Here is a 102,126-nt window from a genome sequence, read left to right as displayed (position 1 = left end):
CCACCCGCCACCAACTCCGCGCTCAGCTCACCACAGCGCGGCACCCCGATCTCCCGCAAATGAACATCAAGAGCAGACAGATCCAGGCCATCAAGGGAACTCACCCGATCTGTCTACCACCGATGATTTCTGGGCAGCAGGTCCCATACGTGTTCGACGCCGTTCACACTGGCCACCGACAGCCGCCCGGTACGCGCCGAGGACAACAGCCGGGTGATGCCGGTGTAGTCGACCTGGAACGACAACAGGCGCTCGGTGGGCAAGATGTCGTGCAGCAGACCGTTGATCACCCCGCCGTGACTGAATATCGCGACGGTGTCATCGGCCTCGCCGTCGCTCGCGATATCGGCTACGGCCTCGGTGATCCGGGCCAGAAACGCGCCTTCGTCCACACTGCTCGGCAGGTGCCCGCTCAGCAGTCGGGCCAGTTCCTCGGGCTTCTCCGCGGCGATCTGTTCGATCGGGATGTACTGCTCCATATCCCGGTCGTACTCGGCAAGTCGGTCATCGATTTCGATGGGCAGCGCCAGCGCATCGGCCACCGGCTGTCCGGTTTGGATGGCGCGCTTCTGCGGGCTGCTGATCAGCCGGGTGATCGGGAACCGCTTGAGCGCGTCGGGCAGCCGCTGGGCCTGGGCGATGCCCTCTTCGGACAGGTCGGGGTCTGAGCCCTCGCCGGGTTCATTGCGCAAGGGCAGCGCATGTCGGATCAGAAGCAGTTGCACCGTGCCACCATATGACGTGTGCGTGCGTTCGCCTGCCCGGTGTGCGACAGCTTCGTCCCGTTCGAGGCACACAGCTGTGGCCAGTGCGGCACGCAGTTGGGTTTGCACGTGCCGTCGCGCCGGATGTTGGCACTCACCGCGGACAGAGTGAGCGTCGACGGGCAATGGTGGATCCGGTGCAACCAAGAGATCACCCTCGGCTGCAACTGGCTGACCACGCAAGAACAGTCGGCAGCCCAACGTGGCCGATGTCTGGCCGGCTCACTGGTGCGCCGCGAACCGGAGGCCGATGACACCCCGGCACGAGAGAAGCTGCTACCGACCGCTGCGGCCATGCGGCGGCTGGTCTACCAATTGGTAGACATCGGGCTGCCGGTGGACCCGTACTGGCGCACCGACGGCGGCTTGGCCTTCGATCTGCTGTCCAGCTACAGCACCGGCGAGAAAGTGACCATCGGACATGCCGACGGAGTCATCACCATCGATGTGGTGGAGTCCCTCGACGACTATCGGGAATCACTGCGAGTGCGCCTCGGCGAGCCGTACCGGACCCTGCTGGGCCACTTCCGCCATGAGATCGGCCACTACTACCAGAACATACTCATCGAAAATGGTTTGGGTACAACGAAATACCTGAACCGCTGCCGTGAACTGTTCGGTGATGAACGCGCCAGTTACGCCGACGCGATCAAACGGCACTACAAGTTCGGGGCGCCGGAAGGCTGGGAGTCGTCCTACATCTCCGAGTACGCCACGATGCACCCGTGGGAAGACTTCGCCGAGTGTTTTGCCCACTACTTACACATCACCGACACGATGGACAGCAGCCGCGAGGCCGGGATGGTGCTGCACGCCGACCGGGTCCGGTTTTCCGCTCCACGCGATATCGCTCCGCTGGAATCGTATGCCGATGCCTCCATCGACCGGTTGCTGTTCGACTGGCGATGGGTGTCGTTGTTCTTCAACCGGATCAACACCGCGATGGGCAAGGGCCCGCTGTATCCGTTCGACATTCCGCCCGCGGTCGTCGACAAGTTGGATTTCGTGCACCGTGTCATCCGCGAGACCGCCAGGAGTGAGTACTGAAATGGGCTATGCCGATGAGCTTTTCGACCTCACCGATCGGGCGGTGCTGATCACCGGAGGCAGCCGCGGGCTAGGCCGGGAAATGGCATTCGCCGCGGCCCGCTGCGGTGCCGACGTCATCATCGCCAGCCGCAACCTGGAGTCATGTCAAGTCACCGCAGACGAGATCGTCGAGGCCACCGGTCGGGCCGCTCTGCCCTACCAGGTGCACGTCGGGCGTTGGGATGAGCTCGACGGCTTGGTGGATGCGGCATATGCGCGGTTCGGCAAGGTCGATGTCCTGGTGAACAATGCGGGCATGTCTCCGCTGTATGAGTCACTGGGTAGCGTGTCGGAGAAACTGTTCGACTCTGTGGTGAACCTGAACTTCAAGGGACCGTTTCGCCTGGCGGCCCTGGTCGGGGAGCGGATGGTGGCTGACGGTGGCGGGTCCATCATCAATGTCAGCTCATCGGGATCGCTGCGCCCGGACGCGCACATGTTGCCCTACGCCGCGGCCAAGGCCGGATTGAACACACTCACAGAGGGTTTCGCGAAGGCATTCGGCCCGAAGGTGCGGGTGAACACCTTGATGGCCGGGCCATACCTGACCGATATCAGCAAAGCCTGGGACTTCGGCACAGAGAATCCCTTCGGCTCCCTGCCGCTGGGACGCGCCGGTGAGCCGCGCGAAATCGTCGGCGCCGCACTGTTTTTGATGTCCGACGCGTCCAGCTTCACCACCGGGTCCATCCTGCGCGCCGACGGTGGGTTCGCCTAGTCAGTAGCCGGGCAGCGCAAAGGAACGGCCGACCGCCAACGATCGACGCGCAACGAACTTGTCCACCAAGGGAATTCGCAGCAGTCGATAGCCCACACTCCGGACCAGCCGCCCCCACAACGACGACGCATCATCCATCTTGCGACTGTCGATGGCCAGTTGCTGACAACGCGCAACGTACGGCGCCATCAACTGCTGGTATCTGGCGAATGCCGCAGCGTGGTCCCCGTCCGCTGCCTGCAATTCGTGTGCGAGCACGTAGGCGCCGACCACGGCGAGGCTGGTACCCATGCCCGAACGTGGCGAGGCGCACCATGCCGCATCTCCGGTGAGGCAGACTCGTCCACGGGCATACGACTCGAGGTGTACCTGGGCAATCGAGTCGAAATAAACCTGGGGAGCCTTCGCGAACGCAGCGAGCAGCTCCGGGACTTCCCAGCCCATCCCGGCGAACCGGTCAGCGAACAGGCACTTGTTGCCTTCGGTGTCTCGGTAGTCGAAATCAAGCCCAGGGTCGGTCAGGTAGAAACTCGCGCGTGCGGGCTTATCTGGGTCCGTGGCTTGGAGTAGGGCGGCAAGGCCGCCGACCTCGCAGGCCACCCCGCGATGATCGAGCCCCAGATGGTTGTCCATATCGAAGAATCCGAAGTACTGCCCCAACTGGGTGACCACCTGGTCTTCTGAACCGAACACCAGCCCCCGCACTCCGGAATGCAATCCGTCCGCGCCGATGACGAGGTCGTATGCGCCGGTCGATCCATCGCTGAAAGTCACGTCGACCTGGTCGTCGCCGTCGGTCAGGCCGGATACCCGAACGCCGAAGCGGTACTCGACGTCATCGCGCACGGCTTCGTACAAGATGCCGGCGAGGTCGCCCCAGTGGATCTCCAGTTCGCCGCTGATCACTTCGGCAGGTAATTGGCCGACTTCCTTGCCGCGTTGATCGACGATCACCACCGGACCCATCCGGGTGGCACCGGCGCGGACCTGGTCCAGCAAGCCCATCTTGTCCAGGACATCGAGAGCTGGACCGCGGAAGTCAACGGCTTGGCCACCGGCCCGGAGTTCAGCGGCCTGCTCGGCGATGGTGACGGTGTGACCAAGCCGAACCAGCCAGAACGCCACAGTCGGACCGGCAATACCGCCGCCATTGACGAGAACATTGAATGTCATTGAGGCTCAATCTCTTCGAACTCACGTGTGGTCACTGACGGCAGCGGTCAGTGACCCGTTGGCCAATTCACGGTCGTCGCCCATGCCGACCAGCACGTCGATGATAAGCGGACCAACAATCTCCGCGGGGCCGTGTCCTTCGTGGCCGAAGAACCCAGCCAATTCCAGCATCACCGCGCCGTGGCTGATACTCCACATCCGGCCCGCGACGAACGCCTCGCCGTCATCACGGATCCGGCCGGCGTCGATCATCCGGCCCACCACCTCGCGCAACGCGCCGAAGGACGTTCCCCAGATACCACGCGAGGTGGCACTGCCGGTGACGGTCAGATCGCTCCGGTAACTCGACAGTGACGCCGGGGCCGTGGCGCCGAACATCAACTGGTAGCGCTGCGGATTCGCCAGTGCGAACGCCCGATAGGCGATGCCCATCGAGAAGAAGTCGGCCACCGGGTCATCGGTCCGTGGCACCTCCGCCAACGCCTGGGCGAAGCGCGCGAACGTCTCACTGGCCAGCGCCTCGACCACGCCGGTCATCGAGCCGAAGTGGGTGTAGACGGCCATGGTCGAGGTGCCGATTTCGGCCGCCAGCTTGCGCACACTCAGCGCCTGCAGACCGTCCCGTTCCAAGATCACGATCCCGGCCTCGACCAGTTGCCGACGAATATCGTCGCTCACCCTTGCACACCCGTCATAACAGTGTTATACCAATAGGCGCGGCCAATAACACTGTTATGGAGGTTCCGAAATGACCAACCGCTATCTCGAAGGCGCATTCGCGCCGATGCATGAAGAACTCACCCTCACCGACCTTGACGTGACCGGAACCATCCCGGACTACCTCGACGGCCGGTACCTACGAAACGGACCGAATCCGATCGGCGAGGTCGACCCGGAGCTGTACCACTGGTTCATCGGCGACGGCATGGTGCACGGCATCCGCATCCGCGACGGAAAGGCCGAGTGGTACCGCAACCGCTGGGTGCGTGGCCCTTTCGCCGCGCAGGCCCTGGGTGAACCTGCTCCCGCAGGGCATTTCGGACCGGTCGGCATTGGCGCCAACACCAGCGTGCTCGGCCACGCCGGCAAGACCCTCGCCCTGGTCGAGGGCGGCCTGGCCAACTACGAGCTCTCCGAAGAGCTGGACACCGTCGGCGTCTGCGACTTCGACGGTACCCTTACCGGCGGCTACACCGCACACCCCAAGCGCGACCCGGAAACTGGTGAGCTGCATGCCGTTTCGTACAGCTTCGCCCGCGGTAACACCGTGCAGTACTCGGTGATCGGCACCGACGGCAGGGCCAAGCGCACCGTCGACATCGAGGTGCACGGCAGTCCGATGATGCACGACTTCTCCCTGACCGAGCGGCACGTGATCTTCTATGACCTACCCGTCACGTTCGATGCCGGTATCTCCGCGGAGATGGCGGTCCCGCGCGCATTGCGGTTGCCCGCGCGACTTCTGTTGTCGGCGTTGATCGGTCGCGTCAAGATCCCCGATCCGGTGACCGCCCGGCAGCCGACTGGAAACCCGAAAGACCGGCGCATGCCGTACTCGTGGAACCCGAAGTACCCGGCGCGTGTCGGGGTGATGCCACGCGATGGCGGCAACGCCGACGTGCGCTGGTTCGACATCGAGCCGTGCTACGTCTTCCACCCGATGAACGCCTACGACTCCCCCGACGACGACACCATCATTCTGGATGTGGTGCGCCACCCCAAGATGTTCGACACCGACCAGCTGGGCCCGAACGAAGGCGCGACTGCACTGGAGCGCTGGACCGTCGATCTCGGCGACGGCAAGGTCCGCGAAGAGCGTTTCGATGACCATGACCAGGAATTCCCTCGGGTCGACGAGCGCCTGACCGGCAAGCGCCACCGCTACGGCTACGCAAACACTGTCGGAGCAGGCCTCGGCGGGAGCAGCACCCTGCTCAAGCACGACCTGGTCAGCCGCAACACTGCGACACGAAACTTCGGTACCGGAAAGTCCTTGGGCGAGTTCATCTTCCACCCGTCGTCACCGACCGCCGCCGAAGACGACGGAGTGCTGATGGGGTACGTCTATGACGAGGCCACCGATCGCAGTGAACTTGCCATCCTCGACGCACAGACCCTGCAGGACGTTGCGAGCATCAAGCTTCCGCACCGGGTGCCCGCCGGATTCCACGGCAACTGGTTACCCACGACGCCCTGAGTGGGCTAGGGCGTGACGATGTCGAAGGCCGGGTCGGGCCGATCGATCACGCCCATCAAGGTCGGGAGCGCCGTCGCGTCACCACTCACCTCGACACCGGGTGAGGCGGTGTCGCCGGCGGCAAAAGCCAAGAGTCGCAACTTGTTCGTCAGGGTGACAGTCGCCTGGGCGGTGTTCGGATCGGCCGGCACCTTGCGGTGCACCAGCACACCGTTGCGCAAACTCAACCGATAGTTGGTGACGCTGTCCAGGAACAGCACATCGATGGCCAGCTCCAGATCCCAGGCCCGCGGACCGTTGACGTTGATGGCGAAGGTGTCGAACATCTGCTCCGGTGTCAGCTGCGCCAGCAGCGACGGCGAGGCGACCTGCGTCGGGGTGCCGAAGTTGCCGTCCCGCAACTCGGTGGCGCCGGACAGGAAGAAGTTGCGCCACACCGCGTTCTCGGCGCCGTACGCCAGCTGTTCCAAGGTGTCGGCATAGAGATCGCGGGCCGCCGCGTGGTTCTGGTCGGCAAAGATGGCGTGATCCAACAGGGTTGCCGCCCAACGGAAGTCACTGTCCTCGAACGCCGCTCGCGCCAGCTCGACGACCTTGTCGATCCCTCCCATCGCCGCCACATAGCGAGGTGCTGACGCCTCCGGCGGGTGCTGCCAGAGCCGAGCCGGATTGCCGTCGAACCAGCCCATGTAGCGCTGATAGACCGCCTTGACATTGTGGCTGACCGACCCGTAGTAACCATGGGTGTGCCAGGCCTTATCCAGCGCCGGCGGCATCTGGAAGGTCTCGGCGATCTCGATTCCGGTATAGCCCTGGTTGAGCTGCCGCAACGTCTGGTCGTGCAGGTAGGCGTACAAATCCCGTTGCACCGAAAGGTATTCGACAATGTTGTCGCGTCCCCAGGTGGGCCAGTGGTGCGACGCGAACACCACATCGGCGCGGTCGGCGAAGCTGTCGATGGCCTCGGTCAGATAACCCGCCCAGCCGTGCGGGTCACGCACCAGCGCGCCGCGCAGGGTCAGCAGGTTGTGCAGATTATGGGTGGCGTTCTCAGCCATGCACAGGGCGCGGAATTGCGGGAAATAGAAATGCATTTCGGCCGGGGCCTCGGTGCCGGGCGCCATCTGGAATTCGATCTCGACACCGTCGACGGTGTGCTTCTCGCCGGTGGCGGTGATGTCGACGGTCGGCACGATCAGCGCCACCTCACCCAGCGACGGGGTCTGGCCCAGACCGCAACCGACCTGTCCCTGCGGGCCCCGCGCCAGCACCGCCCCATACATGTATGCCGCCCGCCGCGCCATTGCCGTTCCGGCATAGACGTTTTCCTGCACCGCGTGTTCGGTGAAGCCCTCGGGCGCGAAGATCGCGACCTTGCCGGCGTCGACGTCGGGCTGCGACGTCACGCCCAGCACGCCGCCGAAATGGTCTACGTGGCTGTGGGTATAGATGACGGCCTTCACGGCCCGGTCGCCGCGGTGCGCACGGTAAAGCGCCAGGGCGGCCGCGGCAGTCTCGGTGGACACCAGTGGGTCGATGACGATGATGCCGGTGTCGCCCTCGATGAAGCTGATGTTGGACAGATCCAAACCGCGGACCTGGTAGATGCCCGGCACCACCTCATACAGGCCCTGCTTGGCGCACAGCTGCGACTGCCGCCACAGACTCGGGTGCACGCTGTCCGGTGCCGCGCCGCGCAGGAAGTTGTAGGAGTCGTTGTCCCACACCACTCTTCCGTCAGCGGCGGTGACAACGCAGGGATCCATCGCGCCGACGAATCCCCGGTCGGCATCGTCGAAATCCCGGGTGTCCTCGAACGGCAGAGATGCGACGTGTGCACGATTGGCGGTGGAGATGGCTGCGGTGGGTGGCTTCTGCTCCATGCAGTCCAACCTAGCGCCATCTCGTCCGCGGATTAGGCAGACGGGCGCGTCGGTTCCGGACCGATGTATCGCGCCCGTGGGCGGATGATCTTTCGAGCGCGGGCCTGCTCGAGGATGTGTGCGGACCAGCCGACGACCCGGCTCACCGCGAACGTCGGGGTGAACATGGTGCGCGGCACGCCGCACAGTTCCATCACCACGCCGGCATAGAACTCGACGTTGGCACGCAGTTCGCGATCGTGCCGCCACTCGGCCAGCACCGCGGTCACGTCGTCCTCGACCCGGACCGCGCGATCGACCAGCTCACCACCAAGCCCGAGCGCGATCGACTTCAACAACTCGGCCCGCGGATCGGCGGTCCGGTACACCGCGTGGCCGAATCCCATGATTCGATCACCACGGTCGAGCGCAGCCCGCGCCCACGCCGTTGCATTCGCCGGATCGCCGATGGCATCCAACGCATCCAGGGCTCGATCGGGCGCACCGCCGTGCAACGGCCCCGAGAAGGAGCCCAGCGCGGCGCAAATCGCCGACGCCACATCGGCTCCGGTCGACGCGACCACCCGCGCGGTGAACGTCGACGCATTGAATCCGTGGTCGATGGTGCTGATCAGGTACTGCTCGATGGCCCTGGCGTGCTGGGCATCAGGTCGCCGGCCGGTCAACAGATACAGCCAGTTGGCCGCGGCCGGCAGCGCGGGATCCGGCTCGACCGGATCCAGACCCTGCCGGATACGGTGCAGCGCAGCCAAGATCGTCGGCGTCATGGCCGCCAGCCGCAGCGCGTCACGGCGCCGGGTGTCTTCGTCGATATCCCACGTCGGCTGCAGGTCGGTGGTCGCGGCCACCGCTGACAGCACCGTGCGCAATCCGGCCAGCGGGTGCTCATGGGTGCCGGCCAGCGCGACCATCCGCAGCATCGCGGTGACCTCCGTGGGCAGGCTGCGCAACGTCGCGGTGTACGCAGTGAACTCGGCCGACTCCCCCTCTGATGGCAGCCGGCCGTACAGGAAAAGGAACCACACTTCTTCGAAACTGCGGCTGGTGGCCAGCTCGACGGCCGAGTAGGGACCGTAGTGGTAGAAGCCTTCCTCTCCCCTGACATCACCGATCGCGGTGTCGGCAGCCACTATGTTGGCCAGTCCTGGGGCAGCTTCGATGAGCACGTCGGGCATGTAGCGGACCTCCTGTTTTCAAGCAGTACAACCACATTCGACTTAACATTGATCAGAGTCAATGTTGATTCCATCAATATGAGGGAGGTCCGGCCATGACTCGAGGGCGGCACACCCGACGGTGGCCGGCAGCGATCGAACACGACGGCCACGACTACCTGACCACGGCACAGGTCGCCAAGGTGCTCGGGGTCAAGCCCGAGTCGGTGTACGCGTATGTCAGTCGCGGTCGGTTGAGCAGCGTACGGATCACCGGCGTGCGTGGCAGCTTGTTCGCGGTCGATGAAGTGGAGTCGCTCATCCGCGACGGGGTGCGCCCCCGCCCGCCTGCTGGTGTGGTGGAACGCATCCGGACCCACATCACCTCACTGTCCGGCGACGAACTGCTCTACCGCGGACACCGAGCCGAAGAACTTGTCACCACCGACTTTCTGGATGTGGCGCGATTGTTGTGGGATCACGACGTCCCGCGACAACCCTCGCCGTTCGGGGCCGAAGCCGCCGCGCAACTGGGTCTTGTATTGCCTGCCAATGCCACCCGGCTGGACTCGGTGCGAATCGCAGTGGATCTGGCGGGTGCGGCCGACCGGTTGCGCTACCAACGAGAGGGACCGGTGGTCGCGGTGAAAGCGATGCAGATCCTGCAAGCGGTAGTCACCGCCCTGCCACCCGCCGCGAAATCCTTTTCACCGGAGCCGAATCCTGCGGACTCTTATGCAAAGCAGCTGTGGACCAAACTCTCTCCGATGGCACCCACACCTCGCCGGGTGGCTGCACTCAACGCCGCGCTGGTCCTGCTCGCCGATCACGACCTGGCAGCCAGCACCGTCGCGGCCCGGGTTGCCGCCAGCGCACGCGCCGGCATCTACTCGGTGATCGCAGCAGGACTGGCCGCCCTCGATGGTCCATTGCATGGCGGTGCCGCCACCGCCGCCTACCGTTATCTTCAAGGCGCCCTGGATGATCCAGAACGCGCAGTGGCCGAGAGCCTGCGTGCCGGCGAACGCATTCCGGGCGCTGGGCACCGGGTCTACCGCGATCACGACCCGCGCGCCGTGGCACTACTGGGGCTGCTGAACGCCGCCGGTGGAGGCGACCGCGTTCGGGCTGCCGTCGACATCATCTCGGAGACGATCGTCGGCACCAAGGCCAGATTCATCAACTCCGATATGGCGCTGGCCACGATGGCGTTGCAGTTCCGAATGCCTTCCGATGCACCGGAAGCGATCTTCGGCATCGCCCGCATCGCCGGTTGGGTCGCGCACGCACTCGAGGAGTACGACGAGCCCATGCTGCGCTTCCGCCCCGAAGGCGTCTACGTCGGCAAACGTTTCAGTTGAGCCCTCACAATTGGTGCAGCACAACGTCAGTGAGTTTCCCGCCGTTGACCGTCGCAGTCAGGTAGGTGCAGTAGGGCTGACGCCGGCGGTCGGTCGGAGAACCCGGATTGAGCAGCCGCAGGCCGCTTTCGGCGGTGCTGTCCCACGGAATGTGACTGTGCCCGAACACCAGAACGTCGGTGTCCGGGTACTGGCGTGCCATCCGGGCATCGCGCCCCGTGGCCGCACCGGTCTCATGGGTGACGGTGAACCGCACGCCTTCCAACGTCACATCCGCTCGTTCGGGCAGCCGGGCACGTAGTTCCGGGCCGTCGTTGTTGCCCCAACAGGCCACCAATCTCACAGCCCGCCGTCCCAGTTCATCGAGCAGCCCCATCTCGACCCAGTCCCCCGCATGCACCACCACGTCGGCGCGCGCCACCTCGTCCCACACCCGTGCAGGTAGATCACGCGCCCGCTTCGGCACATGGGTATCGGAGATCAACAGCAGCCGCACCCCGCCATTCAACCCCACCACCCTGTATCAACTGGATTGACACAGATAACCCAAACGCAGTTAGCTGAAGTACCGTCTTAAGACGGCTCGGAGGCGCACGACTGCACGAAGGAACGTCACATGGGGTGGAATTTTCTCGGCACCGACTGGCACCTGTTCGGCAAGCTGGCCGATCTCGCGCTGGTGTCACTCCTGGTAGCCGCGACAATCATGTTCTTCTATATCCAGCGACTCCGGAAGCAACCGCAGCTGCCCATGGCAGAAGATGTCCGGGCCAAGCAGACCGTGCTCACCAAGGTCCGCAAGCGCCAGCCGATGACCCGCGAGGAACTCGAGTACGCCACCCAGGTGGTCGACAACCAACGGACATTGGTGACCTTTGCAATTCCGCTGGGAATCTTCTCGCTGGGTTGTTTCTACGTGCTCGGCAGCCTGGAGCAGCTGCACGGCGCAACCCCGTCGGAGCGCACCTTCCTCGGCATCATCGCCATGTTCTCGTCCATCAATGTGACCGCCCAGATCTTCCGGGTGATCAAACTCAAGAAGCGTCTGTCCCAAGTCACCTTGGTGAATTCTGCGAGTTAGCTGAACGCTCTCACCATGTCGTTCGGTACGCAGGAATATCTGCGAGCACAGCAGCGTCGATTGGCTGATAGTGTTTACGCCGACTCATATCAACCTAGTTGATATACCCGACCCTCATGTCGAAAGGTGGTCGAGTGAGCCAGCGCTCTACCGGCAGACGATTCCTCGCGCGGGCATGGATGCCCTTGGTCGCTTTGATGGCGATCGGCGTCGGTGTGCTGTGCATGGTGAAGGTCCATGAGTTCTCCGAACCGGGACCGGTACTGACCGTCAATCAGCCACAAGCGCCACCGGAATTCACCCCCAAGACCCTCACCTACGAAGTCTTCGGCAGCGTCGGTACGGGCGGCATGCTGTCCTACGTGGATATCAGCGGCCACCCGCACAAGGTCGATCTGACCGAGCTGCCCTGGTCGCACACCGAGACCACCACGCTCACAGTGGTTTCCGGCAGCATCTCGGTACAGGTGCACGGGGGTAGCGTCGGGTGCCGGATGAAGGTGAATGATGTTGTCCGCGACGAACAGTCGGACGACCACGGCGATGCCGACGTCACCTGCCGGGTGAAGTCCGCATGAGCGAACACAGCACAGCCCCCATCAGCACGCACCACGCGACGGTGAAACGCCCATTCTTCGCCAGAACCGTTCGCCTCCTGGCCATCCCGATCATCGTCTTCTGGGCACTGCTCGCGGTGACCACAAATACCTTTGTGCCGAAGATCGAGGACGTCTCCGAGGAACTCGCCGGTCCGATGGTCCCGACCTATGCGCCGTCCCAGGTGGCGATGCTGACGATCGGTCACGTGTTCCACGAGTCCACCTCGACCAGCCTGACCATGCTGGTGCTGGAGGCCGACCGCGGCCTATCCGAGCAAGATCGCGAGTACTACAACGGCCTGGTACGCACCCTCAAGGCCGACACCAGCCACGTTCAGTACGTGATGGACACCTGGGGCAAGCCGATCACCGCGGCCGGCGCGCAGAGCTTGGACGGCAAAGCCTCCTACGTGCTGCTGCGACTGGCCGGCGACATCGGCCAGATGCAGGCCAACGATTCGGTCAATGCCGTCAGACATATCGTCGATACCTCCAATCCGCCTGCCGGACTGAAGGTTTACGTCAGCGGTGCGGCCCCGCTCGCCGCCGACACCCTCTTGGTCGCGAACTCGAGCCTGAACAACATCACCATCGCGACGATGTTCCTGATCATCTTCATGTTGTTGATGGTGTACCGCTCGGTCGTCACCATGCTGGTGCCGTTCTTCGGCGTGATCCTGCTGATGCTGTCCGCCAAGGGCGTCATCGCCGCCCTCGGGCACTACGGGGTGATCCCGCTGTCGTCCTTCGCGGCCAACATGGTCATCTCACTGACCCTGGGTGCGGGTACCGACTACGGGATATTCCTGATCGGCCGATATCACGAAGCCCGACTGGCCGGCGAGAGTCGCGAAGACGCGTATTACACGGCATACAAAGGTGTTTCGCACGTCATCATCGGCTCCGGTCTGACCATCGCCGGCGCGTGCGCCTGCCTGACCTTCGCCCGGTTGAACTACTTCCACACCATGGGCCCCGCGGTGGCGACCAGCATGCTGCTGACCATCGCGGGTGCGCTGACGATCGGCCCAGCGCTACTGAGCGTCGGCAGCTTGTTCGGCCTGTTCGACCCGAAGCAAAAAGTCAAGGCCAAGGTGTACCGCCGCATCGGCACCGCCGTGGTGCGCTGGCCGGTGCCGATCCTGGTGGCCAGCGTGGCGATCGTCTCGGCCGGGGCAGTGTTCGTACCGACCTACCAGGTCAGCTACGACGACCGCACCTACCAGCCGCCGGATGCCCCTGCCAACCTGGGATTTCAGGCCGCCGACCGGCACTTCCCGAAGAGCAAGCTGTTCAGTGAGATGCTGATGGTCCAGTCCGACCACGACATGCGTAACTCGGCGGACTTCATCTCACTGGACCGGGTGGCCAAGGCACTGATCCGCCTGCCCGGGGTGGCGATGGTGCAGAGCATCACCCGCCCTATGGGCCGGGCGCTCGAACATGCCTCTATCCCTTACCTTTTCACCACCCAAGGCAGCGGTAACGGGCAGCAGCTGCCGTTCAGCCAGCACAACAACGAGAACACCGCGAAACAGGCCAAGATCACCGCGCACAGCATCGAGGTGCTGAAGAAGACGGCCGATCTGACGCAGAAGCTGGCCGACGAACTGCACTCCACAGTGCTGACTTTGGAAGACATGCAGGCCGTCACCGAGCAGATGGACGACGAGGTCTCCGCCCTCGACGACTTCATGCGGCCGATCCGGGCGTACTTCTACTGGGAACCGCACTGCTACGACATCCCGGTGTGCTGGTCGTTCCGGTCCCTGTTCGACCTGCTCGACAAGGTCGACGACTTGGCCGCAGATATCAAGAACGCGGTCGGCTCATTCCAGGTGATCGACAGCCTCATGCCGCAGATGGTGTCGCTGCTGCGCCAGACCGTGGCCGACAATCAGGCCCTGCTGGCCCTGATCGTCAACAACTACGGCCCCACCGACATTCAGAACCAGAACACCGACCAGACCTTCGACGACATGATCAACGTCGGCAACGACTTCGACGCGTCCCGCAGTGACGACTTCTTCTACATCCCGCGCGAGGCCTTCGACAACGAAGACATCAAAACCGGTATGGCACTGATGATGTCGCCCGACGGTCATGCCGCCCGGTTCATCGTCACCCACGAGGGCAACGCGATGGGGCCTGAGGGTATCGAGCACGTCAAGGCGTTCCCCGATGCGATCAAGATCTCCCTCAAAGAGACCTCGCTGGCCGGCTCCAAGATCTACATCGGTGGGTCCGGGTCCAACAACCTGGACATCCAGACCTACGCCAAGAACGATCTGCTGATCGCGGCCATCGCGGCATTCGTGCTGATCTTCCTGATCATGATGATCATCACCCGATCTCTGGTGGCCGCCTTGGTCATTCCGGGCACGGTGGCGTTCTCCTACGCCGGCGCCTTCGGGCTATCGGTGCTCATCTGGCAGCACCTGATCGGCCTGCACCTGCACTGGCTGATCCTGCCGCTGACCTTCATCGTGCTGGTGGCCGTCGGTTCGGACTACAACCTGCTGCTGGTCGCTCGGCTGAAAGAGGAAGTGGGCGCCGGCCTGAACACCGGCCTGATCCGGGCGCTCGGCAGCACCGGTGGCGTGGTGACCTCGGCCGGCTTGGTATTCGCGTTCACCATGCTGGCCATGCTCTCCAGCGATCTGCGCACCATCGGTCAGATGGGTTCGACGGTCTGCATCGGTCTGTTGCTCGACACCTTGGTGGTGCGGTCGTTCATCGTGCCGTGCCTGGTGCGACTGCTCGGCCCGTGGTTCTGGTGGCCGACGTTCGTCCGGCAGCGGCCGCTGCAGCCGTACAAGCCGGGTGTGATGACGTAGAAGCTGTTGTCCTACTTGACGTTGTAGAACGATTCGATGTTCTCGTGCAGCATCTTGTACATCGGAGGCGCCTCGGAAGCACCGGTGACGACTTCCACGTAGGCCGCGCCATCGGCCTGCTCGGCAGCCTTGAGCGCATCGTCGAGCTCGTCGCAGGTGCTCACCCGGGCGGTAAACCACCCCTGACAACCCATGGCGTGGGGCAGCTCGGCGTAGTTCCACGATGCAATGTCGTTGTACGACAATGACATGTCCTTGCACAACATGCGCTCGCTGAGGTAGCCGGAGTTGTTGAGCACGAACACAATCGGGCGTAGCCCCCGTCTACCGAACTGACCGAGCTCTTGTGCGGTCATCTGGTGAGAACCCTCGCCGGTGATCAGGATCAGTCGACGATCCGGGGCACCGACCGCAGCGCCGAATGCGGCCGGCGTGGCCCAACCGATCGACGCCCACAGGGTTTGGTTGTGAAACTGCGCGCCTTTGGGCAACCGTGCAAAAGCCAAACCCAACGATGAAGTTCCGGTGTCGGTGATGATCACATCGTCGGGCCGGAAGAAGTTGGCCCAGCGCGGGTAGAGCGCGTCGGCAGTGATCGGCTCGTCGGCAGCGCCGACGATCGGCCCGAGCCGATCGAGCGTAATTGCCGGCAGCTCAGCACCTTTGGCGACGCGCCCAGCCAGTTGGGTGAGCAGGTCGGACATCTCGACATTGCGGTACACCGTGGCGCCGACCATCGTTCGGTGGTGATCGATGGTGATCGTCTTGCTGGGATCCAGCCGTACGGTGTGTCCGGCGGTGTTGCCGTCGGTCAGCATGGCCCCGAGCATCAGCACCGGGTCAGCGGATTCGACGTACTCGCGTACCGATTCGCCCATCAGGCGCCCGGTGTACATGCCGATGTAGTTGGGGTGGTCCTCCCCGAGCACCGATTTGTCCGCGAACATCGTCGCGAACGGTAGGCCAGAGTTCTCGATGAACGCGGTCGCAACCCCCTGCAGGCCCAGCCTTCTCAGCAGCACCCCGGGTAAGACGCACGCCCGACCGGATCCGGCCAGCGCCGCCAGGACCGCGTCGGTGGCCGCCGTCAGCGACGCGGGATCACTCGTCGGCGCGGTCGCGGCCGACGCCGCCGCCAGTACCGGCATGCCTGCAACGTCGCTCGGGATCGCCATGTACACCGGGCGGCGGTGGTAAAGCGCCGCAGCAATGAGCCGCTCGGTCTCCGCGGCCACGTTCTGCGGGGTCATGGTCGCGCTCGCGCACACGACCGGTTCAGCCATCCGGTGGAACAGATCGAATTCACCGTTGCCGAGCGTGTGGTGCACCAGCGCCCGGCCCTCCTGCGTCGGCAGATTGGGCGCGCCCACCAGATGGACGACCGCAAGATGTTCGGCGTAGGAACCGGCGATCCCGCTCAGCGCAGCCAATTCGCCGACCCCGTAGGTGGTGCACAGCGCAGCCAGTCCGCGGACGCGGGCGTACCCGTCAGCGGCGTAGGCGGCGTTGAGCTCATTGCAACATCCGACCCAGTTGATCGTCGGGAACTCGACGATGGCGTCGTTCACCGGAAATGCGTAGTCCCCGGCCACACCGAAAATGTCGTCGACACCAATTTTGTTGAGCCGCTTCAAGATGTACTGAATGACAGTGTCAACCATGACGTCACCTACATCCGGAGAACGACAGCTCAGTAGACGAGGACCCAGTCGTAGTATCACCCCGCAATAGGGCGCCAGCCATACCGCGTCGGCGATTCACAGGCGGTTTGCAGCGATCATCTGAGTCCAGCTCTGAAGCGTCGCGACTCGCTGATCAGTCCCGTCCTGGAGCCTTTCCGAAATTCGTTGCCAGCGGCAGAAATACGTCATCGACGAACTCGACGATCGTTTCCGGCGCTACCGCCGTCATCGTCATGAAAAGATCATGACGCAGTAGGTCGATCGGCAGCGTGACGACGCGGCGCGGGGGCACCGCCACGAGCTCGCCCCGTGCGACGGCGCGTTCGACGGCGGTCTGCAGCAGGCTCGGCCCTTCTGGAACAAACCAGCTGCGGAGCTCAGCGGGTGACACTCCGGTCTCATCGAAGTACATGCCCAGGCCCGCGACGATCAAGCCGACGACACGGGATCGTCGGTCGTTGAACTCGGTGAGGATCGCCAGCACGTCGCCACGCAAGGTCCCGGTGTCGGGCGTTGAGATCTGGTCCCCCTCGCCGCGGCGGCGGATCACCGCCTCCAGCAACTCCAGTCTCGACGGCCAACGGCGGTACAGCACCGACCGCGCCGAGCACGACCGCTCGGCCACCGACTCGATGGTGAAGCGCTCATAGCCCGCCTCGATGAGCTGATCCCAACCCGCATCCAAGATGGCGAACTCCAACGCGGCACCGCGGCGCCGCGTTGCGGTCGAACCATTAGAAGACACTTGCGTAGCTTATCGACCACTGTTACGGTCGGCAATATAAGCAACAAGTGTGTAGCTAATTGAAGGAATGGCTGTCATGACCAGACGCAGCGCCCTGATTTCCGGTGCCAGCATCGCCGGACCGACACTCGCCTTCTGGCTATCCGAGGCCGGCTGGGACGTCACGGTGGTAGAGCGCGCCGAACGCTTACGCACCAGCGGATATCCGATCGACATCCGCGGCACCGCGGTCGACATCGTCCGCCGGATGGGTCTGCACGAGCAGATCGCGGCGCAGCACTATCGGCATGTGCCAGTTGCCCTGCTATCGCCCTCCGGACGTCGGCTGACGACGTTGGACTTCGGCGCCCTGCTCAACAACGAGTCGTTCGGCGACATCGAAATCACCCGCGGCGCGCTCAGCGAAATCCTGTACCGGGCCAGCAGCGATCGAGCCACCTACATCTTCGGCGACTCGATCACCGCGTTGACTCAAACCGACTCCGGCGTAGAGGTCACCTTCAATCGCAGCGCGCCTCAACTGTTCGACGTCGTCATCGGCGCGGACGGCATTCACTCCAACGTCCGCGGCTTGGCCTTCGGCGCCGAATCACCGTTCATCCGCCACCTCGGACCCTACGCGGCGATCTGGGACGTGCCGCTCGACATGTTTCCTGCGGGAAGCGGTGCATTGTACTCACATCCCGGGCGCACCGTCATGGTCGAGCGCCCCAACGACGGCTCTGCCGCACGGGTGTTCCTGTCCTTCATACATCCCGACCCAGGCACGATCGACCGCTACGACACCGAAACGATCCTGCACACCTTGCGCGAAAACTTCGCCGAAGACCGCTGGCGGACAAAGGAACTCATCGATACCCTGCCTTCTTCCGACGACCTCTACTTCGACACCGTCAGCCAGGTCCACATGGACCGCTGGTGCACCGGCCGAGTCGCACTGGTCGGTGACGCCGCCTACGCACCGGCGTTCCTGTCCGGTCAGGGCACCAGTATCGCGATCGCCGGCGCCTACGTGCTTGCCAGTGAACTGGCCCGACAGGACCGTCCAGAACCCGCGTTCGAGGCTTACGAAGCCCGGCTACGGGCGTATGTGGAAACAAACCAGAACCTGGCGCTGCGCTCCGACTCAACTGTCATCTCCCGCACCAGCGGACAGCTACTGCGCCGCAACGTCACGTTGTGCGTGGTGCCGTGGCTGCAGCGACTCGGCCTGAGTCACCTATTTCGTCGACAGCTGCGAACGGCCGCCACCGACCTGTCGCTGTCGAGCCACGACCTTGAGCGTGGTGCATGCACGCACGCCGGCGAAAGCTGACCGGCCTCGCCTAGAACCAGTCGGGGTGCGCGTCGACAGTGGTGCGATCCAGGCTGGCCAGCAGGTCCATCTGGGTTGTCGCCTTGGGTAGTTCGTAGCGGTAGAAGTACTGGGCGGCAGCACGTTTGCCGTCGTAGAAGCTTCCGGTGTTACCGCCGACGGCGATCAGCTGCTCCAGCCAGATCCAGGCGACGACGATATGGCCGGCAGCCTCCAGGTAGGCGGTCGAGTTCGCCAACGTGGTGGCGACATCGTCGGCTGCCCACAGCGTCGAGGTGATCTCGACCAGCCGCTCGATCTGGCTCTGCAGGTCGCGCGCGTAGCCCGCAGTGTCCTCGGATCGCATTGCCGTCTCGACGGTTTCGCTGATCCGCTGTTGCAGCAGCTTCAAACCGGCGCCGCCCTGCATGACCACCTTGCGCCCGAGCAGGTCGAGCCCGTGGATGCCATGCGTGCCTTCGTGGATGGCATTGAGTCGATTGTCGCGGTAGTGCTGCTCGACGTCGAATTCCTTGGTATACCCGTAGCCACCGTGGATCTGGATCGCGAGATTGTTGGCTTCCAGGCACCACTGCGACGGCCAGCTCTTGGCGATCGGGGTGAGGACCTCCAGCATCAGCTGCGCCTCGTCACGGTCGGGTCCGGTGTTGATCCGGGCCTCATCGACCAATCGCGCGCAGTACAGGCCGAGCGCCAATGCGCCTTCGACATAAGACTTTTGAGCCAACAGCATGCGCTTGACGTCGGCGTGTTCGATGATCGCGACCTGCGAGCGCGACGGGTCCTTCTCGCCGGCAGGGCGACCTTGGGTACGGACTTTGGCGTATTCCACCGACGCCAGGTAACCGGCGTAGCCGATCCCCATCGCCAGGAACCCGACGGCGACGCGGGCTTCGTTCATCATGTGGAACATGTAGGCCAGCCCGTGGTGTTCCTCCCCCACCAGGTAACCGACCGCACCCGGCTCGTCGGTGGGCTCGTGGGTGCCGTCGCCGAAGTTCAGCAGGGCGTTGGTGGTGCCGTGGTTGCCCATCTTGTGATTGAGGCTGACCAACGCGACATCGTTGCGGGTGCCGTCAACCAGGAACTTCGGCACGATGAACAGCGAGATGCCCTTGACGCCGGGTCCGCCACCGGGGACCTTGGCCAGGACCAAGTGGACGATGTTCTCCGACAGTTCGTGGTCGCCGCCGGTGATCCACATCTTGGTGCCGGTGATCCGGTAGGTGCCGTCGGCCGCCTTCGACGCCTTGGTGCTGATGTCGGTCAGCGACGAGCCGGCGGCCGGCTCCGACAAGCACATGGTGCCGAAGTACCGGCCTTCGAGCATGGGACGAACCCAGGTGTCGATCTGTTCCTCGGTGCCGTATTCGGCCAGCAGATTGGCGTTGCCGACGGTGAGGAACGCGTAGGAGAAGGTGGCGGGATTGGCCGCCCGGAAGAACGCATTCGAGGCCTGCGACACCACGGTGGGCAGCTGCATGCCTCCGACGCGCTCATCGAACGAGCCGGCCATCAGCCCGGCCTCGTTGAAGTCGTCCAGCGCTTGCTTGATCTCGTCGATGAGCACCACCCGGCCGCTCTCGTCGACGTACGGCTCGTTCTGGTCGGACTTCTTGTTGTGCGGGGCGAAGCGCTTGGTCGCGATGTCGGAACTGAGGTCCAGCACCGCGTCGAAGGTGTCGCGCGAATGCTCCGCGAAGTGCTCGTGCTTGGTGAGCTCGACGACATCGAGCCACTCGTACAGCAAGAAGTCCACATCACGACGAGACATGAAATCAGCCACTTCGGGGCCCGTCCTTCCGGTCGACGAACATTAGCAATCGCTAATATTATTAGCGATTGCTAATATCGCTTATAGACCTGCGCCGTGTCAACCCGCGTGTACGATCCCGTTGACATGGGAGCTGACCGGACTACCGATTCGGCCGCGGCCGAACGAATCCGGCGGGCGGCGATCGAGGCCTTCGCCGAGTCCGGCTACGGCGGCTCATCGACGCGGCAGATCGCCAATCGCCTGAACATGAGCGCGACGGCGATGTATCCGCACTACCGCTCCAAAGAAGAGCTGCTCTACGCCATCGCCCTGGAAGGACACGGCAGCCTGCTGGCCACGCTGCGCGCGACCGACGACCCGTCTGCGTCGTGCCCGGATCGGTTCCATACCGTCGTGGCGGCCTTCGCCACCTGGCACGCCGAGAACTCCAAACAAGCCCGAGTCGTCCAATACGAGCTACACGGCCTGACCCCGGCCCACTACCGGACCATTGCCCCACTGCGGCACCAAGTGACCGACGTCATCGCCGACATCGTCGAAAGCGGCATGGCGACAGGTGAATTCCACGTCGACAACCTCGACGACGTCGTCATGGCGATCTCCTCGCTGTGCGTCGACGTGTGTCGGTGGTTCCCTTCACGCACCCATCGCGACCCGCACAAACTCGGCGAGATCTACGCGCAGGTGGCCGCGAGGCTCGTGCGCTACCCCACCGACAACGACGGGGCGAGCCCGGGGTGAACGCCAAGACAACGAAAGCGGGGCCGGCATTACGCTGGCCCCGCTTCATCTTGTGCGCCCGAAGGGACTCGAACCCCTAACCTCCTGATCCGTAGTCAGGTGCTCTATCCATTGAGCTACGGGCGCATGATTATTAAGTTGTGTAGCGGAGGCGAGAGGATTTGAACCTCCGGTCCCCTTTAAGGGGGACAACTCATTAGCAGTGAGTCCCATTCGGCCGCTCTGGCACGCCTCCTGAACGATCCGAGGGTACCGGACCATCCAACCCCGGAACCGCCGAGGGCATACGGTACACAGTGAAGGCCGCCGAAGGCAAAGCGCGACGCCAGAGGGCCATCTGCCGGCCACCTAGACTGTCCCGGGTGACCGTCCGTCTGCGCCCCGAAATGGCCGATCTGCCCGCCTACACCCCCGGCCGCACCGTCGTGGGTGCCATCAAGATCGCCAGCAACGAGACCGTGGACGGTCCGTTGCCCAGCGTGCGCGAAGCCATAGCCAGGGCCACCGACACCATCAACCGCTACCCGGACAACGGCTACCGCGCCCTACGCGAGCGACTGGCGGAATACGTCGGCTTCACCCCAGAGCAGATCGCGGTGGGCTGCGGATCGGTGAGTCTGTGCCAGCAGCTCATCCAGATCACCTCCTCGGTCGGCGACGAGGTGCTCTTCGGCTGGCGCAGCTTCGAGATCTACCCGCTGCAGGTCCGCACTGCCGGCGCGACACCGGTGCCGGTCCCGCTCAAGGACCACACCCACGATCTGGCTGCCATGGTGGCCGCGATCACCGATCGCACCCGGCTGATCTTCGTGTGCAACCCGAACAATCCGACCTCGACGGTGGTCGACCCCGTCGAGCTGGCCGAGTTCGTGGCCAGGGTGCCGCCGCACATCATGGTGGTGCTGGACGAGGCATACGTGGAGTACATCCGCGACGGGCTACTGCCCGACAGCCTGGCACTGGTCCGTCAACACCCCAATGTGGTTGTCCTCCGCACATTTTCGAAGGCGTACGGGCTGGCTGGTCTGCGCATCGGCTACGCGGTCGCACACGAGGACATTGTCACCGCACTCGGCAAGGTGTACGTCCCGTTCACCGCGACCAGCGTCAGCCAGGCCGCGGCGATCGCCTGTCTGGATGCCGCCGACGAACTGCTGGCGCGCACCGACGCCGTCACCGCCGAACGCACCCGGGTGTCGAACGCCCTGCGCGACGCCGGCTTTGAACTCCCCGACTCGCAGGCCAACTTCGTCTGGCTGCCGCTGGGCCCGGACGGTACCGATGATTTCGTCGACGCGGCCGCCGACCACAAGCTGCTGGTGCGCCCCTACGGTCAGGACGGGGTGCGCGTCACGGTCACGGTGCCGGCCGAAAACGACCCGTTCCTGGACTTCGCACGCGGGTGGATCAAGAGTCGCTAGGCCCGCCCCAGCCGGACCCGCTAGCCTTCCGGTTCATGGGTGCTACCTACGAATCTCTCACCGTTGAGGTCGACGGCCACGTCGCCCAGGTGACACTGACCGGCCCCGGCAAGGGCAACGCCATGGGACCGGCCTTCTGGGCCGAGCTACCGGTGGCCTTCGAGGCATTGGACGCCGACCCGAACGTCCGCGCGATCGTATTGACCGGCTCGGGCAAGAACTTCAGCTACGGCCTGGACCTGGCCGCAATGGGCGGCACGCTGACGCCGATGCTGGCCGAGGGCGCGCTGGCCAAGGAACGGTCCGACTTCCACACCAAGCTGCGCGCCATGCAGCAGTCGATCACCACGGTCGCCGACTGCCGGACCCCGACGATCGCCGCGGTCGCCGGCTGGTGCATCGGCGGCGGCGTCGACCTGATCTCCGCGGTCGACATCCGGTATGCCAGCGCCGACGCCAAGTTCTCGGTACGCGAAGTCAAGCTGGCCATCGTGGCCGACGTGGGTTCACTGGCCCGGCTGCCATTGATCCTGAACGACGGGCATCTGCGTGAACTGGCGTTGACCGGCAAGGACATCGACGCCGCACGGGCCGAGAAGATCGGTCTGGTGAACGACGTGTTCGACGACGCCGAGGCCGCGTTGGCCGCCGCGCACGAAACTGCGCGCGAGATCGCCGCCAACCCGCCGCTGACGGTCCGCGGGGTCAAGGACGTACTGGATGAACAACGCACAGACCAGGTTTCGGCAAGCCTGCGCTACGTGGCGGCGTGGAACTCGGCGTTCATCGCGTCGAAGGACCTGAGCGAGGGCATCACCGCGATGTTCGCCAAGCGGCCACCGGAATTCAAGGGCGAGTAACCTCCGTTTCCGACCGCCACGAAAGGGCGAATTGTCTTGAGCCTCAACTATGTTGAAGCAATTATTGTCGGCGCATTCCAGGGCGTCACCGAGCTGTTCCCGGTGTCCAGCCTGGGCCACTCCATCCTGGTGCCGGCACTCGTCGGCGGCCAGTGGGCCAAGGATCTGGACATGACCGGCAAGGAATCGCCATACCTGGCGTTCCTGGTCGCCGTGCACGTGGCGACGGCCCTGGCGCTGCTGGTGTTCTTCTGGCGGGACTGGGTCGCAGTCATCGGCGGGTTGTTCACCTCGATCAAGAACCGCAAGATCACCACCTCAGCCGAGCGCCTGGCGTGGCTGCTGATCCTGTCCACCATCCCGGTCGGTATCGCCGGTCTGGCCCTCGACAAAGCCCTGCGCACCACGCTGGGCAAACCCATTCCAGCGGCGGTATTCCTCACCATCAACGGCGTGGTTCTCTTTGCGGGCGAACGGCTTCGGCGCCGCTCAGCCTCCGCGGTACCGGCCGCTGAGCACTCCGAAGGCCTGACCGATTCCGACGAGCGACTGGCCCGCCTGCCCATCGCGGAAGCGATAGGCATCGGCGCGGCACAGATCCTGGCGCTGCTGCCCGGTATCAGCCGCTCCGGCGCCACCATGGTCGCCGGTGTGCTGCGCGGGCTGTCGCATGAGGACGCAGCCCGGTTCTCATTTCTGTTGGCGACCCCGGTGATCCTGGCCGCCGGCGTCTACAAGATCCCCGAGCTGTTCGGCCCGGCGGGCGAGGGCATCGGTGGGCAGGTGCTGGCCGGCAGTCTTGCGGCATTCATCGCGGCATATCTGGCGGTGCGATTCCTGGTGAAGTACTTCGAGACCCGCACCCTGACGCCGTTCGCGATCTACTGCGCGCTGGCCGGTCTGGGCAGCCTGGCCTGGTTGACGCTGAACTGACTAACTTCGGGTTGCGGCGCGGTCGGTCAGAAGGTCATAGATCGGCCGCGCGCGGAGAGCAGCCGCCACCAGGAGCGCTGTGGCGCAGGCCCCGAGCATGGGGGGAAGTTGGTTGGTGGTACCGGTGAGCTCGGTGGCGAGGATCAGCCCGGTGACGGGAGCTTGAACGCTGGCCGTGAAAAATGCGGCCATTCCGATGAGAGCCAGCGCCGCCGGGTCGGGTGCACTACCCGGAGTTAGGTAGGACGCCGCCAGTCCGACGATGAGGCCGATATCAGCGCCGAGAACGAGCATCGGGGCGAACAGACCACCTGGGGTCGACGTGGCATAAGAGACCACACCGAGGAAAAACCTGAGTACCAACACACCGGTGACCATCCAGATGGAACCGTGCCCGAAGAGGGCGTTCTGCGTGAGGTTGTCGCCGCCGCCGGCCAGATCCGGGGCGGACCAAACGAGGATGCCGACAAGTGAGCCGATGCCGGCAGCGCGTACCTCGACCGGCCAGCGGCTGGTGTCCGCCAAGCGCAGACCGAACATCAGCGCTTTGTTGTAGAGAACACCCAGGACACCCGTGAGGATGCCGACGACGAACACCCAACCGGCGCCGGCCATGTGGGGGTCGTGCAGGTGCGGCATTTGGAACTCACTGTCCGAACCGGTGAACGGGTACGCGGCCGCGAAACCGGACGCGGAGGCGGTGAGTGTCGCGATGGTCGTGCGCGGGTCGAACCGCTTCACGAGTTCTTCGAGAACGAAGACGCCACCGGCGATCGGAGCGTTGAACGCGGTCGCCAGCCCTGCGGCGGCACCCCCGGCGGCGAGGATGCGCAGATCAGCCTGAGAGCGGCGCGTCACTGAAGCCACGATGACCGCGATCGAGCCGCCCATCTGCACTGAGGGACCTTCTCGCCCGAGCGCCAGTCCACTACCGATCGACAGTAAGCCTCCGACGTACTTGACCGGCAGAATGCGGAACCGCCCCGGCGGTAGACGTCCCTCGACGACGGCTTCCACGCGAGGGATACCGCTGCCCTCCGCATGCGGCTCGACGCGCTTGACCAGGGCGGCTGCGGCTGTCGTACCGGCCGCGCAGACAACCATGACGACAGCCAGCCCCCACCAGCTACCGTGCGCCCAGCTCGCGAGTGCGCCACGCCACGCGCCCATGTGGATCAACAGGATTCGGAAGCTGGCCGCGGCCAGCCCGGTAAGCGCTCCGACCACTGCCGCGACGAAGACGAATCCGACCAGGCTCGCACCGTCGGTGCCTTCGTCAACCGAACGTGATGCGGGTATGTGCCACCCAGGCAGCACCCCGTGCAGCCAGCGTGCTGCCTGGTCGCCGAGATAGCTCACGCTTGTATCTGTATCGCGTCGGCATCCGGCCGTGTGCACCGGGTCCAGAGTCGGCGTTCCCGCAGGAGAGCCCTGCCGTCACCGTCGCCGGGCTCAGTCCTCCGTCGAGAGCACCTCGTTGACGAATCCGTGCACCTTGCGCCGCAGCTTGCCGACCTGCTGTTCGCGTATGCCGTCAAGGTCAGTGCCCTTGTGATACGCCGGCGGCAGCTGCCGGACATTGCGGGAGCAGCCGAAGTTCGCGCAGATCAGGGTGCCGATGGTGTCCCCCTTACGGCCTGCGGCGCCGCCCCGGCGGACGGTGTAGAGCACCGCCTCATCGGAGAGGTTGACATCGTTGCACCACGTGCACATGGCACGTGCGCGGGGTTTGACCGCGGCCCGGCTGAGCAGCAGCGCAACCGGTCCGTCGGGCCGGTCGACCAGCACGTAGGCGCGGCGCGGGATCTTGGGGTCGGTCCAGCCGTAATAATCCAACTTGCCGAAGTCGATGGCATCGAAATTCGCAGCGAAGGTGACCTTCTTGACCTCGCTGCGGGTGGCGCCGCGGAAGGCGCCGATGATCTGGTCACGGGTGTAGGCGTCCATTGGTGAAACCATCCTGAAAAGGGGAGCGCACGCGGTGCGCGCCGGTGAGTGAGGATATGACTGCGTCGCCGGCCCGAACGGGTCGGCGACGGGGCGCGGTCATCTGATGTCGGCGCGAGCGCCGACGACCTCCTCGACTCGGATGTTCACACCGGTCACGATAGCTGCCCGACGGTGGGTCCGGCCACCAAATTTCGGCCACGGATGATCGACTCAACCACCAACAAGCTCGCCGGATTGATTCCACGCCGGTGGGGTCAAAAGTGTCACTTCTCTGAGGTGACCGGCGCCTGGCTCGACGCCAAAATCCCTCTGAGCTGGCGGTGGCGGAGGGATTTGAACCCCCGGTCGGGTTTAGCCGACTCTCGCTTTCAAGGCGAGTGCATTAGGCCGCTCTGCCACGCCACCGCGAACCAGCCTAAGGGTTCGATGCGGGCCCGAGCCTGCCGGGTTCGTGTGTAGCGTTACGACCATGCGCGCCATAGTCGTTGAATCGCCAGGTCAGCTGACATGGAAGGACGTCCCCGACGTCACCGCCAAACCGGGCGAGGTGATCATCGACGTCGTCGCGGCTGGGCTCAACCGGGCCGACCTGCTGCAGGCCGCCGGGCTCTATCCCCCGCCGCCGGGCGCCAGCGAGACCCTCGGCATGGAGGTCTCCGGCCAGATCACCGAGCTCGGCGCGGGCGTCGACGGTTGGCAGGTGGGCGACGAGGTCTGCGCGCTGGTGGCAGGCGGCGGCTACGCCGAACGAGTCGCCGTCCCGGCCCCGCAGGTGATGCCGATCCCCGCCGGGGTCAGCGTGCACCATGCCGCGGGCCTGCCCGAGGTCGCTGCGACCGTCTGGTCGAACCTGATGATGACCGCGCACCTTCAGCCCGGCCAGTGGTTGCTGCAGCACGGCGGTGCCAGCGGCATCGGCACCCACGCCATCCAGGTTGCGAAGGCCCTCGAAGTCAAAGTCGCAGTCACAGCCGGGGCGGACGACAAACTCGAAGTGTGCCGGGAGCTCGGCGCCGACCTGCTGATCAACTACCGCGACGAGGACTTCGTCGAGCGAATGACCAAAGAAGGTGGCGCAGACGTCATTTTCGACATCATGGGGGCGTCGTACCTGGACCGCAACATCGATGCCTTGGCCGCCGACGGCCGACTGGTGATCATCGGAATGCAGGGCGGCATCAAGGGCGAGCTCAACATCGCCAAGCTGATGGCCAAGCGCGCCGGGGTCATCGGCACCACCCTGCGCGCGCGCCCCGTACATGGACCGTCCGGCAAGGGTGCGGTGATAACCGAAGTCGTGCAACATGTTTGGCCGCTGATCGCGGCCGGCCGGGTGCAGCCGATCATCGGCGCCGAGTTGCCCGTCGAACAGGCCACCGAAGCCCACCAGCTGTTGCAGTCGGGTGCGGTATCCGGAAAAGTGCTTCTGCGCGTTCGGGATTAGTCACGTCGGCTGAGCCGACAATCAGCCCACGTCGGCTGAGCCGACAATCAACCTAGCGACGCCAGGGCACGGACCAACTGGTCCACTTCGGCCGTCGTCGTGTAGTGCGCCAGGCCCACCGTCACAGCACCGCCGATGTCGTTGACCCCGATCGCCTCGAATACCCGAGACGAGGTGTCCAACACCGCGAGCACCCCGTTGTCGGCCAGGCGGCTGACCACCCGGTCGGCCGGCACGTCGTGCACCGCAAAGCTCAACACCGGGATCCGCGTCTCCGGCGCGCCGAGGACCATGACCAAGGGCAGCGACCGCAGCGACCCCACCAGGTAATCGAACACCCGATTCAGGTACTGCCCCGCCGAATTCATTGACTGCGAAAGTCTTTCGCGGCGCGTTCCACTGGCCGCCTCATCCAGATTGGCCAGGTACTCGACACTGGCCACCAGTCCACCGAGCATGCCGAACTGATGCGTGCCCAGTTCCAGTCGTGCCGCGCCGCGCGCATTCGGGTCCAGCGACACCGCGCCGAGCGTATCGATAGCATCCGGATCGCGGAACACCAGCGCACCCACCGGTGGCCCACCCCAAGCCGACGCATTCAGCGCGATCACGTCGGCGTCGATGTCGTCGATGTTGATCAGCCGGTACGGCGCGGCTGCCGAATGGTCCACCACGACCATGCCGCCGTTGTCGCGGACCAGCTTGGTCACCGGACGCAGGTCCGTGACGGTGCCCAGCCTCGAAGACGCCGAGGTGATCGCCACCAGCCGGGTCGGCCGGGTTACCAACGATTCCCACTGCCAGCTGGGCAGGTCCCCGGTCTCGATATCGAACTCAGCCCACTTCACCTTGGCGCCATAAAGATTCGCAGCGCGCAGCCACGGTGCGATGTTCGCCTCGTCGTCCAGCCGGGTGACCACGACCTCATTGCCGAGGCCGGTACGCGACGCCGACGCTTCGGCCAGCGAGTTCAACAAGATCGCGCGGTCGGCGCCGAGCACCACGCCGCGGGCGTCGCCACCGACCAGATCGGCGACGGCCTGACGCGCGGCGGTGAGGATTGCGGCGCTGCGTTGCGCCGACGGATGCGGACCCTCGGACGACGGCAACGAGCCGCGGAAGGCGGTCGACACCGTGGTGGATACCGAATCGGGCAGCAGCATGCCGCGCTGTGCGTCGAAATGCACCCATCCGCCGCCCAGCGACGGGTGCAGGCCCCGCACCCGGGCGACGTCGTATGCCATGCCAAGCCAACCTTCGAGCGTGTGTGAACCTCGATCCGAACAGAGTTCGGAGGGCGCCCCCTCGCATCGACACCGCGCCAAGGCGGGTCGCCCGTACAGCCATACTAGTGCAGTGAGCTTGGCGTCCGGAGTCGTTGCTGCCCTGTTGATCATGCTGATCCCGGGAGCAACCATCGCCCGTGCTGCGCAGCTAACCTGGCCCACCGCGATTGCCGTGGCACCGGCCTTGACCTACGGCGTAGTTGCCCTGGTCATCATCCCGTTCGGGGCAATCGGCGTGCCGTGGAATATATTCACGGCACTGGCCACGCTGGCCGTGGTGGCGCTCTTGATTTCACTGTGCCGAGTCGGCCTGAAACGGTTCATCGACCACGACGCCGAAGCCCGATCCATTACCCGGCAGCCCGCGCTCATCGTGGCCGCAGGCGTGCTGTTCGGGGCCGGGGCGATCTTGATTTCAGCAATGGTGGGCATGCCCCATTGGCAATCCATTCCGAGCACCTGGGACTCGGTCTGGCACGCCAACACCATCCGTTGGATCCTGGAGACCGGGCAGGCCTCGCCGACCCACATGGGCGAGTTGCGCAACGTCGAGACCCACGCCCTGCTCTATTACCCGTCCACCTTCCACGCGCTGGCCGCCGTCTTCAGTCAGCTCACCGGCGCGGCCGCGACCACCTCCTACACACTGAATTCATTGGCCGCCGCGGTGTGGCTGTTCCCGGCGAGTGCCGCAGTGCTGACGTGGACCCTGACCCGCCCGGTCACGTCGCCGCGCTGGTCGGCCGGAGCCGCCGCGACCGCCGCCGCGCTGTCGGCCTCCTTCACCTCGGTGCCCTATGTCGAGTTCGACGTTGCCGCCATCCCGAACCTGGTCGCCTACGGGTTGGCCGTACCGACCACGGTGCTGATCATGTCCTGCCTGCGCCACCGCGACCGGATTCCGCTGGCGATCCTGGCGCTGCTGGGAGTGTTCTCGACGCACATCACCGGCGGCATCGTGGTGGTGACCTTCGTCGGCATGTGGTGGCTGTGCGATGCGTTGTGGCATCCGGTGCACGGCCGGTTCCCCGACTTCCTCGCCTTGCTGGCCGTCGGACTGCCCACCCTGGTGTTGCTGCTGCCGCAATTCATCGGCGTGCTGGCGCAGGCCGACATCATCGTCGGCCACGAGTTCGTCACCCACCAGAGCAAGTTGCGGGTGCTGTTCAACGCCGTCGTCCAACACACCCGGCACCTCAACGACTACCCGATCCAGAACATCCTGATCGCGCTCGGGGGCGCCGGCGGGCTGATCCTGTTGGTCCGACGAGTCTGGTGGCCGCTGGCCACCTGGACGCTGCTGATCGTGGCGATCGTGCATTCGGGTGCACCATTCAGCGGGCCGTTCGGCTTCGTCATCGGCAAGTACGCCGACCTGTTCTACAGCGACCCGCGGCGACTGACCGGGGTGGTCACCATGCTGATCACCCCGTTCGCCGGGATCGCGTTGTTCGGCCTGGTCGCCTGGATCGTGAAGTGGGCCCGGCAGCAGCAACCGCGCACCGACCGATTCTGGGCCGCGGTCACCGTCGCCCTGCTGATGCTGAGTAGCGCAGGTCTGGCCTGGCACTACTTCCCCAGGCACCGCTACCTGATCGGCGAAAAGTACGACCAGGTGATGGTCAATCAGAAGAACCTCGAGGCGCTCGCCTACCTGGCCACCCTGCCCGGCGCGAAGGACACGCTGATCGGCGACGCCAACACCGACGGCACCGCATGGATGTACGCGGTCGCCGGGCTGCACCCACTGTGGACCCACTACGACTACCCGCAGCAGCAAGGCCCTGGCTACAACCGCTTCACCTTCTGGGCCTACGCCGACAAGGCGGACACCGATCCCCGCGTCGCCAAGGCCGTCGAGGCCCTGCACATCAAGTACGTGATCACCAGCTCGACCATCGTGCGCGGGTTCGTCATGCCCGACGGACTAGTCTCGCTAAACAAGTCTCGGTCGTGGGCGAAGATCTACGACAACGGCCGGGCCCGCATCTACGAATGGCGCGGTGACCAGTCCGCGCAAAGTCCGAGCAGATAGGAACAGTGCAGCCATGACGCTCAGTCCGGACGACGACGACAACATCGAGATCATCGGTGGCGACCTGCCCCAGAGCGAGGACGACGGCCAGTCGCTGACCGACCTGGTGGAACAGCCCGCCAAGGTGATGCGGATCGGCACCATGATCAAGCAGCTGCTTGAAGAGGTGCGCGCCGCACCGCTCGATGATGCCTCTCGCAGCCGCCTGCGGGAGATCCACCGCTCGTCCATTCGCGAGCTCGAGGACGGGCTGGCTCCGGAGCTGCGCGACGAACTCGAGCGTCTGTCCCTACCGTTCACCGATGACTCGGTGCCTTCGGACTCCGAACTCCGGATCGCCCAGGCACAGCTGGTGGGTTGGCTGGAGGGCTTGTTCCACGGCATCCAGACGACGTTGTTCGCCCAGCAGATGGCGGTCCGCGCCCAGCTCGAACAGATGCGTCAAGGTGCGCTGCCGTCCGCCGGCCCCGGCGGGCACCGGGGCCCGACTCAGCCCGGCACCGGCCAGTACCTGTAAGACCGTGGCAGAACCGCACATCTCCACGCAGAACGCGTGGGTGGAGTTCCCGATATTCGACGCCAAGTCGCGGTCGTTGAAGAAGGCCTTCCTGGGCAAGGCCGGCGGCGGCATCAGCCGCAACGACTCGAATGTCGTTGTGATCGAAGCACTTCGGGATATCACCATGTCGCTGTCGATGGGCGACCGTGTCGGCCTGGTCGGCCATAACGGTGCCGGTAAATCGACGCTGCTGCGGTTGTTGTCGGGCATCTACGAGCCGACCCGCGGCAGCGCAACCGTGCGCGGCCGGGTGGCCCCGGTGTTCGATCTGGGTGTCGGCATGGATCCGGAGATCTCCGGCTTCGAGAACATCGTCATTCGCGGGCTGTTCCTGGGGCAGACCCGCAAGCAGATGATGGCCAAGGTCGACGAGATCGCCGAGTTCACCGAGCTCGGCGACTACCTGTCCATGCCGCTACGTACCTATTCGACCGGCATGCGGGTGCGGTTGGCGATGGGCGTGGTCACCAGCATCGACCCGGAGATCCTGCTCCTGGACGAGGGCATCGGCGCGGTCGACGCGGACTTCCTGAAGAAGGCCCGCACTCGCTTACAGGCACTCGTCGAACGTTCCGGAATCCTGGTGTTCGCCAGCCATTCCAACGAATTCCTGGCCCGGCTGTGTAAGACCGCGATGTGGGTCGACCACGGCACCATCAAAATGACCGGCGGCATCGAGGACGTGGTCCGCGCCTACGAGGGTGACGACGCCGCGCATCACGTCCGCGAGGTGTTGGAAGAGAACGAGCGCGAGCGGCAAGCGTGACCGGCATGCTGTGCGCGGTGATCGTCACCCATCGACGCCCGGTGGAGTTGGCGAAATCCCTCGCCGTGGTCTGCACCCAAACCCGGCTGCCCGACCACGTGATCGTCGTGGACAACGACAATGATCCCGCGGTGCGGTCGCTCGTGGAGTCGCAGCCAGTTGTCACTACCTACCTCGGATCGGCCCGAAACCTCGGCGGCGCAGGCGGTTTCGCTCTGGGCATCCTGCACGCATTGAGCCTGGGTGCCCAATGGGTGTGGTTGGCCGACGACGACGGGCGTCCGGCGGACTCCGCGGTCTTGGACACCTTGCTGGACTGCGCCGACCGTCATCGGCTGGCCGCGGTCTCCCCGATGGTGTGCGACCTGAATGAACCGCAGCGACTGGCCTTTCCGTTGCGACGCGGACTGGTGTGGCGTCGGTACGTTTCGGAGCTGCAGGTCGATCGCGATGCGGGTGCAGACCTGTTGCCCGGTATCGCGTCACTGTTCAACGGCGCCCTGTTCCGGGCCGCCACCCTGGAAGCCGTTGGTGTGCCGGATATCCGACTGTTCGTGCGCGGCGACGAGGTCGAGATCCACCGTCGGCTGGTGCGCTCCGGACTGCCGTTCGGCACGTGTCTTGAGGCCGTCTATCTGCACCCCCAAGGCTCAGACGAGTTCAAGCCGATCCTGGGCGGCCGCATGCACACCCAGTACCCCGATGACGACACCAAGCGATACTTCACCTACCGCAACCGTGGCTATCTGCAGTCCCAGCCCGGGATGCGTCGGCTGATCCCGCAGGAGTGGGTGCGCTTCGGCTGGTTCTTCCTGGTTTCCCGCCGCGACCCCGCCGGGTTCCGGGAATGGTTGCGGCTAAGACAATTAGGACGCTCCGAGAAATTCGACAGACCAAACGGAGGTCACCGATGACGTTCACCGACGCCGCCGCGCAGTCCAAGACCTTCACGCGGGCCTGGGCCGACCTGGTTTCCGGGTTCGGCAAGCGCGAACTGTGGCTGCACCTGGGGTGGCAGGACATCAAGCAGCGCTACCGGCGCAGCGTGCTCGGCCCGATCTGGATCACCATCGCCACCGGCACCATGGCCGTGGCGTTGGGTGGCTTGTACTCGACGCTGTTTCATCTGCCACTGGCCGACCACTTGCCGTATGTGACCCTGGGGCTGATCATCTGGAATCTGATCAATGCCTCGATCCTGGAAGGCGCCGACGTGTTCGTCGCCAATGAGGGTCTGATCAAACAACTTCCGACCCCACTGTCGGTGCACGTCTACCGACTGGTGTGGCGACAAGTGCTGCTGTTCGCGCACAACATCATCATCTACGTGATCATCGCGATCATCTTCCCCAAACCGTGGTCGTGGGCCGACCTGTCGGTCATCCCCGCCTTGGCGCTGATCGTGGCCAATTGTGTCTGGGTCGCACTGTGTTTCGGCATTCTGTCCACCCGATACCGCGACATCAGCCCGCTGTTGGCAAGCCTGGTGCAACTGCTGTTCTACGTGACGCCGATCATCTGGAACGACCAGACGCTGCGCGGTCAAGGCGCCGGGACCTGGTCGAAAATCATTGAGCTGAACCCGCTTCTGCACTACGTGGACATCGTCCGGGCGCCACTGTTGGGCGAACCTCAGCACCTGCGGCACTGGGCGGTGGTGATTGTGCTGACCGTCGTCGGCTGGGTCGTTGCCGCGCTCGCCATGCGCCAATACCGGGCCCGGGTTCCGTACTGGGTGTAGTCCAGTCGTCGCGAGATCGACTAATGTCCGCGAAATGACACTTCGATTCGCTGGCGCAGCCGTAGTGGCAGCAGCTGTACTGACCGCTGTACCGGCCTGTTCTCCGCCCAACGAGAAGCCGTCGTCTACCAGCCGCAGTAGTACCCCCACCAAGTCGTCAACCACGCCGGAGACGACGACCACCGTGCCCCACCAGTTCGTCCCCTCCACCGAGCCGAAGTTCAACGGGGCCGACGAGAACGCCCCGCACCTCGGCTGACGGGGCTGCCCACTGGGTGCACGCCGGCAGCGGTCACCAGACGTGACATTGTCAACCGACGCTGGCAGCTCCCGATCGCACGTGCCGCGGGCCGGTCGACACGTCGTTCATCTTCTTGGGCGCACCTGCATGAGCAGGCTTGCCGGAATCTGTTGCACCGGAATCTGTTGCAGTGGGTGACGGGCTGACCCCGGACGCCTGGCCGCGGCCGTTGCCGGTCTTTCCGGCCTTACCTACTGAAGGCTTCCGCCCGGAATCCTTCGCCTTGGTGTCACTGGGACCATCCGCAGCGCCTTTGCCCTCGGCACTGTCCGCGGCCGGCTTTGCTCCGGAGGCATCAACACCGGACTTCTTGACCTTGGTTGATTTCTGAACTGCCACAGCACTTTTGACCGCGGCGGCCGGCTTTGCCGCCGATACGGCGGCCACCTTGGTCTTGGCGGCCGCCGCAGTTGCGGTCGCAGCCGCACCGACTCCGAGACAGTGCTCGACGCCGCTGACCACCGCGTTCACGACGTTCTTGACGAGGTTCCCGATGCCGTTGACCACATTGACCACAACTTTGGCGACCGTCTTGACCGCCCAGACCACCGCCGCCGCAATGGCATCCACCACGCCGACAACGAGATTCACCACGCCGGTGATCACCGCGCCGACCAGCTTCACCCCGTCCACGATGATGGTCTTGATCGCATTGATGATCGGGTTGGTCGGCGCCGCCGTGTGGGCGGCGATGAAGTCCTGGATCACCTGGACCGCAGGCTTGGCCGTCCAGTCCGTCTGCCAGATACCGAAGTTATCGGCGTCCTGGCCGTCACCGGTGTTCAGGTCCCGGGTCGAGTAGACGAAGATCGGCCCGGTACCGGCCTGCTGGCCCCAGCTGTTCAGGAAGTCCTTTAGGTAATCGGCCTGCTGTTGCTGGCTGACGCCGTCGCTACTGGTCGCCGTGGGCAGTCCGTACTCGCTGGCCCAGATCTTCTTGGCGCCATCGCCGTAGGCCTCCATCAGCAATCGCATGTTCTCCAATTGCCTTAGTGGAGAAGCAACTTGGTCCTGCTGCTGGGAGAACATCAAGGTGTAGTCGTAGGGATGGAAGGACAACGCATCGAAATAGCCCTGAGCGCCTGCCTCATACATCCCCTGCAGAAATGTCACCGGATTCATCGTGGCGTTGCCCAGGGTCCGGCCCGATCCCAGGACCCCACCGATGACGGTGATCGACGAGTCCACCGACTTGATGGCGGCGTAGGCGGCCTTCAACAACGCGGTGTAGTTGCTCGGACTGACCGGGTTGAGGAAGAAGTTCGCGTTGGGCTCGTTCCACACCTCCATGGCCGAGATCTTGCCCTTGTAGCGTTCGGCCACCGTTTGCGCGTAGGCGGCGTAATCGGTGGTGGAAGGTGTGCCCGATCCAACCGGACCGGCCCACGCGGGAGTCTCGTTGAGGGTAGCCAGCACTCCCATACCGCGCTTGTTGGCCTGATCGATGATGTAGTCGGCATTCGACCAGTTGTAAACGCCTTGGGCCGGCTCAATCTCCGCCCAGTACAGGCCAACTCGGATGTCCTGAATTCCGATCGACTGCATCATGTCGAGTTCTTTGTCGATGTCGGCATGTGTCTGCAGCCGCAAGAGATTCGAATCAGCCAGCCCCACCGTGTCCGGGGAGTCGACGATGGACGCCGTCGGCAGCACCTTGAAGTCGTGCGCACCCGCCAGTAGCCGTGGATCGGTACTCGCACACATGACGGCCAGCGCCATTGCCCCGATGACGACAACGACCATTCTCTGCAGCACCAGCCGGCGGACGTATCGCCTCATCGCGTTCCCCCAAACGACTCGAACCGCAGATATTGACTGAGGTGCAACCAAATAGAACCCTAGAGCGAAGCTGGGAACTATATGTGAGATTTGACGGAGCGGTGGGCAGGCGGTCCGCAACCGCCGTGGGCCCTCTCGTCCCGCCGGACGACAGGACCCACGGGGTCGAGCGAACTGGTTACTCAGCGCCACCATTGCCGGAACCGCCCGAGTGACGGCCGGTCTTTCCGGAGTTCGAGGCAGCGTTGTCCCCCTTGTTTGTCGTGGTGCGATCCTTCTTGGAACTCGGCGCGGTCTTGTGAGTCGGCACTGCGGACCCGTCGTCAGCCCCCTTGGTGCCCTGCCCGGTCGCTGCCGTCGACGTGCCGTCGTCGCTACTCGCCGATTTCTTGTTCGCGCCCCGCGCCCGGCGGTCCGTCTTGGCCAGTGGCGTACTCGCGGCGCCGGAGCCATCGGTGGCCGCAGTGGCGCCGGCGGCCGCAGTGGCATCGGTGGCATCCGCCGTGGCCGCCGGCTTCGCCGTGGCTTTGGCAGCTGCCGGTTTCGCGACGGCCGCCGACTTCGGGCCGGCCGGCAAAGCGATCATGGTCCGCGCCGACGGAATATCGGTTGCGGCGGCGGGCGGCTTGGCCGGCGCCGGAGTGATTGCGGTCGCGATGATGTGGAGTGCGTTCCGCAGCCCCTGCACAACACCATTCACCCCCAAGAGTCCGCCTCCATCGTCGGCGTACCCGTTGAGCACTGCGCCGGTGATGGTCGCCGGGATCGCCAGGATGGCACCAAGGGCCGCACCCAGATTGCCCGACTTCACCGCGGTCAGTACCCGCTGGAGGCTGTCGCCGCTAGCGGTCACGACATCGCTCATCAGCTGAATCGCCGGGAATCCCGCCGCAAGAACCCAGCCCGCTCCGCTCGGCGAGTTGATGGCCACGTCGATGACGTTCAACATGTTCTGCACCGGCTTACGGAAGGCGGCCTGGATATCCGGGAGGATATTGGTGCTGAGGATCGGCGTCACGATCGGGAAGATCGCGGCCTGAAACAGGGTGATGAAGCCATCGGTGATCTGGCCCGCGGCGAGCTGGCCGAGCGCCTGCCGCACCATATCCGGCGTCTGTCCGAGCTGCGCGACGGCGGCAGTCAAGAAGTCTCTGACGGATCCACCCACAGTGAGCGCACTGGCGACCTCGTTCTTCACGATCTGCCCGAGTACGGGGGCCGGGTCCGCAAGGACACCGGTGGCGAGGACTTTGGTGTTCTGCAACGCCGCGGCGATGACCTGGCCCCACTCCGTGATCGGGTTCACCTGTGGTAGCGCAGCAAGCCGGACCGCGCTCACGTGGACTGCCGGTAGGTGAATGTCGGGCATCGGGGGTGCAACTGGAGAGGCGACGATGACGCCGGCTCCCATCAACGCAACCCCGGCCGACAGCGTGGAACGAACAGCGATCTGCATGGTCTTCCCCTGATAGATAGTTGTGATATTAACCACAGCAACGTATCGGGTAACTCCGACAAAACTCCCAGGTTTCGCTCATGTAACGCGTGTCATTTTTTCGCAAGATGTAATGCTCCGCGGCTACCCACCAGTAGTTATGTAGCTGGTCAGGGACTTGCCACCAGTGCCCAACGCAGGTTAGATGAGTTAGTGATCATCACATCACTGGCCTGTGAATCGGAGCCACCTCGACGTATCCGTTAGCCATCAGATTTGAAAACAGCGCAATGGACTGTTAAGGGACGCGTAAACCGGCAGTGATCATTCGCCGGATGAATCCCGATAAATCTCCCGCTACGCAATTTCGGCAAACCAGATCCAGATCGCTGGGCCGTGGCCGACCGCGATGGCCTGAAGGACCATGGTTGCTGCGGCCGGCCGGCCATCAGTCGATGCGTGGCGGGTCAACGACGGCGCGGAACCGCCTTCCGGGTCGCCGCATTGAGCCGGTTCCAGGAGTTGATGACCGTGGCCATGCCGACGACGTGGGCGAGCTCCCGTTCGGTGAACACCGCCGCGGCCTGTGCGTAGATGTCGTCGGGCACCGGTCCATGACTCAGATCGGTGATCGCCTCGGTGAGAGCCAATGCGGCACGCTCTCGTTCGGTGAACAGCTCGCCGGCCTCTTCCCAGGCCGCTACCAAGGCCAGCCGTTGGTCGGTCTCACCGTGCCGACGGGCGTCGTGCACATGCATGTCAAGGCAGAAGGCGCAGTGGTTGATCTGTGAGGCCCGGATCTTGATCAGCTCGCCGATCGTGGGGTCGAGTTCCTTGGCGGCGGCATTGCTGAAGGCCATCATCCCGTCGTAGAGCTCAGGCGACGCCTGATAGATGTCGATCCGCTTGGGATGGGTGGTCGGTGCATTCAGTGTTTCGGTCATGGCATCCACGCTAGCCATCAAAAGCCCGCGAAAATGGTTCAATTCCCAGGTGTCTTCATGGGCCAATTTAGTACACGGCGAAGCAGGCAGGGATCTGCACCTCGACCTGCGTCAGGCCATCGAGCCCGGCCGGCGCGGCACCCGTGACCAGCTGATCAATGCCCTGCGCGACGCAGTGCGGTCCGGCCGACTCACATCGGGCACCGTGCTGCCTCCGTCTCGCTCGCTGGCCGTCGACCTCGGACTGGCACGCAATACCGTCGCCGAGGCCTACGCCGAGCTGGTCGCCGAAGGCTGGCTGGGATCGCGCCAGGGCGCGGGCACCTGGGTGATCTCAGATCGTCCTGAACCCCTGCCCACCCAGCCACGCGGCCGCCCGAGTGCCCCCACCTACAACCTGATGCCGGGCTCGGGGAACGTCGCGGCCTTTCCACGGCAGGCCTGGCTGGCCTCCACCCGACGGGCACTGACCAATGCACCCACCGAAGCGCTACGCACCGGCGATGCCCGCGGCCGGACCGAACTACGCAGCGCACTCGCCGAATACCTCGCCCGCGCCCGCGGCGTGCGCACCTCCCCCGAATCGATCGTCATCTGCGCCGGCACCCGGCACGCGATCGAACTGCTGACGAAACTCGTTGCGCCCGAGGCTATTGCGCTCGAGGAATACGGGCTGCATCTGTTCCGGAACGCGATAGCAGCGGGCGGCGCACAGACGATCGCGATCGGAATCGACGATGGCGGCGCCGTCATCGACGATCTGGAAAATTCAAGCGCCGCAGCAGTTCTGCTCACGCCTGCACACCATTTCCCGCACGGAGTACCACTGCACCCGGCCCGGCGCAGCCAAGTACTGAAGTGGGCCAATCGCACGAACGGCTATGTGCTGGAAGATGATTACGACGGCGAGTTCCGCTACGACCGCCAACCGGTCGGCTCGATACAGGGCCTCGACCCGCAGCGGGTGGTCTATCTGGGCTCGGCGAGCAAGAGCCTGTCACCGGTGCTGAGGCTGGGCTGGATGGCGCTGCCCGACGACCTGATCGACCCAGTGCTGGATGCTGCCGGTGGGCAGCAGTTCTATGTCAACGGCATCGACCAGTTGGCCATGGCCGACTTCATCCAATCCGGCCAGTACGACAAGCACATTCGCCGCATGCGGATCAGCTACCGGCGGCGCCGCGATGCGCTCACGACCAAGCTCGCCGGTCTGGACGTTCAGATCAGCGGGCTGTCCGCCGGACTGCACGCACTGATCCGGCTGCCCACCGGCACCGAACACGAAGTCATGCGCCGTGCGGCTGACAGCGGCATCGCGCTGTCCGGTTTGGCCCTACTCCGACACCCCGACGCCCCACCCGACCGGCCACCCCGGGACGGAGTGGTGGTGAGCTTCGGCACTCCAGCCGACCACGAATTCAATGCGGCGATCGAGGCACTGCACGATGTGCTGAAGTCCGTCAGCCGCTGAGCGCATCGAGTTCGGCCGCGAGATTGGCGCGCGCGTCGCCTTCCCACAGTCTGCGGGCCGGCTCACATCGGTACAGCGCGGGCGACGCCAGCATCGATTCGATCATCCGGGCCCGCCACGCACCGAAGTCCGCATCGCTGACATGGCCGTACTCGGCACGCACGCGGGCGGTGTTGCGTCGGTAGTCCGCCGGCGGCACCGCCAGCACGGCCAGATCGGCATCGGAGAGCACCTGGCCGTTGTGGTCGCCGGCCGACGGATCATGGGTGATGGTCACCCGCACCAAGCGCCCCACCTCGGCCACCAACACCGGGTCCAGGCCCAGCCCAGCCAGCTCCGATTCGGCCAATAGTGCGCTGTTCTCCTCGTCATCGGACTGCCCGGCATACACGGCGTCGTGGTACCAGGCCGCCAGGCGCACCGCGTCCGCATCGTCGGCGAACGACTCGAGCACATCGACGGCGGCCAGGATTCCCCGCAGGTGGCTCAGGTCGTGGTAGTTGCGGTGTGGCTCGGACCACCGGGCTACCAGTCCCGCCCCGACGGCACCGATATCCGGGGACGCGCAGTACCTCGCCAGCAGGCTCTGCCACGCCTGAAGCAAATCGGTCACATGCCTATGGTGCACGTAAGCTGCCCGAGTGGCCGAGACAACCGAGAACGCCCAGATGAGCCTGATGACCCAGGCGTGGCGCTTCGTCGTCACCGGCGGGCTGTCGGCAATCGTCGATTTCGGGCTGTACGTGCTGCTTTACAAGGTCGTCGGGCTGCAACCCGACCTGTCCAAGGCGATCAGCTTCGTGGCGGGCACCACCACCGCCTATCTGATCAACCGGCGGTGGACCTTCCAGGCCCCGCCCAGCACCGCCCGCCTGATCTCCGTCTGGGCGCTGTACATCGTGACGTTCTTCGTCCAGGTGGGCTTGAACCACCTGTTCCTGCACCTGCTGCACTACACCCCGACGGCAGTGGTGGTCGCCTTCGTCATCGCTCAGGGCACCGCCACAGTGATCAACTTCGTGGTGCAGCGAGCAGTGATTTTCCGGCTGAAGTGACGCCGAACGGTACCCTTTCACCGTTATGTCTACCCAGCCTGACGCCACGCTGCCCCTGACGCGACGCCCCCTCACTGGGTTCGGTCGCACAGCGCCGACCGTGGCACACGTGCTTTCCACACCCGACGTGGAAGTGATCGCCGAAGCGGTCAAACGCGTCGCGGACGCAAACTCCTCCAGCCCCGCCCACCTACGCCGAGGCATCCTCGGTCGAGGACTCGGCCGGTCCTACGGCGATCAGGCCTGCAACGGCGGCGGCATCGTCGTCGACATGACGGCGCTGAACCGGATCCACTCGATCAGCTCCGAGACCGCGATCGCCGACGTGGACGCCGGGGTCAGCCTGGATCAGCTGATGAAGGCTGCACTGCCGTTCGGGCTCTGGGTACCGGTACTGCCGGGCACTCGGCAGGTCACCGTCGGCGGCGCCATCGCCTCGGATATCCACGGCAAGAACCACCACAGCGCCGGCAGCTTCGGCAACCACGTGCTGTCCCTGGACCTGCTGATGGCCGACGGCGAGGTGCGCACCCTCACGCCCGATGGACCGGACAGCGAGTTGTTCTGGGCCACGGTCGCCGGAAACGGATTGACCGGCATCGTGATTCGCGCGCGGATCGCCATGACCCGCACGGAGACGGCGTATTTCATCGCCGACGGTATCGCCACCCAGGATCTGGACGAGACCGTCGCCGTGCACCAGGACGGCAGCGAGGACAACTACACCTACTCCAGCGCCTGGTTCGACCTGATCAGCCCGCCGCCCAAGCTGGGCCGCGCGGCAGTGAGCCGGGGCAGCCTGGCCCGGGTGGATCAGCTGCCCGCCAAGCTGGCCAAGGATCCGCTGAAATTCACTGCACCCCAACTGCCGGCGGTGCCGAACCTGTTCCCGGTCAGCTTCATGAACAAGCTGTCGCTGTCCATGATCGGCGAGGCTTTCTACCGGATGAGCGGCGACTATCAGGGCAAGATCGTCAACCTGACGCAGTTCTACCACATGCTGGACATCACCACCGGCTGGCAATATGCCTATGGCCCAGCAGGTTTCGCGCAGCATCAATTCCTGGTGCCACCGGATGCACTGGAAGAATTCAAGGGCATCATCCGATGGATGCACACCCAGCGGCAGTACTCGGCGCTGAACGTCTTCAAGCTGTTCGGTCCGGGCAACAAGGCGCCGTTGAGCTTCCCGATGAAGGGGTGGAACGTCGCCCTGGACTTCCCGAACCGACCCGGCGTCAACGAATTCCTCAATGAGCTCGACAAGCGGGCCATGGAATTCGGCGGCCGGGTGTACACCGCCAAGGATTCCCGGGTCAGCGCCGAGAGCTTCCACCGGATGTACCCGCGCATCGACGAGTGGATCGCCATCCGCCGCCAGGCCGACCCCAACGGCGTCTTCGCCTCTGACATGGCCCGCCGGCTGGAACTTCTTTAGGAGAAACATGATTGACGCAACCGGCAACCCACAGACCATCCTGCTGTTCGGCGGCACCTCGGAGATCGGCCTGGCCATCGTCGAGCGCTATCTGAAGAACGCCAAGGCGCGGGTGATCCTGGCCGACCTGCCGAACGCCCCGAAGCGCGACGCCGCCATCGAGCAGATCGAGGCCGCCGGCGCCAAGTCGGTCGAATATCTGGACTTCGATGCGCTGGACACCAAGAGCCACCCGGCGGTCATCGAATCCGCTTGGGCCGATGGTGATGTCGATGTGGCAATCGTGGCCTTCGGCGTCCTGGGCGATGCCGAGGAGCTGTGGCAGAACCAGGCCAAGGCCGTCATGACCGCACAGATCAACTACACCGCAGCGGTTTCGGTAGGTGTGCTGATCGGCGAGAAGATGAAGGCCCAGGGCTTCGGCCAGGTCATCGCGATGTCCTCGGTCGCCGGCGAGCGGGTGCGTCGCTCCAACTTCGTCTACGGCTCCACCAAGGCCGGCCTGGACGGCTTCTACCTGGGACTGGGAGAAGCGTTGCGCGAGTTCGGTGTTCGCGTGCTGGTGATCCGCCCCGGCCAGGTGCGGACCACCACGACGCTGGAGCACTGGAAGGCCACCGGCGCCAAGGAAGCGCCGTTCACCGTCGACAAGGAAGACGTTGCCAACCAAGCCGTCGCCGCGGCGGCCAAGGGTAAGGAATTGATCTGGGCACCGGCACCGGTGCAGGTCCTGATGTCCGTCATCCGCCACATCCCGCGGCCGATCTTCCGCAAACTACCGCTCTGATGCTGCGCACGTCGGCCAGGGCGTCCGGCCAGATGCTGGTCGCCATCGCACTGGCCGTGGTCACCGCGGTCGTTGCGCTACAAGCAATTCAGCGCGTGCAGTGGCCGGCGTTCAACTCTTCGAACCAACTGCATGCACTGACCACCGCGGGTCAGTGCGCCTGCCTGGCCGGGCTGCTGGCGTCCGGGTGGCTGTGGCGCCGCGGCTGGCAACGCGTGGCCAAACTGGCTGCCACGGTGCTGCTTTCCACTTTCTCCGTGGTGACGCTCGGCATGCCGCTGGGCGCCACCAAGCTGTACCTCTTCGGCGTCTCGGTCGACCAGCAATTCCGTACCGAGTACCTGACGCGGCTCACCGATACCGTCAAACCGCACGACATGACCTACCTGGGCCTGCCGCCCTACTATCCGTCGGGCTGGTTCTGGCTCGGCGGACGGCTGGCAGCGCTCACCGGCACCCCCGCCTGGGAGATGTTCAAGCCGTGGGCCATCGTGTCGATCACTGCGGCGATCGCCGTCGCATTCGTGTTGTGGGCGAACATGATTCGCTTCGAGCATGCCCTGGTGGTCAGCACCGCGACGGCGGCCCTCACGCTGGCGTACTCCTCGACCGAGCCGTACTCGGCGGTCATCGTGGTGCTGCTGCCTCCGGTGTTCGTACTGGCCTGGTCCGGACTGAAGGCAACTGGTCGGGAGGCGGGCGGAAGCGGACACAGCGGCTGGGCCGCGATCGTGGGCACCGGGATATTCCTGGGCCTGGCCGGATTATTCTACACCCTGCTGCTCGGCTACGCCGCATTCACGTTGACCCTGATGGCATTGCTGCTGGCCGCCGCCCGCCGCCAGTGGCAACCGCTGGCCAGACTGGTCGTCGTCGCGGTCATATCTGCCGTCATCGTGCTGATCCATTGGGGCCCCTATTACCTGAAGGTGTTGAGCGGTCACCCCACGGACAAAGACACGGCGCTGCACTATCTGCCGATGGCCGGCGCCGAGCTGACCTTCCCGATGATCGACTTCACCCTGCTTGGCGCGCTGTGCTTGGTCGGGACGTTGTGGCTGGTGATCCGGGCCCGTACTTCGACCCGGGCCGGAGCGCTGGCCATCGCGGTGCTGTCGGTGTACGTGTGGTCGCTGCTGTCCATGCTGGCCACGCTCGCCCGCACCACGCTGCTGTCCTTCCGGCTGCAACCGACGCTGTTGGTGCTGCTGGCTGCCGCCGGTGCCTTCGGTTTCCTGGAGGCCACCCAGGCGATCGCCTACCGGTACCAGCGGCCGAACTCCAACCGGGTCATCGCGGTTGCGGCCACCGTCGGGGCGATCGGCGCGGTCACCTTCAGCCAGGGCATCCCCGACGTACTTCGGCCCGACATCGCGGTGGCCTACACCGACACCGATGGCTACGGCCAGCGCGCGGACCGTCGTCCCCCCGGAGCCGAGCGGTTCTACCGCGCGATCGACGAGCACATCACCGCCACCACCGGCACGCCGCGCAACCAGACCGTGGTGATGACCGCCGACTACAGCTTCCTGGCCTACTACCCCTATTACGGGTTCCAGGGGCTGACATCGCACTACGCCAACCCACTCGCGCAATTCAAGGAACGCTCCGCGGCCATCGAAAGCTGGGCGACCCTGACCAGCGCGGATGCCTTCGCCGACGCCCTCGACAAGCTGCCTTGGCAGGCCCCGACGGTGTTCCTGATGCGCCACGGCGGCACCGGCACCTACACCCTGCGGCTGGCCGAGGACGTCTACCCAAACCAGCCCAATGTGCGCCGGTATCAGGTGGCGTTGCAGGCCGGACTGTTCGATGACAAGCACTGGCAGGTGACCGATATCGGCCCGTTTGTGCTGGCCATCCGCAAGGCCCACTAACATCTAGCCCCGTGGTCGGAGAGCCTGAGCCTGCGCTAGACAGCACCCACCGGACAGCGCGGTTGATCGCGATCGTCGCCGGTCTGCTCGGCGCCTTCCTCGCGATCGCCACCCCGTTCCTGCCGGTGACCCAGACCACCGCGCAGTTGAACTGGCCGCAAGGCGGGCAGCTCACCAGCGTCGACGCGCCACTGATCGGCTACGTCGCCACCGACCTGGACATCTCGGTGCCGTGCCAGGCCGCGGCCGGGTTGACCGGTCCCGAGAACAGCACCAGGACCATCCTGCTGTCGACCGTGCCCAAGCAGGCCCCCAAGGCCGTCGACCGCGGCCTGCTGATCGAGCGGGTGAACGACGACCTGCTGGTCATCGTGCGCAATACCCCGGTCGTCAGCGCCCCCTTGAGCCAGGTGCTCAGCGGCGCGTGCAAGGAACTCAAGTTCACCGCGCACGCCGACCGGGTCGCCGGCGAGTTCGTCGGCCTGGTCCAGGGACCGAACGACAAGAACCCCGGTAAGCCTTTGCGCGGCGAACTCAGCGGCTACGACTTCCGTCCGCAGATCGTCGGGGTGTTCACCGATCTGTCGGGAGCGGCCCCACCCGGACTGAGCTTCTCGGCCACCATCGACTCGCGCTACAGCACCTCTCCGACACTGCTGAAGATGCTCTCGATGATCTTCGGAGTCGTGCTGACCGTCGTCGCACTGGGTGCCCTGCACGTGCTCGACAGCGCAGACGGCATGCGGCACAAGAGATTCCTGCCGCCGCGCTGGTGGTCGGTGACGCCGCTGGACGGTCTGGTGACCGCGGCTCTGGTGTGGTGGCACTTCGTCGGCGCCAACACCTCCGACGACGGCTACATCCTGACCATGGCCCGGGTGTCCGAGCACGCCGGCTACATGGCCAACTACTACCGCTGGTTCGGCACCCCGGAATCGCCGTTCGGGTGGTACTACGACCTGCTGGCGCTCTGGGCCCACGTGACCACGGCCAGCGTCTGGATGCGGCTGCCCACGTTGCTGATGGCCCTGGCCTGCTGGTGGGTTATCAGCCGCGAGGTGCTGCCCCGTCTCGGCCGGGCCGTCAAGAACAGCCAAGCGGCGGCCTGGACCGCCGCGGGCATGTTCCTGGCGTTCTGGCTGCCGCTGAACAACGGCTTGCGACCTGAGCCGATCATTGCCCTGGGCATGTTGCTGACCTGGTGCTCGGTGGAACGCGGGGTCGCCACCAGCCGACTGTTGCCGGTGGCCATCGCGATCATCATCGGCGCGCTGACCCTGTTCTCCGGCCCCACCGGCATCGCCGCGATCGGCGCCCTGATCGTCGCCGTCGGACCGCTGAAAACCATTGTGGGACGGCATACTTCACGGTTCGGCCATCTGGCGTTGCTGGCCCCGATCCTCGCCGCCTGCACGGTCACGCTGATCCTGATCTTCCGCGACCAGACGTTGGCCGCGGAGATCGACGCCAGCACCTTCAAGACCACCGTCGGCCCCGCGCTGAGTTGGTTCGACGAGCACATCCGCTACGAGCGACTGTTCACCACCAGCCCGGACGGTTCGGTAGCCCGCAGATTCGCGGTGCTGACCCTGGTACTGGCACTGGTGGTGTCGATGGCAATGTCGTTGCGCAAGGGGCGAATTCCGGGCACCGCGGCCGGGCCGGCCCAGCGCATCGTGGGCATCACCATCATCTCGTTCCTGGCCATGATGTTCACCCCCACCAAGTGGACCCACCACTTCGGCGTGTTCGCCGGGCTGGCCGGCTCGCTGGGCGCGCTGGCCGCAGTCGCCGTGGGCACCGTCGCCATGCGATCCCGCCGCAACCGGACGATGTTCACCGCGGCGGTGGTGTTCGTGGTGGCATTGTCGCTCGCCACCGTCAACGGCTGGTGGTACGTCTCCAACTTCGGGGTGCCCTGGTCAAACGAATTCCCAGCGTGGCACTTCGGCTTCACCACCTTCGGCTTGGGTCTGACGGTGCTGACTCTGCTGTGGGCAGCCTGGCTGCACTTCTATGACAAGGACCCCGAGCGCGCCCCTCGTTGGATTCCACAGGCGCCGTTGGCAATTGCCTCGTGGGCCGTGGTGCTTTTCGAGGTGCTGTCGCTGACGCTGGGCATGACGCAGCAGTGGCCCGCATGGTCGGTGGGCCGCTCCGACTTGGAAGCGCTGACCGGCAAGACCTGCGGGCTGGCCACCGATGTCATGGTCGAGCAGGATCCCAATGCCGGCATGCTGGTCCCGGTCAGCGCCCCGGTGGGGGCGGCCTTGGGCGCCGGCGGTGCGGAAGGGTTCACCCCCAACGGAATTCCGGCCGATGTGTCGGCCGATCCGGTAATGGAGCCGCCGGGCGGCAGCAACTTCGCCGACAACGACGGCGGCCTGATCACCGGCGCCGAACCCGGTACCGAGGGCGGGACCACCTTCGTCGCCGGGGTCAACGGGTCGAAGGCCCGGCTGCCCTACAACCTCGACCCGGCCCGCACCCCGGTACTGGGCAGCTGGCGAGCCGGCATCCAGATTCCGTCCCACATGAGCTCGGGCTGGTACCGGTTGCCGCCGCGCGACGAAGCTGGACCACTGCTGGTGGTCGCCGCCTCCGGCCGGTTCAACCAGGGCGAGGTCCGGGTGGAGTACGCCGATGACAGACAAGCTGCGCAAGGCCTCATCGGCGGCGCGGTCGGGTTCGCCGACGTCGGCGCCGCGCCGGCCTGGCGCAACCTGCGTGCCCCGATGGCGGCGATCCCGCCGGACGCCACCCAGATCCGGGTGGTCGCCACCGACGACGACCTGGCCCCACAACACTGGATCGCCCTGACCCCGCCGCGGATCCCCAAGCTGCGCACCCTGCAGGACGTCGTGGGCTCCAAGGATCCGGTGCTGCTGGACTGGCTGGTGGGCCTGGCCTTCCCGTGCCAGCGCCCGTTCGGCCACAACGACGGGGTCACCGAAGTGCCCAAGTGGCGCATCCTGCCGGACCGGTTCGGCGCCGAAGCCAACTCTCCGGTCATGGACTATCTCGGTGGCGGCCCGCTGGGCATCACCGAGCTGCTGCTCAAGGCGACCCCGGTGCCCACCTATCTGAAAGATGACTGGTTCCGGGACTGGGGTTCGCTGCAGCAGTTCACCCGGTACTACCCCGACGCGCAGCCGGCTCGGGTCGACCTGGGCACGACGACGCGCAGCGGGCTGTGGAGCCCGGCGCCGCTGCGGCATTCCTGACCGAATCAGCCGTGGTTCTCGACGTGTCGGCTTCTCCTGCGGCACGTGCCGGTGGCCCGGCGCCGGATACCCGCACGTCGGCGTCGGTGGACAACGGGATCAACCCGCTTATCCACCGCCCATCGCGTTCACCCTCACACCTGGGCGCGCACTACTCGCCCCTTTGCGCCCTGACTGCAGGGTCAACGGCAGATATCGGCTGGAACACGCCGTACAACCACCATCCGGCAGGCCACTTTCGGGCTACTGCCTCGACATTCCCGGTCAGTGCGCCAGGACACACATGCCCGTCGCCTAGTCTTTAGCCTCGTGCCTGCCAGGACTGCCCGCCTCGTTGCGATCATCGCGGGCCTCGCCGGTCTGCTGCTATGTGCGCTGACCCCGCTACTGCCCGTAAAACAGACAACCGCGACCGTGCTCTGGCCCCAAGTGCCCGGTGCCAGCGGCAACGTCTCCGATGTCACCGCCCCGTTGGTGTCGGGTGCACCGCTGGCGCTGGATGTCTCCATCCCGTGCTCGGCGATCGCCACCCTGCCGGCCGCCGGAGGGTTGGTGTTCTCCACCATTCCGCCCGACGGCATCGACGCCAGCCGTAACGGGCTGTTCGTCCGGGCCAACGCCGACAGCGTCGTGGTGGCCTTCCGTGACTCGGTGGCCGCGGTGGCGCCGCGGGCCGCGATCGCTGCTGGAAAGTGCAGCGGACTTCACGTCTGGGCCACCAACGCCGGCGTCGGAGCGGACTTCATCGGCCTGCCGGGCGCGTCGGGCACCGGCACGGTGGAAAAGAAGCCGCAGGTGGCCGGTGTCTTCACCGACCTGAAGGTGCCCGCCCAGCCCGGCCTGTCCGCCCGCATCGACATCGATACCCGGTTCATCGTGTCGCCGACCCTGATCAAGTCCGCCGCGATGAGCCTGGGTGTGCTGCTGACCCTGGTCTCGCTGGTGGCGCTGGCAGTGCTGGACCGGACCGAAGGCCGCCGGGTGCGCGACGGCGCCAAGCGCTTCTGGCTGGTGAACCCGACACGCTGGCTGGCCGACGTCGTGGTCATCGGCGGTCTGGTGCTGTGGCACCTGATCGGCGCCATCTCATCCGATGACGGCTATAACCTGACCATCGCCCGGGTGTCCGGCCAGGCCGGCTACGCCGCCAACTACTACCGCTACTTCGGCACTTCCGAGGCGCCGTTCGACTGGTACCAGTCGGTGCTCGCACGGATGGCCGCCATCAGCACCGACGGCGTGTGGATGCGGCTGCCCGCCCTGCTGGCCGGTATCGGCACCTGGCTGCTGCTGTCCCGATGGGTGATCCCGCGGCTCGGCCCCGGCGCCCGTGGACTGGCCGCCAACCGCATGGCGGTCTGGACCGCGGCAGCGGTCTTCCTGGCCGCCTGGTACCCGTTCAACAACGGTCTGCGCCCCGAGCCGCTGATCGCCTTCGGCGTCATCGCCACCTGGGTGCTGGTCGAGTACGCGATCGCCACCCGACGGCTGCTGCCCGCGGCACTCGCGCTGATCGTGGCCGGGTTGGCTGCCACCACCGCCCCGCAGGGCGTGATCGCCGTGGCTCCCCTACTGATCGGCGCCCGTGCCCTGGTCCGGGTGGTCCAGCGCCGACGAGCCGGCTCTGGCCTGCTGGCCCCGATCGCTGCACTGGCCGCGTCGGCATCACTGATCCTGGTCGTGATCTTCCGGAACCAGACACTGGCCACTGTCGCAGAGTCGGCCCGGATCAAGTACAAGGTCGGACCGACCATCTCCTGGTACCAGGAATTCCTGCGCTACTACTTCCTGACCGTGGAAGATTCGGTCGACAGTTCCTTGACCCGCCGCTTCTCGGTGCTGATCCTGCTGCTGTGCCTGTTCGGCATGATCACCGTACTGCTGCGCAAGGGCCGGGTGCCGGGGCTGACCAGCGGGCCGCTGTGGCGGTTGATCGGCACCTGCGCGCTGGGTCTGCTGCTACTGCACTTCACGCCCACCAAGTGGGCGGTGCAGTTCGGTGCCTTCGCCGGGCTGTCCGGCGCGTTGGGTGCGGTGACCGCTTTCGTCTTCGCCGTGATCGGCCTGCACAGCCGACGCAACCTGGCGCTGTACGTCACAGCTCTGCTGTTCATGCTGGCCTGGGCCACATCCGGGATCAACGGCTGGTTCTACGTCGGCAACTACGGGGTGCCGTGGTTCGACCGGCAGCCGGTGCTCGCACATCAGCCGATCACCTCGATGTTCCTGGCGCTGGCCATCATCAGCGCGGTTCTGGCCGGCTGGCTGCACTTCCGCATCGACTACGCCGGGCACACCGAGGTCGCCGACACCCGGCGCAACCGGATTCTGGCGGAGACCCCGCTGCTGATTGTCGCGACCATCATGGTGGTGCTCGAGGTCGGCTCGATGACCAAGGGCTTCGTCCAGCGCTACCCGCAGTACACCACCGCGCGGGCAAACCTGTCCGCACTCGCATCGGGATTGTCGGACCGCAGCTGCGCGATGGCCGACGACGTCCTGGTGGAGGCCGACACCAATGCCGGCATGCTGGCGCCCGTGGCCGGGCAGACCTGGGGCAAGTACGGGCCGCTCGGCGGGGAGAACCCCGTCGGCTTCACCCCCAACGGCGTCAGCGACTCGCTGGCGCCGCCGCACCCGGTGGTGGCCAACCCGGGCACGGTGAACTCCGACGGCTCACCCAACAAACCCAACGTCGGTGTCGCCTTCGCCGCCGGCACCGGCGGCGGCTACGGCCCGACCGGCGTCAACGGCTCCAACGTGTACCTGCCCTTCGGGCTGGACCCGGCCCGCACCCCGGTGATGGGTAGCTACAAGGAGAACACGGTCGCCGCCAAGGCCACGTCGGCTTGGTACCAGCTGCCGCCCCGAACCGCGGACCGGCCGCTGGTCACCGTCGCGGCCGTCGGCGCCATCTGGTTCTACGACGAAGAGCACGAATTCCACTACGGCCAGTCACTCAAGCTGCAGTGGGGGGTGCATCGGCCGGACGGCAGCTTCCAGGCACTGGATTCGGTACAACCGATCGACACCTTCGCCCAATACGCTTGGCGCAACTTGCGATTCCCGCTGAAGTCGGCACCTCCCGAGGCCAACGTGGCGCGCATCGTGGCCGACGATCCCAACCTTTCCGAGGACCAGTGGTTCGGGTTCACCCCGCCGCGAGTTCCGGAATTGCAGACCGCACAACAGTTCCTGGGGTCACAGACGCCGATCATGATGGACATCGCCACCGCGGCCAACTTCCCTTGCCAACGCCCCTTCGCCGAACATCTCGGCGTCGCGGAGTTGCCCAAGTACCGCATCCTGCCCAACGTCAAACAAGTGGTGGTGTCTTCGAATATGTGGCAGTCCGCTCAAAAGGGTGGCCCGTTCCTGTTCATCCAGGCGCTGTTGAAGACCTCGACCATCCCGACGTATCTACGCAACGACTGGTACCGGGACTGGGGCTCCATCGAGAGCTACGAGCCGGTCGTGCCACCCAACTTGGCCCCTCCGGCCGTGATTGAGCAGGGCAACATGACTGTCAACGGCTGGAGCCGTCCCGGACCGATCCGGGCACTGCCATGAGCACGCGCACTGCCCGCTGGGTTGCCACGATTGCCGGACTGATCGGCTTCCTGCTGTCTGCGCTGACCCCGGCGATGCCGGTGGTCCAGAAGACCGCCACGCTCAATTGGCCCCAGCAGGGTCAGCTGAACAACGTTACGGCGCCGTTGATCTCACAGACGCCGGTGTCGATGACCGCGACCGTGCCGTGCTCTCTGCTGCGCTCACTGCCACCCAGTGGCGGGTTGATCCTGGGCACTGCACCCAAGGACGGTAAGCAGGCGGCACTGAACGCGCTGTTCGTCAACGTCACGAGCACCCGGGTCGACATCACCGATCGCAACGTTGTGATCGCAAGTGTCGATCGATTGAAAGCCGTTGGCACACACGGATGTTCACGGATCGATATCACCTCGGACAAGACCGGTACCTACGCCACGTTCGTCGGCCTGACCGGAACCGACGGCAAGGTGCAACGCACCGGGTTCGGCGACCCGAACCTGCGGCCGACCATCGTCGGCGTCTTCACCGACCTTAAAGGCGCCGCACCGCAAGACCTTTCATTGTCCGCGACGATCGATACCCGATTCATCAACCGGCCGACCACGCTGAAGTACATCACGATGTTCGGCGGCATCCTGGCCACCGTCGTCGCACTGGTCTCGTTGTGGCAGCTGGACCGGCTGGACGGCCGGCGGATGCAGCGGCTGATCCCGTCCCGCTGGCGGACCTTCACGGCCGTCGACGGAACAGTCATCGGCGGGTTCCTGCTCTGGTATGTGATCGGCGCCGGGTCTTCCGACGACGGCTACATCCTGCAGATGGCGCGGGTCGCCCCCCACGCGAACTACATGATCAACTACTTCCGTTGGTTCGGTAGCCCGGAAGACCCCTTCGGCTGGTACTACAACGTGCTGGCCCTGATGACCCACATCAGCGACGCCAGCATCTGGATCCGGCTGCCAGATCTGTTGTGTTCGTTGATCTGTTGGCTGCTGCTGTCCCGCGAGGTGCTGCCCCGGCTCGGGCCCGCCGTGGCGGGCAGCCGGGCTGCACTGTGGGCAGCGGGCCTGGTGCTGATGGCCGCGTGGATGCCGTTCGACAACGGCCTGCGCCCCGAGGGCCAGATCGCCACCGGCGCCCTGATCACCTACGTGCTCATCGAACGGGCCATCGGATCGGGCCGGTTGACCCCGGCCGCACTCGGAATCATCACCGCCGCATTCACGCTTGGCATCCAGCCCACGGGCCTGATCGCCGTCGCCGCACTACTGGCCGGCGGTCGTCCCATCCTGCGAATCCTGGTGCGCCGCAGGCGCGATGTCGGCACCTGGCCACTGGTCCTGCCACTGCTCGCCGCCGGTTTCGTCATCCTGACCGTGGTGTTCGTCAACCAGACACTGGCAACGGTGTTGGAAGCCACCAGGATTCGTACCGAGATCGGCCCGAGCCAGGCCTGGTACACCGAGAATCTGCGGTACTACTATCTGATCCTGCCGACAGTCGACGGCTCGCTGTCGAGGCGGTTCGGCTTCTTCATCACCGCGCTCAGCCTGTTCTCGTCGGTGTTCATGATCCTGCGGCGCAAGCGAATTCCGGGTGTTGCCCGGGGTCCGGTGTGGCGGCTGATGGGCATCATCTTCGCCACCATGTTCTGCTTGATGTTCACCCCCACCAAGTGGGTGCACCACTTCGGGCTGTTCGCGGCCGTGGGTGCCGCAATGGCGGCGGTGGCCACCGTGCTGATGTCGCGTTCGGTGCTGCGGTCGCCACGCAACCGGATGACTTTTGCCGCCGCGGTGCTGTTCCTGTTGGCACTGTGTTTCGCCACCACCAATGGCTGGTGGTACGTGTCGAGCTACGGCGTGCCGTTCAACAACGACATGCCGGCGATCGGCGGAATCAAGGTCAGCACAATCTTCTTCACGCTGTTCGTGATCACCGCACTGTGGGCATTCTGGTTACACCTGAACGCGAGCAAGACCGAGAGCCGGGCGGTGCGGTTGATCACCGCGGCCCCGATTCCGGTGGCCGCCGGCTTCATGGTGGCGGTGTTCGTCGCATCGATGGCAATCGGTGCGGTACGCGAGTACCCGACCTACTCCAATGCCGCCGCGAACCTGCGGGCGTTCAAGGGCGGTTGCGGGCTGGCCGACAACGTACTGGTCGAGCCCGACACGAACGATGGCTTCCTGACCCCGCTGCCCGGCAATTACGGGCCGCTTGGCCCCCTGGGCGGCACGGGCGCGGTGGGCTTCACACCCAATGGTGTGCCGGATCGCATTGTCGCCGAGGCGATCCGGTTGGAGTACCCGGTATCGGGTACCGACTCGGACTGGGACGCCGCGGTCAAACTCAAGACGGCCGGTATCAACGGTTCGACCGTGCCACTGCCGTACGGGCTCGACCCGGCGCGGACCCCGCTGGCCGGTACCTACACCGAGGGACCGCACCAGCAGGCCAAGCTGACCTCGGCGTGGTACTCGCTGCCTGCCCCCGACAGCGCGCATCCGCTCGTGGTGATCACCGCGGCGGGCACCATCACCGGCACCAGCGTGCTGAACGGCCGGACCGAAGGCCAAACGGTCGCACTGGAATACGGTCACGCGGGACCCGGCGGAGCCCCGGTCGCCACCGGCCGCGTCATGCCCTACGACCTCGGTCCGGCACCGTCGTGGCGCAACTTGCGCTATGACCGCCGTCAGATCCCTGCCGACGCGACCTTCGTGCGGGTGGTCGGCGAGAACCTGTCGCTGAACCTCGGCGACTGGATCGCCGTCACCCCGCCGCGGGTACCGGAGCTGAAGACCCTTCAGCGGTATGTGGGTACCACCCAGCCGGTGCTGATGGACTGGGCCGTCGGCCTGGCCTTCCCGTGTCAACAACCGATGTTGGTGGCCAACGGTGTGACCGACGTGCCGAAGTTCCGGATCACACCCGATTACACCGCCAAGAAGCAGGACACCGACACCTGGCAGGACGGCATCAACGGCGGCCTGCTCGGCATCACCGACGTGCTGCTGCGGGCGCACGTCATGGCCACCTACCTGTCCGATGACTGGGGCCGGGACTGGGGTTCGCTGCGGCGGTTCACCACCGTGGTCAACGCGGTGCCCGCAGAGCTGGAGTTGGGCACGGCCGTGCACAGCGGGCTGTACTCACCGGGACGGATGCGGATCGAGCCGTAACTCGACGGAGGTCGGTCAGGCGGCGGGGACGGGTTGGTCGTCGTCGCGGGGACCGAGAAAGCCGAAGCAGTCGACCATTTGGGCCGTGGGTGTCGCGGTCCAATCCCACGCCGCGATCTGGCCGCGGGAGCGACGACTGAACATGCCACGAAGCAATTCGTAGCCGTCGGCGCGCAACTCGGACGTGGGTGCCCCCGATCCGCACAGCCATTGCCGGCCTTGGTCGTCATGAACGGTCACCGTTGCGATGTTCTGCAGACGTTCGTCGAGTACCAGCATCATCACCTCCAGAAACGGTTGCTCCCAGTGCTGTCGGTCCACCCTGCCGAGCCCCAGCGCTTCGCACAGGTCCGCTTCATGACAGATCAGGTCCGCGGCGGCATTCGGTCCGCAAAACCGTTGTCCGACAAGACCCGCCTCGATCACCGGTGCGACTTGATGCCATTCGGTGAGTAAGTCGTGCACCGGGCGGTGACGACGTTCGGCGACGTGCCGTTCGGTCCAGGCCGGGCTCGCAACCCCGTCCATTCGTCCGACGGCAGCGTCGGCCGCCACGCCCACCAGATGGGCCAGTACTTCGTGCACCACCCAGCCCGGCGTCGCCGGCACGCGAACCCGCAGCTGCTGGTCGCCGAGCGCGGCGGCTACTTCGGCAACTCGACTGCGGGCAGTTCGATAGACCACCTCAAGCATGGCCGGCACCCAAGATGACCGCCCGTCGACCTCTGGTAACCATCGCAACGTCCTCCGTCCGTGCGGTTTTCGACCCGCACAAAGACTGACGGTACCCCAATTTTAAGAAATATAAGACTAACTTAAGATAACTCTAAGGTTTACTCGGTGGGATGAACGTGGGACCAGCTACCGTACGCAGCCATTCAACCGATGGATCGGCGACACCACCCGGCCGAGGTCGCTCCCGCCGCCGCGGCAAAACGGCAGTACCGCACAACACCTTTGGCATCCGCGCCCTCGCGGGTGAGTGTCGTTCAGCTCCCGGGCCGGTTGCGGGGTTCCGGCGACCCGATGAATTCGACCCCGGCATTGATCGCCGGACGGTGCCGCAGAATCCGGTAATGCGCCAGGCGACCCAGCCCACGGGTGGTCTGCAGCCGTGACCCCGGCCAGGCATCTGCGATCCGTTGGCTTTCGCTGTACAGACTGTCCGGATCATCGGGGTCATGCACGAGTAGCAGCGGCGGATGGCCGGTGCGCGCCGCTATCTGGTCAATGTCAGTGTCCAACAACGGCATTCCGATCCGTCTATCGAGACGGCGGTGCATACGGTCACGGATCCGCCTGCCGAATCCGTGCCGCTGCGCGAAAACATCCAGATACCAGGAGAATTCACCCATCGGCGCCAAGAAGACCAGACGCTCTACCGCTGCTCCCCTGGCCACCGCGAGAGCCGACGCCTTGGCACCGAGCGAGTGTCCGATGATGGCCCGCGCCGGGCCGTGCGCCTGAACCATGGCACGCACCGCTTCGGCGCATTCGACAATCGTGCTGCGCCCCGGCGCGAGGGCTCCGGCGTCCGAATCGTTGTGACTGGGTAGGTCGAAGGCGATGACCCGATGGCCGGCCTCGACGAGCGGTTTGACGAACACCGCCATGTGCGCCCGGCAGCCGCCCCACCCGTGCACCAAGTAGACCGGCGGACCATCGCCCCAGGACTCACCCGCGATCCGATGCCCGTTCCAGAACGCTTCGACCGGGGTACTGGGCGGGACGCCCGGCGGCATCTTCAGACTGAGATCCACCGACGGTGGCGTGCACCATAACTCCGTCGCCCACCGGGCACCGATTCCCGGTGCGAGTCGCTCCAGCCACCAGAACGCCCTACGCACCCTGGGAGCTATCGGCGGGTGGACCCCGGATTCATTACCCGGATCCGTCACAGCGCATCCCCCTCCTTTGCGAGCGAAAGGTTACAGCGGGGTCAGGCCGTGCTTGCGCTGCACGCGGTCGTGCTTCTGCTTGTCGCGCAACAACTTCAGCGACTTGCGCAGCAGCAACCGAGTTTCGTGAGGTTGGATCACCGCGTCGATATAGCCCCGCTCCGCGGCGGTCCACGGAATCGCCAAGTTGGCGTTGTAGCCCTCGATGAAGTCGGCCTTGATCTTCTGCACCTCCGGTGCAGTCGGATCGGGGAAGCGCTTCACCAGCAGCTGCGCCGCGCCCTGGGCACCGATCACCGCGATACGCGCGGTGGGCCAGGCGAAGTTCAGGTCAGCCGTCAGCTGCTTGGAACCCATCACCGCGTAGCCACCGCCGTAGGCCTTACGAATGACGAACGTCACCTTCGGCACATCGGCCTCGACGACCGCGTTGAAGAACCGGCCACCACGCTTGATGATGCCGCCCGTCTCCTCCGCCACACCGGGCAAGGCGCCAGGCGTATCGACCACGAAAATCAAAGGCAGATTGAAGGAGTCGCAGAATCGGATGAACCCGGCAGCCTTGTCGGAGGCCTCGTTGCCGATAGCCCCGGCCATGAACAGCGGCTGGTTCGCGATGACGCCGACCGGCCGGCCGTCCACTCGGGCGAAGGCAGTGATCATCTCCGGGGAGCGCTGCTCGGCGATCTCGAAGACATCACCGTCATCGAACATGCGCAGCAAGATATCCATCATGTCGTAGCCCGCGTTGTCGGCGTCCGGCACGATCTTGTCCAGCTCGAAGTCGCTCGCGGTGAGCTCGGGTTCCAGGCCCGGATTGACCACCGGCGCGTCGTCAAACATGTTGGCGGGCAAGAAACTCAGGTAGTCGCGCACGTACTGGAAGGCGGCTGCCTCGTCTTCGACGACCTTGTGGATGTTGCCGCGCTGAGCCTGGACGTCCGCGCCACCGAGCTCATCGAAGGTCACGTCCTCGCCGGTGACGTCCTTGATCACGTCCGGTCCGGTGATGAACATGTAACCCTGGTCGCGCACGGCGACCAGCAGGTCGGTCTGGATCGGCGAATACACCGCACCGCCGGCGCACTTGCCGAGGATGATCGATATCTCGGGCACCATGCCGCGCAGCATCTCGTGCCGACGCCCCAACTCGGCGTACCAGGCCAGCGAGGTCACCGCGTCCTGGATGCGCGCGCCGGCCGAGTCGTTGATACCGATGATCGGGCAGCCGACCATGGCGACCCACTCCATCAGCTTGGCCACCTTGCGGCCGAACATCTCACCGACCGAACCCTGGAACACCGTCTGGTCGTGGCTGAACACCGCGACAGGCCGGCCGTTGATGGTGGCGTGGCCGGTCACCACGCCGTCGCCGTACAGCGCGTTCGGATCGCCCGGCGTCTTGGCCAGCGCACCGATCTCCAGGAAGCTACCCGGATCGACCAGCGCGTGGATGCGCGCGCGAGCACTCGGGATGCCCCTCTTCTCGCGCTTGGCGACGGCCTTCTCGCCACCGGGTTCCTTGGCCAGCTCCAGCCTTTCGCGAAGCTCGGCCAGCTTTTCGGCAGTGGTGGCGGGGGACTTGACGACGGTTGCCCCAGTGTCTTCCAAAGTCATTGGTTCTCCTACCTACTCGCCGGCCTGGATCTGATTGATGGCTTCGCTCATGTGTGCACCCACCTTGGCGATGTACGGCTCGTCGATGGCCTGGATGTGCTCACCGCCAATATGCACGATCTCGAGATTCGGGACGAACTCGCCCCAACCGCCGTCCGGCTGCCGGGTCGCGTACGCCGGTTCGAAGGTGATGGCGTCATCTTGGTAGCGGTCTGCCATGTAGAGCACCACCCGCCCGTCGTAGGGCTTGATGTCCACGACGTCGAGCGCGCGATTGTCCAAGTAGGACGTGCGCTGGTGTTCGACGATGCCACCCGGAATCTGCACTCCGGCATCCCTGACCGCGTTCAGCACGAACTGCACCTGGCCGGAGTCGTCGAGAACTTCGAGTTCCTCGTACGGGATCGCCGGGATCTGCACGTTGAACGTCTTCTCGGCGAACTTGGCGTAGCGGTCCCAGCGCTGGCGGGTGCCTTCCTTGGACGTGTCGATCGGCGTGCCCGGACGCACGCAGTCGATGTTGCCCACCAAAGCCACCTCGGCGCCGGCCTGCTTCAGACCGATGGCGCAGGCGTAAGCCAGCGCCCCACCCAGCGACCAACCGGCCAGGATGAACGGCTTGCCCTTCTTGCCATCCACCCAACCATTGAGCTCCAACAGCTTCGGCACGTACTGGGTTGCGCGCTCCTCGATGGTTCCTTCGACCCGCTCCAGACCGATCATCGGCGTCCCTGCCGGAAGGCGGTTCAGCAGCGGTTCGTAGACGACAGTCGAGCCGCCGGCCGCGTGGAACACGAACACCGGCACCTGATTGTCGTTCTCGGCGGCGCGGATCACCCGGACGAAGCCGTCCAGCTCACCGGCCTCCAAGAACTCGCGGACGGTCGTCGACAGTTCCTCGATGTTCTGCGCCTTCTTCACGTCATCGAGCGTGATGGTGCCCTCGACGCGCTCGGAAAGGCGCCGTGCCATCTTCTCGGCCTGCTCATCGGTGATCGCCGGGAGCACGTTGAAGATGCCCCCCGGCGACTTGCCGGTGACGATGGCCCAGGTCGCGAAGGTGACCCGCTCGGCGGCATCGCGCGGCGGCACATCGGAATTCAGTGCCTCGGCGACGGCCTTCTGGTTCAGCACATCGGCGGCCGCCGCGACGGCACTCTGCGAAGGCTGGGCCGCAGCAGGTCCCGACGGATTCGTCGGCGGCGGCGGAACAGCCGGGCCCGACGGGTCTGTCGGGGGCGCCGGGAGGTCCGCTTGCGGAGCGGCTACGGCCGCGGCATCGGGCTCGGTCTCAGCGACGGCGTCGTCCTTGGTGGCTCCCAAAGAATGCCCGGCCTCGGCCAATTTGGCTTCCAGCTCGGCGACCGTCGTTGCGCCACCAAGCATTTCGGCCTGCGCGGCGGCAATTTCCTCGGAGCTCTGGCCCTTCTGCGCCTCGGCGAGCTGACCGACCTCGTCGCGGTGCTCGATCGCGTACTGAATCAGCTTTTCCACCGCGTACAGATTGGCGTCGCGCACGGCGGTCAGCTGGATCGGCGGCAGGTCGAAGTCGTACTCGACGCGGTTCTTGATCCGCACCGCCATCAGCGAGTCCAGACCCAGCTCGATCAGCGGGACCTCCCAGGGCAAGTCCTCGGGCTCATAGCCCATGGCACCGCCGACGATCGCACCCAACCGGTCCGCGATGGTCTCACCGGAATCCGGCGACCACTTCTTGAAACCGGCGGCCAAGCCGGCGCCCGCGGTCAGGCTGTCCTGCAGGATGGCGGCGTCATCTTCGGGTTCCGGTGCGGCAACGGCAGTTTCAGCTGACGCGGTCCCGGCACCGACGGCAGTCGCGAGTGCGGCTCCGCCCATCGCAACTGGAAGACCAGCGCCGGTGCCGCCGCGGCTGACCACCGCGTCGTACACCAGGGTGAACGACTCACCGATCCGGGCGTGCACCTGCACTGCGGCGCCACCGGGGTGGCGGGTCAGGGTGGTGACCAGGCGCGAACCCTCGGCCGGGATGGCCCGCTGCTCGAACGCGGTCAGCGCGGCATCCGGAAGCACCTGCACCGCAGCGGCTTTCACCAGTGCAGCCAGGGCCGCGGCGTCGGCGACCCCGCGGGGCGCGTACTCCCAGACATGCTTGCCGTCCGGGGTGGCCACGTGGCTTCCCGGCACCATGGCCGAGTTGTCCGCAGAGATATGCGTATCCAGCCAATGGGGCTTGCGCTTGAAGCGGGTCGGCGGGATCGGCGCGTAATCGGTGGTCGGGTCCTCAGCCGGCGAGAAGAGCGTCCGGAAGTCCAGATCGTGGCCATGCACGAACAGCTGCGCCATGGCCGCAGTCATCGAGTCGACCTCATCCTGCTTGCGGGCCAGAGTCGCGATCAGCTGACCGTCATGTAGACCGGCCGAAGCGGTGGTGAGCCCAACCTGCATGAGCGCCACCGGGTTCGGGGCAAGCTCCAGGAAGGTGGTATGTCCGCTGTCGACGGCGTTACGAATGCCGTGGGTGAAGTAGACGCTGTGTCGCAGTCCCTTTTTCCAGTACTCGACGTCATGGATCGGGTCGCTGCCCGGGCGAATATAGCTGCCCTCGTGGACGGTCGAGTAGTAGCCGGTGGCCAGCGGGTGCGGCTCGATGCCCTGGATCTCGGCGGACAGCTCGCCCAGCAGCGGGTCCATCTGCTGAGTGTGGCTGGCACCCTTGGTCTGCATCTTGCGGGCGAACTTGCCCTCGGCCTCGGCCCGGGCGATGATCGCGTCGACCTGCTCCGGCGGCCCACCGATGACGGTCTGGGTCGGAGCGGCGTAGACGCACACTTCCAGGCCCGGGAAGTCGGCGAAGACCGTCTTGATCTCCTCGGCCGAGTACTCGACCAGTGCCATCAGGCGGATGTACTCGCCGAACAGCATGGCCTCGCCTTCACCCATCAGGTGGGCACGCGAGCAAATGGTCCGGGTGGCGTCAGCCAGCGAGAGGCCACCGGAGAAGTAGGCCGCGGCCGCTTCACCGAGCGACTGACCAACCACCGCACCAGGCTTCGCGCCGTGTGCCTTCAGCAGCTCGCCGAGCGCGATCTGCAGGGCGAAGATCACCGTCTGGACAACCTCGATGGGGTATTCACAGGTCTCGTTGGTGTAGTCGATGGCGTCGTCGAGAATCAGCTCGACGACTGAGTAGCCTCGCTCATCCTGGATGTGCGCATCGACCTTGTTGATCCACTCGGCGAAGATCGGATCGTTGAGGTACAGGCTCTTGCCCATCTTGCGATGCTGCGCACCGAAACCGGCGAGCACCCAGACCGGGCCGTTGGTGACCGGGCCGTCGGCGGCCAGCACCAGCGGGTTCTGCTTGCCCTCGGCCAGCGCCCGCAGGCCCTTGACCGCCTCGTCGTGGTCGTGCGCGAGAATCACTGCGCGCGAACGGCCGTGGCTACGGCGAGACAATGAGCGGCCGATGGACTCCAGCGAATGGGTCCGGCCCTCTTCGCTGGCGATCCAGTCCGCCAACTCGGCCGCGGCGGCCTTCTTGCGTGAGGTGAGGAAGCCCGAAACTGCAAGAGGGACAATGCGCTTGACCGGCTCAGCATCTTCCAGCTCAGAACGGGCAGCCTCGATCAACTGCAGCGCCCGGTCGGTCAGGCCGGGCAGCTCGGGCTCGGCAGCAGTCTCATAACCGTAGAACTCGGCGTCACCGCGCTGGTCATCCTCATCATGAACGAACTCGCCGTACTCATCCATCCGGACCCCGCCGACGTACACGGCGTTGGCGTCATCAGAGGACTTTTCCTCGGCCACAACCTCTTTCGGCTCCGGTTCGACCAGGTCACTGGGCAGCACCTGGCGGATGACGAGGTGCGCGTTCGCGCCACCGAAGCCGAAACCGGACACGCCGGCGATGGCGTGGCCGCTGTAGCGGGGCCAGTCCGACAGCTCGGCGTTGACCTTCAGGTGTTCCTTGTCGAAGTCGATGTACGGGTTAGGGCCCGCGTAATTGATCGACGCCGGCAGCTTGTCGTGGTACAGCGACAGTGCCACCTTGGCCACACTGGCCGCGCCTGCGGCCGACTCCAGGTGTCCCACATTGGATTTCACTGCACCGAGCAGTGCGGGCTTCTCGGCGGCGCGACCGCGACCGATGACTCGGCCCAACGCGTCGGCCTCGATCGGGTCACCCAAGATGGTGCCGGTGCCATGCGCCTCGATGTAGTCGACGGTCTTGGGGTCGATACCGGCGTCCTTGTACGCCGTACGCAGAACCGCTTCCTGCGCATCGGGATTCGGCGCCAGCAGACCATTGGACCGGCCGTCGTGGTTGACTGCGGACCCCGCGATGACGGCGAGGATCTCGTCGCCGTCACGGCGAGCGTCGGCGACCCGCTTGAGCACGATCATGCCGCCGCCCTCTGAGCGGGCGTACCCGTCGGCATCGGCGCTGAACGACTTGATCCGGCCGTCCGGCGCCAGCACGCCGCCGACCTCATCGAAGCCGATCGTCACGATCGGGGTGACCATGGCGTTGACCCCGCCGGCGAGCACCACGTCAGCCTCACCGGAGCGCAGTGCCTTGACGCCCTCGTGCATCGCGACCAGCGAACTCGAGCACGCGGTGTCGATGGACATCGACGGCCCGCGGAAGTCGAAGAAGTACGAAACCCGGTTGGCGATAATGGAACTCGCGTTGCCGGTGATGGCATACGGGTGCGCGGTCGTCGGGTCTGCGACCGCGAGAAACATGTAGTCGTTGTTGGTACTTCCGACGAACACCCCGACCGACTCGCCGCGCAGTGCCGACGCCGGGATGCGAGCGTGTTCCAGTGCCTCCCAAGTCAATTCGAGCGCCATCCGCTGCTGCGGATCGATGTTGTCGGCCTCCATCTTCGCCAATGCGAAGAACTCGGCGTCGAAACCCTTGATGTCGGACAAGTAGCCACCACGGGTCCGGGCCTTGGCCACCCGCTCGGCGATCCGGGGCTCGGAAAGGAATTCTTCCCAGCGACCTTCCGGCAGATCGGTGATGGCGTCGCGGCCTTCCAGCAGCGCGGCCCACATCTGGTCCGGAGTGTCCATGTCACCCGGGAACCGGGTGGCCAAGCCGACGATGGCGATGTCCACCAGACCGTCGTCGTCGACGTCGCGGGACCAGTCTTCGGCCTCGGCGGCGGCAATGTCTTCCTCGGGCTCGCCGTCGATGATGACTTGGGCCAGCGACTCGATGGTCGGGTGCCGGAACGCCACAGTGGCGGTCAGCGTGACACCGGTGAGGTCCTCGACGTCGGAAGCCATGGCCACCGCGTCGCGCGAGGACAGGCCGAGTTCCACCATGGGGGTGGACTCGTCGATCTTGTCCGGCGACTGGCCGGTGGCATTGGCCACCCAGTTGCGCAGCCACTCGCGCATCTCTGGCACCGACATGCCATTTGCCCGCTCGGCAACCTCGCCCGAGGCCTGCGGCGTGACGTCGATTTCGTTCGAATTGTCTTCGGTGTCAGTCATTTTCACTGTTCACTTTCGCCGCCGGGCGGCCTTGGTTCTGGCCGGGGATGCTGCCGAATCAGGTCAGATCGTCGGGGAATGCGTTGGCCACCCTGCCGCTGCGCAGCGTGCCGTCCAGGTATGCCGAACGGGTGGCGCGGCGACCGATCTTGCCGCTGGAGGTACGCGGGATGGCGCCGGCCGGGGTCAGCAGCACATCGCGGACGGTGACGCCATGCCGCACCGCGATGGCGGCACGGATGTCGTCGATGATCGGCTGGGTCTCCATCTTGTGCGCGCCGGGGGCCCGTTCACCGATGATGACCAACTGCTCGGAGCTGTCGTCGGGGTCGCGCTTCAGGCCGGCATGGGCGTCCGCGAAGACCTCGTCGGGCAGCTGGTTGGCCGGTACCGAGAACGCCGCCACGTACCCGACGCGCAGTGCCTTGCTGGCCTCCTGCGCCGAGTACTCGAGGTCCTGCGGGTAGTGGTTGCGGCCGTCGACGATCACCAGGTCCTTGACCCGGCCGGTGATGTACAGCTCGCCGTCGTGGTAGGCGCCGTAGTCGCCGGTCCGCACCCAGGTGGCACTGTCTTCGGAGCCCTCGGCGTGTGACGGGGTGGTCCGCGACTTGAGGGTGTTCTGGAACGTCTCGACGGACTCTTCCGGCTTGCCCCAGTAGCCGGTGCCCATGTTGGCACCGCTGATCCAGATTTCACCGATCTGGCCGTCGGGCAGTTCGGTGGCGGTTTCGGCGTCGACGATGACGGCCCACTCGTCCACGCCGATCTTGCCGGCACCGGCCTGTGCGACCGCCTTCGGCGAGTCGTCCGGGACCACGACGAAGGTGCCGGTGTTGAGCGCGTCGCGGTCCACCGACACAATGGTCGGCTCGTCGGCCGACGGCGTGGTGGACACGAACAGTGTGGCCTCGGCCAGGCCATAGGACGGCTTGATGGCCTTGGCCGGGAAACCGAACGGACTGAACGCCTCGTTGAACCGACGCACGGTGGCCGCCGAGATCGGCTCACTGCCGTTCAGCACGGCCTTGACGTTGGACAGATCGATCGACCCGGGGCCCTCCTTGGGCACACCGCGGGCCGCAGCGTGGTCGAAGGCGAAGTTCGGGGCCACCGAGATGGTGCCGCCGGTGTCGCCCTCCTTGCGGGCGAGCTCGCGGATCCAGCGCTCGGGCCGGCGTACGAAGGCCGCCGGGGTCATGAAGGTGAAGCTGTGGCCGATCAACGGGGCGATCAGCGCGGTGATCAGGCCCATGTCATGGAAGAACGGCAACCAGGACAGCCCACGGTCACCCTCTTCGCCCTCGAGCGCCTCGACCACCTGCACCACGTTGGTGGCCAGGTTCAAGTGCGTGATCTGCACGCCGGTGGGGATACGGGTGGAACCCGAGGTGTATTGCAGGTAGGCGACAGTGTTCTCGTCGACATCGTCGAACGGAATCCAGGTGACTGCCACCTCGTCCGGGATGGCGTCGACGGCGATTACGCGCGGACGCTCGTTGGCCGGTCGGCTGCGAAAGAATTTCCGTACACCCTCGGCAGCCGCGGTCGTGGTCAGGATGGCGGCGGGCCGACAATCGTCCAGCACCGCGTGCAGGCGGCCCACGTGGCCCGGCTCGGACGGATCGAACAACGGCACCGCGATGCGGCCGGCGTACATGGCGCCGAACATCGCGACCAGGTAATCCAGGTTCTGCGGGCACAGGATGGCGACCCGATCACCCTGCTGGGTCACCTGCTGCAGTCGGGCGGCCACCGCCTTGTTGCGGGCGCTGAACTGCGACCAGGTCATATCGCAGGCAACACCGTCGCGCTCGGTGGAGAAGTCCAGGAATCGGTAGGCAAGTTTGTCGCCGCGCACCTTCGCCCAGCGTTCGACGTGTCCGACGATGCTCGCGTTATCGGGGAAGGTGATCTTCCCGTTCTTGATGAACGGGTTGTGGAACGCCATCAAACTCTCCTGTCACAGCCCTGTTGTGGCACAGCCCATCTGCGTCACCGGACCGGAAAATCCGTTGACCAAATCGGAGCCAAATCCTGAGAATCGTACCGGTCAGTAGCGATGTGCCATGCCGAGATCCGCAGGTCGGACGCCAAACTTGCTCTTAGTTATCTCTTAATGTTAGGTGACCGCCGCACGCAGGCAAAATCGCCGCGCCAACATCGAATCAGCTGTGCGAGGGGTGCGGCGCATTGTCCATCAACTGTTTGGCCCAATCCAGCGTCCATTGGGTCGCAGTCTTGCCGTCGAGCATCCAGAACTGGGGTGTGTTGTACAACGCATGCACCGGCCCCGCGGTGCTGCCGCTGAGGGTCTGCAGGGTGGCCGGCAAGTTGGCCACGTTGAACGCCTCCGACGGTGCGGCGCAGATCAAGTCACCGGTGCCGCAGATCTCGTTGGTGCGGTCATTGAGCGCACCGAACCCGCCGTCGCGTGGGCCCGTCATGGTCAGACCCAGCGGCCCCAGCACCGGCAACTCGTGCAACGTGATCTCGGCGCCCTGCCCCGGCGGGTTCGGGCCGATGTCCTGGCCCACGCCCTCCTGACGACGGCCGTCGGCGATCAACGTCACACCGAGCACCAGATCCTGGTCGATCGGTCCGCGGCCGTTGCCGATGTCGCTGGCGATGTCGCCCGCAATCACCGCGCCCTGCGAAAAGCCCATCAGCACGAAGCTGGTCAACGGGCAGCGGTTGTTGATGTCGGTGATCGCCTTGAGCGTCGCCTTGGTGCCCTCGGCCCGGCTGTCGTTGTAGGACATCTGATTGTCCGCGGCGAACGGGTTATGGAACTGCGCCGTGTACGGGATGGTGTACTGCGCCAGCCGGTCAGGACCGAATTGCTGAGCCAGCGGCCCGGACACGTTGAGCAGCAGCTCGCGCGGGAAGGTTGCAGCCGGGTTGTTCGGGTCCAACTGGCGCGACGATTCCCAGGTACCCGGCACGATGATCGCCTGCACGTCCGGGCAATCAGCCGACTGTGAGGACGGACGCGGTTTGGACGTCGACGACGGATGCCCCGGCGTCGACGGCACCATCGACGGCACCGAAGGGCCGGCCAGCTGATCGGGTTTGCGGATCCACGTCACGATCGCCAGCACCACCACGATCACCAGGACAGCAACTGCCGCCGCCGCTGCTACGGCGAGAATCCGGTGACGGTTGCGGCGGGGCTTCTTGGGCATGCAGTCGACCGTACCGGCTGCCACGCAGGCACCCGGACACGCCGGGCCGCCACCGCTAGCGGATGACGCTCACCAGTTCTCCGGACATCGCGCCCAGCTGTGGGCCCCAGGTGCCCCAGTCGTGCTGGCCGCCGCCGGAGAAATCGAAGTGGCCGTTGTGCCCGCCGGCGCTGCGGTACATCGAGTAAAACGTGCGGTTACTGCCCTGAGCCTGGTCGCAGTAACCGATCATCGCGGCCGGGTCGCTGCACGTCAGCGTGCCCGGGGTGAAGACCCACAGCCGGGTGTTGTTCTGCGCCAGCAGTGACGAGTGCACGGTCGGGTCGTGCCACTTCCACCGGCCGAGCTGTGGTGCTCCCCACATGCCATAGCTGTCGACACCACCGAATTGCGCCAGCCCTGCGGTGATCGCACCGTTGAGGTCGGTATACGACGGGTTCAGGAAGCCGGACAGCGAACCGGCGAACCGGAACCGATCCGGGTGGAACGCGGCCAGCGCCAATGCTGCGGTACCACCCTGCGAGGCGCCGACCACCCCATGGCCGTTCGGCGCGAGGCCCTTGTTGGCGGCCAGCCAGTCCGGCAGCTCCTGGCTCAGGAACGTCTCCCACTGCTTGCTGCCGTCGTTCTCCCAGTTGGTGTAAAGGCTCCAGGCGCCGCCCGCCGGGGCGACCACAGAAATGCCCTTGCCGGCCAGCGTGCCCATGGCGTTGCCGGCCGTAACCCAATTGCTCACATCGGGAGCGGCGTTGAACGCGTCGAGCAGGTAGACGGCGTGCGGTCCACCCCCTTGGAAGGCCACCGGAATGTCGCGGCCCATCGCCGCAGACGGCACCATCAGCGTCTCGACGCCGGCAGCCCGTGCCAGCGGAGCCCCGGCGGTCCACACGCCCACCGCCACCAGCACGGCGCTCAGTACCGCCAGCAACGACCGAATATCGGTCCGCAATCCGCTCGGCGTCATCCCAAACCTCACTCGTGTCGCACGTCTTCGGAGCATTTGGAAGCCCCCGCCGGAAAGTAGTGAACCACATCACGTCGGCCGCCGTCGCCACAAATCTGACCGGCCGGTAGCTAAGGCCGCACAAAACGCCGACGGCGGCGATCCGTGAGGATCGCCGCCGTCGGTTGGAATTGTTGCTTGGAACTACGACGACTGCGCCGAAGCACCCAGCACGCGCTGCAGGTCAGGCTTCATCTGCTGCAGCTGGTTGCCCCAGTAACCCCAGTCGTGGGTACCACTGTTGGGGAAGTTGAACACCGCGTTGTTGCCACCGGCAGCCAGGTAGTTCTGCTGGAAGGTGCGGTTGGTACGGATGGTCAGGCCCTCCAGGAACTTGGCCGGCACGTTGTCGCCGCCCAGTTCACTCGGGTCGCCGTTACCGCAGTACACCCACAGTCGGGTGTTGTTGGCCACCAGTTGGGCGATATTGACCATCGGGTCGTTGCGCTTCCAGGCGCTGCTCGCATCTTGCGTGGCGCCCCACATGTCGTTGGCCTTGTAGCCGCCGGCGTCACCCATCGAGACGTTGATCAGGAACGGCCACGATCCCTCGGAGGGGTTCAGGAATCCCGACAGCGACGACGCGTAGATGAACTGCTGCGGGTGGTAGATCGCCAGGGTCATCGAGGCCGAGCCGGCCATCGACAGACCGACAGCGGCGCCACCTGTGGGCTTGACCTGACGGTTGGCCTGCAGCCATTGCGGCAGTTCAGAGGTCAGGAAGGTCTCCCACTTGTAGGTGGAGCAACCGGCCTTACCGCACGCCGGCTTGTACCAGTCGCTGTAGAAGCTGGACTGACCGCCGACCGGCATCACCATCGAAATGCCCGACTGGTAGTACCACTCGAACGCGGCGGTGTTGATGTCCCAGCCGTTGTAGTCGTCCTGTGCCCGCAGACCGTCAAGCATGTAGACGGCCGGCGAGTTCGGGCCACCACTCTGGAACTGGATCTTGATATCGCGCCCCATGGCTGCGGACGGCACCTGCAGGTACTCGACCGGCAGACCCGGACGTGAGAACGCCCCAGCAGTCGCCGAGCCCCCGACGACGCCAACGAGACCCGGCAGCATCGCGGCCGCGGCGGCCACGATGACTGCACGGCGTGCAGCGCCGCGCATCTTCCCAACGAAACTCATGCTGCTCCCTATCCATCTTTCCTGTGACGGCGTGACAACAACCACACCTGGGCTTGCTTGCCCTATTACTGCAATGTCGCCCCTGACCACCACTCAGCCATTGAGCAGCGACCAGGTGGGCCCAATCAGGTCAGCCAACAGCTGGCCTGCGCAAAGCCCCTCGAGTGGTTACCGCAGCGCGCACGGTGTGAAATCCACCAGTTGCTCACGGTGTCGTGACACCCGACTGGTTATCGCCGCCGCGTGTGGCGGCGTTACCCAACGCCTCGAACCAGGTCGACATCTTCACGCCAACGCTATGGTCCAGTAGCCGGTAAGCCAGTGTAAGGGGTCGACCGGCTTACAGGCACATCGAGCTTGCAGCGGTCGAGCTCATACAGCGGCACCCGGTCGATCCGGTACTGCGAAAAATCGAACGCATTGACCAGGTTCGAGAAGAACATGTGTGCATCCATCGGGCCACGCACCGAATTCAACATCGCCTCGGTGTCAGGGCAGGTCAGTGCCACTGCGGCCTGGTTCACCCAGTCCTCATCGATGTACGGCGGAATCCACGGATGTTCGCGCAGGAACGGCCCCTCGGCCACCGCCCAGTCCGGGAACAGATCCTTGTCGTGGCCGATCCGGGCGTCATTCAGCCGCTCGGTGTGCGCGGCCAACGGGTTGGCAAGGCCGATCTGGTCGATCACCCGCACGTCCAGCGGCAGATTCATGCCCATCATGCCCAGGTTGGTGAAAAAGACTGTGTGTGGGCCTTTTTCGAACCAGTTCGGCGGCGGCGGTGGTGCCTTCGGACCCGGAACCGGCACGGGCGGGGGCATCGCCGGCACCACGTCCCACTGGTCGTAGTTGCCCGACGGCAGCAGCAAAGCCCCGACCGGGGTGTTGTCGATTGCCTCGAGCACCGCGCGCATACGCGGGTAGTCGAGATAGTCGGCAGCCGTCAGCGGATGCGCGTGGCCGGTGGCCTGCGAGTAGAAGCGCCGTTCGTCGACGATGCCGGAGTACGTCACCCGGGTGGCGTCGAAACCCAGCCCAGGCGAATTGGCCGCCCAGATGGACCAGCCCACGATCGCCAGCCACAGCGCCGTCGTCGTACCGGCTAACGCATAGCCGACCTCGCGAGCGATGTTCTTACCGTCCGGCAGCACGATCGGAATCACCGCGACCGGCGTCATCAGGCACATCAGCGGCACCAGCATCACCCGGCCGTGCATGAAATCGCCGCCCTGCCGCAACCAGTACAGGCCCTGCAGCAATCCACTGCCGACCATGAAAATGACCACGGCCGTGGGGCTTTGGATGCGCCGGGCCAACGAGCGGTAGCCCCGCGGAGCGCTCTGCCCCCACCACGGGCGGCTATGTGTGACAAACAGCACAATGGCCAGCGCCGCGGCCAGCACCAGCGGCACCCACAGCAGATACGGACGATTGAAATTGGTCAGGTACTCCAGACCCTGCGACCACTTGGAACCGGTCGCGTCTTTGGCCAGCGCGGTGATCGGGACGATCAACCCGTAATAGCCCATCCGGAAGATCTGGTAGGCCACCGGCAACAACCCACCGGCAACCACGATCACCAGACGCCGACGCCGACCGCTCGCCGCCAGCAGCATCATCACCAGGGCTGCACCACCGATCAGCGCCAGCTCGGGCCGCACCAGAACCGAAAGGCCCGCCAGCGCCGCCAATGCCGCGTCGAAGCGAACCGAGGTGGCATTGGCGTCGGTGTCGGCCTGCTCGGACCTGTCGGCGCGATCGACGCGTGGGGCCTGTGACCAGCACACCATGGTCCACCACAGCGCGCCCAGATACGCCATGACCAGACCGTTCTCCAGGCCCGAGGTGGCGAAATCGCGGGCTGGTGGCACCGCCAGGTAGATCACCGCGCCGGCCGGCAGCAGCAGGGCCCGACGACCCCGCAATCCGGGCGCATACAGGCGCCCGGTTCCGAGCATCATGAACACCAGCCCGGCCACGCTGAGAGTGAGCGCCATCGTCAGCACCACGTACTCCAGCTGGACCGACCCGCCGATCCAGGCGCCGACGGTCACCAGGTAGGTCCACAGCGTGGAGGTGTTGGACTCGACGCGCTCGCCGACGTTGAACACCGGGCCGTTGCCCGCCAACAGATTCCGGACCGTGCGCAGCACGATCAACCCGTCGTCGGCGATCCAGCGCCGTTCCCAGGCGCCCCAGCCGAACAGCGCGGCGCACACCAGAACGCTGACCCACAGGCTGATCCGGGCCGCCCGGCCGTAGGGGAACACCGGTCCGCTCAACAACCGAGGGACCGGAGCGGCGTTCGCCGGATCAGCTGAAGTAGATTGCGGCACCGAGCGATCCGATCAGCGCCAGGCCAAGAAGTTGCAGCACCCGGTCGTTGAGTGCGATCTCTTCCGGCTCGCCGGCCTGCCCGCCGTCGACATCGACGGCGTAGCGCAGGATCGCAATGGTGAACGGCACCATGGACACCGCGAACCACGGGCCCTTGTTGCCTTCGAAGGCCCACAGTCCGTAACAGAGCACCACTGCGGTGGCCGACAGCGTCCAGACGAAGCGCAGATAACTACTGGTGTAGGACTCCAACGCTTTACGGATCTTGGCGCCGGTGCGCTCGGCGAGTTGCAGTTCGGCATAACGCTTTCCGGCCGACTGGAACAGCGAGCCGAAAGCGAACACCAACAGGAACCACTTGGACAGCGGAATCCCGGCGGCCACACCACCGGCGATGGCGCGGATCACGAAACCTGACGAGTTGATGCAGATGTCCAGCACCGCTTGGTGTTTCAGGCCGAAGCAGTAGGCCAGCTGGGTCACTATGTAGATCGCCATGACCAACGCCAAGTTGGGCGTGAGCAACCACGAGATGACGAGCGAGGTGACCCCCAGCACCACCGCCAATCCGTAGGCCAGCTGAACCGGCACCACCCCGGCGGCAATAGGCCGGTACTGCTTGGTGGGGTGCACCCGGTCGGCCTCGACGTCACGTGCGTCGTTGACCAGGTAGATGCACGATGCCGCCATGCAGAACACCACGAACGCGACCCCGGCGTGCTTGAGCACCTCGGCATAGCTGTAATGAGCTTGTGCGCCAAGCGATGCCAGCGGGGCGGCCAACACCAGGACGTTCTTCACCCACTGCCGCGGACGAAGCGCCTTGATGACGCCACTCACCAGGTTCTTCGGCGGACCCAGCTCTCGCGTCTGTTCGGTCATGCGTCGGCCTTTGCTCCTCGCTGGGAAATCGCGCCGACTGATTCGGCGACAACGGCGCCCACCACGACTCCGGTGAGCACGTCGCTTGGGTAGTGCACCCCGAGCACCAGCCTGGACAACGCCATGGGCGGCACCAGGATTGCGGGCAGGGGCAACCCGGTGGCCCGGCCCAACAGGATGGCTGCGGCGGTGGTCGACGTGGCGTGTGCCGACGGGAAGCTCAGCCGGCTGGGGGTGCCGACATTGACCGAGATCGCCGGATGGTCCGGCCGCGTCCGCTTGACCACCCGCTTGATCACCACGGCTGCAGCATGCGCCAGGAAGGCACCGACGCCCGCGGTGAGCCAGGCCCGGCGGCGCGATGGTTGCAGCAGCGCTCCGAGCAACGAGACGCCGACCCATCCGGCGCTGTGCTCGCCGAAATGCGACAGGGTGCGGGCCCCCGTCAGCACCCCCGGGCGTCCGACCAAAACCGACTGGACGGCAACCAGGACGGCGTCCTCGCCGCGTGGGCTATCGGCGTTCACTTGGCGCCGGAAACTTCTGCTGCAGCCGAACTCTCGCGGGCGATCAGCACGGTTTCCCACTTCTCCTTGCTGGACAGCGTCGGCAGCGCATTCCGGTATACCCGTCGCATCCGATTGAACTTGCGGGCCAGCAACGCCTGGCGCTTCAGCGATTCGCGCAACAGCTCGAACATCTTGGCGCGGTCGCGCTGGCGGTACACCACGCCGCGGCCGTCCGCAGTGGTGACGGTGACACCGTCGACGCGGCACAACGAGAACCACCGCGCATCCTGCGTGGCGACGTTGATCTGCGGACGGAGGTGATGTTCGGGGTCCTGCGGAGTGAGCTGGTGCAGGACACCGCGGGTCAGCCGGTACCCAATCGACGGCAGGCTGGTGGGAATCTTGACCTTCCGACGCCAACGCTTGTCCGACGGCGCGGGCAGCGTGGTCGCACTCTCCAACACCACCGCGTCCGGGTACTCGGCTCGCATGGCGCGCACCTCGGGCAGCGCGGACTCCAGGATGGAGAAGATGTGCTCGGGCCCGGCGAGGAAGTCGTCCATCGCCCTGTTCTGAATGGCCACCGTTGAATACTCAAGGCACAGAAGGTGTTTGAACGTCGCCTTCAGGTGGCTGGCGATCAACCCACGGACGTTGCCGTCCCAGTGCAGCGCCGCCACGACGAGCCGGTTGCGCAGGTGGAAGTACGCCTGCCAGTCGATGGCGTCGTCCTTGTCGCTCCATGCCATGTGCCAGATCGCCGCGCCCGGCAGGGTGACGGTCGGGTAGCCGTGCTCGGCGGCCCGCAGACCGTAGTCCGCGTCGTCCCACTTGATGAACAGCGGAAGCGGCTGGCCCAGTTCTTCTGCCACCGACCGCGGGATCATGCACATCCACCAGCCGTTGTAGTCGACGTCGATACGCCGATGCAGGATCTTGCTGCGGTGTTCCTCCTCGTCATTGAGGGGGTACTTGGCGAAGTTGTGGTCGTACTCGGCGTTGACGGCGTGCGTCCACATGAAGTTCGCCGCATCCACCATCTCGCCCATGACGTGCAGGTGCGATGGCTCCTGCAGGTTGAGCATCTGACCGCCGACCAGGGTCGGTGTCTTGGCGAACCGGTTCAGCGCGAGCGCCCGCAGCACCGAATCGGGCTCGACCCGGATGTCGTCGTCCATGAACAGAATCTGTTCGCAGTCAGTGTGTTTCAGCGCCTCGTACATCACCCGGCTGTAGCCGCCGGAGCCGCCGAGGTTCGGCTGATTGTGGATGGTCAGCCGGTCCGCCAACGGGGCTGCGGCGGCGGCGAAGTCCGGATGGTCGCTAACCTTGTTGGCGCCCTGATCGGACACGATGACCGCACCGATGACGTCGTCCACCAACGGGTCGGAGGTGAGCGCCGCCAGTGCGTTGACGCAGTCGGCCGGCCGGTTGAAGGTCGGGATACCGATCGTGACGTTCGCCCGCCCAGGCGCTTCCACGGGGGCGTACCACCCGGCGTTGTGCACGGTCACCGCGGTGTCGGTGGTGATGTCGAACCAGATCCAGCCGCCGTCCTCGAAGGGCTCGAGCCCGATCTCGAACTCGACTTCCGCCGGCAGACCGTCCGATCCGCTGTCGATCTCGCTGCCGCCCACGGTGATTCGCGCGCCGGTGGCCTTCGACCGGTAGACGTCCACCCGCGCGCTGCCGGTCAGCTCGACCCGCAGCACCACCGAGGTCAGTGTCGACCAGCGCCGCCAGTAACTGGCCGGGAAGGCATTGAAGTAGGTGGCGAACGAAACCTCGGACTCCGCACCGATTTCCAGGGTGGTGCGGTTGGGCGCGTGGGCCCGCCGGGCGTTGGTCGCCGATTCCACGATGTAGAGCTTGCGGACGTCCAGCGGCTCGCCGGGACGCGGCAGGATCACTCTGGACAGCAGGCTTACCGCTCGAGACTGGCCTGCGGCCAATGCACCCGACGGAATGTCGCTCATGGTCAGCTACTTTCTGCGACGGCATCGCCCAGGGCAGCACCGTCACGGAGGTGCGGCGCCAGGACGTTGTCGTACATGTTCAGCGCACTGGCGATGGCCATGTGCATGTCGAGGTACTGGTAGGTGCCCAGCCGGCCCCCGAACAGCACTCGGTTTTCTTCGGTCTCCGACTTCGCCCGGGCCCGGTATTTGGCCAGGAGGGCGCGGTCGGCATCGGTGTTGATCGGGTAGTACGGCTCGTCGTCGTCGTTGGCGAAGCGCGAGTACTCCCGCATGATGACGGTCTTGTCGGTCGGGTAATCCCGTTCGGGGTGGAAATGCCGGAACTCGTGAATCCGGGTGAACGGCACTTCGGGGTCGTTGTAGTTCATCACCGGAGTGCCCTGGAAGTCGCCGATGGGCAGTACTTCCATTTCGAAATCCAAGGTGCGCCAACCCAACCGACCGTCGATGTAGTCGAAGTAACGGTCCAGCGGACCGGTGTAGAGCACCGGGGCGTCCGCGGACTGGGCGCGCACCTGGTCGCGCACGTCGAACCAGTCGGTGTCCAGCACCACGTCGATGCGGTCATCGGCGGCCATGTTCTGCAGCCACGCGGTGTAACCCTCGACCGGCAGACCCTCGTAGGTGTCGTTGAAGTAGCGGTTGTCGAAGTTGTAGCGCACCGGCAACCGGCTGATGATCGACGCCGGCAGATCCTTCGGATCGGTCTGCCACTGCTTGGCGGTGTAGCCCTTGACGAAGGCCTCGTAGAGCGGCCGGCCGATCAGCGAGATGGCCTTCTCTTCGAGGTTCTGGGCATTGTCGGTGTCGATCTCGGCGGCCTGCTGCGCGATCAGCGCCCTGGCTTCATCCGGGCTGAAGTAGCGCCCGAAGAACTGCGACACCAGGCCGAGCCCCATCGGGAACTGGTAGGCCTGGCCGCCGTACATCGCGAAGACTCGGTGCTGGTAACCGGTGAAGTCGGTGAACTGCCGCACGTAGTCCCACACCCGCTGATTGGAGTTGTGGAACAGGTGGGCGCCGTATTTGTGTACCTCGATGCCGGTCTGCGGCTCGGGTTCGGAGTAGGCATTGCCGCCGAGGTGTGGCCTGCGTTCGATCACCAGGACGCGCTTGTCCAGCTGGGTGGCCGCGCGCTCGGCAATCGTCAGGCCAAAGAATCCGGAGCCGACGACAATGAGGTCATACGGGCCGGCCGGCAGGCGCTCAGCAACCCGGGAATCAACGGAGGTCATCGACTCTCAGGGTATCCGACCGACACCGTTCAGCCCGAAAACACCCGGTCGGCTCACCCGACCCGCGTCGGCCCGCCCGGTGGCGCCCGCCTTATCTACTCCGCGTATGCGAGGTGGTCGCGATTCGCTCACGATTCAGCATCGTCACTCTAGTCACACCATTCACAGCCGTACCATCGAACACGTCGGTAATTTCCGATTCGGCGGCCAGCCGAATCCCCTGAACACCGGCGCCAACAACCGCACCGGGTAGGCCTGATCAACAGGCCGAGCCGGAAACACGTAGTCCAGATATTGAGGAGACTTCCGTGCCGAATCGACGTCGACGCAAGCTCTCGACAGCCATGAGCGCAGTCGCCGCACTGGCCGTCGCAAGTCCGATTGCACTCGTGGCGGCCGCGCAGCTCACTCCCGCGGCTCCCACGCCGCAACATCGGGAGTTCGTGCAGGCCGCATTGGTCACCGACCTGCCCAGCGAGGTCGTGTCCGCACTGTCCCAGGGTCTGTCCCAGTTCGGTGTGAACATGCCCTCCATGTCGGGCATCCTGACCGGCGCCAACTCGCCGGCCCCCACGGCGCTGACCAGCCCGGGTCTCGCCAGTCCCGGCCTGACCTCGCCCACCGGCCTGACCTCGCCCGGCCTGACACCGCCGTCGGGTCTGACCTCGCCCGGTCTGACCTCACCGGCCGCCGCGACCACACCTGGCCTGACCGCACCCGGCCTGACCCCGCCGGCAGGAGCCACCGCTCCGGGGCTGACCCCAGCAGCCGGCCTGACCTCGCCGGCCGGGCTGACGACCCCAGGCTTGACCAGCCCCGGGCTGACCTCGCCGGGACTGACCAGCCCTGGTCTGACCGCACCTGGTCTGAGCACTCCCGGACTGAGCACTCCCGGGTTGACGACGCCTCCCGTCAGCGCAGGCCTGGGCGCAGCTCCGGGTCTGGGTGGCGCCGGCACGCCGATGACCGACCCGAACGCCGGGCTGGGCCTCGGCCCGGGCCAGGGTCTGGGGGGATCCCCCGGCACCTACCCGATCCTGGGTGACCCCTCGGCCGGCCTCGGCGCAGGCGAAGGCCTCGGTGGGGGCAGTGGTAGCGGCGGTGGTGGCGGTCTGATCAGCGATCTGACCAGCGCGGCCAACCAGCTCGGTGCAACCCAGGCGATCGACCTGCTCAAGGGCATGGTCATGCCGGCCATCATGTCGGCCGTCAAGAACGCCGCACCGGCAGCAGCGGCACCCGCCGCAGCAGCTGCACCCCTTGCCGCCCCGGCAGCCGCCGCGGCCGCACTGGTCCACTGATCCCAGTACCTACAACCAAACGGCACCGCAGAAGCCCACCAACAGGCTCTGCGGTGCCGTTGCCTGTCACAGCATATTGACAGAGCAGTAAGCCGTGTCGAAACACCGGTAACAGTTGGCACATACGTAACATCGGGCCGTGCCGCGTCGTCGCCCAGCGCCGTCGATTCTGTTGTCCGCCGTTGCGGCGACAATCGTCGCCTTGCCGTGCGTGCTGAACCTCTCGCATGACCAGACCACGGGATCACCATCCAGCACGCAGCTCAACGAACAGCCGTTGGTGGGCGTCGGCGGCGGTCAGACGGTCCGCGAGATCCATCAGGACACCCCCTTCTCGATGGTCGCCCTGACCGCATCGGATTTCACCGGGACCTCCGCCCAGGTTCGGGCCAAACGGGCCGACGGATCCTGGGGTCGGTGGTACGTGGTCGAGGCACCGGACGGCGTCGGCGAAGCACGCGGCATCACCAACGGCACCGAACCGGTGTTCGTCGGGCGCACCACCACGGTGCAGATCGCGGTGACTCGACCTCTCGGCGCGGCACCAACCCAGTCGACGGCATCCGCACCGCCGGGCCCCGGCTTGGGTTATCGGCCGGTCGACGCCGAGAAACCGCTCGGACAGACCCTCAAGGCGGTACTGATCAGCCCGCCGAAGGCGCCAGTTGATTCCCAGCTGCAACCGCCGACTGCGGTGTCCGCGCCCAACCAACCACCCAACATCATCAGCCGCGCGCAGTGGGGTGCCGACGAGCGCCTCCGATGCGGAAACCCGATGTTCACCAAAGGCATTCGCGCCGCCATCGTGCACCACACCGCGGGCAGCAACGACTACGCCCCGGAGGATTCGGCGGGCATCGTCCGTTCGATCTACGAGTACCACGCGCGCGAGCTCGGCTGGTGCGACATCGCTTACAACGCCCTGGTCGACAAGTACGGGCAGGTGTTCGAGGGTCGCTACGGCGGCATGACCAGGGCCGTCCTGGGCTCGCACACCGGCGGGTTCAACTCCGATACCTGGGGCGTCGCCATGCTCGGCAACTTCGACGTCGAGCCCCCCAGCCCAATCCTGCTGCGTACCATCGGCCGACTGATCGGCTGGCGGCTCAGCCTGGACCACGTCAACCCGCTGGGCAACGTGGTCCTGACTTCCGCCGGCGGCGATTTCACCCACTTCCCTGCCGGCTCGACACCCACGCTGCCGACCATCTTCACCCACCGCGACGTCGGCAACACCGACTGCCCAGGTAACGCCGCCTACGCCGCCATGGGCGAATTACGCGACATCGCAGCGGCTTTCACTGCAGCTCCGGGCACCCTCAGCGTGACCGACATGCTGCGCGGCGGCCTGATCTATGACAAGTGGGAATCCCTCGGCGGCGGCGCCAGCCCACTGGGCGTGCCCACCTCACCGGAGGCCTCGGCCGCCGGCGACGCGCGGTACGCGACCTTCGACCACGGGGCCGTCTACTGGTCACCCGCTACCGGCGCCCAGCCACTCACCGGTGCGATCTACGACGCTTGGGGCACACTGGGATTCGAGCGCGGCGCGCTGGGCCTACCGACCAGCGGCGAGATCCAGGAACCGCAGTGGATCGTCCAGAACTTCCAGCACGGCACGTTGAACTTCGACCGCGAGACGGGCACCATCACCCGAGTCATCGACGGTGTGCCGCAAGAACTTCCGCCGCCGGCCACAGGTGAACCGGTACAGCTCGAACGGTTCAGCCCGATCGACGTCCGCGACTAGATCCACCAGCGTTCGAGTACTCGGGCCACCCCGTCGTCACTGTTGACCGTGGTCACCTCGTCCGCCGCGGCGACCACCTCCGGATCCGCATTGCCCATCGCCACCCCCAGCCTGGCCCAGCGCAGCATCGGGATGTCGTTGGGCATATCACCGAACGCCACCACGTCATCGGCGGTGATCTCCAGCGGGACAGCAACTTCCGAGACACCGGTCGCCTTACTGATCCCTAGCGGAACCACCTCGATCAGACCATTGTTGGTGGAGTAGGTCAGATCACCTTCCAGGCCGATATGCGGAGCCAGGGCAGCGGCCATGTCGCCACTGGCGGCCCCCGCCTTGCGGATCAACAGCTTGACCGCCGGCACACTGAGCATCTCGTCCAGCGACACCTCGGTGTTGTCCGGGTTGTGCCAGGCATGTTCGTAGCCGGGCGAACTCGCGAACTGTGGTATCGACTCGTCGAACGCACTGCGGCCCACCCTCTCAACCGCCAGTCCGACTCCGGGAATGACGCGAGCAGCCACCTCGGCCAGTTCGGCCAGCAGATCGGGCGCCAGCGTATGGGCCGACACGATCCGGTCCGCGGCGGAGTCGTAGACGACAGCGCCATTGGCGCACACCGCAATTGGCGCCAGTCCGAGCTCCTCGACCACCGGCGGGATCCAGCGGGGCGGACGTCCGGTGGCCAACACGAACTGCGCACCGGCGGCCACCGCAGCGTGGACCGCGGCGCGGGTCCGGGCAGTGATCCTCTCGTGCTCGTTGAGCAGAGTGCCGTCGACGTCGGTAGCGATCAACGCGGGGAGCATCACCGGCCCCCAGCAGACTTTCGGGCCCGCTCAGCCCATTCGGCCTTGTCCAGGACCTCGGCCTCGGCGGGCGTCGGCGCGCCACCGCCCAACCGGTTCGGTACCCAATAGGCGTCCGCCGGGTGCGGGTACTCCTGCTGGACGGCGTGCAACTGATCGGTCATGGTGTCCCGTAGTACGTCTAGTAGGTCATCGACCGATCCGACGGGCGGAATCGGCGTGCCCACCCGCACCGTGACCGGAATCTTTCTGCGGCCCAACCTCTTCGGATGATCCTTGGTCCAGACTCGGTGCACACCCCAGACGATCACCGGGATGATCGGCACACCGGCATCCAGCGCCATCCGAGCCGCCCCGCTCTTGAAGGCCTTGAGTTCGAAACTGCGGCTGATGGTCGCCTCAGGATAGACACCCACCAGCTCCCCGGCCCGAAGACGCTTCACTGCAACGGGATACGCGTCCCCGCCGGCACTGCGATCGACCGGGATCACCCGGGCACGCCTGACCACAAACCCGACGACCGGGATCTTCTGCACTTCCATTTTGAGCATGAATCGGATCCGGCGGCGGCAGTGTGTGGCTGCCAGCGCTGCCGGCATGAAATCCACATAGCTGGTGTGGTTGATCGCGATCACAGCCCCGCCCCTAGCCGGAATGTGTTTCAGCCCTTGATAAGTGATGCGCGTGCCGGTAGCCGCAACTGCAGACTTGACAGCGATCTCCAAGCTTCGGAAAACCGGTTCCATTCGCTACTCCGGCGTACCTTCCGTCAACCGGGCGCGACGGGAAGCCTTCTCCCTGGCCTCTTCGAGGTCCATCTGATCTGCTTCTGCCAGCGTCGGGGCGCCGCCGCCCAACCGATGCGGCACCCAGAACTCGCCGGGCGGATACGGCCCGTAGGCATCCTGCACCTCGGCCAGCAGGTGCTGCATCCGGGCATGCAACAGGGCGGTCAATTCCGCGGCCGGCAACGTCGGGTAGATCGGCTCGCCGACGTGAATGTAGATCGGCACCTTGGGACGGCGCATGTTGCGCGGATGGCCCTTGGTCCAGATCCGCTGGGCGCCCCAAACGATATGCGGAACGATCGGCACGTCGGCTTCGATCGCCATCCGTGCGGCGCCGGATTTGAACGCCTTGATCTCGAAGCTGCGGCTGATCGTCGCCTCGGGATACACCCCGACGAGCTCACCCGATTTGAGCTGCTGGACCGCCTCCGAGTAGGAGTCGGCACCGCTGCCGCGGTCGACCGGGATGTGCCGCATCTTCCGCATCAGCCATCCGGTGTACTTGTCGTCGAAGACTTCCTTCTTCGCCATGAATCGCACCTTGCGGCCACGCTTCTGCAACACCGGAGGAAGCCCGGCGAACGTGAAGTCGAAGTAGCTGGTGTGGTTGATGGCGATCACCGCACCACCGCTGACCGGTAGGTTCTCCACACCGGTGATGGTGAACTTCAAGCCCTGTAGCCGCCACAGCGTGCGGGCCACCTTGATAGCGGTGCCATATACCGGTTCCACGTACGTCAGCCTAGTGCGGACCGCCGGTACCACGCGTGGAAAGGTCGTCCAGGTGAGCTTCCCCAGCGGCCCGCTGCCGGTTCCCGAAGTGGTGATCGTGCTTGCCGCAGGTAGGTCCGTCGCCGCGGTGTGGGTGAACGAACTGGGCGGCGTGACGTTCACGATCGACGCGGGCGCCGAGTACGTGAAGACGTATCCGGCTGAGCATGCTGCGTTGCTGACCGCCGAAGCGGCCCGGCTGCGCTGGGCCGGGCAGTACGTCATCGCTCCCACCGTGCTCGGCAGCGGCCCGGGCTGGCTGCACACCGCGGGGCTGCCGGGCCGTTCTGCCGTCGATCCGCGGTGGTCTGACCATCCCGAGACCGCGGCGCGGGCGATCGGTTCCGGACTGCGGACCCTGCACGATGCACTGCCGGTCGACGAGTGCCCGTTCGGACCGCCGTCCTGGGTCCTCGACGCCCTGCCGACGGATCGGCTGGTGGTCTGCCACGGCGACCCCTGCGCCCCGAATACGCTGATGAGCGACGTCGGCGAGTTCGTCGGACACGTCGACCTGGGCGACCTCGGGGTGGCCGATCGATGGGCCGACCTGGCCATCGCAACCATGTCGCTGGACTGGAACTACCCCGGCAACTACGAGGTCGCCTTGCTGGACGCGTACGGTGTGGCGCCGGATCCCGACCGCATCGCCTTCTACCGCCGACTCTGGGACATGCCGGAATCCGGCTAGACTCGCTGCGCGAGGTTTCACCGCCAGAAGGGGTATTTGTGCAGGTCACGAGCGTCGGACACGCGGGATTCCGGATCGACACCAACGCGGGGAGCATTCTGTGCGATCCATGGGTGAACCCGGCCTATTTCGCGTCCTGGTTTCCCTTCCCGGACAACAGCCAGCTGGACTGGGCTGCCCTCGGCGACTGCGACTATCTGTATGTCAGCCACCTGCACAAGGATCACTTCGATCCCGAGCATCTGCGCGCACACGTGAACAAAAATGCGACGGTGCTGCTACCGGACTACCCGGTGCCGGATCTTCGCCGCGAGCTGGAAGCGCTGGGCTTTCACAAGTTCTTCGAAACCACCGATTCGCATCGGCACACCGTCAGCGGCCCCAAGGGCGATCTGGACGTGATGATCATCGCGCTGCGGGCCCCGGCCGACGGGCCGATCGGCGACTCCGGCCTCGTGGTGTCCGACGGCGAGACCGTCGCGTTCAACATGAACGACGCCCGGCCCATCGACCTGGACATGCTGGCCACCGAGTTCGGGCACGTCGATGTGCACATGCTGCAGTACTCCGGGGCCATCTGGTACCCGATGGTCTACGACATGCCGGCCCGGGCCAAGGAGGCCTTCGGCACCCAGAAGCGGCAGCGGCAGATGGATCGCTCTCGCCAGTACATCGCTCAGGTCGGGGCCACTTGGGTGGTGCCGTCAGCCGGCCCGCCATGCTTCCTTGACGACGAATTGCGTTGGCTCAACGACGATCACGGGGATCCGGCGAACATCTTCCCGGACCAGATGGTGTTCCTGGACCAGCTGCGCCAACACGGGCACGACCGGGGATTGCTGATGATCCCGGGCACGGTGGCCACCTTCACCGGATCCGAATTGGACTCGCTCGCGCACCCGGTATCCGAAGCCGAGGCCGAAGCCATCTTCACCACCGCCAAAGCCGAGTACATCGAGGCCTACGCGGAGCGGATGGCGCCGGTACTGGCCGCCGAAAAAGCTTCGTGGGCACCGGCTTCCGGCGACTCACTACTGGAGCCACTGCGGGCCAAGTTCGAACCGATCATGGTGCAGAGTGACCAGATCTGCGACGGCATCGGATATCCGATCGAGTTGAAGATCGGCGCCGAGACCGTCGTCTTGGACTTCCCCAAACGCATTGTGCGATCAGCGATTCCGGATGAGAAGTTCCGATATGGATTCGGTATCGCGCCAGAGTTGGTACGCACTGTGCTGCGCGACTACGAACCGGACTGGGTGAACACCATCTTCCTGTCCACCCGTTTCGAGGCGTGGCGGGTCGGCGGCTACAACGAGTACCTGTACACCTTCTTCAAGTGCCTGACCGATGAGCGGATCGCCTACGCCGACGGCTGGTTTGCCGAAGCACACGACACCTCGGCGTCAATTGAGCTGGGCGGCTACGAGATTCAGCGCCGCTGCCCGCACCTGAAAGCCGACCTGTCCAAATTCGGTGTGGTCGAGGGCAAGACCTTGACCTGCAATCTGCACGGTTGGCAGTGGAACCTGGAGAACGGCCGCTGCCTGACCTCCAAAGGACACGAATTGCGGAGTCGGGCATTATGAGCGCCGGACCGCAGTACGACGACGGCATGATTCAGCTGGACCGCCAGGCAATCACCTTGCGCCGCTACCACTTTCCCTCGGGTACCTCGAAGATCATCCCGATGCGGTCGGTGCGCGGCTACCGGTCCGAATCGCTGGGATTCTTCTTGGAGCGATTCCGGATCTGGGGTAGCACCGATCCGAGACACTGGATGCCGCTCGATATCTGGCGCCCGATCAAGTCGACGCGGGTAGTCCTCGATGTCGACGACACCCCCGCTCCGGCGTTCACACCCTTGCGCCCCAGGGAGTTCATTGCGGTACTCGATGAATTGTTGAGCGCGCGCGACGAATAGGGTCCTGACAAATTAGCGGTGTTCTCCCGCTTTCAACGGCATTACCCTCGAGATATGTCCGGGGGAAAGATCGAAGTCAACACCGAGCACATGCTCGGCGGCAGCGATTCCTGCACATACGCAGCCAATGCGGCACGTACAGGGGCTGAGCGACTCGGCCGCGAAACGATCGAGCGGAACATCTTCGGTGACTTCGAGGGCGGTCACCAGTTTCATTCAGCCATCAGTGCCGCACATCAAGCTCACGTGGAGCGACTCAACGGCCACGACACTGCACTGACCAACCTGGCCGGTCATGCGAAGGCTGCCGCACACACATTCACCGCGGCAGACGATGCGGGCGGCGCGCGCATTGATGCCGCGGCCCACGACCTGTGAGCACAAGCCGTCCGGCACTGACAAATCTGAATGTCAGCGACCTCTGCGCGATCGCCGGCGGCGACCCGTGGAAGCTCAACGACGAGCTCCAAGCAGGCGATGCGGGCGCGATCAACAACCTGGCCGATGCCTTCCATCAGGCCGGATTCCATGCCAAAGAATCTGACGACGAGTTCACCACGGCGAAGAAACAGTTCACCGACGCCTGGAATCGCAACGGTTCCGAGCATCCGATCAACGAATCAGAGCAGGTCCAGAAAGCTACGGCAGCACTGGTCGGTCATCCGGATCAGTTGTCGAAGATCGCCGTTGACCTGGAGCAGATCGCCTCGTCACTGGCCATTGCTCAGCGCACTGCCGACACCACGGTGGCAGGAGCCAACAATGATCTGGAAGCGATCGACCAACAAATTTCCAAAGCCAAAGCGGCGAACCTGAACTGGTTGGATCTCGAGCTGGAAGCTGCGGGCGTCGTCAAAGGTGCCCTCGGGCACATCGAGGAGGCCCGAGGCGGGTACCTGGCCCAACTGCACGGCGCCGAGACTGCCATGGCTGCTGCGGGGTTCGTACCCGACGCCCTCGACAACGTCGATGCCGCTCCCGACAAAGCACCTGCAGCGGCGGCATCTGCCTATGACAAGTCCGGACAGCGATCCAAAGACCAGGCCATGGTCGACAAAGCCAAGGCCGAAGGGCGAAGTGACTCGTTGAGCGGCATTGGCAGCCCCGGTCACTTCACCCAGGACGAGATGGACGCCGAACAACGGCTGATCGACTACAACGCGGTCCAAGACCCCACACGCAACGTCAACAACTATCGGACGCCTGCCGAACAAGCCGAAGGCAGACGACTGGCCGGCGAGCGTCTCGCCGACTACAACATGGTGCATTCAACGGGCCCGGTTCCCAAGGACCCGGTGCTCGGCGGTGATGCACGCAGCCGCGCACAGGCGCGCCTGAATCTGCAGCGAGAGTACGAGACGAATCCGCCCGCTGGAATGCACGTCATGATGACCGATGATGCGACTCGCCTGATCGATCAACAGGAACTGAACGACCGGGCCAACGTGCTCACCAGAGTCCAAGCGGGGCTTCAACAGGCAGGTATGACGCCGCAAGGGGCCGCGCAGGCGGCGGAAGGTATGGCGCACGGAATCATTCCTGCACAGCTCCTCGCGACTGGCTCAGATGCCGCCAAGGCTCTCGACGCATCCAAAGATGCATTTCGAGATTTCGCAAAAGCACTGCCAACAGGAATGCCCACAGATTTGGCACCGAGCCCTGCGTATTATTCCGCCGCCGATATCGACGCACTGAAGAAGATCGGCGGGCGTCTGGGCGTCGTGGGGTCTGCACTAGACGTCGGAATAGGTTTATACGAGATATATGGCGAGGGCAAGCCCGCCGGAGAGGTGATTGCAAAGGGCCTCGGCGGTTTTGCCGGTGCCTACGAACTCGCTCCGTTCGGCGCCGAAGCGGGTGCTACCTTCGGCCCTGTTGGGGCTTTCACGGGCGCACTACTCGCAGGTGCTGTTGGCGCATACGGCGGCGAATACGCTACCGACTTCGTAATGAAGTGGATGAAAGGTTAGGGCACTTTTGACAACCACGACCACCTCTAGTTTCGTCTTACATGTCGCCGAGGCCCACACGACCATCTACAACTCAGCGTCAAAGTTGATATTTTTCTCGATTGCAATCATCGCGCTCATCATCTGCGCGCTGACCTTGTGGTCAAAAAGGGGTATATCTCGGCAACGGCGCATCTACTGGTCTAGCACCACCGTTGTTGCATGCAGCGTTTTCTTGGCGTCGCTCCCCAACTGGAAGCAGGGGCTAGCCGTAGCAGCATTCGCGTGCGCAATACTATTCGGTTCCGCGTATTTCAATACTGACTATATTCATTTCAAAGGACAGACCTACACATATTATTCGTCCGCTAGTCAGAAAGATGAAACCCGATCAGGCACCTCCGACAACAAATCACCTTCAGGCCTCACCACTGCGACAAGGTTCTGGACTCTGATGATCGGTGCGGCGCTTCTACTGGCTCTGATGGTCGGTATCAACCTTCAACCTGGCGGTAAACCACGTGAAGCGCTCGTGGCAGCAGTCATTCTCGGCGCCTTTGCCGCGTTTTTCGGCCACAACGATGCGATCAATGACCATCCGATAGCAGGCGGTCAACGCGTTCAATTCATATTGATCAGTCTTGTCACAGTCGGAATTTTCCCCACGATCTACCTTATTGCCTATTCTATCGGGAAGAAGCGGCCACGTGGAGGTAAGCGCTCGATGGGCCGGCAGGAAAACCCATTCCGCTAGCCGACAGTCGCAACACCTTCGGCCGCGACTAGAATCAAGCCGTCAATAGGGTACTTGTCTCTATCGCAGCGGCCCCGAGTCGGCGAGGTTGCACGCAATGGCCGTTCTTACGCTCGCTGGACTGCTAGTTCCGGCCCCGGCACGTTCAAGACTCTGAAACCAGCCCGTCAACTGTTCTGGGCAAGCCTTGTTTTCTCGTCGACTTGCGCATTCTTTACGGTATATCCACCCGGCTGGAAAGTTGGAATTTGTTCGTCAATGTTCGTGTTCGGCGTCAGATGCGAGCTCAGGGTTTCCGTCCGCTCGGGGAAAATATCTTCAATTCCTCGTAGCTGGCTTGATCAGTTTCGGGTCATTTACCGTTGTCTATTTTCTCGGATATCTCGTCGGAAGGCAGCTCCGCCGCCGAGATGGACGAAATGGCCGTTCTATCGAAGGCTTTCACGACCATTTCGTCTATCTCGGCACGCTCGAAAAGGGCGGTTAACCCGCAGCCCGCACCGTCTGCCGCAACTCCGACACCGCCGAAGACGCTGTGTCGTACACCCGCACGATGGCCTGGTCACCGGGCTTGAGGTAGGTCGACTCCCCCAACTCGGTGTACCGCGTCGCGCCGATGCCTATCAGCAGGTGCTTCGGATGCCCACTGGCCACCATCAGCGCGCCGACATCTTCCAAAGGTGTATCAGCAGAACCCTTTTGGTTGGCCAGGCGGTCGACGATCCAGTCCAGCAATTGCGTCCCGTAATACGAATAACCCAGCAGAGGGCTGTCTTGGCCATAGGCCTGCTCGGTACCGCTGCCGTCATCGAGGAAGCACGCCAACCTCAAGGACGACGTAGGGCCATCCGCAGAGAGATCGCTGATCTCGAAGAACTCGGCGGCCACGCCCTTGGAGGCCGTGCCCCAGTTCTTCTTATGACTGATCTTCGGGGCGTTCGGCCGCCGGATCGAGCAGTCGTTGAACGCGCCGAGCGCGAAAGGCGTGAGGCCCACCACGCGGTCGCCGGACCACGAAACCTCGCAGGCCAAGCCAACTTCGGGCTCGATCTGCAGATTGAGCGGAGTGTCGCTGGCCGGCAGCAGGACAGTGTCCGACGACAGCGGGAACTCACCGAGGAAGGTGTCGCTACCCGGGGCGTACCAGGGGAAAATTCCCTTGGGCGCAACACCTTCGGAGGCCACGTTGACGAAATCGACTGCCTCTCCAGCCTGTTCGAGGTGGCCGGCGAAATTGCCCGCCACACCGAAACCGAACCAGGATCGCAACTCGGCGAAATCCAGTGAGATCACGACAGCACCGACTTTCCGACATACGGCACCAGCGCCTCGGGCACCCGAACACTGCCGTCGGGCTGCTGGTGGTTCTCCAGGATCGCGACCAGCCAACGAGTGGTGGCCAGGGTTCCGTTCAGCGTCGCAGCGGTCTGCGGCTTGCCGTTGTCGTCGCGGTACCGGGTGGACAGACGCCGGGCCTGGAACGTCGTGCAGTTCGAGGTCGAGGTCAGCTCGCGGTAGGCCTGTTGGGTGGGAACCCAGGCCTCGCAGTCATACTTGCGAGCGGCTGAGGAACCGAGATCGCCTGCAGCAACATCGATTACGCGGTAGGGCACCTCGATGGCAGCCAACATCTCCCGCTGCCAGCCGAGCAGCCGCTGGTGTTCGGCCTCGGCGTCTTCTGGCTTGCAGTAGACGAAGGCCTCGACCTTGTCGAACTGATGGACCCGGATGATGCCACGGGTGTCTTTGCCATAGCTGCCGGCTTCCCGGCGGAAGCACGACGACCATCCGGCGTAGCGCCGTGGTCCGTCGGACAGATCGAGGATCTCATCGGCGTGGTAGCCGGCCAATGGCACCTCCGAGGTGCCGACCAGGTACATGTCGTCGGCCTCGAGCCGGTAGATCTCATCGGCATGGGCACCCAGAAATCCGGTGCCGCGCATCACTTCTGGGCGCACCAGCACTGGCGGGATCATCAAGGTGAACCCGTTCTGGGTAGCCAACCGGACTGCGAGCTGCAGCAGCCCGAGTTGCAGAAGGGCGCCGAACCCGGTCAGGAAGTAGAACCGCGACCCGGAGACTTTGACGCCGCGCTCCATGTCCAGCAGACCGAGGGCCTCGCCGAGCTCCAGGTGATCCTTCGGATTCTCCAGCGCCGGAACCGAACCCACCACGTCGAGCACTTCGAAGTCGCTCTCGCCGCCGGCCGGCACCCCGTCGATGATGACGTTGCCGATCGCCATGTGCGCCGCGGTGAAGGCCGCCTCCGTTTCGGCCTGCCTGGCCTCGACGTCCTTGATCGCAGCGGAGAGTTCCTTGGCTTTCTCCAGCAGCGCGGGCCGGTCCTCGGGAGAGGCCGAACCGACCTGCTTGCTCGCCGTCTTCTGGGCTGCCCGGGCGGTGTCGGCCTCCGCGATGGCCGCACGACGAGCAGCGTCGGCGGCCAGTAGGGCATCGACCAGCGCCGGGTCTTCGCCACGAGACCGTTGCGACGCTCGCACCCGGTCCGGATCATCGCGCAACAACTTGAGGTCGATCACGGCCGTCACCCTACTTTTTTGAACGGTCGAGCAGCACCTCGAGGTAGATATCGTCGGTAGCAGCGCCCGAGCACAACCACATAACAGTACAACTGCATCACTTGTCACAGCCTCGTCCGTGGCTGTCACAATAGAAACGATGCTGGACGCACCCACGGCGGACGAACTGGGCCTCACCACCCATCCGGACGCGCCGAATACGACGCCCCACTGGTGGCAACGCATGCATGCCACCAGGACCCAGCGTGGGCTGATCCTCGCTGCACTCGGTGGCCTGCTGGTCGCCGGCGTGCTCCAGGTACTGCCCGGGGAGACCGACTACGTCTCCCCGCTCGGCTTCGGCAGCAACAAGGCCGTCACCTCGCGGGTCAGCGACACCTTCAACCACGCCAAAGCCGGCGACTGCTTGACCTGGCCAGATCGCGCCCCTGACGCGGTCAAGATCGTCGATTGCAAGGACGACCACCGCTTCGAAGTTGCCGAATCGCTCGATCTCAGCACGTTCCCGGGCAGCGAGTACGGCCCGGATGCGGCTCCGCCGTCGGCCGCCCGGATCAAGCAGATCAGCCAGGAACAGTGCCAGAACGCGGCCCATCAGTACCTCGGTCCACGGTTCGATCCCAACGGCAAGTTCACCGTCAGCCTGGTGTGGTCGGGCGACAAGGCCTGGAAGCAGACCGGCCAGCGCCGGATGCTGTGCGGTCTGCAGTTGCCCGGTCCCAACCAGCAGCAGTTGTCCTATAAGGGCCGGGTAGCCGACATCGACCAGTCCAAGGTCTGGCCTACGGGCACCTGCATCGGCATCGATCCGGCGACCAACCAACCGACCGACGCCCCGGTCGACTGCTCGACGCCGCACGCCATGGAGGTCACCGGTGCGGTGAACCTCGCCGACAAGTTCCATGACGCACTCCCGCCGGACGCACAGCAGGACGCATTCATCAAGGACGCATGCACCAAGCTGACCGACGCCTATCTCGCACCGAACCAGTTGCGCAACACCACCCTGACGCTCATCTACAGCACACCCGCACCGCCGAGCTGGGCCGCGGGCAGCCATCAGGTCTCGTGCAACATCGGATCCTCGCTCGGCAACGGTGGCTGGTCGACATTGGTGAACAGCGCCAAGGGCCCGCTCGTCATCAACGGGCAGTCCCCGATCGCGCCCCCGGCGATCGCCGACGAGCGACTCAACCTGCCGGCACTGCCGCCGGTCTCGTCTCCGATCGACGCTTCGGCCTCCCAAGGCTCGTCGTCGCAGGGCTCGGCGTCGCAGGGCTCGTCGTCGCAAGGCTCGTCCAGCTCTTCTAGCTCGTCGGGGACGCAGCACGGCCAGCAGACGGCGCAGGCTCCCCAGGGCGACCAGCACATGCCGGGTCAGCAGGCTGGGCCGGGCAACGGCGCCGTTCCGCCGGCCACCGGTAACACGTACCTCAACGGCCCACCGCCGGCCACGCCGGACGGTCCGCCGATGGAGAGCGACAATCCCGCCGGGCCTGCCCCGGCGGGACCCGCACCAGGTGCCCCCGCTCCGGCCGCTCCCGGTCCGGCAGGCCCGCCCGGTGATGCGGGCGCGCCGCCGCCCGGGCAATAGGGCCACCATGGCGGTGCACATGCAGCCGCAACGGTTCGATGAATTGGTCTCCGACGCGCTCGATCTGCTCCCGCCCGAGCTGACCGCAGCGATCGACAACGTGGTGGTACTCGTCGAGAGTCGCCATCCCGACGAACCCGATATCCTCGGACTCTACGAAGGAGTCGCGCTGACCGAGCGCGATTCCTTCTACGCCGGATCCTTGCCGGACACCATCACCATCTACCGCGACGCGCTGCTCGACATGTGCACGAGCGAGGCGGAGGTCGTCGACGAAGTGGCCATCACCGTCATCCACGAGATCGCACACCACTTCGGCATCGACGACGATCGACTGCACGAATTGGGCTGGGCGTAAACGCCTGCGCGGCATACTCCTTTTGTCGCACCGCAGTGCTACAACTAGGTCATGGCGCTGCTATCGACCACCTGCCGCCAGTGCGGTGACGATCTGCAGCACTGTCACGGAACCGTCATCATCCACGCCGGCCAAGCGGCCGAATGCACCGACGAGGATTGTGTGACACCCGAGGCCGAGCACTTGTTTCGCATCGATTGCGACACGGTCGGCTGCGCGTGCGGTCAGCCCATGGGGTCTTCATCGGCGACGTGGGTTGCGACCTCAGGTTCTGGGTAGAACGGCGGCGTCAACGCGCCCCACTGCACGCAACTCCAACGGCCATCGGTGATCGGGCTCAACACCACGCATTCTGTGTTGGCGAGGTGGTGCTCCATCGCGAAATCGATGTCCACTCCGGCCAATTGGGCTGCCACCAGCCGAATGGCCGCACCGTGACTCACCACCAGGATATCGCCGGCCCGGTCGTGGTTGTCGAGATGACGCAGCCGCAGCTGGGTCACCACCGGTAGGTAGCGGTCCAGGACCTGCTGACCGGTCTCACCGCCGGGCATGGCCACGTCGAGGGCACCGTGCTGCCATTGCCGGTAGATGCCATCGAACTGCTCGATGTCCGCTTCGCGGTCACTGCCTTCCAGATCGCCCGCCTGTACTTCATGAATGCCAGCTACCTCGTAGGCACCGATGCCCAGTTGGGCGTCGATCTCTTCGGCGGTCTCGACGGCACGCCGGGCGACGGAATGCACCAGCAGTCCGACCGGATACGGCCAGTTCGCGGCAAACGCCGCCGCCTGCTGACGGCCGAGTGCGGTCAAAGCGGTGCCGGGCGGCGCGGTGTCGAGCTGCCGGCGCACATTTCCTTCAGATTGGCCGTGCCGGACGAATACCAAGCGTTTGTTCATCCCCGATCCGCCCTCGCTTCTCGTAGTCCGGCCAACCACTCAGCGGCCACATCGGTGGCCGGCGGCGTCGCTCCCGTCGCGGTACCGGTCGGCCAGGACCCCAGGTAGCGCACATCGGTCGCCCGCCGGTACAGCGCCTTGAGCGCCTCGGCGACCGGCGCATCATCGATATGCCCGACGCAGTCCAGGAAAAAGATGTACGTGCCCAATTCTGTTCTGGTAGGCCGTGATTCGATACGGGTCAGGTCGATGTCGCGGATCGCGAACTCAGTCATCGCGGCCACCAGCGCACCCGGCACGTTGTCCAGCCGCAGCACCACGGACGTGCGGTCGGCACCAGTGCGCGGTGGCGGCGGTCCCGGCGGACCGGCGAGCACGAACCGTGTCCGGGCATTGGATTCGTCGACGACACCGTCGGCCAGCGAGGCCAGTTGCCATCGCTGCGCGGCCAGCGCGGTACTCACCCCGGCGTCGGCCCGGCATTCCGAAACATCCTCGGCTGCACCGGCATTGGAGATCGCCGGCACCAGCCTGGCATTCGGCAGATGCTCGGCCAGCCAGCGCCGGACCTGCGCGGCCGCTACCGGGAAGGCTGCGACGGTCGAAACCGCGGCGGCCTCGACACCGGGACGCACCACGATGCTGAACGACACGTCCAAGGTCTGTTCGGCGTAGATCTGCAACGCTGCACCCGCGGACAGGCTGTCCAGAGTCGGCAGCACCGAACCCTCGATCGAGTTCTCGATCGGCACACAGGCGTAATCGGCGTTGCCCGCCCGCACTGCCTCCAGTGCTGCACCCGCGCTGTCACAGGGCATCGGGTCGAATTGCGGCCCGTCGGGAACGGCGCCCGACTCGGCCAACCGCAGCAACGCCGCTTCGGTGAATGTTCCTCGCGGACCGAGGTAGGCGATGCGGGCCACGCGTCAACACTATTAGGCCGGTTTGGCCGTGACCATCCGGCACGCGGTAGGCCTTGCACACCATTCGCTCGTTAGTTAACTTAGGCTTACCTCACTACCGAAGGCGGGTCATGGCGAAGACGTCGGCAATAGCCACCACACCAAGCACGGCCGAGCGGGTACGCAGCGCGTGTGCCCGCGCCACCGGCGCCCTGCTCGCGGCGGAGAATGCCGAACCGGTGACCACGCCCGTGCACCACTTCCTCGCCGACGGGTCGTTCGCCATCACCGTCCCAGCCGATGGTTCGTTGGCGGCCATGATCGCCGCTTCGGGCCACGCCGGCGTCCCCGCGATGTTGGAACTGACCGACTACGCGCCACTGCCGCTGCGTGAACCAGTGCGTTCACTGGTCTGGGTTCAGGGTCGATTGCTGCACATCCCTGCCGCGCGAACCGCCGCGCTGCTCGACCTCATCGCCACCGATGATCCGAATCCCGCACTGCTGCAGGTGAATACCGATGACGGCGCAGAGGAAGCAGCACACACACTGGTACGTCTGGAAATCGAATCGGTGGTGGTGGCCGACTCCACCGGCGCCGAGTCGGTACCGGTGGGCACCCTGCTGAGCGCGCGACCCGATCCGTTCTGCGCGATGGAATCGCACTGGCTGCAACACCTCGAATCTGCCCACCGCGACGTAGTGGACCGCCTGGCGGCCCGACTCCCGACCACCCTGCAACACGGCCGGGTGCGGCCGCTCGGGCTGGACCGCTATGGCATGCAGCTGCGGATCGAGCGTGAGGACGGCGACCACGACGTCCGACTGCCGTTCACCAAGCCTGTCGACGACGTCACTGCGCTCAGCCAGGCCATCCGGATGCTGATGGGCTGCCCCTTCCGCAACGGACTGCGCGCCCGACGCATCTGACCCGACCCTGACGCGCGACAGCTAGGGTTTGTCCCCGATGACCCGCCGCGCCCTCCGCATCGAAATTGCCGTCGTATTGGCGGTGACATTCGGCCTGTCCGCCTATTCGGCGCTGGTACGGCTGGCCGAAGCGGTGATCTTGGGCGTGTCCGGGCAGAAGGTCACACTGCACGAGCGTCGCTCACCCATCGATCTGATCGACCTCGGGCTCAACCTCAGCCCGGTGTTCGAGTTGACCGCCTGGGGCGCATTGGGCCTCTACCTGCTCTGGCGCAGTGGTTTCCGTCCCGCCGATATCGGACTCGGCCGGATCGACTGGCGCATCGATGCGCCGCGGGGCCTCGGCCTCGCCGCGCTGATCGGCATCCCTGGACTCGGTCTGTACCTGGCCGGCCGGGCGCTCGGTATCGGCGTCGCGGTCGTGCCCAGCACCCTCAGTGACACCTGGTGGCGCATTCCGGTGTTGGTGTTGATGGCCTTCGCGAACGCCTGGGCCGAGGAGGTCATCGTGGTCGGCTACCTGCTGACACGACTGCGCCAGCTCCAGATCCCAGCCGCCAAGGCACTCGTACTCTCCGCCGCACTTCGTGGCTGCTATCACCTGTATCAGGGTTTCGGAGCCGGCCTGGGCAACATCGTCATGGGCCTGGTGTTCGGATACGCCTGGCAGCGGAGCGGACGGCTATGGCCATTGATCATCGCGCACGGACTGATCGACACCGTGGCATTTGTGGGCTACACGCTGGCCGCGCGTCATTTGAACTGGCTCCCCTGATCACCATCAGCAAAAGGAATTTTCGATATAGCCAAGCCTTACCTGATTTAATTCACAAGGATCGAATTCGCCATTGTTGCGGCGGTCACAATGGCTAAGGATATGCTTTCCTGAATTAGGTTGTCCTTCCATGACAAGCGCTTCTGAGCTGCACTATCGTTGCCAAAATGATCGACGCGACGCACCAGGACACGAAATTCCACCAGCTCCTGCAGGATCAGATTCGGAGCGAATTCGGTGCGTCCCAGCAATACATCGCCATCGCCGTCTACTTCGATGGGGAAGACCTTCCGCAATTGGCCAAGCACTTCTACGCGCAATCGGTCGAGGAGCGCAACCACGCCATGATGCTGGTGCGCTATCTGCTGGATCGCGACATCGCGGTCGAGATCCCCGGCGTCGACACCGTGCGCAATCAGTTCGCTGCGCCCGAGGACGCGCTGAAGCTGGCACTTGCCCAGGAACGCACCGTCACCGAGCAGATCAGTCGGCTGGCCAGCGTGGCCCGCGAAGAGGGCGACTACCTCGGCGAGCAGTTCATGCAGTGGTTCCTCAAGGAACAGGTCGAAGAGGTCGCCACCGTCACCACGCTGGTCCGGATCGCGCAGCGGGCAGGCGAGAACCTGTTCAACCTGGAGGATTTCGTGGCCCGCGAGTTGGCCGCCGGCGGCGGTGCCGACCCGAGCGCGCCCGCAGCGGCCGGCGGCAACCTCTAACTCTCGAGCGCTCCGGTCAGCCCGCCGCGCAACCAATCCTTGGTGCGGCCCGGGTGATTTGTGGCAACCCAGGCCACCCCGACATCTCGGCAATACTGCACGTCCTCATAATGATCGACGGTCCAGCAGTAGAGCGCGCGGCCGTGGGCCGCGGCCCGGTCGACCAGTTCCGGATGCTCCCGCAGTGTGGCGATGGATGGCCCCACCGCCGTCGCCCCGACGGTGGTGGCGGCGCTTCCGCCGAGATACCGCGATGTCTCGCCCAGCAGCACTGTGGGCAGCATCGGCGCGGCCCGACGGATCCGCCATACCGCCGCTGCGGAGAACGACATCACCACGGCCCGCGACAGATCGGCCGAGGCCGGTGCCGCGATGCCGTATCGGTGCAGCAGCGCCAACACCTTGCTCTCGACCAGCGCGCCGAAGCGCACCGGGTGCTTGGTTTCGATGAACAACTTCACGGGCCGCTGCCAGTCCAACGCCAGCCGGATCAACTCGTCCAAGGTCAGCAGGCCGGTGTCACCTTGACCGGCGTTCGCCTGCCAACTGGGATGCCAACTGCCGTAATCGAATTCACGCAGCTGCGCCAGACTCATCTCACTGACCAGTCCGGTCCCGTTCGACGTGCGGTCCACCCGCCGGTCGTGCACACACACCAGGTGGCCGTCGCGGGTCAGCCGGACATCGCATTCGAGTCCGTCAGCCCCCTGGCTGAGCGCCAATTCGTAGGCCGCCAGCGTGTGCTCGGGACGATCCGCCGATGCGCCGCGGTGTGCGACCACGAACGGGTGGCCACCCGGGCCGCCCTCCACGCTGTGCGGATCCTCCGACGTCATTGCCCTATGCTGCCGGTTCCTCGTCGTCCTGCTCAACCGGAACAACCGAATCGGGAGCTGACTCGGATGGAGTTCCCGGGTCGGTGATGACCCAGCGCTGACCGGGTAGACCGACCTCTGCACCCTCGAATCCCGAGTACACCTTGTGGACCAGCACCAGGGCCGCCAGCCCGGCCAGATAGGCGACGGTGGTGCTCACGGTGTTGTCCGCGATGCCCTGCGGATCACTGGTGAAGCTGGTCGCGACGGACCACACCGCGAGCAGCGTGGCCACCACCCACACCGCCCACCAGGTGACGATCGACCGTCGCAACCTGCGCAGCCGGTTCTCGACGGTGGCGAGTTCGATGACGAATACCGGCGCCCAGAACAGGTTCAGGACCGGGACCAACGAGGCCAGCCTGAGCCACCAGCGCTGCCGCGGTTCGGTCGCGCCGACCCGCTCGTAGGCCTCGGCACGACGCGCGACGAGCCAATTGGTCAACACCACTGCGACCGTCACGACGGCGAACGCGGCGATGACGCTGGCCGCCACGCCAAGCCAGGTACCCGCACCGGCCACCCACGGATTGAGCAGGATCGTCCGGTTGATCAACAGCAGGACGTATCGCACGACATGAATCAGCGCCGCGGCAGCGAGGGCGCCGATGGCGACCACTGTGGCCGTCTGCACCATCGTCTGCGACGGACCGGTCCGGACTTCCTCCGGTTCGGCGACGATCTGCTCGAACTCTTGGTCCAGACCCCAGCGCGGGGTCTGGTTGTAATGCGGCGTCGGGCCCAACGGCTGTTGCGGACGACGGGTCGCCGGTGCCGCTCCCGGGCGCACCGCGATCCATCGGTAGCCCGCGGGTGTACGTGGACCCGAGGGCCGGCCCGAGCGGCCTGCCTGTGGCCCCACCGCAGCCACGGGCGCCAACAACGCACCTCCGCACCGCGGGCAGATGTCCCGGCGGCGATCACGAACGTTCCACCGCGTACCGCAGCGGGAACAGGCCTGGATCACGGCACCAGCCTACGGCCCGTCGACGACGATCGGCCGTCCGGCGCCGCTCCACGCCAGCATGCCGCCGGTGACGTTGATGGGCTCATACCCGTTGCGCGCCAGGTATTGCGAAACCTTCAGCGACCGACCACCGGCATGACAAATGACGTAGAGGGTTGCGTCGGCATCGATCTCGGCCAGGCGCGAGGGCACCTCGCCCATCGGGATGTGTTGGGCCCCGTCGGCGTGTCCGCGCTGCCATTCATCGTCTTCGCGCACGTCGAGCAAAACCACTCCGTCACCGAACACCTCCGGCACATCGGCCAGTTCGGCATGCGTCACCTGAATGTCATCCATGCGCTACATGCTGGCACGTCCAAGCCGATCCGCGACGGCTGTCCGCGTGAGCAGCAATGCGAGGACTATCCACAGTTTCCACAGGTTCATCCACAGGGCTGGTACTGGCCGAACAGGGCCTGAACCGCTGAATTTGTGATCCAGGTTACGTTTGTGTGGATGATCTGGGCTCGACGGCCGCAGTGATCAACAGGGCGTGATCGCCCAGAGCGAAAAAGATTGCCGAGCTAAGTAGTTGGCGGGTCCGCACAGCATCCCCGAACACGACGCGGGACCCACTTTTTCGGTCGCCCGGCAAACCGTTATGATCGGCGTCACAACACAGGGTTGTGACGATCCTCACGGGAACCGAGATCGTCTAGGCAGGTCAGGAGCGCGTGATGGCATCGCATCCGCTGCGGCCGGGTTCGGCCGCATCGTCGTCCGATTGGCGCGCCTCGATTCCTGCTCAGACCCGCAGCCAATTGATCGCGGCACTGCGAGCCGGGATCATCGCGTTGATTCTGCTCGGCGTCTTGGCGCTGATCGTCCTGATGTGAGGCCGCGGCCGCAATAACGCCTTCGCCGTCCTTGCGGTGTGCACGCCGATGGAGCAAGGTTGTGCTCGGATCTGATCATCAAAGGAAGGAAACCTGTGGCTGAGTACACCCTGCCCGACTTGGACTATGACTACGGCGCCCTGGAGCCGCATATTTCGGGTCAGATCAACGAGATCCACCACAGCAAGCACCACGCGGCCTACGTCAAGGGCGTCAACGACGCCGTGGCCAAGCTGGAGGAAGCCCGGGCCGGCGATGACCACGCGGCGATCTTCCTCAACGAGAAGAACCTGGCGTTCCACCTCGGCGGCCACGTGAACCACTCGATCTGGTGGAAGAACCTCTCCCCCAACGGTGGCGACAAGCCCACCGGCGAACTGGCCACGGCCATCGACGACCAGTTCGGTTCGTTCGACAAGTTCCGCGCACAGTTCACCGCGGCGGCCAACGGCCTGCAGGGTTCGGGCTGGGCGGTGTTGGGCTATGACAGCCTGGGTGGTCGGTTGCTGACTTTCCAGCTGTATGACCAGCAGGCCAACGTGCCGCTGGGCATCATCCCGCTGCTGCAGGTCGACATGTGGGAGCACGCCTTCTACCTGCAGTACAAGAACGTCAAGGCCGACTACGTCAAGGCGTTCTGGAACGTCGTCAACTGGGAGGACGTGCAGAACCGCTTCGCCGCGGCCACGGCCAAGACCAGCGGCCTGATCTTCGGCTGATCCGCTTCTTCGAATAAGACGGGGCGTCGCGCACCAGCGCGGCGCCCCGTTTTCGTATCCACCGAGGCACACAAAGACCAAGGCTGACACCCGTGTCGTCTTGCGTGCCAGCCGTTGCTGTCGCATTCTGGGCGGATCGACCCACAGCCGTGTCGGGGGCACGAGCCCGAGTAGCGGGAGGTCAACGATGGACAGTGGATCCGGCCGAGCCGTCGAGGTGGCTCCGTTTCATTCCGGTGGCGCGCTCAAAGGTTTTGTGGTGTCCGGCCGTTGGCCCGATTCGACCAAGGAATGGGCCCAGTTGCTGATGGTGGCGGTGCGAGTCGCCTCATTGCCCGGGTTGCTCTCCACCACAACAATTTTCGGAGTCCGCGAAGAACTCCCCGAACAGCCCCAGCCGGGCACCGTCGGCCTGGTCCTGGCAGAAGGGCCGGTGGTCGGTGCAGCCGCGGTGCCGCCCGGCTACTTCGCCGGCCACCAACCGCCGGCGTTGATGATGCTGCATCCTCCGTCGGAGACCACGCCGTCACTGCCCGAGTGCGCCGGCGCCGCATCCGGTTGCGTGCTATTGCCCGGGCTACCCCATCTAGGTCTGGATCATCGCGCGGCCTGGGTCGAAGCAGAGGCTGACGGCACCATCACGTCCATCGTCAGTCGGGTTGGCATCGATCCCATCACCCACCCGGACACGGCCATCCTGGCCATGCTGCTGGCGGCGTGACCGCATCGGCTTGCTACGCACACCACAGGTCGCATACAGCGTCCAACTGTAAAATTGCAGCAAATATATAGTTAATGACTGCGCGCAGGGGCCCACGGCCCAGCCACCGGCAAGTTCACGGATGACAAGCGCGCCTGCGAGACACACCCCGGGCAAAATAGCGCATGCGTCAAAAAATGCTTCGCCGAGCGTTTCGCAATCCCCTCCACCCAGTGCCAAATCCACAGGTCACGGCCTTGCATCTCAGCCGGCGGTCATCGGAACAGAGATTTCTGCGGTTTGCACTTGGCTCACGGCGCAACTCTCGCTACGATGAACAGCAAATAGTGCTAACACGCCAGTAAGTACCATTAAGTGGAGGATTCACCGATGAGCATGACGTTCGCCGCACGGCTGAACCGGCTGTTTGACACCGTCTACCCGCCGGGTCGCGGACCGCACACGTCTGCCGAGGTCATCGGCGCCCTCAAGTCTGAGGGCGTGACCATGTCGGCTCCGTACCTGTCGCAGCTGCGTTCGGGCAACCGCACCAACCCCTCTGTCACGACGATGGCAGCGCTGGCCAACTTCTTCCGGATCAAGCCGGCCTACTTCACCGATGACGAGTACTACGAGAAGCTCGACAAGGAGCTGACCTGGCTGGCCAACATGCGCGACGAGGGCATCCGCCGCATCGCCGCTCGTACCGTGGGCCTGTCCCAGGAGGCCAAGCAGGATCTGGTCGAGAAGGCCGACGAACTGCGTCGCAAGGAAAACCTGGACAGCTGAGCCTGTTCGCTACAGGGCCAGTACCTGCAGCTCATGACCGTCGGGATCGATTGATCCCGACGGTCATACTTTTATGACCGTCTTTTTACGCTCCAGCGCGCGGTACTGCTCGGCAATGGCCAGGATCCACTCGCGGTCTGAGTAGACCTTCGGCTGACGCAGCCAGCTCGGCCCGGGAAAATTGGTGGCGGCCTCGTCCTGTGGAAGTTCACGCCCCAGGTAGATCCAGGTCGCGATCCGCTCGGCCTGAGCATCGGGGCCCACGCCGGTCTGCACAGAGGCCGATTCGTCGATATCGGCCCCGCTCTCCAGCGCAGCGGTCGCTTCCAGATACAGCGCATCCGAGATCAACGACATCTGCTCAGCGACCTGAAACAGCAGTGGACCCCGCGGGCGGACGCCGATCCCGATGTTCGGATGACGCTTGCTCAACTCGTTCAACAGCGGGTTGACGGCCTTCATCTCACGACGAGCACCGAACCAATCCTCCACGCTGGGCAGCAGCGACCCACCGGCTACCACCAGCATCGCGCATCCCAGCAACGTGGCTGCGGCGCCAACGCCAACCACCTGAGTGTTGCCCGCTGCGCGTAACAGGAAGAAGGCGCTCGCCAGGACGATCAACACGATGCCGAGGCTGAACACGAACAGTGCCCGACCGCGCCGCGTGCGGTTGGAATTACGGACACCTGCCCAGGCGACGAGGGTCAGCGCCAGCAACACGTAAAGCAACGGCACCAACCACGACAGCGAGTTGCCACCCGAACCCAGATTCCGGCGCAGGTATTCCTCCGGCGCCATCTCCGGCTGCTGCGGTTCGGCAAAGAACAAGACGATGGTGACCAGAGCGATCACCCCGGCCAACGAATACTGGCCGAGCGCGATCCGACGCACGATCACCAGCCGCCGCCCCGACGAAGCCGAGGTGATCATCACGCAACTGCCTGCGGCGCAGGCGATCAACGCAACCTGGCTCAGCATGCTGGAGATGTTCGGCCAGTGCAGAAGGGTGTCCAGCAGCAGGGTCAGCGGCTGCCAGTTCAGGGCGGCGACCAAGCCGAGGCTGCCCAGCGCGATAATCATGGCGGCACTGACCAGCGATTGTTTGTTGACCAGCGCCCAACCGATGCGCAGGCCGGTCGCCAGTCCGAGCAGACCGGCGATAACCCAGATGATCAACCAAACGCCTCGCCGAGACGGACCTGAACAATCGACGAGCGGTCCGAGGGCAGTCGGCCCAGACGGTAGATCAACAGCGCGGCGAAGTCTTCGGCTTCCTGCTCGGCCTGCTCGCCGGCCGGACCCATGCAACCGGTCCGC

At 65.1% G+C, this 102,126-nt stretch carries 85 protein-coding genes and 3 tRNA genes (1 of these 88 only partly in view); 44 read left to right on the top strand and 44 right to left on the bottom strand.

Going from position 1 to position 102,126, the window contains the following annotated elements; all coding sequences use genetic code 11:
- Window positions 1–113: 113 nt before the first annotated feature.
- The gene (locus tag ABIA30_RS19020) at window positions 114–725 is read right to left on the bottom strand and encodes a histidine phosphatase family protein (RefSeq protein ID WP_370068150.1); all 612 of its coding nucleotides are present in this window, start codon (window positions 723–725) and stop codon (window positions 114–116) included.
- 18 nt (window positions 726–743) lie between these two features.
- Between ABIA30_RS19020 and ABIA30_RS19015 the strand changes: the two genes are divergently transcribed.
- Both ABIA30_RS19015 and ABIA30_RS19010 read left to right on the top strand, forming a co-directional pair.
- Window positions 744–1,811 (top strand): putative zinc-binding metallopeptidase, encoded by a 1,068-nt coding sequence (locus ABIA30_RS19015; RefSeq protein WP_370068148.1) that lies wholly within the window; start codon window positions 744–746, stop codon window positions 1,809–1,811.
- 1 nt (window position 1,812) lies between these two features.
- Window positions 1,813–2,571, top strand: a complete 759-nt coding sequence (locus ABIA30_RS19010; RefSeq protein WP_370068194.1) for an SDR family NAD(P)-dependent oxidoreductase — start codon at window positions 1,813–1,815, stop codon at window positions 2,569–2,571.
- Here the strand turns inward: ABIA30_RS19010 and ABIA30_RS19005 are convergent, their stop codons facing one another.
- Window positions 2,572–3,744, bottom strand: coding sequence for an FAD-dependent monooxygenase (locus tag ABIA30_RS19005; protein ID WP_370068146.1), 1,173 nt, complete (start codon window positions 3,742–3,744; stop codon window positions 2,572–2,574).
- A gap of 21 nt (window positions 3,745–3,765) precedes the next feature.
- Entirely contained in the window at window positions 3,766–4,422 is a 657-nt protein-coding gene (locus tag ABIA30_RS19000; RefSeq protein ID WP_370068144.1) for a TetR/AcrR family transcriptional regulator, read from the bottom strand.
- Between the two features lie 70 nt (window positions 4,423–4,492).
- On the opposite strand from ABIA30_RS19000, the gene ABIA30_RS18995 reads away from it, so the two are divergent.
- Complete coding sequence (locus tag ABIA30_RS18995) at window positions 4,493–5,941, top strand: carotenoid oxygenase family protein (RefSeq protein ID WP_370068142.1); 1,449 nt, start codon at window positions 4,493–4,495, stop codon at window positions 5,939–5,941.
- A 5-nt stretch (window positions 5,942–5,946) separates the two neighbouring features.
- On the opposite strand, the gene ABIA30_RS18990 is transcribed toward ABIA30_RS18995, so the two are convergent.
- A complete protein-coding gene (locus ABIA30_RS18990; protein ID WP_370068140.1) occupies window positions 5,947–7,824 on the bottom strand; it encodes an alkyl/aryl-sulfatase in 1,878 nt (625 codons plus the stop codon).
- Between the two features lie 32 nt (window positions 7,825–7,856).
- On the bottom strand, window positions 7,857–8,999 hold the full coding sequence (locus ABIA30_RS18985; protein ID WP_370068138.1) for a citrate synthase: 1,143 nt from the start codon (window positions 8,997–8,999) through the stop codon (window positions 7,857–7,859).
- 95 nt (window positions 9,000–9,094) lie between these two features.
- On the opposite strand from ABIA30_RS18985, the gene ABIA30_RS18980 reads away from it, so the two are divergent.
- The gene (locus ABIA30_RS18980; protein WP_370068136.1) at window positions 9,095–10,339 is read left to right on the top strand and encodes a citrate/2-methylcitrate synthase; all 1,245 of its coding nucleotides are present in this window, start codon (window positions 9,095–9,097) and stop codon (window positions 10,337–10,339) included.
- A 4-nt stretch (window positions 10,340–10,343) separates the two neighbouring features.
- On the opposite strand, the gene ABIA30_RS18975 is transcribed toward ABIA30_RS18980, so the two are convergent.
- A complete protein-coding gene (locus ABIA30_RS18975) occupies window positions 10,344–10,835 on the bottom strand; it encodes a metallophosphoesterase (RefSeq protein ID WP_370068192.1) in 492 nt (163 codons plus the stop codon).
- 120 nt (window positions 10,836–10,955) lie between these two features.
- Here ABIA30_RS18975 and ABIA30_RS18970 point away from each other — a divergent pair, with 120 nt between their 5' ends.
- The 3 genes from ABIA30_RS18970 (at window position 10,956) to ABIA30_RS18960 (ending at window position 14,856) form a co-directional block, all read left to right on the top strand.
- Window positions 10,956–11,420 (top strand): hypothetical protein, encoded by a 465-nt coding sequence (locus ABIA30_RS18970; protein WP_370068134.1) that lies wholly within the window; start codon window positions 10,956–10,958, stop codon window positions 11,418–11,420.
- Window positions 11,421–11,599: 179 nt separating this feature from the next.
- Window positions 11,600–11,998 carry an MmpS family transport accessory protein gene (locus ABIA30_RS18965; RefSeq protein ID WP_370068190.1) on the top strand — a complete coding sequence of 133 codons (399 nt, stop codon included), beginning with the start codon at window positions 11,600–11,602 and terminating at the stop codon, window positions 11,996–11,998.
- Window positions 11,995–14,856, top strand: coding sequence for an RND family transporter (locus ABIA30_RS18960; RefSeq protein WP_370068132.1), 2,862 nt, complete (start codon window positions 11,995–11,997; stop codon window positions 14,854–14,856). Before ABIA30_RS18965 ends, ABIA30_RS18960 begins: the two co-directional genes overlap by 4 nt.
- Before the next feature lie 11 nt (window positions 14,857–14,867).
- Here the strand turns inward: ABIA30_RS18960 and ABIA30_RS18955 are convergent, their stop codons facing one another.
- Window positions 14,868–16,517 (bottom strand): alpha-keto acid decarboxylase family protein, encoded by a 1,650-nt coding sequence (locus ABIA30_RS18955; protein ID WP_370068130.1) that lies wholly within the window; start codon window positions 16,515–16,517, stop codon window positions 14,868–14,870.
- 154 nt (window positions 16,518–16,671) lie between these two features.
- Window positions 16,672–17,283: a TetR/AcrR family transcriptional regulator gene (locus tag ABIA30_RS18950; protein ID WP_370068128.1), complete on the bottom strand. Its 612-nt coding sequence runs from the start codon at window positions 17,281–17,283 to the stop codon at window positions 16,672–16,674.
- A 76-nt stretch (window positions 17,284–17,359) separates the two neighbouring features.
- On the opposite strand from ABIA30_RS18950, the gene ABIA30_RS18945 reads away from it, so the two are divergent.
- Entirely contained in the window at window positions 17,360–18,598 is a 1,239-nt protein-coding gene (locus ABIA30_RS18945; RefSeq protein WP_370068126.1) for an FAD-dependent monooxygenase, read from the top strand.
- Between the two features lie 10 nt (window positions 18,599–18,608).
- On the opposite strand, the gene ABIA30_RS18940 is transcribed toward ABIA30_RS18945, so the two are convergent.
- Window positions 18,609–20,384: an acyl-CoA dehydrogenase gene (locus tag ABIA30_RS18940; RefSeq protein WP_370068124.1), complete on the bottom strand. Its 1,776-nt coding sequence runs from the start codon at window positions 20,382–20,384 to the stop codon at window positions 18,609–18,611.
- Window positions 20,385–20,498: 114 nt separating this feature from the next.
- Here ABIA30_RS18940 and ABIA30_RS18935 point away from each other — a divergent pair, with 114 nt between their 5' ends.
- Window positions 20,499–21,116 carry a TetR/AcrR family transcriptional regulator gene (locus ABIA30_RS18935; RefSeq protein WP_370068122.1) on the top strand — a complete coding sequence of 206 codons (618 nt, stop codon included), beginning with the start codon at window positions 20,499–20,501 and terminating at the stop codon, window positions 21,114–21,116.
- Window positions 21,117–21,169: 53 nt separating this feature from the next.
- On the opposite strand, the gene ABIA30_RS18930 is transcribed toward ABIA30_RS18935, so the two are convergent.
- Window positions 21,170–21,242, bottom strand: a tRNA-Arg gene (locus ABIA30_RS18930).
- A 20-nt stretch (window positions 21,243–21,262) separates the two neighbouring features.
- Window positions 21,263–21,351: transfer RNA gene (locus ABIA30_RS18925), tRNA-Ser, on the bottom strand.
- A 127-nt stretch (window positions 21,352–21,478) separates the two neighbouring features.
- Here ABIA30_RS18925 and ABIA30_RS18920 point away from each other — a divergent pair.
- From ABIA30_RS18920 to ABIA30_RS18910, 3 genes are read left to right on the top strand one after another with little or no spacing between them, the layout of a single operon-like run.
- Window positions 21,479–22,537 (top strand): pyridoxal phosphate-dependent aminotransferase, encoded by a 1,059-nt coding sequence (locus tag ABIA30_RS18920; protein ID WP_370068120.1) that lies wholly within the window; start codon window positions 21,479–21,481, stop codon window positions 22,535–22,537.
- Window positions 22,538–22,572: 35 nt separating this feature from the next.
- Window positions 22,573–23,397, top strand: a complete 825-nt coding sequence (locus tag ABIA30_RS18915; protein WP_370068118.1) for a crotonase/enoyl-CoA hydratase family protein — start codon at window positions 22,573–22,575, stop codon at window positions 23,395–23,397.
- Window positions 23,398–23,427: 30 nt separating this feature from the next.
- Window positions 23,428–24,330, top strand: coding sequence for an undecaprenyl-diphosphate phosphatase (locus ABIA30_RS18910; RefSeq protein ID WP_370068188.1), 903 nt, complete (start codon window positions 23,428–23,430; stop codon window positions 24,328–24,330).
- Here the strand turns inward: ABIA30_RS18910 and ABIA30_RS18905 are convergent, their stop codons facing one another.
- The 3 genes from ABIA30_RS18905 to ABIA30_RS18895 all read right to left on the bottom strand — a co-directional run bounded on the left by ABIA30_RS18905 (window position 24,331) and on the right by ABIA30_RS18895 (window position 26,685).
- Complete coding sequence (locus tag ABIA30_RS18905) at window positions 24,331–25,689, bottom strand: ClC family H(+)/Cl(-) exchange transporter (protein ID WP_370068116.1); 1,359 nt, start codon at window positions 25,687–25,689, stop codon at window positions 24,331–24,333. It abuts the gene before it with no gap.
- Between the two features lie 93 nt (window positions 25,690–25,782).
- Window positions 25,783–26,289: an FBP domain-containing protein gene (locus ABIA30_RS18900; protein ID WP_370068114.1), complete on the bottom strand. Its 507-nt coding sequence runs from the start codon at window positions 26,287–26,289 to the stop codon at window positions 25,783–25,785.
- Between the two features lie 306 nt (window positions 26,290–26,595).
- Window positions 26,596–26,685, bottom strand: a tRNA-Ser gene (locus ABIA30_RS18895).
- A 64-nt stretch (window positions 26,686–26,749) separates the two neighbouring features.
- Between ABIA30_RS18895 and ABIA30_RS18890 the strand changes: the two genes are divergently transcribed.
- Complete coding sequence (locus tag ABIA30_RS18890; RefSeq protein ID WP_370068112.1) at window positions 26,750–27,724, top strand: NAD(P)H-quinone oxidoreductase; 975 nt, start codon at window positions 26,750–26,752, stop codon at window positions 27,722–27,724.
- A 47-nt stretch (window positions 27,725–27,771) separates the two neighbouring features.
- On the opposite strand, the gene ABIA30_RS18885 is transcribed toward ABIA30_RS18890, so the two are convergent.
- A complete protein-coding gene (locus ABIA30_RS18885; RefSeq protein ID WP_370068110.1) occupies window positions 27,772–28,968 on the bottom strand; it encodes a cysteine desulfurase-like protein in 1,197 nt (398 codons plus the stop codon).
- A 112-nt stretch (window positions 28,969–29,080) separates the two neighbouring features.
- On the opposite strand from ABIA30_RS18885, the gene ABIA30_RS18880 reads away from it, so the two are divergent.
- The 6 genes from ABIA30_RS18880 to ABIA30_RS18855 are packed head-to-tail and all read left to right on the top strand — an operon-like array spanning window position 29,081 to window position 34,370.
- Window positions 29,081–31,045, top strand: coding sequence for a DUF6541 family protein (locus ABIA30_RS18880; RefSeq protein ID WP_370068108.1), 1,965 nt, complete (start codon window positions 29,081–29,083; stop codon window positions 31,043–31,045).
- A gap of 13 nt (window positions 31,046–31,058) precedes the next feature.
- A complete protein-coding gene (locus ABIA30_RS18875; RefSeq protein ID WP_370068106.1) occupies window positions 31,059–31,562 on the top strand; it encodes a bacterial proteasome activator family protein in 504 nt (167 codons plus the stop codon).
- A gap of 4 nt (window positions 31,563–31,566) precedes the next feature.
- On the top strand, window positions 31,567–32,370 hold the full coding sequence (locus ABIA30_RS18870) for an ABC transporter ATP-binding protein (RefSeq protein WP_370068104.1): 804 nt from the start codon (window positions 31,567–31,569) through the stop codon (window positions 32,368–32,370).
- 5 nt (window positions 32,371–32,375) lie between these two features.
- Window positions 32,376–33,284, top strand: a complete 909-nt coding sequence (locus tag ABIA30_RS18865) for a glycosyltransferase (protein WP_370068186.1) — start codon at window positions 32,376–32,378, stop codon at window positions 33,282–33,284.
- Window positions 33,281–34,111 carry an ABC transporter permease gene (locus ABIA30_RS18860; protein ID WP_370068102.1) on the top strand — a complete coding sequence of 277 codons (831 nt, stop codon included), beginning with the start codon at window positions 33,281–33,283 and terminating at the stop codon, window positions 34,109–34,111. The genes ABIA30_RS18865 and ABIA30_RS18860 overlap by 4 nt, the downstream gene beginning before the upstream one ends.
- 34 nt (window positions 34,112–34,145) lie before the next feature.
- Window positions 34,146–34,370 (top strand): hypothetical protein, encoded by a 225-nt coding sequence (locus ABIA30_RS18855; protein WP_370068100.1) that lies wholly within the window; start codon window positions 34,146–34,148, stop codon window positions 34,368–34,370.
- A gap of 51 nt (window positions 34,371–34,421) precedes the next feature.
- Here the strand turns inward: ABIA30_RS18855 and ABIA30_RS18850 are convergent, their stop codons facing one another.
- The 3 genes from ABIA30_RS18850 to ABIA30_RS18840 form a co-directional block, all read right to left on the bottom strand.
- Window positions 34,422–36,191, bottom strand: coding sequence for a cellulase family glycosylhydrolase (locus ABIA30_RS18850; RefSeq protein WP_370068098.1), 1,770 nt, complete (start codon window positions 36,189–36,191; stop codon window positions 34,422–34,424).
- 178 nt (window positions 36,192–36,369) lie between these two features.
- The gene (locus tag ABIA30_RS18845; protein WP_370068096.1) at window positions 36,370–37,647 is read right to left on the bottom strand and encodes a hypothetical protein; all 1,278 of its coding nucleotides are present in this window, start codon (window positions 37,645–37,647) and stop codon (window positions 36,370–36,372) included.
- Window positions 37,648–38,093: 446 nt separating this feature from the next.
- Window positions 38,094–38,570, bottom strand: coding sequence for a carboxymuconolactone decarboxylase family protein (locus tag ABIA30_RS18840; protein WP_370068094.1), 477 nt, complete (start codon window positions 38,568–38,570; stop codon window positions 38,094–38,096).
- Between the two features lie 49 nt (window positions 38,571–38,619).
- On the opposite strand from ABIA30_RS18840, the gene ABIA30_RS18835 reads away from it, so the two are divergent.
- Window positions 38,620–40,041 (top strand): PLP-dependent aminotransferase family protein, encoded by a 1,422-nt coding sequence (locus ABIA30_RS18835; protein ID WP_370068092.1) that lies wholly within the window; start codon window positions 38,620–38,622, stop codon window positions 40,039–40,041.
- Here the strand turns inward: ABIA30_RS18835 and ABIA30_RS18830 are convergent.
- On the bottom strand, window positions 40,031–40,654 hold the full coding sequence (locus ABIA30_RS18830) for a metal-dependent phosphohydrolase (RefSeq protein WP_370068090.1): 624 nt from the start codon (window positions 40,652–40,654) through the stop codon (window positions 40,031–40,033). The genes ABIA30_RS18835 and ABIA30_RS18830 overlap by 11 nt on opposite strands.
- A gap of 64 nt (window positions 40,655–40,718) precedes the next feature.
- On the opposite strand from ABIA30_RS18830, the gene ABIA30_RS18825 reads away from it, so the two are divergent.
- The 7 genes from ABIA30_RS18825 (at window position 40,719) to ABIA30_RS18795 (ending at window position 55,159) form a co-directional block, all read left to right on the top strand.
- The gene (locus ABIA30_RS18825; protein WP_370068184.1) at window positions 40,719–41,096 is read left to right on the top strand and encodes a GtrA family protein; all 378 of its coding nucleotides are present in this window, start codon (window positions 40,719–40,721) and stop codon (window positions 41,094–41,096) included.
- Window positions 41,097–41,121: 25 nt separating this feature from the next.
- On the top strand, window positions 41,122–42,534 hold the full coding sequence (locus ABIA30_RS18820) for an FAD-binding protein (protein ID WP_370068088.1): 1,413 nt from the start codon (window positions 41,122–41,124) through the stop codon (window positions 42,532–42,534).
- A gap of 7 nt (window positions 42,535–42,541) precedes the next feature.
- Complete coding sequence (locus tag ABIA30_RS18815; RefSeq protein ID WP_370068086.1) at window positions 42,542–43,321, top strand: decaprenylphospho-beta-D-erythro-pentofuranosid-2-ulose 2-reductase; 780 nt, start codon at window positions 42,542–42,544, stop codon at window positions 43,319–43,321.
- Window positions 43,321–45,198, top strand: a complete 1,878-nt coding sequence (locus ABIA30_RS18810; protein WP_370068084.1) for a galactan 5-O-arabinofuranosyltransferase — start codon at window positions 43,321–43,323, stop codon at window positions 45,196–45,198. Before ABIA30_RS18815 ends, ABIA30_RS18810 begins: the two co-directional genes overlap by 1 nt.
- A gap of 11 nt (window positions 45,199–45,209) precedes the next feature.
- Window positions 45,210–48,422: an arabinosyltransferase domain-containing protein gene (locus ABIA30_RS18805; protein ID WP_370068082.1), complete on the top strand. Its 3,213-nt coding sequence runs from the start codon at window positions 45,210–45,212 to the stop codon at window positions 48,420–48,422.
- A 309-nt stretch (window positions 48,423–48,731) separates the two neighbouring features.
- Window positions 48,732–51,992, top strand: coding sequence for an arabinosyltransferase domain-containing protein (locus tag ABIA30_RS18800; RefSeq protein ID WP_370068080.1), 3,261 nt, complete (start codon window positions 48,732–48,734; stop codon window positions 51,990–51,992).
- Entirely contained in the window at window positions 51,989–55,159 is a 3,171-nt protein-coding gene (locus tag ABIA30_RS18795; RefSeq protein WP_370068078.1) for an arabinosyltransferase domain-containing protein, read from the top strand. Before ABIA30_RS18800 ends, ABIA30_RS18795 begins: the two co-directional genes overlap by 4 nt.
- A 15-nt stretch (window positions 55,160–55,174) precedes the next feature.
- On the opposite strand, the gene ABIA30_RS18790 is transcribed toward ABIA30_RS18795, so the two are convergent.
- The 13 genes from ABIA30_RS18790 to glf all read right to left on the bottom strand — a co-directional run bounded on the left by ABIA30_RS18790 (window position 55,175) and on the right by glf (window position 76,428).
- Window positions 55,175–55,852, bottom strand: a complete 678-nt coding sequence (locus ABIA30_RS18790) for a maleylpyruvate isomerase N-terminal domain-containing protein (protein ID WP_370068076.1) — start codon at window positions 55,850–55,852, stop codon at window positions 55,175–55,177.
- Window positions 55,853–56,148: 296 nt separating this feature from the next.
- Window positions 56,149–57,057 (bottom strand): alpha/beta fold hydrolase, encoded by a 909-nt coding sequence (locus ABIA30_RS18785; protein WP_370068074.1) that lies wholly within the window; start codon window positions 57,055–57,057, stop codon window positions 56,149–56,151.
- A gap of 30 nt (window positions 57,058–57,087) precedes the next feature.
- Entirely contained in the window at window positions 57,088–58,674 is a 1,587-nt protein-coding gene (locus tag ABIA30_RS18780; protein WP_370068072.1) for an acyl-CoA carboxylase subunit beta, read from the bottom strand.
- Window positions 58,675–58,686: 12 nt separating this feature from the next.
- Entirely contained in the window at window positions 58,687–64,161 is a 5,475-nt protein-coding gene (pks13, locus tag ABIA30_RS18775) for a polyketide synthase Pks13 (RefSeq protein ID WP_370068070.1), read from the bottom strand.
- 58 nt (window positions 64,162–64,219) lie between these two features.
- A complete protein-coding gene (gene fadD32, locus ABIA30_RS18770; protein ID WP_370068068.1) occupies window positions 64,220–66,112 on the bottom strand; it encodes a long-chain-fatty-acid--AMP ligase FadD32 in 1,893 nt (630 codons plus the stop codon).
- A gap of 217 nt (window positions 66,113–66,329) precedes the next feature.
- Complete coding sequence (locus tag ABIA30_RS18765) at window positions 66,330–67,346, bottom strand: cutinase family protein (RefSeq protein ID WP_370068066.1); 1,017 nt, start codon at window positions 67,344–67,346, stop codon at window positions 66,330–66,332.
- A 55-nt stretch (window positions 67,347–67,401) separates the two neighbouring features.
- Window positions 67,402–68,310, bottom strand: a complete 909-nt coding sequence (locus ABIA30_RS18760; RefSeq protein WP_370068064.1) for an alpha/beta hydrolase-fold protein — start codon at window positions 68,308–68,310, stop codon at window positions 67,402–67,404.
- Window positions 68,311–68,493: 183 nt separating this feature from the next.
- Window positions 68,494–69,486, bottom strand: a complete 993-nt coding sequence (locus ABIA30_RS18755; protein WP_370068062.1) for an esterase family protein — start codon at window positions 69,484–69,486, stop codon at window positions 68,494–68,496.
- 296 nt (window positions 69,487–69,782) lie between these two features.
- Entirely contained in the window at window positions 69,783–71,822 is a 2,040-nt protein-coding gene (gene zomB / locus ABIA30_RS18750; RefSeq protein ID WP_370068060.1) for a flagellar motor control protein ZomB, read from the bottom strand.
- A complete protein-coding gene (locus ABIA30_RS18745; RefSeq protein WP_370068058.1) occupies window positions 71,800–72,705 on the bottom strand; it encodes a decaprenyl-phosphate phosphoribosyltransferase in 906 nt (301 codons plus the stop codon). The genes zomB and ABIA30_RS18745 overlap by 23 nt, the downstream gene beginning before the upstream one ends.
- Window positions 72,702–73,232 carry a phosphatase PAP2 family protein gene (locus ABIA30_RS18740; RefSeq protein WP_370068056.1) on the bottom strand — a complete coding sequence of 177 codons (531 nt, stop codon included), beginning with the start codon at window positions 73,230–73,232 and terminating at the stop codon, window positions 72,702–72,704. The genes ABIA30_RS18745 and ABIA30_RS18740 overlap by 4 nt, the downstream gene beginning before the upstream one ends.
- Window positions 73,229–75,190, bottom strand: coding sequence for a glycosyltransferase (locus ABIA30_RS18735; RefSeq protein WP_370068054.1), 1,962 nt, complete (start codon window positions 75,188–75,190; stop codon window positions 73,229–73,231). The genes ABIA30_RS18740 and ABIA30_RS18735 overlap by 4 nt, the downstream gene beginning before the upstream one ends.
- Before the next feature lie 2 nt (window positions 75,191–75,192).
- A complete protein-coding gene (gene glf, locus ABIA30_RS18730; RefSeq protein ID WP_370068052.1) occupies window positions 75,193–76,428 on the bottom strand; it encodes a UDP-galactopyranose mutase in 1,236 nt (411 codons plus the stop codon).
- Between the two features lie 308 nt (window positions 76,429–76,736).
- Between glf and ABIA30_RS18725 the strand changes: the two genes are divergently transcribed.
- Together ABIA30_RS18725 and ABIA30_RS18720 are read left to right on the top strand one after the other, a co-directional pair.
- A complete protein-coding gene (locus tag ABIA30_RS18725; protein WP_370068050.1) occupies window positions 76,737–77,729 on the top strand; it encodes a hypothetical protein in 993 nt (330 codons plus the stop codon).
- A gap of 139 nt (window positions 77,730–77,868) precedes the next feature.
- Complete coding sequence (locus ABIA30_RS18720) at window positions 77,869–79,479, top strand: N-acetylmuramoyl-L-alanine amidase (RefSeq protein ID WP_370068048.1); 1,611 nt, start codon at window positions 77,869–77,871, stop codon at window positions 79,477–79,479.
- Here the strand turns inward: ABIA30_RS18720 and ABIA30_RS18715 are convergent.
- From ABIA30_RS18715 to ABIA30_RS18705, 3 genes are read right to left on the bottom strand one after another with little or no spacing between them, the layout of a single operon-like run.
- Window positions 79,476–80,288, bottom strand: a complete 813-nt coding sequence (locus ABIA30_RS18715) for an HAD family hydrolase (RefSeq protein ID WP_370068046.1) — start codon at window positions 80,286–80,288, stop codon at window positions 79,476–79,478. The two genes, ABIA30_RS18720 and ABIA30_RS18715, sit on opposite strands and share 4 nt — an antisense overlap.
- Entirely contained in the window at window positions 80,288–81,034 is a 747-nt protein-coding gene (locus ABIA30_RS18710; RefSeq protein ID WP_370068044.1) for a lysophospholipid acyltransferase family protein, read from the bottom strand. The genes ABIA30_RS18715 and ABIA30_RS18710 overlap by 1 nt, the downstream gene beginning before the upstream one ends.
- Window positions 81,035–81,037: 3 nt before the next feature.
- Window positions 81,038–81,808: a lysophospholipid acyltransferase family protein gene (locus ABIA30_RS18705; protein ID WP_370068042.1), complete on the bottom strand. Its 771-nt coding sequence runs from the start codon at window positions 81,806–81,808 to the stop codon at window positions 81,038–81,040.
- Between the two features lie 52 nt (window positions 81,809–81,860).
- Between ABIA30_RS18705 and ABIA30_RS18700 the strand changes: the two genes are divergently transcribed.
- From ABIA30_RS18700 to ABIA30_RS18675, 6 genes are read left to right on the top strand one after another with little or no spacing between them, the layout of a single operon-like run.
- Complete coding sequence (locus ABIA30_RS18700; RefSeq protein WP_370068040.1) at window positions 81,861–82,538, top strand: phosphotransferase; 678 nt, start codon at window positions 81,861–81,863, stop codon at window positions 82,536–82,538.
- A 38-nt stretch (window positions 82,539–82,576) separates the two neighbouring features.
- Complete coding sequence (locus ABIA30_RS18695; RefSeq protein WP_370068038.1) at window positions 82,577–84,127, top strand: Rieske 2Fe-2S domain-containing protein; 1,551 nt, start codon at window positions 82,577–82,579, stop codon at window positions 84,125–84,127.
- Entirely contained in the window at window positions 84,124–84,462 is a 339-nt protein-coding gene (locus ABIA30_RS18690) for a hypothetical protein (protein ID WP_370068036.1), read from the top strand. Before ABIA30_RS18695 ends, ABIA30_RS18690 begins: the two co-directional genes overlap by 4 nt.
- Before the next feature lie 54 nt (window positions 84,463–84,516).
- On the top strand, window positions 84,517–84,840 hold the full coding sequence (locus ABIA30_RS18685; RefSeq protein ID WP_370068034.1) for a DUF2563 family protein: 324 nt from the start codon (window positions 84,517–84,519) through the stop codon (window positions 84,838–84,840).
- A complete protein-coding gene (locus tag ABIA30_RS18680) occupies window positions 84,837–86,432 on the top strand; it encodes a hypothetical protein (RefSeq protein WP_370068032.1) in 1,596 nt (531 codons plus the stop codon). The genes ABIA30_RS18685 and ABIA30_RS18680 overlap by 4 nt, the downstream gene beginning before the upstream one ends.
- 7 nt (window positions 86,433–86,439) lie before the next feature.
- Window positions 86,440–87,165 carry a hypothetical protein gene (locus ABIA30_RS18675; RefSeq protein ID WP_370068030.1) on the top strand — a complete coding sequence of 242 codons (726 nt, stop codon included), beginning with the start codon at window positions 86,440–86,442 and terminating at the stop codon, window positions 87,163–87,165.
- Between the two features lie 483 nt (window positions 87,166–87,648).
- Here ABIA30_RS18675 and ABIA30_RS18670 read toward each other — a convergent pair whose 3' ends face one another.
- Both ABIA30_RS18670 and serS read right to left on the bottom strand, forming a co-directional pair.
- On the bottom strand, window positions 87,649–88,458 hold the full coding sequence (locus tag ABIA30_RS18670; RefSeq protein WP_370068028.1) for a DUF5718 family protein: 810 nt from the start codon (window positions 88,456–88,458) through the stop codon (window positions 87,649–87,651).
- Window positions 88,455–89,705, bottom strand: a complete 1,251-nt coding sequence (gene serS / locus ABIA30_RS18665) for a serine--tRNA ligase (protein ID WP_370068026.1) — start codon at window positions 89,703–89,705, stop codon at window positions 88,455–88,457. The genes ABIA30_RS18670 and serS overlap by 4 nt, the downstream gene beginning before the upstream one ends.
- 130 nt (window positions 89,706–89,835) lie before the next feature.
- On the opposite strand from serS, the gene ABIA30_RS18660 reads away from it, so the two are divergent.
- Together ABIA30_RS18660 and ABIA30_RS18655 are read left to right on the top strand one after the other, a co-directional pair.
- On the top strand, window positions 89,836–91,299 hold the full coding sequence (locus ABIA30_RS18660; protein WP_370068182.1) for a septum formation family protein: 1,464 nt from the start codon (window positions 89,836–89,838) through the stop codon (window positions 91,297–91,299).
- Between the two features lie 7 nt (window positions 91,300–91,306).
- Window positions 91,307–91,657 carry a metallopeptidase family protein gene (locus ABIA30_RS18655; protein WP_370068024.1) on the top strand — a complete coding sequence of 117 codons (351 nt, stop codon included), beginning with the start codon at window positions 91,307–91,309 and terminating at the stop codon, window positions 91,655–91,657.
- 224 nt (window positions 91,658–91,881) lie between these two features.
- Here ABIA30_RS18655 and ABIA30_RS18650 read toward each other — a convergent pair whose 3' ends face one another.
- Together ABIA30_RS18650 and pheA are read right to left on the bottom strand one after the other, a co-directional pair.
- Window positions 91,882–92,559, bottom strand: coding sequence for a histidine phosphatase family protein (locus tag ABIA30_RS18650; RefSeq protein WP_370068022.1), 678 nt, complete (start codon window positions 92,557–92,559; stop codon window positions 91,882–91,884).
- Window positions 92,556–93,482 carry a prephenate dehydratase gene (gene pheA, locus ABIA30_RS18645; protein WP_370068020.1) on the bottom strand — a complete coding sequence of 309 codons (927 nt, stop codon included), beginning with the start codon at window positions 93,480–93,482 and terminating at the stop codon, window positions 92,556–92,558. The genes ABIA30_RS18650 and pheA overlap by 4 nt, the downstream gene beginning before the upstream one ends.
- Before the next feature lie 110 nt (window positions 93,483–93,592).
- Between pheA and ABIA30_RS18640 the strand changes: the two genes are divergently transcribed.
- The 3 genes from ABIA30_RS18640 to ABIA30_RS18630 all read left to right on the top strand — a co-directional run bounded on the left by ABIA30_RS18640 (window position 93,593) and on the right by ABIA30_RS18630 (window position 95,881).
- Complete coding sequence (locus ABIA30_RS18640; RefSeq protein ID WP_370068018.1) at window positions 93,593–94,390, top strand: DUF2470 domain-containing protein; 798 nt, start codon at window positions 93,593–93,595, stop codon at window positions 94,388–94,390.
- A gap of 37 nt (window positions 94,391–94,427) precedes the next feature.
- Complete coding sequence (locus ABIA30_RS18635; protein ID WP_370068016.1) at window positions 94,428–95,165, top strand: CPBP family intramembrane glutamic endopeptidase; 738 nt, start codon at window positions 94,428–94,430, stop codon at window positions 95,163–95,165.
- A gap of 167 nt (window positions 95,166–95,332) precedes the next feature.
- On the top strand, window positions 95,333–95,881 hold the full coding sequence (locus ABIA30_RS18630; protein WP_370068014.1) for a ferritin: 549 nt from the start codon (window positions 95,333–95,335) through the stop codon (window positions 95,879–95,881).
- Here the strand turns inward: ABIA30_RS18630 and ABIA30_RS18625 are convergent.
- From ABIA30_RS18625 to ABIA30_RS18615, 3 genes are all read right to left on the bottom strand, one after another.
- Entirely contained in the window at window positions 95,878–96,717 is an 840-nt protein-coding gene (locus tag ABIA30_RS18625; protein ID WP_370068012.1) for a glycerophosphodiester phosphodiesterase, read from the bottom strand. The two genes, ABIA30_RS18630 and ABIA30_RS18625, sit on opposite strands and share 4 nt — an antisense overlap.
- A gap of 4 nt (window positions 96,718–96,721) precedes the next feature.
- Window positions 96,722–97,627, bottom strand: coding sequence for a DUF4328 domain-containing protein (locus tag ABIA30_RS18620; protein WP_370068180.1), 906 nt, complete (start codon window positions 97,625–97,627; stop codon window positions 96,722–96,724).
- A gap of 105 nt (window positions 97,628–97,732) precedes the next feature.
- Window positions 97,733–98,059 carry a rhodanese-like domain-containing protein gene (locus ABIA30_RS18615; RefSeq protein WP_370068010.1) on the bottom strand — a complete coding sequence of 109 codons (327 nt, stop codon included), beginning with the start codon at window positions 98,057–98,059 and terminating at the stop codon, window positions 97,733–97,735.
- Window positions 98,060–98,439: 380 nt separating this feature from the next.
- Here ABIA30_RS18615 and ABIA30_RS18610 point away from each other — a divergent pair, with 380 nt between their 5' ends.
- The 4 genes from ABIA30_RS18610 to ABIA30_RS18595 all read left to right on the top strand — a co-directional run bounded on the left by ABIA30_RS18610 (window position 98,440) and on the right by ABIA30_RS18595 (window position 100,806).
- A complete protein-coding gene (locus ABIA30_RS18610; protein WP_370068008.1) occupies window positions 98,440–98,598 on the top strand; it encodes a hypothetical protein in 159 nt (52 codons plus the stop codon).
- Window positions 98,599–98,693: 95 nt separating this feature from the next.
- A complete protein-coding gene (locus ABIA30_RS18605; protein WP_370068006.1) occupies window positions 98,694–99,317 on the top strand; it encodes a superoxide dismutase in 624 nt (207 codons plus the stop codon).
- Window positions 99,318–99,504: 187 nt separating this feature from the next.
- The gene (locus tag ABIA30_RS18600) at window positions 99,505–100,038 is read left to right on the top strand and encodes a peptidase (protein WP_370068004.1); all 534 of its coding nucleotides are present in this window, start codon (window positions 99,505–99,507) and stop codon (window positions 100,036–100,038) included.
- Between the two features lie 369 nt (window positions 100,039–100,407).
- Complete coding sequence (locus tag ABIA30_RS18595; RefSeq protein ID WP_370068002.1) at window positions 100,408–100,806, top strand: transcriptional regulator; 399 nt, start codon at window positions 100,408–100,410, stop codon at window positions 100,804–100,806.
- A 63-nt stretch (window positions 100,807–100,869) separates the two neighbouring features.
- Here the strand turns inward: ABIA30_RS18595 and ABIA30_RS18590 are convergent, their stop codons facing one another.
- Together ABIA30_RS18590 and ABIA30_RS18585 are read right to left on the bottom strand one after the other, a co-directional pair.
- A complete protein-coding gene (locus ABIA30_RS18590) occupies window positions 100,870–101,985 on the bottom strand; it encodes a hypothetical protein (protein ID WP_370068001.1) in 1,116 nt (371 codons plus the stop codon).
- Window positions 101,982–102,126, bottom strand: partial view of an ImmA/IrrE family metallo-endopeptidase gene (locus ABIA30_RS18585; RefSeq protein WP_370068178.1) — the end only. 347 nt of this gene lie beyond the right edge of the window; 145 of the gene's 492 nt are visible here — the last part of the coding sequence; the start codon falls outside the window, past its right edge; the stop codon is at window positions 101,982–101,984. The genes ABIA30_RS18590 and ABIA30_RS18585 overlap by 4 nt, the downstream gene beginning before the upstream one ends.

It is taken from the genome of Mycobacterium sp. MAA66 (assembly GCF_041261665.1).
In the GTDB taxonomy this organism is placed as follows: domain Bacteria; phylum Actinomycetota; class Actinomycetes; order Mycobacteriales; family Mycobacteriaceae; genus Mycobacterium.
The sequence above is the reverse complement of the archived record's forward strand: the minus strand, read 5'-3'. Positions and strand labels throughout refer to the sequence as shown.

Excerpts from the sequence above, each read along its gene's own strand:
- ABIA30_RS19010 (WP_370068194.1), top strand. The coding sequence starts at position 1,813 with ATGGGCTATGCCGATGAGCTTTTCGACCTCACCGATCGGGCGGTGCTG.
- ABIA30_RS19005 (WP_370068146.1), bottom strand. The coding sequence starts at position 3,744 with ATGACATTCAATGTTCTCGTCAATGGCGGCGGTATTGCCGGTCCGACT.
- ABIA30_RS18995 (WP_370068142.1), top strand. The coding sequence starts at position 4,493 with ATGACCAACCGCTATCTCGAAGGCGCATTCGCGCCGATGCATGAAGAA.
- ABIA30_RS18990 (WP_370068140.1), bottom strand. The coding sequence starts at position 7,824 with ATGGAGCAGAAGCCACCCACCGCAGCCATCTCCACCGCCAATCGTGCA.
- ABIA30_RS18985 (WP_370068138.1), bottom strand. The coding sequence starts at position 8,999 with ATGCCCGACGTGCTCATCGAAGCTGCCCCAGGACTGGCCAACATAGTG.
- ABIA30_RS18980 (WP_370068136.1), top strand. The coding sequence starts at position 9,095 with ATGACTCGAGGGCGGCACACCCGACGGTGGCCGGCAGCGATCGAACAC.
- ABIA30_RS18970 (WP_370068134.1), top strand. The coding sequence starts at position 10,956 with ATGGGGTGGAATTTTCTCGGCACCGACTGGCACCTGTTCGGCAAGCTG.
- ABIA30_RS18965 (WP_370068190.1), top strand. The coding sequence starts at position 11,600 with ATGCCCTTGGTCGCTTTGATGGCGATCGGCGTCGGTGTGCTGTGCATG.
- ABIA30_RS18960 (WP_370068132.1), top strand. The coding sequence starts at position 11,995 with ATGAGCGAACACAGCACAGCCCCCATCAGCACGCACCACGCGACGGTG.
- ABIA30_RS18955 (WP_370068130.1), bottom strand. The coding sequence starts at position 16,517 with ATGGTTGACACTGTCATTCAGTACATCTTGAAGCGGCTCAACAAAATT.
- ABIA30_RS18945 (WP_370068126.1), top strand. The coding sequence starts at position 17,360 with ATGACCAGACGCAGCGCCCTGATTTCCGGTGCCAGCATCGCCGGACCG.
- ABIA30_RS18935 (WP_370068122.1), top strand. The coding sequence starts at position 20,499 with ATGGGAGCTGACCGGACTACCGATTCGGCCGCGGCCGAACGAATCCGG.
- ABIA30_RS18915 (WP_370068118.1), top strand. The coding sequence starts at position 22,573 with ATGGGTGCTACCTACGAATCTCTCACCGTTGAGGTCGACGGCCACGTC.
- ABIA30_RS18900 (WP_370068114.1), bottom strand. The coding sequence starts at position 26,289 with ATGGTTTCACCAATGGACGCCTACACCCGTGACCAGATCATCGGCGCC.
- ABIA30_RS18890 (WP_370068112.1), top strand. The coding sequence starts at position 26,750 with ATGCGCGCCATAGTCGTTGAATCGCCAGGTCAGCTGACATGGAAGGAC.
- ABIA30_RS18885 (WP_370068110.1), bottom strand. The coding sequence starts at position 28,968 with ATGGCATACGACGTCGCCCGGGTGCGGGGCCTGCACCCGTCGCTGGGC.
- ABIA30_RS18875 (WP_370068106.1), top strand. The coding sequence starts at position 31,059 with ATGACGCTCAGTCCGGACGACGACGACAACATCGAGATCATCGGTGGC.
- ABIA30_RS18865 (WP_370068186.1), top strand. The coding sequence starts at position 32,376 with ATGCTGTGCGCGGTGATCGTCACCCATCGACGCCCGGTGGAGTTGGCG.
- ABIA30_RS18860 (WP_370068102.1), top strand. The coding sequence starts at position 33,281 with ATGACGTTCACCGACGCCGCCGCGCAGTCCAAGACCTTCACGCGGGCC.
- ABIA30_RS18855 (WP_370068100.1), top strand. The coding sequence starts at position 34,146 with ATGACACTTCGATTCGCTGGCGCAGCCGTAGTGGCAGCAGCTGTACTG.
- ABIA30_RS18850 (WP_370068098.1), bottom strand. The coding sequence starts at position 36,191 with ATGAGGCGATACGTCCGCCGGCTGGTGCTGCAGAGAATGGTCGTTGTC.
- ABIA30_RS18845 (WP_370068096.1), bottom strand. The coding sequence starts at position 37,647 with ATGCAGATCGCTGTTCGTTCCACGCTGTCGGCCGGGGTTGCGTTGATG.
- ABIA30_RS18840 (WP_370068094.1), bottom strand. The coding sequence starts at position 38,570 with ATGACCGAAACACTGAATGCACCGACCACCCATCCCAAGCGGATCGAC.
- ABIA30_RS18825 (WP_370068184.1), top strand. The coding sequence starts at position 40,719 with ATGACCCAGGCGTGGCGCTTCGTCGTCACCGGCGGGCTGTCGGCAATC.
- ABIA30_RS18820 (WP_370068088.1), top strand. The coding sequence starts at position 41,122 with ATGTCTACCCAGCCTGACGCCACGCTGCCCCTGACGCGACGCCCCCTC.
- ABIA30_RS18815 (WP_370068086.1), top strand. The coding sequence starts at position 42,542 with ATGATTGACGCAACCGGCAACCCACAGACCATCCTGCTGTTCGGCGGC.
- ABIA30_RS18810 (WP_370068084.1), top strand. The coding sequence starts at position 43,321 with ATGCTGCGCACGTCGGCCAGGGCGTCCGGCCAGATGCTGGTCGCCATC.
- ABIA30_RS18795 (WP_370068078.1), top strand. The coding sequence starts at position 51,989 with ATGAGCACGCGCACTGCCCGCTGGGTTGCCACGATTGCCGGACTGATC.
- ABIA30_RS18790 (WP_370068076.1), bottom strand. The coding sequence starts at position 55,852 with ATGCTTGAGGTGGTCTATCGAACTGCCCGCAGTCGAGTTGCCGAAGTA.
- ABIA30_RS18780 (WP_370068072.1), bottom strand. The coding sequence starts at position 58,674 with ATGACTTTGGAAGACACTGGGGCAACCGTCGTCAAGTCCCCCGCCACC.
- pks13 (WP_370068070.1), bottom strand. The coding sequence starts at position 64,161 with ATGACTGACACCGAAGACAATTCGAACGAAATCGACGTCACGCCGCAG.
- fadD32 (WP_370068068.1), bottom strand. The coding sequence starts at position 66,112 with ATGGCGTTCCACAACCCGTTCATCAAGAACGGGAAGATCACCTTCCCC.
- ABIA30_RS18765 (WP_370068066.1), bottom strand. The coding sequence starts at position 67,346 with ATGCCCAAGAAGCCCCGCCGCAACCGTCACCGGATTCTCGCCGTAGCA.
- ABIA30_RS18760 (WP_370068064.1), bottom strand. The coding sequence starts at position 68,310 with ATGACGCCGAGCGGATTGCGGACCGATATTCGGTCGTTGCTGGCGGTA.
- ABIA30_RS18755 (WP_370068062.1), bottom strand. The coding sequence starts at position 69,486 with ATGAGTTTCGTTGGGAAGATGCGCGGCGCTGCACGCCGTGCAGTCATC.
- ABIA30_RS18745 (WP_370068058.1), bottom strand. The coding sequence starts at position 72,705 with ATGACCGAACAGACGCGAGAGCTGGGTCCGCCGAAGAACCTGGTGAGT.
- ABIA30_RS18735 (WP_370068054.1), bottom strand. The coding sequence starts at position 75,190 with ATGAGCGACATTCCGTCGGGTGCATTGGCCGCAGGCCAGTCTCGAGCG.
- glf (WP_370068052.1), bottom strand. The coding sequence starts at position 76,428 with ATGACCTCCGTTGATTCCCGGGTTGCTGAGCGCCTGCCGGCCGGCCCG.
- ABIA30_RS18715 (WP_370068046.1), bottom strand. The coding sequence starts at position 80,288 with ATGCTCCCCGCGTTGATCGCTACCGACGTCGACGGCACTCTGCTCAAC.
- ABIA30_RS18710 (WP_370068044.1), bottom strand. The coding sequence starts at position 81,034 with ATGGAACCGGTTTTCCGAAGCTTGGAGATCGCTGTCAAGTCTGCAGTT.
- ABIA30_RS18690 (WP_370068036.1), top strand. The coding sequence starts at position 84,124 with ATGAGCGCCGGACCGCAGTACGACGACGGCATGATTCAGCTGGACCGC.
- ABIA30_RS18685 (WP_370068034.1), top strand. The coding sequence starts at position 84,517 with ATGTCCGGGGGAAAGATCGAAGTCAACACCGAGCACATGCTCGGCGGC.
- ABIA30_RS18655 (WP_370068024.1), top strand. The coding sequence starts at position 91,307 with ATGGCGGTGCACATGCAGCCGCAACGGTTCGATGAATTGGTCTCCGAC.
- ABIA30_RS18650 (WP_370068022.1), bottom strand. The coding sequence starts at position 92,559 with ATGAACAAACGCTTGGTATTCGTCCGGCACGGCCAATCTGAAGGAAAT.
- ABIA30_RS18640 (WP_370068018.1), top strand. The coding sequence starts at position 93,593 with ATGGCGAAGACGTCGGCAATAGCCACCACACCAAGCACGGCCGAGCGG.
- ABIA30_RS18635 (WP_370068016.1), top strand. The coding sequence starts at position 94,428 with ATGACCCGCCGCGCCCTCCGCATCGAAATTGCCGTCGTATTGGCGGTG.
- ABIA30_RS18630 (WP_370068014.1), top strand. The coding sequence starts at position 95,333 with ATGATCGACGCGACGCACCAGGACACGAAATTCCACCAGCTCCTGCAG.
- ABIA30_RS18625 (WP_370068012.1), bottom strand. The coding sequence starts at position 96,717 with ATGACGTCGGAGGATCCGCACAGCGTGGAGGGCGGCCCGGGTGGCCAC.
- ABIA30_RS18615 (WP_370068010.1), bottom strand. The coding sequence starts at position 98,059 with ATGGATGACATTCAGGTGACGCATGCCGAACTGGCCGATGTGCCGGAG.
- ABIA30_RS18610 (WP_370068008.1), top strand. The coding sequence starts at position 98,440 with ATGGCATCGCATCCGCTGCGGCCGGGTTCGGCCGCATCGTCGTCCGAT.
- ABIA30_RS18600 (WP_370068004.1), top strand. The coding sequence starts at position 99,505 with ATGGACAGTGGATCCGGCCGAGCCGTCGAGGTGGCTCCGTTTCATTCC.
- ABIA30_RS18595 (WP_370068002.1), top strand. The coding sequence starts at position 100,408 with ATGAGCATGACGTTCGCCGCACGGCTGAACCGGCTGTTTGACACCGTC.